This window comes from Pseudomonas sp. fls2-241-R2A-110 (genome assembly GCF_030209165.1).
Taxonomy (GTDB): Bacteria; Pseudomonadota; Gammaproteobacteria; order Pseudomonadales; family Pseudomonadaceae; genus Aquipseudomonas.
On sequence record NZ_JARVSN010000028.1, the window covers coordinates 1 to 96,559 of the forward strand.

At 59.4% G+C, this 96,559-nt stretch carries 97 protein-coding genes; 79 read left to right on the top strand and 18 right to left on the bottom strand.

Annotation, left to right across the window (positions count from 1 at the left end):
• Nucleotides 1-293: 293 nt before the first annotated feature.
• From rfbF to QRN31_RS23265, 58 genes are all read left to right on the top strand, one after another.
• Nucleotides 294-1,067: a glucose-1-phosphate cytidylyltransferase gene (gene rfbF / locus QRN31_RS22980; RefSeq protein WP_285434735.1), complete on the top strand. Its 774-nt coding sequence runs from the start codon at nucleotides 294-296 to the stop codon at nucleotides 1,065-1,067.
• The gene (gene rfbG, locus QRN31_RS22985; protein WP_285434737.1) at nucleotides 1,049-2,131 is read left to right on the top strand and encodes a CDP-glucose 4,6-dehydratase; all 1,083 of its coding nucleotides are present in this window, start codon (nucleotides 1,049-1,051) and stop codon (nucleotides 2,129-2,131) included. Before rfbF ends, rfbG begins: the two co-directional genes overlap by 19 nt.
• The gene (locus tag QRN31_RS22990; protein WP_090181495.1) at nucleotides 2,128-2,688 is read left to right on the top strand and encodes a dTDP-4-dehydrorhamnose 3,5-epimerase family protein; all 561 of its coding nucleotides are present in this window, start codon (nucleotides 2,128-2,130) and stop codon (nucleotides 2,686-2,688) included. The genes rfbG and QRN31_RS22990 overlap by 4 nt, the downstream gene beginning before the upstream one ends.
• Nucleotides 2,685-3,911: a class I SAM-dependent methyltransferase gene (locus QRN31_RS22995; protein ID WP_285434739.1), complete on the top strand. Its 1,227-nt coding sequence runs from the start codon at nucleotides 2,685-2,687 to the stop codon at nucleotides 3,909-3,911. Before QRN31_RS22990 ends, QRN31_RS22995 begins: the two co-directional genes overlap by 4 nt.
• Entirely contained in the window at nucleotides 3,908-4,765 is an 858-nt protein-coding gene (locus tag QRN31_RS23000) for an NAD-dependent epimerase/dehydratase family protein (RefSeq protein WP_285434741.1), read from the top strand. The genes QRN31_RS22995 and QRN31_RS23000 overlap by 4 nt, the downstream gene beginning before the upstream one ends.
• Nucleotides 4,755-5,825 (top strand): class I SAM-dependent methyltransferase, encoded by a 1,071-nt coding sequence (locus QRN31_RS23005; RefSeq protein WP_285434743.1) that lies wholly within the window; start codon nucleotides 4,755-4,757, stop codon nucleotides 5,823-5,825. Before QRN31_RS23000 ends, QRN31_RS23005 begins: the two co-directional genes overlap by 11 nt.
• A 17-nt stretch (nucleotides 5,826-5,842) precedes the next feature.
• Complete coding sequence (locus tag QRN31_RS23010) at nucleotides 5,843-6,580, top strand: cephalosporin hydroxylase family protein (RefSeq protein WP_090181503.1); 738 nt, start codon at nucleotides 5,843-5,845, stop codon at nucleotides 6,578-6,580.
• Nucleotides 6,581-6,635: 55 nt separating this feature from the next.
• The gene (locus QRN31_RS23015) at nucleotides 6,636-9,554 is read left to right on the top strand and encodes a TIGR00180 family glycosyltransferase (protein ID WP_285434744.1); all 2,919 of its coding nucleotides are present in this window, start codon (nucleotides 6,636-6,638) and stop codon (nucleotides 9,552-9,554) included.
• 30 nt (nucleotides 9,555-9,584) lie between these two features.
• Nucleotides 9,585-10,586 (top strand): UDP-N-acetylglucosamine 4,6-dehydratase (inverting), encoded by a 1,002-nt coding sequence (gene pseB / locus QRN31_RS23020; protein ID WP_285434745.1) that lies wholly within the window; start codon nucleotides 9,585-9,587, stop codon nucleotides 10,584-10,586.
• Nucleotides 10,583-11,740 (top strand): UDP-4-amino-4,6-dideoxy-N-acetyl-beta-L-altrosamine transaminase, encoded by a 1,158-nt coding sequence (gene pseC, locus QRN31_RS23025; protein WP_285434747.1) that lies wholly within the window; start codon nucleotides 10,583-10,585, stop codon nucleotides 11,738-11,740. Before pseB ends, pseC begins: the two co-directional genes overlap by 4 nt.
• Before the next feature lie 59 nt (nucleotides 11,741-11,799).
• On the top strand, nucleotides 11,800-12,420 hold the full coding sequence (locus tag QRN31_RS23030) for a pseudaminic acid biosynthesis-associated methylase (RefSeq protein WP_090181512.1): 621 nt from the start codon (nucleotides 11,800-11,802) through the stop codon (nucleotides 12,418-12,420).
• The gene (gene pseF / locus QRN31_RS23035) at nucleotides 12,417-13,124 is read left to right on the top strand and encodes a pseudaminic acid cytidylyltransferase (protein ID WP_285434749.1); all 708 of its coding nucleotides are present in this window, start codon (nucleotides 12,417-12,419) and stop codon (nucleotides 13,122-13,124) included. The genes QRN31_RS23030 and pseF overlap by 4 nt, the downstream gene beginning before the upstream one ends.
• Nucleotides 13,121-14,626 (top strand): UDP-2,4-diacetamido-2,4,6-trideoxy-beta-L-altropyranose hydrolase, encoded by a 1,506-nt coding sequence (gene pseG / locus QRN31_RS23040; RefSeq protein WP_285434751.1) that lies wholly within the window; start codon nucleotides 13,121-13,123, stop codon nucleotides 14,624-14,626. The genes pseF and pseG overlap by 4 nt, the downstream gene beginning before the upstream one ends.
• Nucleotides 14,619-15,671: a pseudaminic acid synthase gene (gene pseI, locus QRN31_RS23045; protein ID WP_285434753.1), complete on the top strand. Its 1,053-nt coding sequence runs from the start codon at nucleotides 14,619-14,621 to the stop codon at nucleotides 15,669-15,671. The genes pseG and pseI overlap by 8 nt, the downstream gene beginning before the upstream one ends.
• A gap of 228 nt (nucleotides 15,672-15,899) precedes the next feature.
• The gene (locus QRN31_RS23050) at nucleotides 15,900-16,826 is read left to right on the top strand and encodes a ketoacyl-ACP synthase III (protein ID WP_285434754.1); all 927 of its coding nucleotides are present in this window, start codon (nucleotides 15,900-15,902) and stop codon (nucleotides 16,824-16,826) included.
• 84 nt (nucleotides 16,827-16,910) lie between these two features.
• A complete protein-coding gene (locus tag QRN31_RS23055) occupies nucleotides 16,911-18,203 on the top strand; it encodes a motility associated factor glycosyltransferase family protein (protein WP_285434755.1) in 1,293 nt (430 codons plus the stop codon).
• Nucleotides 18,200-18,466 (top strand): hypothetical protein, encoded by a 267-nt coding sequence (locus QRN31_RS23060; protein ID WP_285434757.1) that lies wholly within the window; start codon nucleotides 18,200-18,202, stop codon nucleotides 18,464-18,466. Before QRN31_RS23055 ends, QRN31_RS23060 begins: the two co-directional genes overlap by 4 nt.
• 245 nt (nucleotides 18,467-18,711) lie before the next feature.
• A complete protein-coding gene (locus QRN31_RS23065; protein ID WP_090181524.1) occupies nucleotides 18,712-19,563 on the top strand; it encodes a flagellin domain-containing protein in 852 nt (283 codons plus the stop codon).
• A gap of 72 nt (nucleotides 19,564-19,635) precedes the next feature.
• Nucleotides 19,636-19,998 (top strand): flagellar protein FlaG, encoded by a 363-nt coding sequence (locus QRN31_RS23070; RefSeq protein WP_222585231.1) that lies wholly within the window; start codon nucleotides 19,636-19,638, stop codon nucleotides 19,996-19,998.
• A gap of 82 nt (nucleotides 19,999-20,080) precedes the next feature.
• A complete protein-coding gene (fliD, locus tag QRN31_RS23075) occupies nucleotides 20,081-21,502 on the top strand; it encodes a flagellar filament capping protein FliD (protein ID WP_285434759.1) in 1,422 nt (473 codons plus the stop codon).
• A 131-nt stretch (nucleotides 21,503-21,633) separates the two neighbouring features.
• On the top strand, nucleotides 21,634-22,029 hold the full coding sequence (gene fliS, locus QRN31_RS23080; RefSeq protein ID WP_285434761.1) for a flagellar export chaperone FliS: 396 nt from the start codon (nucleotides 21,634-21,636) through the stop codon (nucleotides 22,027-22,029).
• 10 nt (nucleotides 22,030-22,039) lie between these two features.
• Complete coding sequence (gene fliT, locus QRN31_RS23085) at nucleotides 22,040-22,336, top strand: flagellar protein FliT (RefSeq protein WP_259151135.1); 297 nt, start codon at nucleotides 22,040-22,042, stop codon at nucleotides 22,334-22,336.
• A gap of 169 nt (nucleotides 22,337-22,505) precedes the next feature.
• Nucleotides 22,506-23,981: a sigma-54 dependent transcriptional regulator gene (locus QRN31_RS23090; protein WP_090181532.1), complete on the top strand. Its 1,476-nt coding sequence runs from the start codon at nucleotides 22,506-22,508 to the stop codon at nucleotides 23,979-23,981.
• Nucleotides 23,982-24,109: 128 nt separating this feature from the next.
• Nucleotides 24,110-25,315, top strand: coding sequence for a sensor histidine kinase (locus tag QRN31_RS23095; protein WP_285434762.1), 1,206 nt, complete (start codon nucleotides 24,110-24,112; stop codon nucleotides 25,313-25,315).
• 5 nt (nucleotides 25,316-25,320) lie between these two features.
• Nucleotides 25,321-26,706, top strand: coding sequence for a sigma-54-dependent response regulator transcription factor FleR (gene fleR / locus QRN31_RS23100; protein WP_285434763.1), 1,386 nt, complete (start codon nucleotides 25,321-25,323; stop codon nucleotides 26,704-26,706).
• Nucleotides 26,707-26,851: 145 nt separating this feature from the next.
• On the top strand, nucleotides 26,852-27,181 hold the full coding sequence (gene fliE / locus QRN31_RS23105; protein ID WP_008072611.1) for a flagellar hook-basal body complex protein FliE: 330 nt from the start codon (nucleotides 26,852-26,854) through the stop codon (nucleotides 27,179-27,181).
• Between the two features lie 14 nt (nucleotides 27,182-27,195).
• A complete protein-coding gene (gene fliF, locus QRN31_RS23110; protein WP_285434765.1) occupies nucleotides 27,196-28,983 on the top strand; it encodes a flagellar basal-body MS-ring/collar protein FliF in 1,788 nt (595 codons plus the stop codon).
• The gene (fliG, locus tag QRN31_RS23115) at nucleotides 28,976-29,995 is read left to right on the top strand and encodes a flagellar motor switch protein FliG (RefSeq protein WP_007894195.1); all 1,020 of its coding nucleotides are present in this window, start codon (nucleotides 28,976-28,978) and stop codon (nucleotides 29,993-29,995) included. Before fliF ends, fliG begins: the two co-directional genes overlap by 8 nt.
• A gap of 7 nt (nucleotides 29,996-30,002) precedes the next feature.
• Nucleotides 30,003-30,812: a flagellar assembly protein FliH gene (gene fliH / locus QRN31_RS23120; RefSeq protein ID WP_285434767.1), complete on the top strand. Its 810-nt coding sequence runs from the start codon at nucleotides 30,003-30,005 to the stop codon at nucleotides 30,810-30,812.
• Entirely contained in the window at nucleotides 30,802-32,160 is a 1,359-nt protein-coding gene (gene fliI, locus QRN31_RS23125; RefSeq protein WP_285434768.1) for a flagellar protein export ATPase FliI, read from the top strand. Before fliH ends, fliI begins: the two co-directional genes overlap by 11 nt.
• 6 nt (nucleotides 32,161-32,166) lie before the next feature.
• Nucleotides 32,167-32,616 (top strand): flagellar export protein FliJ, encoded by a 450-nt coding sequence (gene fliJ, locus QRN31_RS23130; RefSeq protein ID WP_208671854.1) that lies wholly within the window; start codon nucleotides 32,167-32,169, stop codon nucleotides 32,614-32,616.
• 78 nt (nucleotides 32,617-32,694) lie between these two features.
• On the top strand, nucleotides 32,695-33,000 hold the full coding sequence (locus tag QRN31_RS23135; protein ID WP_285434770.1) for an STAS domain-containing protein: 306 nt from the start codon (nucleotides 32,695-32,697) through the stop codon (nucleotides 32,998-33,000).
• Entirely contained in the window at nucleotides 32,997-34,712 is a 1,716-nt protein-coding gene (locus QRN31_RS23140; protein WP_285434772.1) for an ATP-binding SpoIIE family protein phosphatase, read from the top strand. The genes QRN31_RS23135 and QRN31_RS23140 overlap by 4 nt, the downstream gene beginning before the upstream one ends.
• 30 nt (nucleotides 34,713-34,742) lie before the next feature.
• Complete coding sequence (locus tag QRN31_RS23145; RefSeq protein WP_285434774.1) at nucleotides 34,743-35,090, top strand: Hpt domain-containing protein; 348 nt, start codon at nucleotides 34,743-34,745, stop codon at nucleotides 35,088-35,090.
• Between the two features lie 105 nt (nucleotides 35,091-35,195).
• Entirely contained in the window at nucleotides 35,196-36,569 is a 1,374-nt protein-coding gene (locus tag QRN31_RS23150; RefSeq protein ID WP_285434775.1) for a flagellar hook-length control protein FliK, read from the top strand.
• Between the two features lie 226 nt (nucleotides 36,570-36,795).
• Nucleotides 36,796-37,293 carry a flagellar basal body-associated protein FliL gene (gene fliL, locus QRN31_RS23155; RefSeq protein WP_285434776.1) on the top strand — a complete coding sequence of 166 codons (498 nt, stop codon included), beginning with the start codon at nucleotides 36,796-36,798 and terminating at the stop codon, nucleotides 37,291-37,293.
• Between the two features lie 9 nt (nucleotides 37,294-37,302).
• Nucleotides 37,303-38,271 carry a flagellar motor switch protein FliM gene (fliM, locus tag QRN31_RS23160; protein WP_090181552.1) on the top strand — a complete coding sequence of 323 codons (969 nt, stop codon included), beginning with the start codon at nucleotides 37,303-37,305 and terminating at the stop codon, nucleotides 38,269-38,271.
• A 66-nt stretch (nucleotides 38,272-38,337) separates the two neighbouring features.
• On the top strand, nucleotides 38,338-38,796 hold the full coding sequence (fliN, locus tag QRN31_RS23165; RefSeq protein WP_285434778.1) for a flagellar motor switch protein FliN: 459 nt from the start codon (nucleotides 38,338-38,340) through the stop codon (nucleotides 38,794-38,796).
• Nucleotides 38,797-39,258: a flagellar biosynthetic protein FliO gene (fliO, locus tag QRN31_RS23170; protein WP_285434779.1), complete on the top strand. Its 462-nt coding sequence runs from the start codon at nucleotides 38,797-38,799 to the stop codon at nucleotides 39,256-39,258.
• Nucleotides 39,258-40,016: a flagellar type III secretion system pore protein FliP gene (gene fliP / locus QRN31_RS23175; protein WP_285434781.1), complete on the top strand. Its 759-nt coding sequence runs from the start codon at nucleotides 39,258-39,260 to the stop codon at nucleotides 40,014-40,016. The genes fliO and fliP overlap by 1 nt, the downstream gene beginning before the upstream one ends.
• Entirely contained in the window at nucleotides 40,013-40,282 is a 270-nt protein-coding gene (gene fliQ / locus QRN31_RS23180) for a flagellar biosynthesis protein FliQ (RefSeq protein WP_054049350.1), read from the top strand. Before fliP ends, fliQ begins: the two co-directional genes overlap by 4 nt.
• Before the next feature lie 3 nt (nucleotides 40,283-40,285).
• Nucleotides 40,286-41,071, top strand: a complete 786-nt coding sequence (fliR, locus tag QRN31_RS23185) for a flagellar biosynthetic protein FliR (RefSeq protein WP_285434782.1) — start codon at nucleotides 40,286-40,288, stop codon at nucleotides 41,069-41,071.
• Between the two features lie 3 nt (nucleotides 41,072-41,074).
• Nucleotides 41,075-42,214 carry a flagellar biosynthesis protein FlhB gene (gene flhB, locus QRN31_RS23190; RefSeq protein ID WP_285434784.1) on the top strand — a complete coding sequence of 380 codons (1,140 nt, stop codon included), beginning with the start codon at nucleotides 41,075-41,077 and terminating at the stop codon, nucleotides 42,212-42,214.
• Between the two features lie 248 nt (nucleotides 42,215-42,462).
• Nucleotides 42,463-44,592 (top strand): flagellar biosynthesis protein FlhA, encoded by a 2,130-nt coding sequence (gene flhA, locus QRN31_RS23195; RefSeq protein ID WP_285434785.1) that lies wholly within the window; start codon nucleotides 42,463-42,465, stop codon nucleotides 44,590-44,592.
• Between the two features lie 11 nt (nucleotides 44,593-44,603).
• On the top strand, nucleotides 44,604-45,938 hold the full coding sequence (gene flhF, locus QRN31_RS23200; RefSeq protein WP_090181562.1) for a flagellar biosynthesis GTPase FlhF: 1,335 nt from the start codon (nucleotides 44,604-44,606) through the stop codon (nucleotides 45,936-45,938).
• Between the two features lie 116 nt (nucleotides 45,939-46,054).
• Entirely contained in the window at nucleotides 46,055-46,885 is an 831-nt protein-coding gene (gene fleN / locus QRN31_RS23205; RefSeq protein ID WP_003222917.1) for a flagellar synthesis regulator FleN, read from the top strand.
• Entirely contained in the window at nucleotides 46,882-47,622 is a 741-nt protein-coding gene (gene fliA / locus QRN31_RS23210) for an RNA polymerase sigma factor FliA (protein WP_007894214.1), read from the top strand. Before fleN ends, fliA begins: the two co-directional genes overlap by 4 nt.
• 166 nt (nucleotides 47,623-47,788) lie before the next feature.
• On the top strand, nucleotides 47,789-48,160 hold the full coding sequence (locus tag QRN31_RS23215) for a chemotaxis response regulator CheY (protein WP_003183998.1): 372 nt from the start codon (nucleotides 47,789-47,791) through the stop codon (nucleotides 48,158-48,160).
• A 23-nt stretch (nucleotides 48,161-48,183) separates the two neighbouring features.
• The gene (locus QRN31_RS23220; protein WP_285434787.1) at nucleotides 48,184-48,972 is read left to right on the top strand and encodes a protein phosphatase CheZ; all 789 of its coding nucleotides are present in this window, start codon (nucleotides 48,184-48,186) and stop codon (nucleotides 48,970-48,972) included.
• A gap of 55 nt (nucleotides 48,973-49,027) precedes the next feature.
• Nucleotides 49,028-51,259 (top strand): chemotaxis protein CheA, encoded by a 2,232-nt coding sequence (locus QRN31_RS23225; RefSeq protein ID WP_285434789.1) that lies wholly within the window; start codon nucleotides 49,028-49,030, stop codon nucleotides 51,257-51,259.
• A 49-nt stretch (nucleotides 51,260-51,308) separates the two neighbouring features.
• On the top strand, nucleotides 51,309-52,454 hold the full coding sequence (locus QRN31_RS23230) for a protein-glutamate methylesterase/protein-glutamine glutaminase (RefSeq protein ID WP_285434790.1): 1,146 nt from the start codon (nucleotides 51,309-51,311) through the stop codon (nucleotides 52,452-52,454).
• Nucleotides 52,454-53,194: a flagellar motor protein gene (locus QRN31_RS23235; RefSeq protein ID WP_285434792.1), complete on the top strand. Its 741-nt coding sequence runs from the start codon at nucleotides 52,454-52,456 to the stop codon at nucleotides 53,192-53,194. The genes QRN31_RS23230 and QRN31_RS23235 overlap by 1 nt, the downstream gene beginning before the upstream one ends.
• Nucleotides 53,195-53,209: 15 nt before the next feature.
• Nucleotides 53,210-54,100, top strand: coding sequence for a flagellar motor protein MotD (motD, locus tag QRN31_RS23240; RefSeq protein WP_285434793.1), 891 nt, complete (start codon nucleotides 53,210-53,212; stop codon nucleotides 54,098-54,100).
• 43 nt (nucleotides 54,101-54,143) lie between these two features.
• The gene (locus QRN31_RS23245; protein ID WP_208671867.1) at nucleotides 54,144-54,932 is read left to right on the top strand and encodes a ParA family protein; all 789 of its coding nucleotides are present in this window, start codon (nucleotides 54,144-54,146) and stop codon (nucleotides 54,930-54,932) included.
• A gap of 1 nt (nucleotide 54,933) precedes the next feature.
• Nucleotides 54,934-55,830, top strand: a complete 897-nt coding sequence (locus QRN31_RS23250; RefSeq protein WP_285434794.1) for a CheW domain-containing protein — start codon at nucleotides 54,934-54,936, stop codon at nucleotides 55,828-55,830.
• A 77-nt stretch (nucleotides 55,831-55,907) separates the two neighbouring features.
• Nucleotides 55,908-56,393: a chemotaxis protein CheW gene (locus QRN31_RS23255; RefSeq protein ID WP_008155806.1), complete on the top strand. Its 486-nt coding sequence runs from the start codon at nucleotides 55,908-55,910 to the stop codon at nucleotides 56,391-56,393.
• Nucleotides 56,394-56,786, top strand: coding sequence for a DUF2802 domain-containing protein (locus QRN31_RS23260; RefSeq protein ID WP_222585257.1), 393 nt, complete (start codon nucleotides 56,394-56,396; stop codon nucleotides 56,784-56,786).
• Nucleotides 56,787-57,093: 307 nt separating this feature from the next.
• A complete protein-coding gene (locus tag QRN31_RS23265) occupies nucleotides 57,094-57,588 on the top strand; it encodes a DUF6622 family protein (RefSeq protein WP_350310392.1) in 495 nt (164 codons plus the stop codon).
• A gap of 64 nt (nucleotides 57,589-57,652) precedes the next feature.
• Here QRN31_RS23265 and QRN31_RS23270 read toward each other — a convergent pair whose 3' ends face one another.
• Together QRN31_RS23270 and fliK are read right to left on the bottom strand one after the other, a co-directional pair.
• Nucleotides 57,653-57,982, bottom strand: coding sequence for an EscU/YscU/HrcU family type III secretion system export apparatus switch protein (locus QRN31_RS23270; RefSeq protein ID WP_285434797.1), 330 nt, complete (start codon nucleotides 57,980-57,982; stop codon nucleotides 57,653-57,655).
• A complete protein-coding gene (fliK, locus tag QRN31_RS23275) occupies nucleotides 57,979-59,553 on the bottom strand; it encodes a flagellar hook-length control protein FliK (protein WP_285434798.1) in 1,575 nt (524 codons plus the stop codon). The genes QRN31_RS23270 and fliK overlap by 4 nt, the downstream gene beginning before the upstream one ends.
• A gap of 197 nt (nucleotides 59,554-59,750) precedes the next feature.
• On the opposite strand from fliK, the gene ccmA reads away from it, so the two are divergent.
• From ccmA to QRN31_RS23325, 10 genes are all read left to right on the top strand, one after another.
• On the top strand, nucleotides 59,751-60,386 hold the full coding sequence (gene ccmA / locus QRN31_RS23280; RefSeq protein ID WP_285434799.1) for a cytochrome c biogenesis heme-transporting ATPase CcmA: 636 nt from the start codon (nucleotides 59,751-59,753) through the stop codon (nucleotides 60,384-60,386).
• Nucleotides 60,383-61,051 (top strand): heme exporter protein CcmB, encoded by a 669-nt coding sequence (gene ccmB / locus QRN31_RS23285; protein ID WP_090188533.1) that lies wholly within the window; start codon nucleotides 60,383-60,385, stop codon nucleotides 61,049-61,051. The genes ccmA and ccmB overlap by 4 nt, the downstream gene beginning before the upstream one ends.
• Nucleotides 61,052-61,129: 78 nt before the next feature.
• On the top strand, nucleotides 61,130-61,885 hold the full coding sequence (locus QRN31_RS23290; RefSeq protein WP_090181584.1) for a heme ABC transporter permease: 756 nt from the start codon (nucleotides 61,130-61,132) through the stop codon (nucleotides 61,883-61,885).
• A complete protein-coding gene (gene ccmD / locus QRN31_RS23295) occupies nucleotides 61,882-62,058 on the top strand; it encodes a heme exporter protein CcmD (RefSeq protein WP_027922383.1) in 177 nt (58 codons plus the stop codon). The genes QRN31_RS23290 and ccmD overlap by 4 nt, the downstream gene beginning before the upstream one ends.
• On the top strand, nucleotides 62,055-62,510 hold the full coding sequence (gene ccmE / locus QRN31_RS23300; RefSeq protein ID WP_019692353.1) for a cytochrome c maturation protein CcmE: 456 nt from the start codon (nucleotides 62,055-62,057) through the stop codon (nucleotides 62,508-62,510). Before ccmD ends, ccmE begins: the two co-directional genes overlap by 4 nt.
• A 3-nt stretch (nucleotides 62,511-62,513) precedes the next feature.
• The gene (locus QRN31_RS23305) at nucleotides 62,514-64,502 is read left to right on the top strand and encodes a heme lyase CcmF/NrfE family subunit (protein ID WP_208671873.1); all 1,989 of its coding nucleotides are present in this window, start codon (nucleotides 62,514-62,516) and stop codon (nucleotides 64,500-64,502) included.
• Complete coding sequence (locus tag QRN31_RS23310; protein WP_090181588.1) at nucleotides 64,499-65,035, top strand: DsbE family thiol:disulfide interchange protein; 537 nt, start codon at nucleotides 64,499-64,501, stop codon at nucleotides 65,033-65,035. Before QRN31_RS23305 ends, QRN31_RS23310 begins: the two co-directional genes overlap by 4 nt.
• Nucleotides 65,032-65,502, top strand: a complete 471-nt coding sequence (locus QRN31_RS23315; protein WP_285434800.1) for a cytochrome c-type biogenesis protein — start codon at nucleotides 65,032-65,034, stop codon at nucleotides 65,500-65,502. Before QRN31_RS23310 ends, QRN31_RS23315 begins: the two co-directional genes overlap by 4 nt.
• Nucleotides 65,499-66,701 carry a c-type cytochrome biogenesis protein CcmI gene (gene ccmI, locus QRN31_RS23320; protein ID WP_285434801.1) on the top strand — a complete coding sequence of 401 codons (1,203 nt, stop codon included), beginning with the start codon at nucleotides 65,499-65,501 and terminating at the stop codon, nucleotides 66,699-66,701. The genes QRN31_RS23315 and ccmI overlap by 4 nt, the downstream gene beginning before the upstream one ends.
• Before the next feature lie 31 nt (nucleotides 66,702-66,732).
• Entirely contained in the window at nucleotides 66,733-67,137 is a 405-nt protein-coding gene (locus tag QRN31_RS23325; protein WP_285434802.1) for a hypothetical protein, read from the top strand.
• A gap of 54 nt (nucleotides 67,138-67,191) precedes the next feature.
• Here QRN31_RS23325 and QRN31_RS23330 read toward each other — a convergent pair whose 3' ends face one another.
• From QRN31_RS23330 to QRN31_RS23340, 3 genes are all read right to left on the bottom strand, one after another.
• The gene (locus QRN31_RS23330) at nucleotides 67,192-67,767 is read right to left on the bottom strand and encodes a PIN domain-containing protein (RefSeq protein WP_285434803.1); all 576 of its coding nucleotides are present in this window, start codon (nucleotides 67,765-67,767) and stop codon (nucleotides 67,192-67,194) included.
• Nucleotides 67,764-68,231, bottom strand: a complete 468-nt coding sequence (locus QRN31_RS23335) for a helix-turn-helix domain-containing protein (RefSeq protein WP_285434804.1) — start codon at nucleotides 68,229-68,231, stop codon at nucleotides 67,764-67,766. Before QRN31_RS23335 ends, QRN31_RS23330 begins: the two co-directional genes overlap by 4 nt.
• A gap of 125 nt (nucleotides 68,232-68,356) precedes the next feature.
• Nucleotides 68,357-69,076, bottom strand: a complete 720-nt coding sequence (locus QRN31_RS23340; RefSeq protein WP_090181595.1) for an SDR family oxidoreductase — start codon at nucleotides 69,074-69,076, stop codon at nucleotides 68,357-68,359.
• A gap of 278 nt (nucleotides 69,077-69,354) precedes the next feature.
• Here QRN31_RS23340 and QRN31_RS23345 point away from each other — a divergent pair, with 278 nt between their 5' ends.
• Both QRN31_RS23345 and QRN31_RS23350 read left to right on the top strand, forming a co-directional pair.
• Complete coding sequence (locus QRN31_RS23345) at nucleotides 69,355-69,567, top strand: type II toxin-antitoxin system HicA family toxin (protein ID WP_046046350.1); 213 nt, start codon at nucleotides 69,355-69,357, stop codon at nucleotides 69,565-69,567.
• A complete protein-coding gene (locus QRN31_RS23350; protein ID WP_285434805.1) occupies nucleotides 69,567-69,971 on the top strand; it encodes a type II toxin-antitoxin system HicB family antitoxin in 405 nt (134 codons plus the stop codon). Before QRN31_RS23345 ends, QRN31_RS23350 begins: the two co-directional genes overlap by 1 nt.
• A 61-nt stretch (nucleotides 69,972-70,032) precedes the next feature.
• Here QRN31_RS23350 and QRN31_RS23355 read toward each other — a convergent pair whose 3' ends face one another.
• A complete protein-coding gene (locus tag QRN31_RS23355; RefSeq protein ID WP_285434806.1) occupies nucleotides 70,033-71,238 on the bottom strand; it encodes an MFS transporter in 1,206 nt (401 codons plus the stop codon).
• Between the two features lie 234 nt (nucleotides 71,239-71,472).
• On the opposite strand from QRN31_RS23355, the gene QRN31_RS23360 reads away from it, so the two are divergent.
• Nucleotides 71,473-72,102: a DUF5666 domain-containing protein gene (locus QRN31_RS23360; protein WP_285434807.1), complete on the top strand. Its 630-nt coding sequence runs from the start codon at nucleotides 71,473-71,475 to the stop codon at nucleotides 72,100-72,102.
• Nucleotides 72,103-72,259: 157 nt separating this feature from the next.
• Here the strand turns inward: QRN31_RS23360 and QRN31_RS23365 are convergent, their stop codons facing one another.
• The 8 genes from QRN31_RS23365 to gcl form a co-directional block, all read right to left on the bottom strand.
• Nucleotides 72,260-73,258, bottom strand: coding sequence for a sulfate ABC transporter substrate-binding protein (locus QRN31_RS23365; RefSeq protein ID WP_285434809.1), 999 nt, complete (start codon nucleotides 73,256-73,258; stop codon nucleotides 72,260-72,262).
• 93 nt (nucleotides 73,259-73,351) lie between these two features.
• Entirely contained in the window at nucleotides 73,352-74,176 is an 825-nt protein-coding gene (locus QRN31_RS23370; RefSeq protein WP_285434810.1) for an ion transporter, read from the bottom strand.
• Between the two features lie 21 nt (nucleotides 74,177-74,197).
• On the bottom strand, nucleotides 74,198-75,112 hold the full coding sequence (locus tag QRN31_RS23375) for an urea transporter (RefSeq protein ID WP_285434812.1): 915 nt from the start codon (nucleotides 75,110-75,112) through the stop codon (nucleotides 74,198-74,200).
• Nucleotides 75,113-75,259: 147 nt separating this feature from the next.
• Nucleotides 75,260-76,675, bottom strand: coding sequence for a pyruvate kinase (gene pyk, locus QRN31_RS23380; RefSeq protein WP_259151065.1), 1,416 nt, complete (start codon nucleotides 76,673-76,675; stop codon nucleotides 75,260-75,262).
• A complete protein-coding gene (locus QRN31_RS23385) occupies nucleotides 76,665-77,945 on the bottom strand; it encodes a glycerate kinase type-2 family protein (RefSeq protein WP_285434814.1) in 1,281 nt (426 codons plus the stop codon). The genes pyk and QRN31_RS23385 overlap by 11 nt, the downstream gene beginning before the upstream one ends.
• 159 nt (nucleotides 77,946-78,104) lie before the next feature.
• Nucleotides 78,105-78,998, bottom strand: a complete 894-nt coding sequence (locus QRN31_RS23390) for a 2-hydroxy-3-oxopropionate reductase (RefSeq protein ID WP_259151063.1) — start codon at nucleotides 78,996-78,998, stop codon at nucleotides 78,105-78,107.
• A gap of 67 nt (nucleotides 78,999-79,065) precedes the next feature.
• Nucleotides 79,066-79,848: a hydroxypyruvate isomerase gene (gene hyi / locus QRN31_RS23395; protein ID WP_285434816.1), complete on the bottom strand. Its 783-nt coding sequence runs from the start codon at nucleotides 79,846-79,848 to the stop codon at nucleotides 79,066-79,068.
• 138 nt (nucleotides 79,849-79,986) lie between these two features.
• A complete protein-coding gene (gene gcl / locus QRN31_RS23400; RefSeq protein WP_090181614.1) occupies nucleotides 79,987-81,762 on the bottom strand; it encodes a glyoxylate carboligase in 1,776 nt (591 codons plus the stop codon).
• A gap of 267 nt (nucleotides 81,763-82,029) precedes the next feature.
• Here gcl and QRN31_RS23405 point away from each other — a divergent pair, with 267 nt between their 5' ends.
• Together QRN31_RS23405 and QRN31_RS23410 are read left to right on the top strand one after the other, a co-directional pair.
• A complete protein-coding gene (locus QRN31_RS23405; RefSeq protein ID WP_090181615.1) occupies nucleotides 82,030-82,470 on the top strand; it encodes a GlcG/HbpS family heme-binding protein in 441 nt (146 codons plus the stop codon).
• Between the two features lie 213 nt (nucleotides 82,471-82,683).
• Nucleotides 82,684-83,142: an REP-associated tyrosine transposase gene (locus QRN31_RS23410; RefSeq protein WP_285434831.1), complete on the top strand. Its 459-nt coding sequence runs from the start codon at nucleotides 82,684-82,686 to the stop codon at nucleotides 83,140-83,142.
• Between the two features lie 129 nt (nucleotides 83,143-83,271).
• Here QRN31_RS23410 and QRN31_RS23415 read toward each other — a convergent pair whose 3' ends face one another.
• A complete protein-coding gene (locus tag QRN31_RS23415) occupies nucleotides 83,272-83,877 on the bottom strand; it encodes a TetR/AcrR family transcriptional regulator (RefSeq protein ID WP_285434818.1) in 606 nt (201 codons plus the stop codon).
• Between the two features lie 134 nt (nucleotides 83,878-84,011).
• Between QRN31_RS23415 and QRN31_RS23420 the strand changes: the two genes are divergently transcribed.
• Nucleotides 84,012-84,926, top strand: a complete 915-nt coding sequence (locus QRN31_RS23420) for a DUF808 domain-containing protein (RefSeq protein WP_285434820.1) — start codon at nucleotides 84,012-84,014, stop codon at nucleotides 84,924-84,926.
• Between the two features lie 171 nt (nucleotides 84,927-85,097).
• On the opposite strand, the gene QRN31_RS23425 is transcribed toward QRN31_RS23420, so the two are convergent.
• Both QRN31_RS23425 and mlaY read right to left on the bottom strand, forming a co-directional pair.
• On the bottom strand, nucleotides 85,098-85,886 hold the full coding sequence (locus QRN31_RS23425) for an MlaA family lipoprotein (RefSeq protein WP_285434821.1): 789 nt from the start codon (nucleotides 85,884-85,886) through the stop codon (nucleotides 85,098-85,100).
• Entirely contained in the window at nucleotides 85,879-87,177 is a 1,299-nt protein-coding gene (gene mlaY / locus QRN31_RS23430; protein WP_285434823.1) for a lipid asymmetry maintenance lipase MlaY, read from the bottom strand. Before mlaY ends, QRN31_RS23425 begins: the two co-directional genes overlap by 8 nt.
• Before the next feature lie 224 nt (nucleotides 87,178-87,401).
• Between mlaY and QRN31_RS23435 the strand changes: the two genes are divergently transcribed.
• Together QRN31_RS23435 and QRN31_RS23440 are read left to right on the top strand one after the other, a co-directional pair.
• Nucleotides 87,402-87,770: a hypothetical protein gene (locus QRN31_RS23435; RefSeq protein WP_285434824.1), complete on the top strand. Its 369-nt coding sequence runs from the start codon at nucleotides 87,402-87,404 to the stop codon at nucleotides 87,768-87,770.
• A 106-nt stretch (nucleotides 87,771-87,876) separates the two neighbouring features.
• A complete protein-coding gene (locus QRN31_RS23440) occupies nucleotides 87,877-90,588 on the top strand; it encodes an RHS repeat-associated core domain-containing protein (protein WP_285434825.1) in 2,712 nt (903 codons plus the stop codon).
• A 125-nt stretch (nucleotides 90,589-90,713) separates the two neighbouring features.
• Here the strand turns inward: QRN31_RS23440 and QRN31_RS23445 are convergent, their stop codons facing one another.
• Complete coding sequence (locus QRN31_RS23445; RefSeq protein ID WP_285434826.1) at nucleotides 90,714-92,267, bottom strand: glycoside hydrolase family 17 protein; 1,554 nt, start codon at nucleotides 92,265-92,267, stop codon at nucleotides 90,714-90,716.
• 328 nt (nucleotides 92,268-92,595) lie between these two features.
• On the opposite strand from QRN31_RS23445, the gene QRN31_RS23450 reads away from it, so the two are divergent.
• From QRN31_RS23450 to QRN31_RS23460, 3 genes are all read left to right on the top strand, one after another.
• Nucleotides 92,596-93,447, top strand: a complete 852-nt coding sequence (locus QRN31_RS23450; RefSeq protein ID WP_285434828.1) for a glycine betaine ABC transporter substrate-binding protein — start codon at nucleotides 92,596-92,598, stop codon at nucleotides 93,445-93,447.
• A gap of 227 nt (nucleotides 93,448-93,674) precedes the next feature.
• The gene (locus QRN31_RS23455) at nucleotides 93,675-93,986 is read left to right on the top strand and encodes a DUF485 domain-containing protein (RefSeq protein ID WP_017337238.1); all 312 of its coding nucleotides are present in this window, start codon (nucleotides 93,675-93,677) and stop codon (nucleotides 93,984-93,986) included.
• Nucleotides 93,983-95,641, top strand: a complete 1,659-nt coding sequence (locus QRN31_RS23460) for a cation acetate symporter (protein WP_285434830.1) — start codon at nucleotides 93,983-93,985, stop codon at nucleotides 95,639-95,641. The genes QRN31_RS23455 and QRN31_RS23460 overlap by 4 nt, the downstream gene beginning before the upstream one ends.
• The last annotated feature ends 918 nt before the right edge of the window (nucleotides 95,642-96,559 follow it).

Here is a 96,559-nt window from a genome sequence, read left to right on the forward strand (position 1 = left end):
TTACTTGGCGCTTCTCCAAGTGACCCGCTGTAAAAGCGGAACCAATAGCCGCCGTTACCCCAAAAACGGATATGTATCCCTGCATCTACCCCTGCATTTGCCTAGCACCACCACCGCCCGCCGGACGCCCGGAGCTGGCGCGTTTCCTGCAAGTCCCCCTTATATCGCCATAAAACGAGCACTTGCAGCGTTGCAGGCAGTCCATACGGCGGCGTTGAGCGTTTTATCCAGAAGGCCTGCAAAAGCTTGATACAGCTTGGCTGAGCCCTGTGACGAACAAGAGAGGGTAGAGGATGAAGGCAGTTATTTTGGCGGGTGGCCTGGGCACGCGAATCAGCGAAGAGTCGCACCTCAAGCCCAAGCCGATGATCGAGATCGGCGGCAAGCCAATTCTCTGGCACATCATGAAGCAGTACTCCGCGCACGGAATCCACGATTTCGTGATCTGCCTTGGCTACAAGGGCTACGCGATCAAGGACTTCTTCGCCAACTACTTCCTGCACACCTCCGACGTCACCTTCGACATGTGCAACAACCGCATGGACGTTCACCAGAACTACAGCGAACCGTGGCGCGTCACGTTGATCGACACCGGCGAAGACACCATGACCGGTGGCCGCCTGCGTCGCGCCTCGCGTTATCTGGAGGGCGAAAAGGCCTTCTGCTTTACCTACGGAGACGGTGTCTCGGACCTCAATATCGGCGCATTGGTGGACTTCCACTTGGCCCACGGCAAACTCGCGACCGTGACCGCCGTGCAACCGCCAGGCCGCTACGGTGCCCTGGAACGCGACGGTGACAGTGTCAAAGGCTTCATCGAAAAACCACGCGGTGACGGTGGCTGGATCAATGGCGGCTTCTTCGTACTGTCGCCCAAGGTGTTGCCGTACATTGGCGACGACCAGACTTCCTGGGAAGCAGAGCCCCTGGCGGCATTGGCCAGTGAAGAACAGCTGCAGGCATTCCAGCACGACGGTTTCTGGCATCCGATGGACACCCTGCGTGACAAGAATCACCTCGAGGCTTTGTGGCAGAGCGGGGAGGCCCCATGGAAGCAATGGGACTGAGTCCGCAATTCTGGCGCGGCAAGCGGGTTCTGGTCACCGGGCACACCGGTTTCAAGGGCAGTTGGTTGACGCTGTGGCTACAAAGCCTGGGAGCCAAGGTCATCGGGTTCGCCCTTGATCCGTCCACCGAACCGAGCCTGTTCGAACTGGCACGGGTGCACGAAGGCATCAACGATCAGCGCGGCGACCTGCGTGACTTGGGTGCGCTGCTTGAAATCATTGCCGACACCGAGCCAGAGATTGTCTTGCACCTGGCGGCCCAGCCGTTGGTGCGTGAAGGTTATCGCGACCCGCTGGGCACTTATTCCAGCAACGTCATGGGCACCCTGAATCTGCTTGAAGCGATTCGTCAGGTCGGCTGCGTGCGTGCCTGCGTGCTGGTGACCACCGACAAGGTCTACGCCAATCAGGAATGGCTGTGGCCGTACCGCGAAGACGAAGCCCTCGGTGGACACGATCCTTACAGCAGCAGCAAAGCCTGCTGCGAATTGTTGGCGCAGTCTTACGCCGCCTCGTTCTTCCCGGCCGAGAAGCATGACGAGCACGGTCTGGCGCTGGCCACGGCGCGCGCCGGTAATGTGCTGGGCGGGGGAGATTTTGCACCCGAGCGGTTGATTCCCGACGTGCTCAAGGCCTGGACCGCCGACGAACCGGTGACCCTGCGTTACCCGCAAGCCGTGCGCCCGTGGCAGCACGCGCTGGAACCGCTGGCCGGTTACCTGCAACTGGCCGCCGGCCTCTATGAACAAGGTCCGGCGTTTGCTGGCGCGTGGAACTTCGGCCCGAGCGACGCGGACATGTGCAGCGTCGGCGAAGTCGTCGAATTGCTCGCCAGCCGCTGGCCGCAAGCCCGTGGTTTGCGCATCGAACCGAGTGATTTGCACGAAGCCGGCCTGCTGCGCCTGGACAGCAGCCGCGCCCGTCAACTGCTGGCGTGGCAGCCGCGCTGGTCGTTGCAGGAGTGCCTGACCCACACGCTCGACTGGCACCTGGCGTGGCAGAACGGCGACGACATGCGCGCCATGACGTTGGGCCAATTGAACCTGTACCGAGGCGCGCTGTGAGCGAGTTTCTATTGCAGCCGTTGCCCCTGGCCGGACTGTTCAGCGTTCAGCACAAACGCTTTGAAGATGAGCGCGGGCACTTCGCGCGGCTGTTCTGCGAAGGCAGCCTGAGTGCGTTCGGCGAGCCGTTTCATATCCGCCAGATCAACCACTCCTGCACCCGCGAGCGCGGCAGTGTGCGCGGTCTGCATTACCAGAATGCCAGTGCGCCGGAAGCCAAGTTGATCACCTGCCTGCGCGGTGAAGTCTGGGACGTGGCGGTGGACTTGCGGCCCGGCTCCGAGACCTTCCTGCATTGGCACGCCGAACACCTGCGCGCCGGCGACGGTCGCAGCCTGCTGATTCCAGCCGGGTTCGCCCACGGTTTCCAGACCCTGACCGACGACGCCGAATTGCTCTACCTGCACAGCGCGGACTACACGCCGGTGCACGAGGGTGGTTTGAGCGTGAACGATCCACGGCTGGCGATTGCCTGGCCGTTGCCTGTCAATAATCTGTCGGCGCGGGATTCCAGCCATCCCTTGCTCGATGACCATTTCGCTGGAGTGCGAGTATGAACTGCCGTGGTTGCGGGACTTCCCTGGCCTTGCCGCTGATTGACCTCGGCACCTCGCCGCCGTCCAACGCCTATGTGCGTGCCGATCAGCTGGAGCAAGCCGAACAATGGGTGCCGCTGAAGGTTGCGGTATGTCAGCAGTGCTGGCTGGTGCAGACCGAGGATTACACCAGCGCCGACAGCCTGTTCGATGCCGAGTATGCGTATTTCAGTTCGTTCTCCAGCACCTGGCTGGCCCACGCCGAGCGCTACGTCGCCGAGATGACCGAGCGCTTCGGCCTGACCGCCGACAGCCGTGTGGTGGAAATCGCCGCCAATGACGGTTACCTGTTGCAGTACGTCGCCGGGCGCGGCATCCCTTGCCTGGGCGTCGAGCCTACCCGCAGCACCGCGCAAGCGGCCCGGGAAAAAGGCCTGCAGATTCGTGAACTGTTCTTTGGCCGTGACAGCGCTGCGCAGTTGGTCAGCGAAGGCTGGTCGGCAGACCTGATGGCCGCCAACAACGTGTTGGCCCACGTCCCGGACATCAACGATTTCCTCGGCGGTTTTGCAACCTTGCTCAAACCGACCGGCGTGGCCACGTTCGAATTTCCGCAGCTGCTGACGCTGATGGCCGGGCAGCAATTCGACACGCTGTATCACGAGCATTATTCCTACCTGTCGCTGACCGCCGTGCAGACCTTATGCGAGCGCAATGGCCTGCAAGTGTTCGACGTCAGTCAGCTGTCGACTCACGGCGGCTCGCTGCGCGTGTTCGTCCAGCGTATCGACGGTATTCGCCGCGAGGTGCAGCCGACGGTTGCTCAACAACTGCAAGCTGAACTCGAAGCCGGCGTGAAAACCCCCGAGTATTACGCGACCCTCGCGCCAGCCGCCGAACGCATCAAGCACGAACTGCTGCGTTTCCTGTTGCAGGCCAAGGCCGACGGCAAGCGGGTGGTCGGTTACGGCGCTGCAGCCAAAGGCAACACCTTGCTCAACTACGCCGGGGTCAAGCCCGACCTGCTGGCGTGGGTGGCCGACGCCAATCCGCACAAGCAGGGCAAGTACTTGCCGGGCAGTCGCATTCCAATCGTGTCGCCGGCACAGATCGATATCGAGAAACCGGACTACGTGCTGGTCCTGCCCTGGAACTTGCTGCACGAAGTCAGTCAGCAACTGGCGCAGGTACGTCAGTGGGACGCTCGCTTCGTGATCGCCGTGCCTGAGTTGACCGTCCTGTGAAAGTGCTTGTAACCGGGGCCACCGGCTTCGTCGGCCGTCATTTGGTCGCGGCCTTGCTCGCCCGTGGCTGCGAAGTCCGGGCGGTGGCGCGCAGCGCCGAGACGGCGGCGTCGATGCCGTGGATCAACGCCGTGGAGTTCATGGCGGCGGACATTCACGCCGACGATCTGGACATCACTGCGCTAACCGCAGGCGTCGATGCCCTGGCGCATCTGGCGTGGCCGGGGTTGCCGAACTATCAGGCGCTGTTCCATTTCGAGCACAACCTGATGGCCGATTACCGGTTCATCAAGAGCGCGGTCGAGGCGGGCGTGTCGCAAGTACTGGTGACCGGAACCTGTTTCGAATACGGCATGCAAAGCGGGCCGCTCAGCGAGCAGGCCACACCGCAGCCGAGCAATCCTTATGGGTTGGCCAAAAACACCCTGCGGCTGTTTCTGGAAAATTTGCAGCGGGTCCAGCCGTTCACCCTGCAATGGGCGCGGCTGTTCTACCTGCACGGCGAGGGCCAGAACCCCAACAGTCTGCTGGCAGCACTGGACCGGGCAATCGATGCCGGCGACGACACGTTCAACATGTCGGCCGGTGAGCAGTTGCGCGATTACCTGGCCATCGACATCGCCGCCGATTACCTGGCGGCAATCCTGCAACAGCGGGAATTCAATGGGCTGATCAATTGTTCCAGCGGCCAGCCGGTGTCTGTGCGGGCGCTGGTCGAGCAGCGATTGCGCGCACGTGGCGCATCGATCCGTTTGAACCTCGGTCATTACCCTTACCCGACCCACGAACCGATGGCGTTCTGGGGCGTGGCGGACCGTTTGCAACAGCTGCTGGGAGGCAATCATGAAGCATGAGTTGTATCGGGTCGCTGACCTGCCGGTGCTGCAAAACCGCACCTTCGTCGACGCGGATTCGGCCCGGGCCTCTGCCAGCGCCGACATGGTCCTGGTGCAGGATGAACTGAGCGGGTTGATCTTCAACCAGGCCTTCGATGCCGACAAGCTCAGCTACGACGCCGACTACCAGAATGAGCAAGCGCATTCGGGGCAGTTCCAGAAGCACTTGAGCGATGTGGAAGGGATCATTGCCCGCCATTTCAAGGGCCAGGAACTGATCGAGGTCGGCTGCGGCAAAGGCTACTTTCTCGAACTGTTGAAGGGCCTGGGCTACGCCATCACCGGCATCGACCCGGCTTACGAAGGCAGCAACGCCGACGTGATCAAGGCGCCGTTCACCCGTGGCCTCGGTCTGGCGGCGGACGCCATCGTGCTGCGTCATGTGCTGGAACATATCCAGGACCCAGTGAGTTTTCTCGCCGAGATGGCCGAGGCCAATCAGGGCGGGCAGATCTACATCGAAGTGCCATGCTTCGACTGGATCCTGGAGCATCGCGCCTGGTTCGACCTGTTCTATGAGCACGTCAATTATTTCCGTCTCGATGACCTGCGCCGGATGTTCGGCACGGTGCACGAGGCCGGTCACCTGTTCGGTGGCCAATACCTGTACATCGTGGCAGACCTGTCGACCTTGCGCCTGACCCCGGAGCAACCGGTACCGCGCCTTGAATTGCCACAGGGTTTCACCAGCAGCCTTGAGCGCGCGGTGCAGATTATCCAGGACGCCCCCGAGCAAGGTTCGGCGATCTGGGGTGCCTCGTCCAAAGGCGTGATCTATTCGCTGTTCCTGCAACGGGCCGGTGTGGCGGTGGATCGCGTGGTGGACATCAACCCGGCCAAACAGGGGCGGTATCTGCCCTTGAGCGGCGTGCGGGTATCCTCGCCGCAAGAGGCCATGGATGCGTTGCCCGAAGGCGCCAACCTGTTTGTGATGAACTCCAACTACCTCGAAGAAATCAAGCGGATGACCGGTGGACGTTATGTCTATCACGCCGTCGACAGCGCTTCGTTCCAGTGACTATTGAGATTAGAAAAATGACCGACAACACCATCAATAAAGCCTTCGAAGCCGAGTGCCAGGCAGAAATCGCGCGTCAGGGCGACGACCAGAAACTGACCGGTCTGGCCCGGGATTTCTTCAACGAATCGGCCAAACACAAGTACAGCTACCACTTCTCGTGGATGGGCCGTCCGATCATCCAGCTGCCGCAAGACATGATGGCGATGCAAGAGATCATCTGGCAGGTCAAGCCAGACCTGGTGATCGAATGCGGCATCGCCCACGGCGGTTCGATCATCTACTACGCGTCCTTGCTGGAGCTGCAAGGCCACGGTGAAGTGCTGGGCATCGACCTCGATATTCGCCCGCACAATCGCGAAGCCATCGAAAGCCACCCGATGAGCAAGCGCATCAAAATGATCGAAGGTTCGAGCATCGACCCGGCGATCGCTGCCCAGGTTCGTGCTGCGGCCGAAGGCAAGAAAGTCATTCTGGTGCTCGACTCCAACCACACCCACGACCACGTGCTGGAAGAGCTGCGCCTGTACGCGCCACTGGTGTCGGTGGACAGCTACTGCGTGGTGATGGACACCGTGGTCGAAGACATGCCGGCCGATTTCTTCCCGGACCGTCCATGGGGCCCGGGCGACAACCCGAAAACCGCGGTGTGGAAATACCTTGAAGAGAACAAGGATTTCGAGATTGACCAGCAGATGCAAAACAAGCTGCTGCTCACCGTTGCACCGGACGGCTACCTGCGTCGCGTTCGTTAATTTCGGCACATCATTAAAGTGTTAGTCAGGCGTTTCGCCGGCAGTGGGAGAAGTTATGCAAGGCAAGTCCGTTTCTGAGCACATGTTGCCGTTGAATGAGTTGCTGACGGTGGTGTTGATTTCCCACAACCGTCCGGCTTTTTTGCGCCGGGCAATGAAGTATTACGGTGACTTGCCTTGCAAAGTACTGGTGCTCGACTCCGCCACTGAACCTTTCAAGGGCGAACTGCCTGACGTCGAATACCGGCATGTGCCGCAATACGCCTACAGTGGCTTCCAGGCCAAAATCGCCTATGGCGTGGAGCAAGTGACCACCCCGTACATGGTGTTGGCGGCCGACGATGACTTCATCGTGCACGATGCGCTGGCCGAGTCGGTGGACTTCCTGCAAGCGAACCGCGACTACGGCATGTGCCACGGCTATTGCCTGATGTACCTGACCTTCGCCAATAGCGTGAGCTACTACCGGCGCGACAAGAAGGTGTGCGAGGACTATTCCTCCGAGCGACCTCAGGATCGGGTCGTCGAGTACATGCACCAATACCTGCCGCCGTTTTACGCGGTAACCCGTACTTCGCTGATGAAATCCTGGTATTCGCTGTTGCCGCCGGGCACCAGTTTCCAATGGCAGGAGATCGGTCACGTCTACTACATGCTGGCGTGCGCCAAGGCGCGGATCCTGCCCACCCCTTATGTGGTGCGTGAGATCAACTACGGCAACTCCGAGCACAACACCGAGGTGTATCACTCGCTGACGTATACCGACGCCAAATCGGTGGCCGAGCGTGACGCCTTTGCTGAATTCCTGGCCTCGTTGCCCACCGGGATCAAGGGGCTCGATCCGGTACAGGCCAAAGCCTTCGTCATGGAAAGTTTCGACGCCATGATCGACAGCCTGCAAACCGGACGTGCCCTGACCGCGGAGTTGGTTTTCCAGTCCATCTGGAACAACACCCTCAAGGCTCCCGATCGTCTTTTCGGGCCAAAACAGTACGTCGAAATGCCGTTCTACAATCAGGCGTTCTTCGACAAGTTGACCCAGTTCGAATTCATGCTTCATGCGATGCCGGCCGGTCGCCTTCAGCTCGAACAGCTTGAGGGCGTGTGGACTCGCCAGGAACACTTGCTGAGCCCGCGTAACAACGATACGTCGGAAAGCGTGGTCGACCGTTTGTGGCAGGCCTACGACGCCAATGCGTTCAACCGTACGGTGGTCAAGCGCCTGGTGGCGCAACTGGAGCTGCTGGGCGAGGACGAAGAAGCTGAATCGATGCGCGACTGGGTCGCACGCCTTGATGCGTTGTCGGTTGTGGATCATCACTCGACGTTTGAAAACATGCGTTCGGGTCGCCTGCTCAAGTGGCTGGAGGCCCGGTCGCCCGATGCCGAACAGGCTGAGGCAATTGCCCGACACTTGGCAGAGAATGGTGGGGGGCCACACTTCGGCATCCTTTTGCTGGACCTGGATAACGATGTCGAGAAATTGCAGGTCACCCTCGACAGCTTGCTTGAAGGCCACTGCAAGGCCTTCAAAGTTGTGGTCTTCACCACCGGCGAAGCGCTCGCCGCAACCACGGCACAGAACACCCTGCACTTTGTCCGTGTGACGCCAGGCAACGTTGTCGAAAAGCTGAATCAGAGCGCCCGTCAGTCGCCATGTGACTGGCTGCTGCTGGCCGAGGCCGGCGATGAGTTCACCCCGGGTGGTCTGTTGCGTGCCAGCCTGGAGCTGTTGTCCGCCAGTGACATCCGCGCGGTAGCGACCGATGAAATCCAGCGTACCGACAACGGCGCACTGGTGGATGTGTTCCGCCCGGGCTTCAACCTGGACCTGCTGCAAAGCCTGCCCGCCTTGATGGCGCGGCATTGGCTGATCCGCCGCGATGTGTTGATCGAGGCGGGTGGTTACCAGCCCGATTTCAGAAAGGCCCTGGAATTCGATTTGCTGCTGCGCATCATCGAGGCGGGCGGCCTGAGCGGTCTGGCGCACCTCGACGAGCCATTGCTGATCGCGCAGGCGCCGGTACTGGAAGAGAACGCCGACGAACGCCTCGCGCTGCTGCGTCATCTGGGCAACCGTGGCTACAAGGCCAAGATCACCTCGGCGACCCCCGGCACTTATCAGGTCGACTACCGTCACACCGAGCGTCCACTGGTCTCGATCATCGTTCCTGCAGGGGATGACCTGGCCCTGCTGCAACAGTGCGTGCAAGGCGTGTTGCTGCGTACCCGCTACACGCGCTACGAAGTGCTGATTGCGGCGAATCCGACCCAGTCGGCCGAGGTCAACGATTGGCTGGGCACGCTACAGAACGCCAAGGTGCGCGTCCTGTATGCAGACCAGACGCTGAGCAACGTGGCGTTGTACAACGCCGCGAGTCAGCAAGCGCAGGGTGAATACCTGGTGCTGCTGGATGCAGACGGTGAAGTGGTCAATCCGAACTGGATCGAGTCGCTGCTCAACCATGCCCAGCGTCCGGAAGTGGGGATTGTCGGTGCCACGCTTGTCGATCGTGAAGGCAAGGTCACGCAAGCCGGTCTGATTCTGGGGATGCGTGACGGAGTCGGTTCAGCGTTTATCGGCGACCGTTATGACGCCAGCAACAGCTACCTGCAGCGCTTGGCACTGGATCAGAACTATTCGGCGGTGTCGCAGGCTTGCCTGATGGTGCGCAAAGAATTGTTCGAGGCCTTGGGTGGCCTGGATGACCAGACATTCGCCGAAGGGTTGAGCGACGTCGATCTGTGCCTCAAGGCCGGGCAGGCGGGTTATCTCACCGTGTGGACGCCGCGGGTTCAGGTGATTCATCCGGGCGTGGTGTCGCAGGCTCCCGAGGTGCTCGACGCCCTGCGGGAAAAATGGGCCTCGGCCTTTGCACAGGACCAGGCCTACAACGCCAATCTGGCGTTGACCGGCAAGGGTTTTGCCCTGGGTGAAAGCGCTCCGATCAACTGGGCACAGTTGCTCGCATAAACCTGGCTGACAGGCACAAGGACTCAAGGCATGTTCAACGGCAAATCGATTTTCATCTCCGGCGGCACCGGCTCGTTCGGGCGCAATTTCATCCGTCGCTTGCTGGAGCAATACCAGCCCAAGCGCGTGGTGGTGTTTTCTCGTGATGAGCTCAAGCAGTACGAGATGCAGCAGACGTTCAACGCCCCGTGCATGCGCTATTTCCTGGGCGATGTGCGCGATGCCGAGCGTTTGCGCCAGGCCATGCGTGGCATCGATTACGTGGTGCATGCGGCGGCCTTGAAGCAAGTGCCGGCCGCCGAGTACAACCCGACCGAATGCATTCGGACCAACGTCAACGGCGCGGAAAACATCATCGCCGCCGCCATCGACAATGGCGTCAAACTTGTCGTCGCGCTGTCCACCGACAAGGCGGCCAGCCCGATCAACCTGTATGGCGCGACCAAGCTGCTGTCGGACAAACTGTTCGTGGCCGCCAACAACATTGCCGGCGAGCAGCAAACCCGTTTTGCCGTGGTGCGCTACGGCAACGTCGCCGGTTCGCGGGGCTCGGTGGTGCCGTTTTTCAGCAAGCTGATCAACGAAGGCGCCACCGAACTGCCGATCACGGACGAGCGCATGACGCGCTTCTGGATCACCCTCGATCACGGCGTGCAATTTGTGCTCGACAGCTTTGCGCGGATGCACGGTGGTGAAGTGTTCGTGCCGAAGATCCCGTCGATCCGCATTGTTGATCTGGCGCTGGGCATGGCCGAGCACTTGCCGCACAAGCATGTCGGGATTCGTCCGGGGGAGAAGCTCCATGAGTTGATGGTGCCGCTGGACGATGCACGGATGACCCTGGAATTCGCCGATCACTACACGATTCAGCCGTCGATCCGCTTCACCAGCGTTGACGTGGATTTTGCCGTGGACAAGCTGGGCGAGCAGGGCAAGCCAGTGAGTGAAGACTTCGAGTACCGCTCCGACACCAACCCGCGGTTCCTGTCGGTCGGGCAGATCGCCGATCTGCACGCGGACTTGTCGGCATGATTCCCTACGGTCGGCAGAGTCTCGATCAGGCCGATGTCGACGCGGTCGTCGCCGTCTTGCAGTCCGACTGGCTGACCCAGGGACCGACGATCGAGCGCTTCGAACAGGCCTTGGCTGAACGTTGCCAAGCCGATTTCGCCGTGGCGGTGTGTAACGCAACGGCGGCATTGCACATTGCTTGCCTGGCGGCCGGGCTCGGGCCGGGTGATCGTTTATGGACAACGCCCAATACCTTTCTGGCCTCGGCCAATTGCGGTCGTTACTGCGGCGCCGAGGTCGACTTCGTCGACATCGATCCGCTGACCTGGAACCTTGACGCCTACGCCCTCAAAGCCAAGCTGGAAGCGGCGGAGGACGCTGGCACGCTGCCTAAAGTGCTGGTGGCGGTGGCGTTCTCCGGGCAGAGCTGCGACATGCGGATGATCGCCGGACTGGCCGAGCGTTATGGTTTTACGGTGATTGAGGATGCCTCCCACGCGGTCGGCGCCTCCTATGCCGGGCGCCCGGTGGGCTGTGGCGATTTTGCGGCGATGACAGTGTTCAGCTTTCATCCGGTGAAAATCATCACCAGCGGCGAAGGTGGCATGGTTCTGACCAATCGTCGGGACTTGGCCGAGCGCCTGCAACGCTTGCGCAGCCACGGCATGACCCGCGATCCGGCGCAAATGACCGAGTCCAGCCATGGTCCCTGGTATTACCAGCAGATTGAGCTGGGCTTCAATTATCGGATCACCGACCTGCAGGCTGCCCTCGGGTTGTCTCAGTTGAACAAACTGGATGACTTCATCGAACGCCGCCGTGAGCTGGCGGCACGGTATGACCGTTTGCTTACGTACTTGCCGCTGACCTTGCCCAGTCCTCAGCCTGAAGCCGAGTCGGCGTGGCATCTGTATGTGGTGCGCTTGCAGCTTGATCGCATCAGCCTTGGTCATCGACAGGTGTTCGAAGGGTTGCGGGCTGCCGGGGTCGGTGTGAATCTGCATTACATTCCGGTGCATTTGCAGCCTTACTACCGTGACCTGGGGTTTGCTGAAGGTGATTTTCCGCAAGCTGAGCGTTACTACCAAGAAGCCATCAGCCTGCCGCTGTTTCCGTTGCTCAGCGACGAGCAGCAGGACTACGTGGTCGAACAACTGCGGCGGCTGACTGAATAATTACGGCCAGTAGGTCAGGCGCGGTCCCCCAGGCGCTGTGCTTCAAATGAGAGAAAACGATGCGTGAACTGAGCGAGCAGGAAAAATTCTGGCAGGGCGACTTCGGTAACCAATACGTTGATCGCAACGTCGGGCAGCCATTGGTGGCGGCGAACCTGGCACTGTTTGCCAAGGCGCTGACCCGCGCCGGGCGAATTGAAAGCCTGGTGGAACTGGGCACCAACGCCGGCAACAATTTGCAGGCGCTGCATCACCTGTTGCCCCGGTGCGAACTGTTCGGTGTGGAGATCAATGCCAGCGCCTGTGCCCAGGCCCAGGCGCTGGACATCGCGCAGATCTGGCACGGTTCGCTGTTTGATTTCCCCCGCGAGCGCAGCTTTGACCTGACCCTGAGCAAAGGCGTGCTGATCCATCTGGCGCCGGAGTTGCTGCCGGCGGCCTATGCGCAGTTGTATGAACTGAGCCAGCGTTACATCCTGATCGCCGAGTACTACAACCCGGCACCGGTCGAAGTGTCCTATCGCGGTAACAGCGGCAAGTTGTTCAAACGTGATTTTGCCGGTGAAATGCTTGATCGTTACGATGATCTGCAACTGCTGGACTACGGTTTCGGTTACCACCGCGACCCGCAATTCCCGGTGGACGACATCACTTGGTTCCTGTTGGAAAAACGCCCTTGAACAACGTTGCAATCATCCCGGCTCGCGGTGGCAGCAAACGCATACCGCGCAAGAACCTCAAGCCGTTCGACGGCGTGCCGATGATTGCCCGTTCGATTCAAACTGCCCTTGATTGCGGGTTGTTCGCCCAGGTGGTGGTCAGTACCGACGATGAAGAAATCGCCGAGCTGGCTCGAGCCCGTGGTGCGAAAGTGCCGTTTATGCGGCCAGCGGCATTGGCGGATGATTTCACCGGTACGGCGGCAGTGATTGCACATGCGCTGGAGGAACTGCATCGGCAGGGGCAGGATTTTGATTTCGCCTGTTGTATCTATGCCACGGCGCCGCTGCTGCAAACCCGATTTTTACAGCAGGGCTTAAACCTGCTGGAGCAGCATCCGGATAAATCCTTCGCCTTTTCGGTCTGCGATTTCGGCTTTCCGGTGCAGCGCGCCCTGACCGTTGACAGTCAGGGCGCGTTGACCGCGTTGTACCCGCAATTCAGTCAAACCCGCTCTCAGGACCTGCCGCCGGCCTATCAGGACGCCGGGCAGTTTTACTGGGGCCGCAGCAGTGCCTGGCGCCAGGGCGAGGTGTTGTATTCACCGCAAAGTCTGCCGGTGATCCTGCCGCGTTACCTGGTGCAGGACATCGATACCCTCGAAGACTGGAAGCGCGCCGAATACCTTTACGCGGCGCTGAAGGCAGGAGGGGAGTTGCAATGAGAGTTCTGATCCGAGCCGACGCCTCGCCGACCATCGGCAGCGGTCACATTGCCCGCTGCCTGACGCTGGCCAGGGTGCTGCGCCGACAGGGCGCATACGTCGCGTTTGCCAGCCGCCAGTTGCCGGGTCATCGGCTCACCAGCCTCGCCGCCGAGGGTTTCGAAACCTTCGCGTTGCCGGATCGCTATCCCGACGAAGACCCGCAACAGCCAATCGAGGCCATGTTGCCGTGGCAGGCGGACATCGCTGCACTCGCGCAAGCGCTGGAACACGCTGCGGGCTTCGACTGGATCATCGTCGACCACTACGGTCTCGACCATCTCTGGCAGACCGCTGCCCGGCGCTGGGCGCCACGGATCGCGGCGGTGGATGATCTGGCGACGCGCACCTATAGCATCGATTTGCTGCTGAACCAGAATCTGTCGGGTACGCCTGAGGCTTATGCCGGACTGCTTGCCGCCGATTGCCGGACCTTGCTCGGTCCACGCTTCGCGATGCTGCGTGATGAGTTCTGCTGCCCGGCGATCGCCATCAAACCCCGGGCCAAGCGTGTGCTGGTTAATTTCGGCGGCTTTGATGCGGCGCGACAAACCCATCACGCGATGCTGGCGCTGGCGGATTTCAATGATTTGGACGTCGACTTCGTCGCTGGTGCCGACAACCCGGCCTGGGACGAAATGCAGGCACTGGCGGCGGATCGTCCCAACTGGCGCTTGCACAGTTTTGTCAGCGACTTCTATCGGCTGATGACAGAGGCCGACCTGTTTGTCGGCGCCGGTGGCGGCACCAGTTGGGAGCGGGCGGCCTTGGGGTTGCCGACGATTTGTATTGCGGTGTCGAATAATCAGCAGGCCAACGGCGAGGTCATGGCGAGTTCTGGCGCTCATGTGTTTCTTGGGGCGCGTGAGCAGGTCAGTGTCGAACAACTGCGCCAGGCCGTCGGTTTTGTCGTGGGCAATCGGGGTTTGCGTCAGAGCATGGCTGAACGTTCCCGGCAGTTGGTCGATGGCCGTGGCGCGCAGCGCGTAGCGGCAGCGTTGGCTGGCGCGGTGTTGCAGGTCCGCCGTGCGACCGCCCACGATGCGCAGTTGTTGTTTGAAGGGCGCAATGCCGAGGCGGTACGCCGCTGGTCGCTGGAGACGGGCGTGATTGAATGGTCGGCGCATCAGAATTGGCTGACCGCCAGTTTGAGCAATCCGCAGCGCTTGCTGTTGATCGCCGAGGCCGACGACGGACCGGTGGGTGTGTTGCGTTATGACCTGCGCGGGTTTGAAGCCGAAGTCTCGATTTACCTGTTCGAAGATCGCATCGGCCTGGGGTGGGGCAGGGCGCTGCTGGCCCGGGGCGAGGCGTTCGTGACCGCTCATTGGCCCCAACTGACCGCCATCACTGCGCATGTGTTGCCGGCCAACCAGCCGTCGTTGCAGGTATTTCGCGACGCCGGTTTCTCTCAGCAAGCTTGCGCGTTCACCCGCGTTTTAAAGGATCAAGGCAATGACTAGCTTCAAGATTGGCGAGCGCGTGATCGGTGCCGATGCGCCGCCGTTCATCATTGCCGAGATGAGTGGCAACCATAACCAGTCGCTGGACGTGGCGCTGCAAATCGTCGAAGCCGCCGCCAAGGCCGGTGCCCACGCCTTGAAGCTGCAAACCTACACCGCCGAGACCATGACCCTGGACTTGTCCGAGGGCGAGTTCTTCATCAAGGACCCCAACAGCCTCTGGGCCGGTTCTTCGTTGTATGCCCTTTACGAGAAGGCCCACACGCCGTGGGAGTGGCACGCACCGATTTTCGCCCGCGCCAGGGAACTGGGCATGCTGGCGTTCTCCACGCCGTTCGATGACAGCGCAGTGGACTTCCTCGAAAGCCTCGACGTGCCGGCCTACAAGATCGCCAGTTTCGAAAATACCGACTTGCCATTGATTCGACGGGTCGCCGCCACCGGCAAACCGTTGATCATCTCCACCGGCATGGCCAGCATCGCCGAGCTGGATGAAACCGTGCGCGCCGCCCGTGAGGCCGGGTGCAAGGACCTGGTGCTGCTCAAGTGCACCAGCACGTACCCGGCGACGCCCGCCAACAGCAATGTGCGCACGATTCCACACCTGCGCGAATTGTTTGGCTGCGAGGTTGGGCTGTCCGATCACTCCATGGGGGTGGGCGTGTCCGTGGCGGCGGTGGCGCTGGGCGCAACGGTGGTAGAGAAGCATTTCACCCTGGATCGCGCCGCCGGTGGCGTGGACGCCAGTTTCTCGCTGGAGCCGGCTGAACTCGAAAGCCTGGTGATCGAGACCGAGCGGGCCTGGCAGGCCATGGGCCAGGTGCATTACGGCGTGACCGACGCGGAGCGCAAGTCCCTGGTGTACCGGCGCTCGCTGTATGTCACCCAGGACATGGCTGCCGGAGAGCCCTTCACGACCGCGAACCTGCGTGCCATCCGCCCGGGGCTGGGCTTGCCTCCCAAACACGCTGAAACCCTTCTGGGTCGCCGTGCCCGCCATGCCATCAAGCGCGGAACGCCGCTGGACTGGTCGTTGGTCGAATAACGTCTTATCGGCCTGATTCGGCAAAATAGAGTGACCTGCGAGTCATAACGCGCATCTTCACTGTATTGTATAAATCGGGAAGGTGGCGCCCGGCCTGTTTTCAGCCCGGTGATAGCCTTTTATTCTTCCCGCTGTCGCCTCTGCAGGGCGACGTTTTTCTCTGTTTGTCGGCGCCCCTCGAATCATTACGAGCGGTGGTATTGGGCTGTTTATTATTGGGAAGCCGTAATGATTGGCATAAAAAGCATTGCGAGCTACGTTCCTGTAGCCGGCGTGGACAATTACGCACAAGGTGCAAAATTCGAAAAGGATGAAGAATTCATCCTGGGCAAAATCGGTTCGGCTTTCCTGCCGCGCAAAGACGCCGGGCAGGAAACCTCCGACCTGTGTGTCGAAGCAGCCAATGCGCTGTTTGCCAACAATCCTGATCTGAAACGCGACGCCATCGACGTGCTGATCGTCGTCACCCAGAACGGCGACGAAGAAGGCCTGCCGCACACCGCTGCCATCGTTCAGGACAAGCTCGGTCTGCCGACCACTGTTGCCGCGTTCGATATTTCCCTGGGTTGTTCCGGCTACGTCTATGGCATCTACGCGATCAAGGGCTTCATGGAAGCCGCCGGCTTGAAAAATGGCCTGCTGATCACTGCCGATCCGTACTCCAAGATCGTCGATCCGGAAGACCGCAATACCACCATGCTCTTTGGCGACGCTGCCACCGCGACCTGGATGGGTGAAAACGCTCCATGGCAGTTGGGCAAAGCCAAGTTCGGCACCGACGGTTCCGGCGCGCCGCACCTGAAGGTGACCGATGGCGTGTTTTTCATGAACGGTCGCCAGGTGTTCAACTTTGCGTTGCTCAAAGTCCCGGCGCACTTGCACGAGTTGCTGGCCGACTCGCAACTGACGGCTGCCGATATCGATGCTTTCTGCATCCATCAAGGCAGTGCGGCGATTGTCGATGCGGTGGCGCGACGCTTTGAAGGCGATCCTGAGAAATTCATCAAGGACATGGTCGAGACTGGCAACACGGTGTCGTCGAGCATTCCTTTGCTACTTGAGAAGCACGTCCTGGATTCCGACTGGAAGCGGGTTGCACTGAGTGGTTTTGGTGTAGGGCTGTCGTGGGGCTCGGCGATTATCTATCGTCCTTGATCCACCACCCACCAATACAAAAAATAGCGTTCAAGGTGTACATTTTGAACGCTATTTTTTTGCCTGCGAAAACAGTGAGGCAGCATGAGCGAAAGCTTTGACGACAATGCTCGGGTGATAGAACGGCGCTGGCCGATGCTTTACGCCAGGCTGATGCTGGAAGACAGTACGGCGATCCAGGCTGAATTGTCCGAAGGGTTGGGGTCGACGCTGAGCATCGATGGCATTCAACTCACCAGTCGTCATGATCGCGTCCACGAAGCCCGGGTGCAGGCGGCCAGCCTGCCGACCGGCAAGCCACAGTTGCATGTCTACGGCACGGGGCTGGGCGATTTGCCGACGGTCCTGCTGGAGCGCAACGAGCTTGAGCGGCTGTACGTGCATATCCTCAACGGTGCCCTGTTTGCCTTGGTGCTGCAGTTGCTTGATCAGCGCCAATGGCTCGACGATCCTCGGATAGAGCTGCTGTATGCCGGTGATCAAGCGGATATCTACACGCCATTTTTTGCACTGCCTTCGGAGATGGTGCTGGCGGATGACTTCAATGCAAAGATTCGCGATCGCCTGGTCAGCGAAGTCCACCTGAGTTTCAATAATCGCGAATTCGATCCGCAATCCCCGATTATTCTCCAGCGCTTGCAGGACAGTCTCGACGTGCTACTCGCCGACGACGACGTTGCTCAGTTGTTCAATACGTGCGCCGGCCAGGAAGTCTATGTGATCGCCACCGGGCCAAGCCTTGAAAGCCATTTCGAGCAACTGGCGGCGATACGTGAGCAGGCGCAACGGCCTTTTTTCATTTGCGTCGATACCGCCTACCGACCGTTGCGAGAGCACGGGATCAAGCCTGATCTGGTCGTGAGCATTGACCAGCGCATCAGCTTTCGGCACTTGCCCTTCGAGGACTCCGACGGCATTCCGCTGGTGTACCTGCCGATGAGCGATCCTGAAGTGTTGAAAGCGTGGAAGGGCAAGCGCTATGGCGGTTACTCTGCCAGTCCGATCTACGCCACCTTGCGTCGCCAGCACGCCAGGGCGGAACTGTATGTAGGCGGCAGCGTGATTCATCCGGCCGTGGACCTGGCCGTCAAAATGGGCGCCGGGTGTATTACGTTGTTTGGTGCCGACTTTGCCTTTCCGATGAACAAGACGCATGCCGGCTGGCGCGACGGGGATTTGGGGCCCGGGGTGAATCTGGCCCGGCACTGGGTGCGCGACGGGTATGGCGAAAGGGTCCGCACGCAGCTGAATTTCCGCAGCTACCTGTGCGAGCTGGAGCGATACATCGCCGGGCACCCCAAGGTACGTTTCCTTAACAGCAGTCGGGCGGGCGCGATGATTGCCGGCACACAGTTCAATCCGGAGTTCGTGCAGTGAGCGCGCTTTCGCAATGCATCAACGAATGCCGTCAATGTGCAGGGTTATTTCGCCTGGGCCGGGATGTCGAAGCGGCGTTGACCATGGTTGATCTGTTCGACGAGGCTCAGCGGCTTTTGCTTGCGGCGCCCCAGGATGTGCAACTGAAGTGGACGCAGGTGCTCACGCAAATGCTGGCCTGTCAGGAGCGTCAGGATTGGCTCGGGCTTGCTGATTTCATGGAGTACGAATTGGTGGATTTGCTGGACAGCGTTCAGGTTTAAAAACGGGGCGGACAGCTCTGGTTGGGATGTTTGGGTGTCGGACAGTTTTATGGCGTCATTTTTCGGTTGGTTAGGGGCGGCTAAGCCCTTGTTTTTTAGGCGATGGCAGTGTGATGGCAATTTTTTTTTAAAAAGCCCTCAAGCAACCTGCAATCCCGACGATAACTATTACGAAGGTTCTCTAGGCCATACCCGGCGGTTGCCAGGGCCGGAAGCCGCAGTACCCAACCAACGAGGAATTCGTCATGGCTTTAACAGTAAACACCAACACCACGTCGTTGAACGTTCAGAAAAACCTGAACCGTGCCGCCGACGCTCTGTCGACTTCGATGTCTCGTCTTTCTTCCGGCCTGAAAATCAACAGCGCTAAAGACGATGCTGCTGGCCTGCAGATCTCCAACCGTATGTCCAGCCAGATTCGCGGCCAGAACGTTGCGGTAAAAAACGCCAACGACGGTATCTCGATGGCTCAGACCGCTGAAGGCGCTCTGCAAGAATCGACCAACATTCTGCAACGTATGCGTGAACTGGCTGTACAAGCACGTAACGGCACCAACGGTACTGCTGACCAGACCGCAACCAACGCTGAATTCGGTCAGATGTCTGACGAATTGACTCGTATCGCGGCTTCGACCAACCTGAACGGCAAGCAACTGCTGGACGGTTCGGCTGGCACCATGACCCTGCAAGTGGGTTCCAACACCGGTTCTGCAAACCACATCGACCTGGTTCTGAGCTCCAAGTTCGACGCCGTCAGCCTGTCCGTAGGTAGCGGTACTGTTGTTCTGACCGGTGCTACCAGCGCTGCTGCCGCTTCGAACATCGACAACGCGATCACCGCGATCGACGCTGCAATCGCTGCCATCGGTGCAACCCGTGCAAACCTGGGTGCTTCGCAAAACCGTCTGACCAGCACCATCTCCAACCTGCAAAACATCACTGAAAACGTTACTGCTGCACAAGGTCGCGTACAAGATACCGACTTCGCCGCAGAAACCGCTAACCTGACCAAACAGCAAACTCTGCAACAAGCTTCCACCGCTGTTCTGGCCCAGGCTAACCAGCTGCCATCCGCTGTACTGAAACTGCTTCAGTAATATCGGATTGAGTTTTAGCGGGGGGGTGCGCTTGCGTGCTCTCTCGCTTTTTCCGTTTAAGAGGTGATGGTCATGGACATGAGCGTTAAGCTGAACTTGTCTTACCCAGCCGTGAAGTCGGCGGTCAGCACTACTGATAAGCCGGCCGAAAAGCCTAGCGCTGAAAGCACCCAGCCTGTTGCTGCAACGGGTAAAAGCTCAGATTCGGACAACTCGGATAAGTTGAAAATGGCCGTTCAGGAGATCGAAAAGTTCGTTCAGTCGGTCAAGCGTAACCTGGAGTTTTCCATCGATGAGTCGACGGGCAAGGTCATCGTGAAGGTGATTGCCAGCGAATCCGGTGAAGTCATCCGACAGATTCCATCCGCCGAAGCCATGAAACTGGCTGAAAGCCTGCACAACGCCAGAAACGTATTGTTCGATGCCAAAGCCTGACACTGGCATGAAACGTGTTTGTACGATCATTGACCGCGGCTAGTGGTCAATAGACCGGCAGCACATAGACAAGGAGATGCACATGGCAAGTCCAATTCTACCGGGTTCGGGCCTAGGCTCCGGTCTCGACATCGGTGCGATCGTGACCGCGCTGGTCAACTCCGACAAATCGGCCAAGCAGACGCTGATCACCAAACAGACGTCCATCAACACGGCCAAGATTTCTGCTACCGGCTCGTTGAAATCGGCTCTCGCAGCGTTCCAGACGGCCATGACCAACCTCGGTAAGAAAGACGCGCCTGCGTTTTCCGGTTTTACCGCGACGTCGGGTACGCCGACCACGTTGACCGTCACGTCTGATAACACCGCGGTAAATGGTAGCTATAGCGTTGTAGTGAACAACCTGGCGACCGGCTCCAAAGTGGCAAGCGCGGCGTTTGCCGGCGGTGCCAGCAGTGCCATTCCGACTGGTACGTTGAAAATCAGTCAAAATGGTATTGATTACCCGGTGACCATCGCGAGCGGCGCGACGTTGCAGTCGACCCGTGACGCGATCAACACCACGCTTCAAGGCAAAGGCATCAGCGCCAACATCGTGACCGACGGCAATGGTTCGCGATTGGTCATTGGTTCGACGGTGACAGGCGCGGGCTCCGATCTTACGGTCAGCGGTATTGCCGGGCTGGAAATCGACGGAACCAATAGCCTGGGGACCACTCCTGCTGCAGGCGCTTCTGGCAACATTGGTGGCTTGGCTTCGGATGCGTCGGTCACAATCGATGGCCTTACCGTCACCAGTAAAAGCAACACGATCAGCCAGGCGGTGGGTGGCATCAACATGACCTTGCTGGCGAAAAGTGCCACGCCGGTTACGGTCACCGTCGGCACTAACACCGATGGCCTGAAGACCTCGCTGCAGTCGTTCGTCGATGCCTATAACAACGTCATCAACACCCTGACCGCTCTGACCAAGCCAAGTCTGGACGACTCAGGCAAGCCGACCATCGGCGCGGCAATGACCGGTGACTCGTTGCCGCGGAACTTGATCACTGCTGTGCGCAATGAGCTGGTAGCGCCTGGAGCGGGCGGTCAGTTGTCGGTACTGTCGCAGTTGGGTATTCAGACCGATCAGAAGACCGGTACGCTGACCATCGACCCAACCAAGTACGCCAAGGCTATGGCAACCCCCGGGATGAGCAGTTCGGTACAGAACCTGTTCACGGGTACTGACACAAAAAATGGCCTGTTGACGCGTATGTCGGCAGCGATCACGCCTTACTCCCAGACTGGCGGGATTCTGGATCAGCGAAGCAGCAACCTGGGCAAGGTCCAGAAGGATCTGAGCAGCCAGCAGACGGCGCTGGATATACGCGTGACCAACCTCACCGCATCCCTGACGGCCAAGTACAACGCGATGGATCTGTTGGTCGGCCAGATGAAGGCCACTGCCAGCAACATCACCGGCTTCTTCCAGACGTTGAACGCTCAGCAGTCCAGCAGGTAGATATGGGCTGACGACAAAAACCCGGCTACGCTTTTCGGCGTGTGCCGGGTTTTTGTCTTCTGGTCTAAAGTTTTCAGTCTCGAAGACGATACACTGATCATACGAGTCATTGAGTGGCAGTGAGGTAGAACATGAATCCGAGGTTAGCCCTTCGGCAATATCAGAAGGTCGGGGCTCAGGCCCAGACGTCAGAAGCCAGTCCGCATCGCTTGGTGCAAATGCTGATGGAGGGTGGTCTGGATCGCATCGCTCAGGCCAAAGGCGCGATGGAGCGCAATGACATTCCCGGCAAGGGTGTGTCTATCAGCAAGGCCATCGGGATCATTGGTGGCTTGCGTGAAGGCCTGGATCTTGAAAAGGCTGCGGAAACTGTCGGCGAGCTCGACCGCCTCTACGCTTACATGATGAAGCGCCTCGCCGAGGCGAACATCAAGAGCGACCCGCTTATTCTCGACGAAGTCGCAGGTTTGCTGCGCACGGTCAAAGAAGGCTGGGACGCCATCGCCGCGCCAGGTCCGCAGTTTTAAGGAGATCATCATGAGTCTTGTATTGCAGCGAATCGAACACACCCGTGAAGCGTTGGTCGGAGCATTGGCCGAGCGCAACTGGGAAGCTATCGGTCAATTGGACCTTGATTGCCGTTCCTGCATGGAAGACGTCTTGAATGAAGACTCGCTGGACGAGGTGGCGTTGCGTGCCAACCTGGAGGAGTTGCTGGGGGTCTACAAGGAACTTCTCGAGGTGGCGATGGGGGAGAGGCAGGCGATTGTCGACGAGATGTCCCAGATCCACCAAGCACAGAACGCAGCAAAGGTTTACCATCTGTTTGGTTAATCCGCAGTTAATCCAAACATAGTGCGCCATAAATTTGACTGTGCACGGTTTTTTGACTTAACTAGTGGCTGGTTCCAGATTTCAGGCGTCTACAGGCATAACGTGTCTGCAAGCGTCTAGCTTGCCCCCTCATTTCGGGCATTGAGTTGACTAGGGAAGTTGCTATTGCATGTGGCGTGAAACCAAAATTCTGCTGATTGATGACGATAGCGTCCGTCGCCGCGACCTGGCGGTGATTTTAAATTTTCTCGGTGAAGAAAATTTACCCTGCGGGAGCCATGACTGGCAGCAGGCGGTCGGCTCTTTGTCATCAAGTCGTGAAGTGATCTGTGTCCTTATCGGGACGGTCAATGCTCCTGGCGCACTTCCGGGCCTGTTAAAGACACTCGCAACCTGGGATGAGTTCCTTCCGGTTTTGCTGATGGGCGATAATTCTTCCGTTGAATTGCCGGAAGACCAGCGTCGCCGAGTGCTTTCGACCCTCGAAATGCCACCCAGCTACAGCAAATTGCTCGACTCACTGCACCGTGCCCAGGTCTATCGCGAGATGTATGACCAGGCCCGCGAGCGCGGTCGTCATCGCGAACCCAATCTTTTCCGTAGCCTTGTCGGCACCAGTCGGGCGATTCAACACGTCCGTCAGATGATGCAGCAAGTGGCCGATACCGACGCCAGCGTGCTGATCCTTGGCGAGTCCGGGACCGGCAAGGAAGTGGTTGCGCGTAACCTGCACTATCACTCCAAGCGTCGCGATGCGCCGTTCGTGCCGGTCAACTGCGGGGCGATTCCGGCCGAGTTGCTGGAAAGCGAACTGTTCGGTCACGAGAAGGGTGCCTTCACCGGCGCAATCACCAGCCGCGCCGGGCGTTTCGAACTGGCCAATGGTGGCACCCTGTTCCTCGACGAAATCGGCGACATGCCGCTGCCGATGCAGGTCAAGTTGCTGCGCGTGTTGCAGGAGCGCACCTTCGAACGCGTGGGCAGTAACAAGACTCAGAGCGTCGACGTGCGCATCATCGCGGCGACCCACAAGAATCTCGAAAGCATGATCGAGATCGGCACCTTCCGCGAAGACTTGTACTATCGCCTGAACGTGTTCCCGATCGAGATGGCGCCCCTGCGCGAACGTGTCGAAGACATACCGCTGCTGATGAACGAATTGATCTCGCGCATGGAGCACGAGAAGCGCGGTTCCATCCGTTTCAACTCGGCGGCGATCATGTCGCTGTGTCGCCACGGCTGGCCGGGCAACGTTCGCGAACTGGCCAACCTGGTGGAACGCATGGCGATCATGCATCCGTACGGGGTGATCGGCGTGGTCGAGTTGCCGAAGAAATTCCGTTACGTCGATGACGAAGACGAACAGATGGTCGACAGCCTGCGCAGCGATCTTGAAGAGCGGGTGGCCATCAATGGTCACACCCCGGACTTCACCGCTAACGCCATGCTGCCACCTGAAGGCCTGGACCTGAAAGACTACCTCGGTGGTCTGGAGCAGGGTCTGATTCAGCAGGCGCTGGATGATGCCAACGGTATCGTCGCCCGTGCCGCTGAACGCCTGCGCATTCGCCGCACCACGCTGGTGGAGAAGATGCGCAAGTACGGCATGAGCCGTCGCGATGGAGATGAACAGGCGGATGATTGACGCCTGTTTTTCAAGTCGTTCATTTATGGGCGGTTTTTTTTAGGCACGGGTATTGCTACATCCCTCGCAACGTTCCGTTTAACTGACGGTCAGCCAAGCGAGAGAGCACGATGCCCCAAGCCGCCCAGATGTCTCCTGTCCCTGACACTTCGGGGCAACCGTCGTCCGTAGAGCAGGCAAGCCGGCTTGGCCTTGAGCAGGCGTTTGCGCTGTTCAGCCAGATGTCGAGCCAGTTGACCGATTCCTACAGCATGCTTGAAGCCCGGGTCACCGAGCTCAAGGGTGAGCTGGCGGTGGTCAGTGCCCAGCGCATGCAGGAGCTGGCGGAAAAAGAACGCCTGGCCAATCGCCTGCAAAACCTCCTCGATCTGTTGCCCGGCGGCGTTATCGTCATCGACGCCCAAGGCATCGTGCGCGAAGCCAACCCGGCGGCATGCGAACTGCTCGGTCTGCCCCTCGAAGGCGAACTCTGGCGCCATGTCATTGCCCGCTGCTTTGCACCTCGCGAAGACGACGGTCACGAAATCTCTCTCAAGGACGGTCGGCGTCTGTCGATTGCCACCCGCTCGCTGGATGCCGAGCCGGGTCAGTTGGTGTTGCTCAACGACCTGACTGAAACCCGTCAACTGCAAGGCCAGCTGGCTCGCCATGAGCGCCTGTCGTCTCTCGGCCGGATGGTCGCTTCCTTGGCTCATCAGATTCGTACGCCGTTGTCGGCCGCTTTGCTCTATGCCAGTCACTTGACCGAGCAGGAACTGCCGGTGGCCACGCAGCAGCGATTTGCCGGACGCTTGAAAGAGCGTTTGCATGAGCTCGAACATCAGGTGCGCGACATGCTGGTGTTCGCTCGCGGCGAGTTGCCGCTGACAGATCGCGTCACGCCCAAGGTGTTGATGCAGTCGCTGCAATCGGCGGCGCTGACCCATGTTCAGGAGTTACCGATCCGTTGGCAGTGCGACAGTCATGCCGGCGAATTGCTATGCAATCGCGACACCCTGATCGGGGCGATCCTCAACCTGATCGAGAACGCGATTCAGGCCAGTGCCGGCAATGTGCGTCTGAAGGTTCATCTCTATACGCGTGAAAACACCCTGCGCGTATGCGTCAGTGACAGCGGCAGTGGTATCGAGGCAAGTGTCCTGGCGCGTCTGGGCGAGCCGTTTTTTACCACCAAGACCACCGGCACAGGCCTGGGGTTGACCGTGGTCAAAGCGGTGGCCCGCGCTCATCAAGGAGAATTGCAATTGCGTTCGCGGCCAGGTCGCGGCACGTGTGCGCAGGTCATCCTGCCGCTTTTTTCGGGTGAACAAACCAGCGTTCAGGGAGCCGAGTGAAGGACATGGCAATCAAGGTTTTACTGGTCGAGGACGACCGCGCGCTACGCGAAGCGCTGGCCGATACGCTGCTGCTCGCGGGGCACGATTACACGGCGGTCGGTTCGGCCGAAGAGGCGCTGGCGACGGTGGCTGTCGAGGCGTTCAACCTGGTCATCAGCGACGTCAATATGCCGGGCATGGACGGGCATCAATTGCTCGGCTTGCTGCGAGCGCGACAGCCACAGTTGCCGGTGTTGCTGATGACCGCTCACGGCGCTGTCGAGCGTGCGGTCGATGCGATGCGTCAAGGTGCGGCGGATTATCTGGTCAAGCCGTTCGAGCCCAAGGCCTTGCTCGATCTGGTGGCGCGACACGCGCTGGGTAATCTCGGTGCGGGCGAAAGCGAAGGGCCGATTGCGTTCGAGCCTGCCAGTGCGCAACTGCTGGAATTGGCGGCGCGGGTCGCGCGCAGTGACTCTACCGTGTTGATCTCTGGCGAGTCCGGTACCGGCAAAGAGGTGCTGGCGCGCTATATCCACCAGCATTCCCATCGCGCCACTCAGCCATTCATTGCGATCAATTGCGCCGCGATCCCGGACAACATGCTCGAAGCCACGTTGTTCGGTCATGAAAAAGGTTCGTTCACCGGCGCCATAGCGGCGCAGGCTGGCAAATTCGAACAGGCCGATGGCGGCACCATCCTGCTCGACGAAATTTCTGAGATGCCCCTCGGCCTGCAGGCCAAGTTGCTGCGCGTCTTGCAAGAGCGCGAAGTCGAGCGTGTCGGCGCGCGCAAACCGATCACCCTGGATATTCGGGTCGTGGCCACCACCAACCGCGACCTGGCCGGTGAAGTGGCGGCGGGACGGTTTCGTGAAGACCTTTATTATCGGCTGTCGGTGTTCCCGCTGGCCTGGCGTCCGTTGCGCGAGCGTACCGCCGACATCCTGCCGTTGGCCGAGCGCCTGCTGGCCAAACACGTCAATAAAATGAAGCATGCGGCGGCAACACTCTCGCCCGAAGCGCGAGCGTGCCTGATTGCTTATCGGTGGCCGGGCAATGTGCGTGAGCTGGATAACGCTATCCAGCGCGCGCTGATTCTGCAGCAGGGCGGTTTGATCCAGCCGCAGGATTTTTGCCTGTCCGGGCCGGTGGCCTGCGCGCCGTTGCCGGTGTTGGCGGCGGTACCCGTGCGCGCAGTCGAGGTTGAAGCCGAGTCGGGCGGAGCGCTGGGCGATGACCTGCGACGTCGTGAATTTCAGATGATCATCGACACCTTGCGTGCTGAGCGTGGTCGTCGCAAGGAAGCGGCCGAGCGGCTGGGCATCAGCCCGCGCACCTTGCGCTACAAGTTGGCGCAGATGCGCGACGCCGGAATGGACGTCGAAGCCTACTTGTTCGCCACCTGATTCGTCAGGGACAACGCTCGGGAAGGGCTTTTGTTCAGAACGGCCACGGAGCTGGCACCCTTGTTGCTAACACCTCACTACCCGCCGAGTGAGTGTCAAAAAATTGCGGGTCGCCAACGACGTAAGCTCGTCAAAGAGAGAAGCCATGAGCCAAGGTATTGAATTCAATCGGTTGATGCTGGACATGCGTTCCATGCAAATGGATGCCATGTCTGCGCCGAAATCGACTGCCGCCGTTCCAGAACTGGGTGGCAGCAGCTTTTCCGACATGCTCGGTCAGGCTGTCAATAAAGTGAATGACACGCAGCAAGCATCCAATCAGTTGGCCAGCGCCTTCGAGATTGGCAAGAGCGGCGTCGACCTGACGGACGTGATGATTTCCTCGCAGAAGGCGAGCGTGTCTTTCCAGGCGTTGACCCAAGTGCGCAACAAGTTGGTTCAGGCCTATCAAGACATCATGCAGATGCCGGTTTAAGGACGTATTGAGTCATGGCAGAAGCAATCGCCGATAACGTTCCGGCCAAGGCCACTCCGGTAGACGGCAAACCGCCGCTGTTCGGATTGTCCTTCCTGGAAAACCTCTCCGAGATGACCATGTTGCGTCAGGTGGGCCTGTTGGTCGGCCTGGCTGCGAGCGTGGCGATTGGCTTTGCCGTGGTGTTGTGGTCCCAGCAGCCGGATTACCGGCCTCTGTACGGCAGTCTTGCCGGCATGGATGCCAAACAGGTCATGGAAACCCTGGCCGCTGCCGACATTCCCTACACCGTTGAACCCAACTCCGGTGCCTTGCTGGTCAAGGCCGATGACGTGTCCCGTGCGCGGCTCAAGCTCGCGGCTGCTGGTGTCACTCCCAGCGACGGTAACATCGGCTTTGAAATCCTCGACAAGGACCAGGGCCTGGGGACCAGCCAGTTCATGGAAGCGACCCGTTATCGTCGTGGCCTGGAAGGCGAACTGGCGCGCACCATTTCCAGCCTGAACAACGTCAAGGGTGCCCGCGTGCACCTGGCGATTCCGAAAAGCTCGGTGTTCGTGCGTGACGAGCGCAAGCCAAGCGCGTCGATCCTGGTTGAACTGTATTCCGGCCGCTCGCTGGAGCCGGGCCAGGTACTGGCGATCATCAACCTGGTGGCAACCAGTGTTCCCGAGCTGAGCAAATCGCAGATCACCGTGGTCGACCAGAAGGGCAACCTGCTGTCCGATCAGGCGGAAAATTCTGAACTGACCATGGCCGGCAAGCAATTCGATTACAGCCGTCGCATGGAAAGCATGCTGACCCAGCGCGTGCACAACATCCTGCAACCGGTGCTGGGTAATGATCGCTATAAAGCCGAAGTCTCGGCCGACGTGGACTTCAGCGCCATCGAGTCGACGTCCGAGCAATTCAACCCGGATCAACCGGCGTTGCGCAGCGAGCAGTCGGTCAACGAACAACGCACCGCCAGCAATGGCCCGCAAGGTGTGCCGGGTGCCTTGAGCAACCAGCCGCCGTCGCCGGCCTCTGCGCCGCAAACCACCGGTGGCAGCACCGCAGCGGCCGGCATGGTTCAGCCAGGCCAGCCATTGATCGATGCCAACGGCCAGCAAATCATGGACCCGGCTACCGGTCAGCCGATGCTGGCACCGTACCCGGCGGACAAGCGTCAACAGTCCACCAAGAACTTCGAGCTTGATCGTTCCATCAGCCACACCAAGCAGCAGCAGGGGCGTTTGAATCGCTTGTCGGTGTCGGTGGTGGTGGACGATCAGGTCAAGGTCAACGCATCCAACGGCGAAACCACCCGTGCACCGTGGAGCGCCGACGAATTGGCGCGCTTCACTCGCCTGGTCCAGGACGCCGTCGGTTTCGACGCCAGTCGTGGTGACAGCGTCAGCGTGATCAATATGCCGTTCTCCGCCGAGCGCGGTGAAGTGATTGCCGATATTCCGTTCTACTCCCAGCCGTGGTTCTGGGACATCGTCAAGCAAGTGCTGGGTGTCTTGTTCATCCTGGTGCTGGTGTTCGGCGTGCTGCGCCCGGTGCTCAACAACATCACCGGTGGCGGCAAAGGCAAGCAACTTGCAGGTCTGGGCAGCGACGTGGAACTCGGTGGCATGGGCGGCCTGGACGGCGAACTGTCCAACGACCGCGTCAGCCTCGGTGGCCCGACCAGCATCCTGCTGCCGAGCCCGAGCGAAGGCTATGACGCGCAGTTGAACGCAATCAAGAGTTTGGTGGCAGAAGATCCGGGCCGTGTGGCCCAGGTCGTGAAAGAGTGGATTAACGCAGATGAGTGATAACCGAGCCGTTGCCGCCAAACTGACCAAGGTCGACAAAGCCGCGATTCTGCTGCTGTCCCTCGGTTCCACCGATGCTGCGCAAGTGCTGCGCCACATGGGGCCCAAGGAGGTCCAGCGTGTGGGCGTGGCGATGGCCCAGATGGGCAACGTGCACCGCGAACAGGTCGAGCAGGTCATGAGCGAGTTCGTCGACATCGTCGGCGACCAGACCAGCCTGGGCGTCGGTTCCGATGACTACGTGCGCAAAATGCTCACCCAGGCACTGGGCGAAGATAAGGCCAACGGCCTGATCGATCGCATCCTGCTGGGCGGCAACACCAGTGGCCTAGACAGCCTGAAGTGGATGGAACCGCGCGCCGTCGCCGACGTGATCCGTTACGAGCACCCACAGATCCAGGCGATCGTCGTGGCGTACCTCGACCCGGACCAGGCCGGTGAAGTGCTGGGCAACTTCGACCACAAGGTGCGCCTGGACATCATTCTGCGAGTGTCCTCGTTGAACACGGTGCAGCCAGCCGCGCTGAAAGAACTCAACCAGATTCTCGAGAAGCAGTTCTCCGGCAACTCGAATGCCTCGCGCACCACCCTGGGTGGCATCAAGCGCGCGGCCGATATCATGAACTTCCTCGACAGCTCGATCGAAGGCCAGTTGATGGACTCGATTCGCGAAGTCGACGAAGACCTGTCCGGTCAGATCGAAGACCTCATGTTCGTGTTCAACAACCTGTCCGATGTCGACGACCGCGGGATCCAGGCATTGCTGCGCGAAGTGTCTTCCGACGTGCTGGTGCTGGCCCTCAAGGGTTCGGACGAAGGCGTCAAGGAGAAGATCTTCAAGAACATGTCCAAGCGTGCGGCCGAACTGTTGCGCGACGACCTCGAGGCCAAGGGCCCGGTGCGCGTCAGCGACGTGGAAACCGCACAGAAAGAAATCCTCACCATTGCCCGCCGTATGGCCGAAGCCGGAGAAATCGTTCTCGGCGGGAAGGGCGGCGAAGAGATGATCTAAGGTCACTATGTCGTCCAAACATGATGAGTCCCAGACCGACCTGATCCGTGGCAAGGCCGTCGCCGGTTTTGACGTCTGGGCGTTGCCCAGTTTCGACCCTTTTGTGCCAGAGCCCGAGCCGGAACCCGAACCCGAGCCGCCGGAAATGGAAGAGGTGCCGCTGGACGAAGTCCAGCCACTGACCCTGGAAGAGCTCGAAAGCATTCGCCAGGAGGCCTACAACGAAGGCTTCGCGGTGGGCGAGAGAGAAGGTTTTCACAGCGCCACGCTCAAGGTTCGTCAGGAAGCGGAAGCGATCCTGGCGCCCAAAGTCGCAGGCCTGGAGCAGATGATGGTCAACCTGTTCGAGCCCATCGCCGAGCAGGACACCCAGATCGAAAAGTCGCTGATCGACCTCGTGCAGCACATCACCAAGCAGGTGATTCAGCGCGAACTGGCCATCGACTCGACGCAGATCGAACACGTCATGCGCGAGGCACTCAAGCTTTTGCCGTTGGGCGCGACCAATGTGCGCTTGTACATCAACCCGCAAGATTTCGAACAGGTCAAAGCCCTGCGCGAGCGCCATGAAGAAACCTGGCGCATCGTCGAGGACGTGTCCCTGTTGCCCGGCGGTTGCCGGGTCGAAACTGAACACAGTCGCATCGACGCCACCGTCGAAACCCGTGTGGCGCAAGTCATGGTCAAACTGTTCGATCAGTTGCATGACCAGGCCTTGCACCCGGCGGAGCCGGATCTGAGCCTGGAATTGCCCATCGACGACAAACCGGCAGTGGCGCCGGTAGAAGGGCACGCGGACGATCCCGATGCGCCTTGATCGCACCAGCTTCGCCAAGCGCCTGGGCAGCTACGCCGAGGTTACCGAGCTCGCCGGGACGCCGATCCTTGAAGGTCGCTTGCTGCGCATGGTCGGCCTGACCCTCGAAGCCGAGGGCTTGCGCGCCGCCATGGGCAGTCGCTGCATGGTCATCAACGACGACAGTTATCAGCCGGTGCAGGTCGAAGCTGAAGTCATGGGCTTTTCCGGCAGCAAGGTTTTCCTGATGCCGGTCGGCAGCGTCGCCGGCATTGCGCCGGGTGCCCGAGTAGTGCCGTTGGCCGATACCGGTCGCTTGCCGATGGGCATGAGCATGCTCGGGCGGGTGCTCGACGGTGCCGGTCGTGCGCTGGACGGCAAGGGTGGCATGAAAGCCGAAGACTGGGTGCCGATGGATGGCCCGACCATCAACCCGCTCAAGCGTGAACCGATCAGCGAGCCGCTGGACGTGGGTATTCGCACCATCAACGGATTGTTGACGGTCGGTCGTGGTCAGCGTCTCGGCCTGTTCGCTGGTACCGGTGTCGGTAAATCCGTGCTGCTGGGCATGATGACGCGCTTCACCGAGGCCGACATTATTGTCGTCGGGCTGATCGGTGAGCGGGGTCGTGAAGTTAAAGAGTTCATCGAGCACATCCTCGGTGAAGAAGGGCTCAAGCGTTCGGTGGTCGTCGCGTCGCCGGCGGACGATGCACCATTGATGCGTCTGCGCGCCGCAATGTACTGCACGCGCATCGCCGAGTATTTTCGCGACAAGGGCAAAAATGTCCTGTTGCTCATGGATTCCCTGACCCGTTTCGCCCAGGCCCAGCGCGAAATCGCCCTGGCCATCGGCGAGCCTCCGGCTACCAAAGGCTATCCGCCGTCGGTATTCGCCAAGTTGCCGAAACTGGTGGAGCGGGCCGGTAATGCCGAGAAGGGCGGTGGTTCGATCACCGCGTTTTACACCGTATTGTCCGAAGGCGATGACCAGCAGGACCCGATTGCCGACTCGGCGCGAGGCGTGCTCGACGGGCACATCGTGCTGTCCCGGCGTCTGGCTGAAGAAGGTCACTACCCGGCCATCGATATCGAAGCGTCCATCAGCCGGGTTATGCCGTCAGTGGTCAGTCCCGAGCACATGACGCGCGCGCAGATGTTCAAGCAGTACTGGTCGCGCTATCAGCAAAGTCGCGACCTGATCAGCGTCGGTGCCTACGTGCCGGGCGGTGATCGAGAAACCGACATCGCGATTTCGCTGCAACCGGCCATGACCACGTATCTGCGTCAGGGCTTGAACGACAACATCGGCATGGCGGCCAGCGAAAACCATCTCGCTACCATCTTCGCCCCGGCAGCGGGCGGCTAACCGGCCATGGCCCAGAGCCGTGCGGCACGCCTGGCACCCGTGGTGGAAATGGCTGAAAAGGCCGAAAAAACCGCGGTCATGCGCCTTGGGCACTTTCAGGGCCAGGTGCGTCTGGCGGAGAGCAAACTCGCCGACCTCGAAAGCTTTCGCCTCGATTATCAGGAGCAATGGATCGTACGCGGCAGCAGTGGCGTTTCCGGCCAATGGTTGCTCGGCTATCAAGGCTTTCTTGCACAATTGGGCACTGCCATCGATCAACAGCGCCAGAGCTTGAACTGGCACCAGAACAACCTCAACAAGGCGCGCGAGTCCTGGCAGCAGGCGTTTGCACGGGTTGAAGGGTTGCGAAAACTTGTACAACGTTACATGGCCGAAGCGCGCAAGCTCGAAGACAAGCGCGAACAGAAGCTGCTGGATGAATTGTCCCAGCGGTTGCCGCGGCATGATCCTTATTGAATTGTTGTTCTTGCCCCCATTCGAACCAAGTGCTAAACCTTGTACACGTACGCTCACCCATGACAAGGAAGCCGTTAGATGTCAGTTACTACAGAAACCTCCAAGGATGGGACCAAGCTGACGATTTCGATCAAGGGGCGCTTCGATTTCGCCAGGCATTCGGAATTTCGTGAGTCCTACGAAAACCTTGAGCCAAAACCGGAATCCTTCGAAGTGAATTTGAAGGACGCCACGTATCTCGACAGTTCGGCGCTCGGAATGCTCTTGCTGTTGCGTGATCACGCCGGTGGTGAGAATGCCGAAATCAAGTTGACCAATGCCAACGCCGATGTGCGCAAGATTCTCGCGATCTCCAACTTCGAACAAATTTTCGACGTTGCATGACTGCCCCACAGCCGTCACTCGAGCCGCTGACAATTCTCATCGCTGAAGACAGCGCGGCCGATCGCATGCTGCTGTCGAGCATTGTCCGACGCCAGGGGCATCAAGTCCTGACCGCCGCCAACGGTGCCGAGGCCGTCGAGGTTTTTCGCCTGCAACGGCCGCACCTGGTGCTGATGGACGCCATGATGCCGGTCATGGATGGATTCGAAGCGGCGCGGCAGATCAAGGATCTGGCCGGGGAAACCCTGGTGCCAATCATCTTCCTGACCTCGCTGACTGAAAGCGAAGCCTTGGCCCGTTGTCTGGAGGCCGGCGGCGACGATTTTCTGGCAAAACCCTATAACCAGGTGATCCTCGCCGCCAAAATCAAGGCAATGGACCGCTTGCGACGGTTGCAGGCCACGGTGCTGCAGCAGCGCGACCTGATCTCCAAGCACAACGACTACTTGCTCAATGAGCAGCGGGTAGCCAAAGCCGTGTTCGACAAGGTGGCGCATTCGGGCTGTCTGAACGCACCGAACATCCGCTACCTGCAATCGCCTTATGCGCTGTTCAACGGCGATCTGCTGCTCGCGGCTTTCACCCCGGCCGGCGACATGCACGTGCTGCTGGGCGATTTCACCGGTCATGGTCTGCCCGCCGCTGTTGGCGCCATGCCTCTGGCTGAAGTCTTCTACGGCATGACAGCCAAGGGCTACGGCCTGGCAGAAACCCTGCGCGAGATGAACGCCAAGCTCAAACGCATCCTGCCGGTGGATATGTTCTGTTGCGCGACGCTGCTGTGCCTGAGCTTTCAGCGACGTTCGGTGGAGGTCTGGAACGGCGGGATGCCGGACGGTTATCTGCACCGCATCGCCAGTGGTGAGCGCACGCCGCTGCTGGCGCGACATTTACCGCTGGGGGTGCTTAGCCCGCAAACCTTCAATGACAGCACCGAAGTGTTTCCGATGGCCGTTGGCGATCGTGTATTCCTGTTGTCCGACGGGGTCATCGACACCTGCGATGCCAACGAACAGTTGTTTGGCGTGGAACGCTTGCAGCGGGTGTTTGCGGCCAATCGAGAGCCTGATGCGCTGTTCGAGGAGATCGAGCAGGCGTTGCGGGATTTCCGTGGCGAAGCGCGCGATGACGTGAGCATGGTGGAGATCAGTCTGCTGGAAGCGGCGCAACTGAGCCCGCCAGCGTTGGTGTACTCCGACAGTGGTCAGTCATGCCCGCTGGACTGGTCGGTGAGTTTCGAGTTTCGTGCCGATACCCTCAAACGGTACAACCCGTTGCCTTACCTGTTGCAATTACTGCTTGAGGTGCATGGCCTGCGGGCTCAGAGTGGTGCGCTCTATAGTGTACTGGCAGAGCTTTATTCCAATGCTCTGGAGCATGGCGTGCTCGGCCTGGATTCCAGCCTCAAACGCGATGCGGCGGGTTTCGCCCGCTATTATCAGCAACGCAATGAGCGGCTGGATGAGCTGCGAGACGGTTGCGTGCGGGTGCATCTGCAGGTCGCGCCACACGGCGAAGGCGGTCATCTGATTATCCGGGTAGAAGACAGCGGCGCGGGTTTTGACGTGGCCCGGGTGATGGAGCGTCCCGTCGATGGTGGTCGTCTGTCGGGGCGCGGCGTCAGTCTGATCCGTCAGTTGAGCCACAACGCAAGTTGGACCGACAATGGTCGTAGTGCACGCGTGGAGTTTTTCTGGGAGGCTCTGGCATAATTTACCCATTCTTGATCAAGGAGTGAGCAAGTGGCTGACACACACCTGAACCGCGAGGCGCTGAGCTCGTTGCGGGAAATTATGGAAGATGAGTATCCGATGTTGTTGGATACCTTCATCGCCGATTCCGAAGAACGTTTGCGCGTGTTGCGAAAGGCTAAAGATACCGCCCAGATAAAGGAGACCGCCCATAGTTTCAAGGGCAGTAGCAGCAACATGGGCGCTACACGCCTCGCTGAGCTGTGCAATGAACTTGAGCAGCGCGCCGAGCAAAAAAAACTCGCTGGCATTGAAAAACTGGTCGGGGAAATCGACGACGAGTTCGCCTTTATCCGACCGCTGTACGAGGCGGAGCGCCAGCGCTCTCCCGCTGGCTAAGGCGACCATTCGGCACTTTTGACATCGGTCGGTCAGACCTGGCTCGACCTTTGCAATCAACTCTCTCAACTGTACCTACGATCTCAGTGCAGCGGAGACTGTTTAATGCCCGTTACCCCACATTCGCTTCTTCAGGCTGTTGCCACGGCCAAGACTCAAGCCGCCAACGCCAATACCCCGGCACCGGCCTCTGAGCCAGCGGGAAAGGCGTCCAGCTTCGCTGATGTTTACGCTCACCAAGCCCAGAACAAGCCTTCTGTGGTAGCGGATAAACCTGCCAAACCTGTTACTGACAGCGGCCCAAAGGGGTCGGGCAAAAAGGATGTCAGCAACGATAAGCCTGCCGCCCCGGAGCCGGCGGTTGCCGATAGCGGCAATTCCTTGCCTGCCGATAAACCGGCGCAGGCTAACGGCACGACCACCAGCGATGACAAGACTGACGTCACTGCAACACCCGTGGCCGATACGACGCCGGTGGACCCTGCCTTGATGCCGGGGGTGCTGCCGCTGGTAACCGTTCCGGTCGCGCCATCGGCCCCGCCGGTTGCCCAGAGTGCTCAGCCGCAGGTTGAAGCGTCAGTGGCCTCTGTCATTGCCGCACCTACGCCAGCACCGGCGGCCGCCGCCGCTACCGCTGCCGATAGCGATTTCGATCCTGCAGCTGACCCGCTCGATGCGCTGCCAGCCGTACGCATGGCCATGGAGCAGAGTGGTCACGTCTCAGCCAGCAGCCAGGCTCAGCCTAAAGCGACGCCCGCACAGACTCAGGCCGACGGCGAACTGACCTCGGCGCAGAGTTTTACCGCTGGCATGGCCAACATGCTCAATGTGCAAGCCGACAAGGACAGCACCAGCCAGGGTGGCGAGAAAGCCTTCAGCGGTCTGATCGATGACGGTCTCAAGGACCTGAAGAGCGCCACCAGCGACACCCGTGTCGATGACTTTGCCAACCGTCTGGCGGCATTGACCCAGGCGGCCACCCCCAAAACCGCCAATGCCTTGCCGGTGAACCAGCCAATCGCCATGCACCAGAGCGGCTGGACCGAAGAGGTGGTCAACCGGGTCATGTACCTCTCCAGCGCCAACCTGAAGGCAGCGGACATTCAGTTGCAACCCGCTGAACTGGGGCGTCTAGACATTCGGGTGAACATGATTCCCGATCAGCAGACCCAGATCACCTTCATGAGCGCCCATCCAAGCGTGCGCGAGGCGCTGGACGGGCAAATGCATCGCCTGCGCGACATGTTCGCGCAACAGGGCATGGGTCAGGTTGACGTCAACGTGTCCGACCAATCGCGTGGCTGGCAAGGTCAGGGGCAGGGCCAGGAACAGGCGCAGCAAGGGCAGGGTGGCCGTACCAATGCCAGTGGTGGTCGTCTCGACGCAATGGATGACGAGATCACTCCGAGCGTCGCCGAAGTGGCCGCCGCCACGGCCACCAGTGTCATCGGCTCCAGCGCCGTCGACTACTACGCCTGATCAAACGCAATACCCGCTCTTGTGGGAGCGAGCTTGCTCGCGATAGCGGTGTAGCAGTCAACGAGCATGTTGAATGTCACACCGCTATCGCGAGCAGGCTTGCTCCCACATTTGTTTTATGGTGTCCATCAATCCCCGCCCAGCCCTCGTCAGACACTTCTGGCATAACACTTGCTCTTGCCTTGCCGTGCGACTGTGAAAACCCGAATAGTGACGGATTATTGGCATGGCGAAGAGCGACGCAGCAGTAAAAGACCCCGCAACCAAAGGCAAGATCAAGCTGATCATTTTGATCGTGGTGGCTCTGCTGCTGGCGATTGGCGTGTCTGTGGGGGCGACCTGGTTTTTCATGCACAGCGCCCAGAGCAAACCTGCTGAGGCGCAACCGGCCGTGGTCGGCAAGCAGCCAGCGATCTTCGAACCGATGGCCCCGGCCTTCGTGGCCAACTACAACGTGAACGGTCGCCAGCGCTACATGCAGGTGAGCATCACCCTGCAAGGTCGCAATCAGGCCGACCTCGAAGCGCTCAAAGTGCACATGCCGGTGATCCGCAACAACCTGGTGATGCTGTTCTCCGGCCAGGATTTCGCCACGCTGGCGACGCCGGTCGGCCAGGAGATGTTGCGTCAGAAGGCCACGGCCAGCGTCCAGGAAGTGGCGCAGAAAGAACTCGGCAAAGTGGTGATCGAACAGCTGCTTTTCACTAATTTCGTACTGCAGTAGGAACACGACATGGCCGTGCAAGACCTGCTGTCCCAGGATGAGATCGATGCGCTGTTGCATGGTGTCGACGATGGTCTGGTACAGACCGATAACGTTGCTGAACCCGGCAGCGTCAAAAGCTACGACTTGACGAGCCAGGATCGTATCGTCCGCGGACGCATGCCGACCCTGGAAATGATCAACGAGCGTTTCGCCCGCTACACCCGCATCAGCATGTTCAACATGCTGCGCCGCTCGGCAGACGTTGCCGTCGGTGGTGTGCAGGTGATGAAGTTTGGCGAATACGTGCACTCGCTGTACGTCCCGACCAGCCTCAACCTCGTCAAGATCAAGCCGTTGCGCGGCACCGCTCTGTTCATCCTCGACGCCAAGCTGGTGTTCAAGCTGGTGGACAACTTTTTTGGTGGCGACGGTCGTCACGCCAAGATCGAAGGACGTGAATTCACCCCCACCGAACTGCGCGTGGTGCGCATGGTGCTGGAGCAGGCCTTCGTCGATTTGAAGGAAGCCTGGCAGGCGATCATGGAAGTGAACTTCGAGTACATCAACTCCGAAGTGAACCCGGCCATGGCCAACATCGTCGGCCCGAGCGAGGCCGTCGTCGTGTCGACGTTCCACATCGAGCTCGATGGCGGTGGCGGCGACCTGCACGTAACCATGCCGTACTCGATGATCGAGCCGGTGCGCGAGATGCTCGATGCCGGCTTCCAGTCGGACCTGGACGACCAGGACGAGCGCTGGATCAACGCCTTGCGCCAGGACGTGCTGGATGTCGACGTGCCGATCGGTGCCACGGTTGCCCGTCGCCAGTTGCGTTTGCGCGACATTCTGCACATGCAGCCGGGGGACGTGATCCCGGTCGACATGCCGGAAGAAATGATCATGCGCGCCAACGGCGTGCCGGCCTTCAAGGTCAAGATGGGCTCGCACAAAGGCAACCTCGCGTTGCAGGTGATCGAGCCGATCGAGCGCCGCTGACAGGCGCTCCAATCCCCCCTTTAATTCGCTGCTCTTGACTGAGCAGTTGCTCGCCGAGGACACATGATGAACGACGATATGAACGCCCAGGACGACCAGGCACTGGCTGATGAATGGGCCGCGGCCCTGGAAGAAACCGGAGACGCCGGGCAGGCCGATATCGATGCGCTGCTGGCGGCCGATAGCGGTTCGTCGGGCTCCAACCGTCTGCAGATGGAAGAGTTCGGCAGCGTGCCGAAGAATCACGAGCCGGTCACCCTGGACGGTCCGAACCTGGACGTGATCCTCGACATCCCGGTGTCGATTTCCATGGAAGTGGGCAGCACCGACATCAACATCCGTAACCTGCTGCAACTCAACCAGGGCTCGGTGATCGAGCTGGATCGCCTGGCCGGTGAGCCGCTGGACGTACTGGTCAACGGCACCCTTATCGCTCACGGCGAAGTGGTTGTGGTCAACGAGAAGTTCGGCATTCGCCTGACGGACGTGATCAGCCCAAGCGAACGCATCAAGAAGCTGCGCTAAGTGAAAAAGGTTCTGGGTGCTTTGCCGGGATTGCTGCTGGCGTTGCCGTTCAGTGTTCTGGCTGCCGAGCCGGTGGCGAGCGCTGCGACGGTCGCTGCTGCGCCGGTGGTCAACAGTGGTGTGGCCGGGCAATTGACGCAGCTGGTGTTCGGTTTGCTGCTGGTGCTGGGGTTGATTTTCTTCCTCGCCTGGCTGTTGCGCCGGGTCCAGCAGGCCGGGCCGGCGGGCAAAGGGCAGGTGATCGAGCTGATCGGCTCGCGCGCGCTGGGCCCGCGTGACCGTTTGATGCTGGTGCAGGTCGGCAACGAGCAGATCCTGCTTGGCTTGAGCCCTGGCACCATCACCGCGCTGCACGTGCTCAAGGAGCCGGTGCAAGTGCCTGGCGGTACCGAGAAAGCGACTCCGGAGTTTGCCCAGCATCTGTTAAGGATGCTCGGCAAGGATCAGAAGGATAAGAAGTAATGGGTGCGTTACGCATCGTCTTGACGCTGGCCCTGGTGCTGGCCGCGCCGTTGGCGTTCGCCGCCGATCCGTTGTCGATCCCGGCGATCACCTTGGGCACCAATGCCAACGGCGCCCAGGAATACTCGGTCAGTCTGCAAATCCTGCTGATCATGACCGCGCTGAGTTTTATCCCGGCGTTCGTCATGCTGATGACCAGTTTCACCCGGATCATCATCGTCTTCTCGATCCTGCGTCAGGCCCTGGGCTTGCAGCAGACGCCGTCGAACCAGATCCTCACCGGCATGGCGCTGTTCCTGACGCTGTTCATCATGGCGCCGGTATTCGACCGGGTGAATCAGGACGCCTTGCAGCCGTACCTGGCGGAAAAACTCACCGCCCAGGATGCCGTGGCCAAGGCCCAGGTGCCGATCAAGGACTTCATGCTGGCCCAGACGCGCAGCAGCGATCTCGAGCTGTTCATGCGCCTGTCCAAGCGCACCGACATCGCTTCGCCGGATCAGGCGCCGCTGACCATTCTGGTCCCGGCGTTCGTCACGTCAGAGCTTAAAACCGCGTTCCAGATTGGCTTCATGATCTTCATTCCGTTCCTGATCATCGACCTGGTCGTGGCCAGTGTGCTGATGGCGATGGGCATGATGATGCTTTCGCCGCTGATCATTTCCCTGCCATTCAAGATCATGCTGTTTGTGCTGGTGGATGGCTGGGCGTTGATAATCGGTACGTTGGCCAGCAGTTTCGGAGGTGTTTCGCCATGACGCCAGAAGTCGCCGTAGACATCTTTCGCGACGCCCTGTGGCTGACCACCATGATGGTCGCGGTGCTGGTGATTCCGAGTCTGCTGGTCGGCCTGTTGGTGGCGATGTTCCAGGCGGCGACCCAGATCAACGAACAGACCCTGAGCTTCTTGCCGCGTCTGCTGGTGATGCTGGTGACGCTGATCGTCGCCGGCCCTTGGCTAGTGCAGACCTTCATGGAATACATCCAGCGCTTGTACGGCAGTATTCCCATGGTCATCGGCTAATTCATGTCGTCGCTGCTGCAACTGACCGATACCCAGATCAGCACCTGGGTGGCGACGTTCATGTTGCCGCTGTTTCGCGTCGGCACGATGCTGATGGTCATGCCGATTTTTGGCACAACCCTGGTCCCCCGGCGGGTGCGGGCCTATCTGGCCCTGGCGATTACGGTCGTGATCACCCCGGCACTACCGCCGATGCCGCCGGTCAATCCGCTGGACCTCAGCGGCCTGCTGCTGATTGGCGAACAGATCCTTATCGGTGCAGTGCTGGGTTTCTCCCTTCAGTTGTTCTTCCAGGCCTTTGTGGTGGCCGGGCAGATTGTCGCGATTCAGATGGGCATGGGCTTCGCGTCCATGGTCGACCCTACCAACGGTGTGTCGGTGGCGGTGATCGGGCAGTTCTTCACCATGCTGGTGACGCTGATGTTCCTGGGGATGAATGGTCACCTGGTGGTCTTCGAAGTGCTCACCGAAAGCTTTACCACGCTGCCGGTCGGCAGTGGGTTCATGGTCAATCATTACTGGGAAATGGCCGGTAAGCTCGGTTGGGTGCTGGGTGCCGCGTTAGTGCTGGTGCTGCCGGCAATCACCGCGTTGCTGGTGGTCAATATCGCGTTTGGCGTGATGACCCGGGCGGCGCCGCAGCTGAACATTTTCTCCATCGGTTTTCCGCTGACCCTGGTACTCGGGATGTTCATTCTCTGGGTCAGCCTGGGTGACATCCTCAATCAGTACCAACCCATGGCCATCGAGGCCTTGCAGTTGTTGCGCGAACTGGCACAGGCGCGCTGAGTCATGGCTGAGAGCGAAAGCGGTCAAGACAAAACAGAAGACCCCACGGACAAGCGCAAGAAAGACTCCCGCGACAAAGGCGAGGTGGCGCGATCCAAGGAACTCAACACCCTGGCGATCATGCTTGTTGGCGCCAGTGCGCTGCTGATTTTCGGCGGTGCCCTGGCACAAGACATGATGGAGCTGATGCGCATCAACTTCTCGCTGCCTCGGGAAGTGATCATGGACCAGAAATCCATGGCCAATTACTTGCTGCGCTCGGGGCAAATCGGCTTGTGGGCGATTCAGCCCATCATGATCTCGTTGGTGCTGGCGGCGATCATCGGCCCGATTTCCTTGGGCGGCTGGCTGTTTGCGTTCAGCTCCATGGCGCCGAAGTTCAGCCGGATGAACCCGCTCAGTGGCCTCAAGCGGATGTTTTCCACCAAGGCGCTGGTGGAGCTGATCAAGGCGTTTGCCAAATTCATCATCGTCCTGTTCGTGGCGCTCGCAGTGTTGTCGTCGGACATCGCTGACTTGCAGCGCATCGCCCATGAGCCGTTGGAAATGGCGATCATTCACAGCCTGCAAGTGGTGGGCTGGAGTACGTTGTGGATGGCCTGCGGGCTGATCATCATCGCTGCCGTCGATGTGCCGGTGCAGCTGTGGGAAAGCCACAAGAAACTGCTGATGACCAAGCAGGAAGTGCGCGACGAGCATAAGGATCAGGAAGGGCGACCGGAGGTCAAGCAGCGGATTCGTCAACTGCAGCGCGAAATGTCCCAGCGCCGGATGATGGCGGCGATCCCGGAGGCCGACGTGGTCATCACCAACCCGACCCACTACGCCGTCGCCCTCAAATACGATCCGGAGAAGGGTGGCGCGCCGATGTTACTGGCCAAGGGCAGCGACTTCCTGGCGTTGAAGATTCGTGAAATCGCCGTGGCCAACAATGTGCTTCTGCTCGAATCGCCGGCCCTGGCGCGCTCGATCTATTACTCCACCGAGCTGGAGCAGGAAATTCCCGGTGGGCTGTACTTGGCGGTTGCCCAGGTACTGGCCTACGTCTACCAGATTCGCCAGCACCGCGCGGGCAAGGGCAAGCGCCCGGACCCGCTCAAGGACGACTTGCCGATTCCACCGGATCTGCGTCGCGATTCCTGAAAAACTCACTGGCAGTGCCGGCCCCATCGCGGGCAAGCCCGCTCCCGCATTTGTTCGCATTTCCTCAGGAAGAACTCGGTTGCCTGTGGGAGCGGGCTTGCCCGCGATGAGGTCAGTCCAGGCAGCACAATGTCCCCAGGTAAACCCTCTATTTCAAACGTCTGCAAAAGTTGGAAGGCTTCTTGCAATAGCCGCCCTGCGCCTGCTCTGGGCGTCAAAAGTTTGCTTTAAAGAAACGGGGAAAACCGGTGGATCGCTCTCAGTTACTCAACACTGCCCGCACAAACGTTGCCGAGTTAAGTCGGGGCAATCTGGGTGTGCCGTTGTTGCTGCTGGTCATGCTGGCGATGATGATGTTGCCGGTGCCGCCGTTTCTGCTGGACGTGTTCTTCACGTTCAACATTGCGCTGTCGATCGTCGTACTGCTGGTTTGCGTGTACGCCTTGCGGCCGCTGGATTTCGCCGTCTTCCCGACCATCCTGCTCGTGGCGACGTTGATGCGCCTGGCGCTGAACGTGGCCTCCACGCGGGTGGTAATGCTCCATGGTCAGGAAGGGCATGCCGCCGCAGGTAAGGTGATCCAGGCCTTCGGTGAGGTGGTGATCGGCGGTAACTACGTGGTCGGTATCGTGGTCTTCGCGATCTTGATGATCATCAACTTCGTCGTGGTGACCAAGGGTGCCGGGCGGATTTCCGAGGTGAGCGCGCGCTTCACCCTCGATGCGATGCCCGGCAAACAGATGGCCATCGACGCCGACCTCAACGCCGGCCTGATCGATCAGAACCAGGCCAAGCTGCGCCGCATGGAAGTCGCCCAGGAAGCCGAGTTCTACGGTTCCATGGACGGTGCCAGCAAATTTGTGCGCGGTGACGCCATCGCCGGTCTGCTGATTCTGTTCATCAACCTGATTGGCGGCATGGCGGTCGGGATCTTCCAGCACGGCATGAGCTTCGGCGACGCCGGCAAGGTTTACGCGCTGTTGACCATTGGTGACGGTTTGGTGGCGCAATTGCCATCACTGCTGTTGTCCACAGCGGCCGCGATCATGGTGACCCGTGCTTCCGGTTCGGAAGACATGGGCAAGCAGATCGGTCGCCAGATGTTCGCCTCGCCGAAAGCGTTGGCCGTCGCCGCAGGTTTGATGGCGGTGATGGGGCTGGTGCCCGGCATGCCGCACTTCTCCTTTCTCAGCATGGCAGCCCTGGCGGCCGGCGGTGCGTACCTGTTCTGGAAAAAACAGAACGTGGTCAAGGTTCAGGCCTTGCAAGAGGTCAAGCGCCAGCAGGAGCTGCTGCCATCGCCGGCCCGCGCCATGGAAACCAAGGAGCTTGGCTGGGACGACGTGACGCCGATCGACATGATCGGGCTGGAAGTCGGCTATCGCCTGATCCCGCTGGTTGATCGCAATCAGGGTGGTCAGTTGCTGGCGCGGATCAAGGGCGTGCGCAAGAAGCTCTCCCAGGACCTGGGCTTCCTGATGCCGACTGTGCACATCCGTGACAACCTCGACCTCGCGCCGAGTGCCTATCGCCTTACGTTGATGGGGGTGATCCTGGCGGAAGCGGAGATTTACCCGGATCGCGAACTGGCGATCAACCCGGGGCAGGTCTACGGCACGCTCAATGGCATAACCGCCAAAGATCCGGCTTTTGGTCTGGAGGCGGTCTGGATCGAAATCAGTCAGCGCGCCCAGGCTCAATCGCTGGGTTACACCGTGGTCGATGCCAGCACGGTCGTGGCGACCCACTTGAACCAGATTCTTTACAAGCACTCGAGCGAACTGATCGGTCACGAAGAAGTCCAGCAACTCATGCAATTGCTGGCCAAAAGCTCACCCAAGCTGGCTGAAGAGCTGGTGCCGGGTGTGGTGTCGCTGTCGCAACTGCTCAAGGTGTTGCAGGCGTTGTTGGCTGAACAGGTGCCGGTGCGCGACATTCGCAGCATCGCCGAGGCCATCGCCAACAATGCCGCCAAGAGTCAAGATACCGCCGCGCTGGTCGCTGCGGTGCGCGTCGGCGTATCCCGTGCAATCGTCCAAAGCATTGTGGGGACTGACTCCGAGCTGCCAGTTATCACTCTGGAGCCAAGGTTGGAACAGATATTGCTCAATAGTCTTCAGAAGGCAGGACAAGGCTCGGAAGAGGGCGTTCTGTTGGAGCCAAGCATGGCTGAGAAGCTGCAACGCTCGTTGATCGAAGCGGCGCAGCGTCAGGAGATGCAAGGTCAGCCGGTGATTCTGCTGGTGGCCGGTCCGGTTCGCGCAATGTTGTCGCGATTCGGCCGACTGGCAGTCCCGGGTTTGCATGTGTTGGCTTACCAGGAAATTCCTGACAACAAGCAAGTGACCATCGTTGCGACAGTAGGGCCCAACGGCTGAGGTAGTGGTTTATGCAAGTTAAGCGTTTTTTCGCCGCCGATATGCGTCAGGCCATGAAACTGGTTCGTGATGAGCTGGGCGCTGATGCCGCCATTATCGGCAATCGCCGGATCGCCGGCGGTGTCGAACTGACGGCTGCCCTCGATTACAAATTGTCGGCGCTGGCCCCTCGTGTTCCGAACATGGAACTCGAGGATGAGCTGCGCAAGACCCAGTCGCGGATCGTCACCGCCCAGGCCGAATTGAGCCTGCGTGGCGAAGGCGAGACCGACGGCGACAAAACCACCAATCGGCAGTTGTTCGCCGGTCTGCCGTTGACCGCCGCCGAACCGCTGATCGAGCCAACTTACACCCAACCCCGTCGTGCAGCGCCGGCCCCTGCGCCAGCGGCAGGCGGCGTCGATCCTCGGGCGTTCGACTCGATGCGTTTCGAGCTCAACAGCCTGCGCGAACTGATGGAAGTACAACTCGGCTCCCTGGCCTGGAATCAGCTGCAAGGCAGCCGCCCGGCCCAGGCCAACCTCTGGCGTCGACTGCAACGCATCGGCTTGTCCGGTCCGTTGTCGCGCGATCTGCTGGCAATGATTACCGATATTGAAGAACCTCGTCAGGCCTGGCGCATGCTGCTGGCGCACCTGGCGCGGATGATCGCCACACCGGAAGTCGAGCCACTGGAAGAGGGCGGCGTGATTGCCATGGTCGGCCCCGCCGGCATGGGCAAGACCACCACCCTGGCCAAGCTCGCGGCGCGTTATGTGCTCAAGTACGGCGCGCAAAACATCGCGCTGGTGAGCATGGACAGCTACCGTATCGGTGCTCAGGAACAACTCAAGACGCTGGGCCGGATCCTCAATGTGTCGGTGACCCACGTTGATCCGGGCCAGTCGCTGGTCCAGGCACTGGAACCCTTGCTGCGCAAACGCGTGGTGCTGATCGATACCGCTGGCCTGCAGGCCAGCGATCCGGCACTGCGCATGCAGCTCGAAAGCCTGGCCGGACGAGGCATCAAATCAAAAAATTACCTGGTGTTGGCAACCACCAGCCAAAAACAGGTTCTAACCGCCGCTTATCACAGTTACAAACGCTGCGGGCTCGCTGGCTGCATCCTGACTAAACTGGATGAAACGGCAAGTCTGGGAGAGGTGTTAAGCCTGGCAATCAGTCATGAATTGCCGGTGGCCTACCTGACGGATGGCCCGCGGATTCCGGATGATTTGCATCTGCCGCGTCGTCATCAGTTGGTCAGTCGCGCCGTTAGCGTGCAAATGCAGGAAGAACCCAGCGAAGAAGCCATGGCTGACATGTTCGCTGATATTTACCACAGTCCGACCAAGCAGGTTGGCTGAGGTAGTAATGAACAGTTTTCATACCTACATCGATGGTCTGCCATGCATTGTTCCGTTTGAGAACGCGCAGCCAGTAATGTGGCCTCCGTCTATGCAAGACAAGGTAAAGAAATAACATGGGCAGCATGCATCCCGTACAGGTGATCGCGGTGACCGGCGGCAAGGGTGGCGTCGGCAAGACTAACGTGTCAGTGAATTTGTCACTGGCCCTGGCTGAGCTCGGCCGTCGCGTCATGCTGTTGGACGCCGACCTGGGGTTGGCGAACGTTGACGTCCTGCTGGGACTGACACCCAAACGTACCCTGGCCGACGTGATCGAAGGCCGCTGTGAGCTGCGCGACGTTCTGTTGCAGGGCCCCGGCGGCATCCGCATCGTCCCGGCCGCGTCCGGCACCCAAAGCATGGTTCATCTGAGCCCGGCTCAACACGCCGGCCTGATCCAGGCCTTCAGCGACATCGGCGACAACCTCGATGTCCTGGTGATCGATACAGCTGCAGGTATTGGTGACTCGGTAGTCAGTTTTGTTCGCGCCGCGCAAGAAGTCTTGCTGGTGGTGTGCGACGAGCCGACCTCGATCACGGACGCCTACGCACTGATCAAGTTGCTGAACCGCGATTACGGCATGAACCGCTTCCGCGTGCTGGCCAACATGGCGCAGAGCCCGCAGGAAGGTCGCAACCTGTTCGCCAAGTTGACCAAGGTCACGGATCGCTTCCTTGACGTCGCCCTACAATACGTCGGCGCCGTGCCTTACGACGAAAGCGTACGCAAGGCCGTGCAGAAGCAGCGCGCCGTCTATGAAGCCTTCCCGCGCTCCAAATGCGCCCTGGCGTTCAAGGCGATTGCGCAGAAGGTCGATACCTGGCCGTTGCCTGCCAACCCGCGTGGGCACCTGGAGTTTTTCGTTGAGCGTCTCGTGCAACAGACCGCAGGACCCGTCCTATGACAGCCAGTGGCTACAACCTCTACAAGAAGTCGGCACGTGACGCGCAGTACGAGCTGATCGAGCGTTACGCGCCACTGGTCAAACGCATTGCTTACCACCTGCTGGCACGTCTGCCAGCCAGTGTTCAGGTTGAAGATCTGATCCAGGCCGGAATGATCGGCCTGCTTGAAGTGTCGACCAAATATGACGCCAGCAAGGGCGCGAGTTTCGAGACATACGCGGGCATTCGAATCCGCGGCGCGATGCTCGATGAAGTTCGCAAGGGGGACTGGGCGCCACGTTCGGTCCACCGCAATACCCGCATGGTCAGCGACGCAATTCGCTCTATTGAAGCTAAAACCGGTCGTGACGCTAAAGATCACGAAGTTGCGGCCGAACTCCAATTGAGTCTCGACGATTATTACGGGATTTTGAACGACACCCTGGGCAGCCGGTTATTCAGTTTCGACGATCTGTTGCAGGACGGCGAACACGAAGGGCTGCACGAGGATGGCGCGAGTGCACATCTGGAACCGTCACGCGATCTGGAAGATGAACGCTTCCAGGCGGCGCTGGCGGACGCGATTGCCAATTTGCCGGAGCGTGAGCGACTGGTGTTGGCGCTGTACTACGACGAAGAGCTGAACCTCAAGGAAATCGGTGAGGTCCTTGGGGTCAGCGAATCCCGGGTCAGCCAGTTACACAGCCAGTGCGCGGCCCGCTTGCGGGGGCGTTTGGGGGAGTGGCGAGCGCGCTGAAGGCAGTGTGGGGACACTGCGAGCGGGACCGGTGCGGGATTAGCTGCACCGGTCGCGATCTGTTGTGCTCCAGACAGTCATCGAGTGCATTGCCGGATTGATTGAAATGGCGTGTCCAGGTGCTGGGCGCGTTTAAGACTGCTTGGAGGTCGAATTGGACAAGAACATGAAAATCCTCATCGTTGATGACTTCTCAACGATGCGGCGGATCATAAAAAACCTGTTGCGTGACCTTGGGTTCACCAACACGGTCGAGGCTGACGATGGCACTACCGCCATTCCGGTTCTCAACAGCGGCAGCATCGACTTTCTGGTAACGGACTGGAACATGCCTGGCATGACCGGCATCGATCTGCTGCGCCACGTGCGCGCCGATGAAAAGCTCAAGCACCTGCCAGTGCTGATGGTCACCGCTGAAGCCAAGCGCGAGCAGATCATCGAAGCGGCCCAGGCCGGTGTTAACGGCTATGTGGTCAAACCCTTCACGGCCCAGGCGTTGAAAGAAAAAATCGAAAAGATTTTCGAACGCATCGGTTGAGACACTGCGTCACCGGGGGAGCTATGGACAATAACGAATCTTCACAGGGCGATTTTGAATCGACCCTGAAAAAACACGCGGTCGAATTGGTCAACAGCCTTGAAAAGGGCAAGTTCGGCGACGCAGTGCAACTGATCCATGAGCTCAATCAGACCCGTGACCGCGGCCTGTATCAGGAGGTGGGCAAGCTCACTCGCGAGCTGCATAGCGCGATCGTCAATTTCCAGATTGACCCGAACATGCCGCAAGCCGAGGAAGTGTCCCAGATCACCGATGCCGCCGAGCGTCTGGGGTACGTGGTCAAGCTGACCGAGGCCGCCGCCAACCGCACCATGGATCTGGTGGAGAACGCCACACCGCTGGTCAACGGCCTGAGCCAGGAAGCCCAGGCGTTGAGCGCGGATTGGGGGCGGTTCATGCGCCGTGAAGTCGGGGCTGAAGAGTTCCGCGAACTGGCTCGTCGGGTCGACGGTTTCCTGACACGCAGCAGCGAAGACAATCGCACGGTGTCGAGCAACCTCAACGACATCCTGCTGGCTCAGGATTACCAGGACCTCACCGGTCAGGTGATCAAGCGTGTGACCCAATTGGTCACCGAAGTTGAAAGCAATCTGCTCAAGCTCGTGCTCATGGCCAGCCAGGTAGACCGCTTTGCGGGCATCGAGCATGACCGTGAAGCGATGCTGGCTGAAAAAGATCCACAAAAACATCTCTCTCAGGGTGAAGGTCCGCAGATTCATGCCGATAAAAGAGAAGACGTTGTGTCCGGTCAGGACGATGTGGACGATTTGTTATCCAGCCTAGGATTTTAGAGTTTCAGCATTCTAGGTTTTTTAGGTTTTTAGACCTTTAGGAGCACCCCCCTTAATGAGCTTCGGCGCCGATGAAGAGATCCTTCAGGATTTCCTGGTTGAGGCCGGCGAGATTCTAGAGCAACTGTCCGAACAGCTGGTCGAGCTTGAAAGTCGACCTGATGATGCGGACCTGCTCAATGCAATTTTTCGCGGTTTTCACACTGTAAAAGGGGGCGCCGGCTTCCTCCAGCTCAACGAGCTGGTGGAGTGCTGTCACATCGCCGAGAACGTGTTCGACATCCTGCGCAAGGGTGAGCGGCGCGTCGACTCGGAACTGATGGACGTTGTTCTCGAAGCGCTGGATGCGGTGAACAGCATGTTCACCGAAGTCCGCGAACGCAGCCCGATTACGGCTGCGACGCCAGAATTGCTTGCGGCACTGGCCCGTCTGGCCGAGCCGCAGATGGCCGACGAAGCTGCACCGGTGGCCGAAGTGGTCCAGGCTCCGGTTGTTGAAGAGTCGGGCGACATCACCGATAACGAATTCGAACAACTGCTGGACTCGCTGAACGCCGTCAAGGCTCAGGCTGAAGCGCCGTCGGCGGCACCCGTGCAGTCGGCACAAGCGGCGGCCAGTGATGAAATCACCGATGCCGAGTTCGAGTCGTTACTCGATCAACTGCACGGCAAAGGCCAGTTTGCTGTCGATGCGGTGGCAGCGCCTGCTCCTGCGGCACCGGCTGCCCCGAAGGCGGCAGGCGACAGCTCCGACATCACCGACGACGAATTCGAGGCATTGCTCGACCAGTTGCACGGCAAGGGCAACTTTGCCGTTGATGCGCTGGAGTCGGCCATTGCCTCGGTTCCAGCCCCGGCTGCGCCGACCGCTAAAGCGGCTGGCGGTGATCTGATCTCCGATCACGAATTCGAATCACTGCTCGACGAATTGCATGGCAAAGGCAAGTTCACCGAAGTGGGCACCGGCACCGTGGTGACCGCTCCTGCCGCCAAGGCGCCTGCTGCCGCAGCGAAACCAGAACCTAAAGTTGAAGCGCCGAAACCGGCTGCCGCTGCTGCACCGGCACCGGCTCGCGCCGCGCCGTCCGCGCCGCCACCGGAAAAACCGGCGAGTGAAGCCGAGACCACCGTGCGGGTCGATACCGCGCGTCTCGACGAAATCATGAACATGGTGGGCGAACTGGTATTGGTGCGTAACCGCTTGGTCCGTCTGGGCCTCAACAGCGGCGACGAAGCCATGTCCAAGGCCGTGTCGAACCTCGACGTGGTCACGGCCGACCTGCAGACCGCGGTGATGAAGACCCGGATGCAACCGATCAAGAAGGTCTTCGGGCGCTTCCCGCGTCTGGTTCGCGACCTGGCTCGCCAGCTCAAAAAAGAGATCATCCTGGAGCTGGTCGGCGAAGAGACCGACCTCGACAAGAACCTCGTCGAGGCCCTGGCCGACCCGCTGGTCCACTTGGTGCGCAACGCGGTCGACCACGGCATCGAGTCGCCGGAAGAGCGCGAAGCCTCGGGCAAGTCCCGCGGCGGCAAAGTGATCCTCGCGGCCGAACAGGAAGGCGACCACATCCTGCTGTCGATCTCCGATGACGGCAAAGGCATGGACCCCAACGTCCTGCGTTCCATCGCGGTAAAACGCGGTGTGATGGACAAGGACGCGGCCGATCGCCTGAGCGATACCGAGTGCTACAACCTGATTTTTGCACCCGGGTTCTCGACCAAGACCGAGATCTCCGACGTGTCGGGCCGTGGCGTGGGCATGGACGTGGTGAAAACCAAGATTTCCCAGCTCAACGGTTCGATCAACATCTACTCGACCAAGGGCCAGGGCTCGAAGATCGTCATCAAGGTCCCGTTGACCCTGGCGATCATGCCGACGCTGATGGTCATGCTCGGCAACCAGGCGTTTGCGTTCCCGCTGGTGAACGTCAACGAGATCTTCCACCTCGACCTCTCGACCACCAACGTGGTGGACGGCCAGGAAGTGGTGATCGTGCGGGACAAGGCGCTGCCGTTGTTCTACCTCAAGCGCTGGCTGGTCAGCTCCGCCGCTCACGAAGAGCAGCGCGAAGGCCATGTGGTGATCCTTTCGGTGGGCACTCAGCGGATCGGCTTCGTCGTCGATCAATTGGTGGGCCAGGAAGAAGTGGTCATCAAGCCATTGGGCAAAATGCTCCAGGGAACCCCGGGCATGTCGGGCGCCACCATTACCGGTGACGGTCGCATCGCGCTGATTCTCGATGTTCCGAGCATGCTCAAGCGTTACGCCACGCGGCGTATTTGATTCTGGTGGAGCGGGGCGACCAAGCCTCGCTCCGTCTAACGGAGTGTTTATGGCAGTCAAAGTCCTGGTGGTGGACGATTCGGGGTTTTTCCGCCGCCGCGTCTCGGAAATTCTTTCAGCGGATCCGAATATCCAGGTCGTCGGTACGGCGACCAACGGAAAAGAGGCGATCGATCAAGCGCTGGCCCTCAAGCCAGACGTGATCACCATGGACTACGAGATGCCGATGATGGATGGCATCACAGCGGTGCGGCACATCATGCAGCGCTGCCCGACCCCGGTGTTGATGTTCTCCTCGCTGACCCACGAAGGCGCTCGCGTTACCCTCGATGCGCTGGACGCCGGTGCAGTGGATTTCCTGCCGAAGAATTTCGAAGACATCTCCCGTAACCCGGAGAAGGTCAAGCAACTGCTGTGCGAGAAGATTCTCAGCATCTCGCGCAGTAATCGTCGTGCCAACACCTACAGCGCGCCGGCCCCGGTCGCCGCGCCAGCCCCTGCGCCTTCGAGCGTCAGTAGCTACGGCAGCAGCGTGCCTGCGCGTCCGGCAGCGGCACCGGTTCCGGCGCGTAGCTATGCCCCGACATCGGCCCCGACATCGACGGGCCCGTCCTCGCCAGCGCCGAAACGCAAAGCCTACAAACTGGTGGCCATCGGCACGTCCACGGGCGGTCCGGTTGCCTTGCAACGGGTGTTGACCCAGCTGCCGGCCAATTTCCCGGCTCCGATCGTGCTGATCCAGCACATGCCGGCCGCCTTCACCAAGGCGTTCGCCGAGCGTCTGGACAAGCTGTGCCGCATCAGCGTCAAGGAAGCCGAGGATGGCGACATCCTGCGTCCGGGCCTGGCGCTGCTGGCGCCGGGTGGCAAACAAATGATGATCGACGGCCGTGGCGCGGTGAAAATCCTGCCGGGCGACGAGCGTCTCAATTACAAACCGTGCGTGGACATCACCTTCGGTTCGGCAGCCAAATCCTACGGCGACAAAGTTCTGGCGGTCGTACTGACCGGCATGGGCGCCGACGGTCGTGAAGGGGCGCGTCTGCTCAAACAGGGTGGCAGTGCAATCTGGGCCCAGGATGAAGCGAGCTGCGTGATCTACGGCATGCCGATGGCCATCGTCAAAGCTGACCTCGCTGACGCGATCTACAGCCTGGACGACATTGGCAGGCACCTGGCCGAGGCGTGCATCTGATGGATGTTTTAAGCCTTATCGGGATCATCATGGCGTTCGTCGCCATCGTTGGTGGCAACTACCTGGAAGGTGGTCACCTTGGGGCGCTGGCCAACGGCCCGGCCGCGCTGATCGTCATCGGCGGGACCATTGGCGCAGCCTTGTTGCAATCGCCGATGAGCGCCTTCAAGCGCGCCTTGCAAATCCTTGGCTGGATTCTGTTTCCCCCCCGCGTCGATCTGGCCGGTGGCGTTGATCGCGTAGTGAACTGGAGCCTGACGGCTCGCAAGGAAGGTTTGCTCGGTCTGGAAGGTGTGGCCGATGCCGAACCCGACAGCTACTCGCGCAAAGGCCTGCAACTGCTGGTGGATGGCGCCGAGCCTGAAGCGATTCGCAGCATTCTGGAAGTGGATTTCTACACCCAGGAAAGCCGCGACATCGAGGCCGCCAAAGTCTTTGAAAGCATGGGCGGCTACGCGCCGACCATCGGCATCATCGGTGCGGTGATGGGCCTGATTCATGTCATGGGCAACTTGGGCGATCCTTCGCAACTGGGCAGCGGCATTGCCGTGGCCTTCGTTGCGACCATCTACGGCGTGGCCAGTGCCAACCTGGTGTTGCTGCCGATTGCCGCCAAGCTCAAGTCTGTCGCGTTGCGCCAGTCGCGTTATCGCGAAATGTTGCTGGAAGGGATCCTGTCGATCGCCGAAGGTGAAAACCCTCGCTCTATTGAGTTGAAGCTTCAGGGCTTCATGGATTGATGGGGGATATGGATCATGGCTCGTCGTCGCCAACCTGAAGAGCATGTAAACCACGAGCGCTGGTTGGTTTCGTACGCCGACTTCATCACGTTGCTGTTCGCGTTCTTCGTGGTGATGTACTCGATTTCGTCGATCAACGAAGGCAAGTACAAGGTCATTTCCGAGGCGCTGATCGGAGTCTTTACCGACAGCGATCACGCCCTCAAGCCGATTCCGATCGGTGAAGAGCGACCGCTGACGGTGACCCCGGCCAAACCGCTGGTCAAAGACGCCGAGCAGGTTGACGCAGGTATTGCCGGAGCCAGCGATCCGCTGAAAAGCATCGCCGATGACATCAGCGCGGCGTTCGGCGACTTGATCAAGTCCAACCAGATGACCGTGCGCGGCAACGAGTTGTGGGTCGAGATCGAACTCAACTCCAGCCTGTTGTTCGGCAGCGGCGACGCCATGCCCAGCGACATGGCGTTCAACATCATCGACAAGGTTGCGCATATTCTGAAACCGTTCGACAACCCGATTCACGTCGAAGGCTTTACCGACGATCAGCCGATTCGTACCGCGCAATACCCGACCAACTGGGAGCTGTCCTCGGCTCGTTCGGCGAGCATCGTGCGCATGCTGGCGATGCAGGGCGTCAACCCGGGTCGCCTGGCGTCGGTGGGCTACGGCGAGTTCCAGCCAGTGGCCAATAACGCCACCGCCGAGGGCCGGGCACGCAACCGTCGCGTTGTGCTGGTCGTGTCGCGAAATCTCGATGTACGCCGCAGCCTCACGGGCACCGGAACCGCTAATGCAAAACCGGACGCCGCGTTGAAGCGTGCTGGCACACAAACTGCACCGACCCCGGTCAAGTCGCCGGGACGAGAGAGCGCCGTCAATTCTCCGTCACCTGTATTAACACGTTGAGCTATTTCTCGATCGACCTTGTCGATCGGGAGGAACAATCCGAATGAGAGTCTGGGCCGTTGCCAATCAAAAGGGTGGTGTTGGTAAAACCACTTCCTCTATCGCTTTAGCCGGTTTACTGGCGGAGGCGGGCAAGCGCGTGGTCGTGGTCGATCTCGATCCGCACGGCTCCATGACCAGCTACTTCGGCTACGACCCCGATAGCCTCGAACACAGCAGCTACGACCTGTTCCTGCACAAGGGCAGCGTGCCCCAAGGCTTGCCCGGTCAATTGCTGCTGCCGACCAGTCATGAACATATTTCGCTGTTGCCATCGAGCACTGCGCTGGCCACGCTTGAACGCCAGTCGCCGGGCCAGAGCGGTTTGGGCCTGGTGATCGCCAAGAGCCTTGCGCAGTTGTGGCAGGACTTCGATTACGCCGTCATCGACAGCCCACCGTTGCTCGGCGTGCTGATGGTCAATGCCTTGGCGGCGAGCCAGCAATTGGTGATCCCGGTGCAGACCGAGCACCTGGCCGTCAAAGGCCTGGAACGCATGGTCAACACCCTGGCGATGATCAACCGCTCACGTAAAGTGGCGTTGCCGTTCACCATCATTCCGACCCTGTTCGACCGCCGCACCCAGGCTTCCCTCGGGACGCTTCGGGTGCTGCGCGACAAATACCCGGAAGAAATCTGGCAGGGCTACATCCCGGTCGATACCCGTCTGCGTGATGCCAGCCGGGCGGGGCTGACGCCTTCGCAATTTGATGGCAAGAGCCGTGGCGTTCTCGCGTACCGCGCATTGCTCAAGCATTTGCTGGCCGCACAACTTGTCCCGCAGGTGGCGTGAGATGAATCGGCCGGTGAAAATCACGTCGCGCCCGCAACTTGCGCTCCAGTCTTACCTGGACAGCTTGCTGATGGAGGCGACCGAAGAATTGCCGCTGGAAGTCGAGGCGGTTGCTCAAGTCATCGAGGTCGTTGAAACGGTCGAGGTTGAAGCGGCGCTGGATGAATTCCAGGCGGCGGTGCTCGAGGAGCAGGCCCGCGATGCGCACCAACCGGCTGTCGTCGCGGCCCCGGTTACCCCCGTCGTTGAGCCAGCGCCGGTCGCGGTGATCGAAGCGCCGGCACCGATTCTGGCACCGGTCTCCACGCTCGCGCCGCTGCTGCAAACCCTGGTGCCGCCGGTCGTCGAAGTCCACCTGCCGCCGAGCAACACGCCGCCACCGGTGGAAACCGACGGTCGTCCGTCATGGGCCGCCGAACCGTTCGAATGCCTGCTGTTCGATGTCGCCGGATTGACCCTGGCGGTGCCGCTGGTGTGCCTGGGGTCCATTTATTCCCTGGCAGGCCACGAGCTGACGCCGCTGTTCGGCCAACCGGAATGGTTTCTCGGAATCCTGCCGAGCCAGGCCGGCAACCTGAAAGTCCTGGACACCGCGCGCTGGGTCATGCCCGACCGCTACCGCGACGATTTCCGCCAGGGCCTGCAATACGTCATTTCGGTTCAGGGTTACGAATGGGGGCTGGCGGTGCACCAGGTCAGCCGTTCGTTGCGCCTGGACCCGAACGAAATCAAATGGAGAAGTCATCGAGGTCAGCGGCCGTGGCTCGCCGGCACGGTGATTGAGCACATGTGTGCGCTGCTGGACGTTTCCGAGCTGGCCGAGTTGATCGCCAGTGGCGGGGCAAAGCACATGAGCGGCAGCAAGCCGCTACATAAACCGACAAAACAGCCGACATAACAAGTATGCGACGGCATTGTTGAATGCCGCCACACAGAACACACGCCGCCAGAAGCGGTTTTTCGAGGGGTCAGGGTATGAGTAATCAAGCGACGAATGCAAAAGGTTCTGAAGATCCGATCCTGCAATGGGTAACCTTCAAACTGGACAACGAAACCTACGGCATCAACGTGATGCGCGTTCAGGAAGTCCTGCGTTACACCGAAATCGCCCCGGTCCCGGGTGCTCCGAGCTACGTGCTGGGCATCATCAACCTGCGCGGTAACGTGGTCACCGTGATCGACACCCGTCAGCGCTTCGGCCTGATGAATGCCGAAATCAGCGACAACACCCGTATCGTCATCATCGAAGCCGACAAGCAAGTGGTCGGGATCATGGTCGACAGCGTGGCCGAAGTGGTCTACCTGCGTCAGTCGGAAATCGAAACCGCGCCAAACGTCGGTAACGAAGAATCCGCCAAGTTCATTCAAGGCGTGTGCAACAAGAACAACGAACTGCTGATCCTGGTCGAGCTGGACAAGATGATGAGCGAAGAAGAATGGTCGGATCTGGAGAACATCTGATTGATTCTTGAGGTAGCGGTCATTGTCCTGTTCCTATTCTGGGCAGGCACGCTGGCAATGTTTCTGGCGTACATTCGCGCTCAACGGCTGCTAGCCGCGCAACAGGCCCAGGGTGACGCACTGCGCGATCAGCGCATCAAGGACCTGGGCAAGCGCGTCGACGACTATCAAAGTGGCAGCGTGCGCATGGGTGAAGCCCTGCACGAACTGCGCGCCGTGGTCAGCCCTCTGCCGGACAAACTGGCCCAGCTGGAGCAGCGTGACCCCTCGAGCCTGTCGTTTGCCCAAGCGGCGCGGCTGGTGGGGATGGGCGCTACCGTTGACGAACTGACTCAGTCTTGCGGCTTGACCCAGGCTGAGGCGGAGTTGATGCGTAAGCTACATAAAAACTGACAAAACTGATCGCGAGAAGGCTCGCTCTCACAGGTGATGGGGTAAAACGCAAATTGCGTGAACGCCGCCAACCCCTGTAGGAGCGGGCTTGCCCGCGATGGCGTCCTCAAATCCTGCGCAATCATCACTGCGCTGCGCCACACCCTCTGTTTCTTCAATCCTGCGCTAATCCCTTGCCTACAACCTTTCCGGACTTCGCCGATTTGTGAAAGTGGTCTATCGTCGGTAATCGCTTTCGGTCGCTGCAGGTCATCCGTTGGTTCTATTCGCCTGCAGTCACAATAAAGCTCTAACTCCAAGGCTTTCCATGCTCGATATCCTGCAAAACACACCGCTTTGGGTTTATGCGGTTTTTTTGATAATCAGCTATTTCGGCGTCATGGCTTGCTTCAGGAATCATGAGTCGAAAAGGTCATTGCAGATAACACCGATGATCTTTGTCACGATCTCCCTGGCGTCCCTGGAGTTCTCGCAGGGTATCGCAGTGCCGTTGTCGATTTACTCGTTGGGCTTGTTGGCAGGAGGGATTACAGGGCTGCGCTTCTATTCGTACAACGACGTTGAGCGCGAGGGTGATCGGTTGGTGCTGGGTGGCACGATCAAAGTGCTGCTGGTGTACTGGGGCTTCTTTGCCTGGCGTTATTACAACGGATATCAGGCGGCGGTGCATCCCGAGCTGGCCAACGAAGTGTCGGTGATTGCAGGTGCAGCGCTGGGGGCTGGCCTGATCAATGGTTTGATCATCGGCCGCAGTTTAAGGCTATTGCGTTTTTTCAAGACCGATAGCGTTACAGCGGCATAGTAGATCGGGAGGTTGCACGAGCGTTGATATTGGCGGAGCGGCCCGGATCCCTGTTCTCGACGTCTCAGTAATCATCCCCGCGCTCGGTAACGTCTTTCTCCACCCTCGGCGCATTCGGATCATGCCCCGCCGGAAACTTGCCCTTAAGATTCCAAGCAAACGCAATAATCTCGGCAATCGTGCGATACAACTCCTCCGGAATACTCTCCCCCAATTCCATCCGCGCCAGCAGCTTCACCAGCTCGGCGTTTTCATAGATTGGCACTTCGTAATCGCGGGCAATCTGCAGAATGGCTTCGGCCAGTTCTTCATCGCCTTTGGCCGTGAGGGTCGGGGCGTGGGTGCCGTCGTATTTGAGGGCGATGGCCTGGCGTGGGGTGTCATTATTTCTCATGCGGTTTCGTCGACCCAGCGTTGTTCGAGGCGGGTTTGGGTGCCTTGTGGCGGTGCGCCGAGGTGGCAGTCGAGATCGCCAACGTTCAGTCCGCAATCCAGCAGGCGCTGGCGCAGCGCGGCCAGATTGCTTTCGATCAGGCTCGCGGTGTACGGCCGTTCAGCCCAGAGCTGGCTGGACAGGCTGCCCTTGATTAACTGCGCCTGAATCTGCAATGGGCCCAGGGGCTCCATGTCAAACGCCAGGTCTACGCGCCACAGTTGCTGTTTCGGCTCGCGTTCGTCGCGGCGTTCGTGCGGTGGTTCTTTTTCGGGCGCTTCTTCGCGCTGGAACTTGACCTGCAACGGCACGATGTCCTGCAGGTTGCGCATCGGGATTTCCAGTTGCCAGGTGCTGAGCAATCGACCATCGTCCGTCACGCCAGTCTGTTCCAGGCTCGACAGTTGATGGCTTTGCAGGCGTGAAACCGCCGCCGCAGCCAGGCGCAACAAATGCTCCAGATCGTTTTCACCGTCCTGGCTCTGCAGCAGGCGTTCGGGGAGCGGGAAACTGGTCGGTTGCGGTTTGGCGCTGACCTGGCCGAGCATGCCGAGGGCGCTGCGCACGAAGCTTGGCATGCTCTGGACCAACGTATTGGCGGCGATGATCGCGTTGAGAGTGGTATTGGCCGGCAGCCCTGGCGTCAGTTGCGCGATCAGCTTGAGCAGATTGCCTTTCATGTCCGGCGCCAGCGTCGGGTTCTGGCCGGTGAGCAATTTCGCTTCAAGGAACAGGCCGCTATTGGCCAGCGCTTGAGCGAGGCCTTTGGGCGTACTGAGTTGTTGAACGTCCGGCAAACCGGCCAGCAGTTTTTCCACGGCACTGCGCAGGTCGCTGGACGTCTGGTCCGACGGCGACAGGTTTTGCAGCGCGTTGATCAATCCATCCAATGACCCTTGGCGGCTCTGCTGGCTGACCAGTTGCTGGGTGATCGCCAGTTGCTCTTGACGGTTACTCAACGGCACGAATTTCAATGTTTGCGTGTCCTGCACCAAGGCGCTCAACAGGGTGCCGATGCGCAAGGGCGTCGGGCTGTCGATGCTCAGCGTGCTGCCACTCAACGCGGTGTTGAGCAAGCTCACCATCGAGCGAAACACCGTGGGCTGGCCCGGCACCTGCGGCAGCACTTGCGAGGTCAGCACTTTGCCTTGCAGCAAGGTGCCGACCGGGAGTTGCGCCGTATCGATGCGGGTGAGGGTGGCCACGCTGGACGCGATGGCCTGTTGTACGGTGATCGCCAGGTTGCTCGCCGACGGTTGGGTAATTGCCAGGCTGGTGCCTTGGGGCAGCGGTTGGGTGCTGGTGGCCTGAACCGTGGTCTGACGGCCGCTATCCAGGGTGACTTTGAGCAACAGTTGAAAGCTCTGATCCGCCTGCTTGAGCGACAGCACTTCGGCCTGGGCCGTTTGGCCGGCGCTGATCAGGCCCTCCATCGGCGTCATCAGCTTGAGCAGGTCGCCACTCGTCACCAAGGGCCGCGATGTCGCGGGCGTGGTCTGCGGTAGCGGGAGGATGTTCATTTCGCCTGTCATACGCGGTCACAACCTGAGGAAAATGCACTCTTTAGAGTAGGGCATGGCATGTATAATGCCGCCCGTCTTTCGGGGAGTGGCGAAAACATTGCAATTGTTTGACACAGCTCTCTAGAACAGGCCGCCAATGCATCTATGCTGCATCTCTTTAGCGGCCGCTGTGCCGCCGACTTGAACCGCAAAAGGCCCGTGATCTCTTGACCAGTCCAGTCCTGCAAACCGTTGCCCTCGCTTGTGAGCGAGACCTTCGGCTGCTCTTCGAAAATCTCGATTTGAGACTGGCCAGTGGCGAAATGGTACAAATCAGCGGTCCCAACGGCAGTGGCAAAACCAGCCTCCTGCGCTTGCTGTCCGGCTTGATGCAGCCGACCGCCGGTCAAGTGCTGCTCAATGGCCAGCCGCTGAACGATCAGCGGCTCGAGCTGGCGCGCAACCTGCTGTGGATCGGCCATGCCGCCGGGATCAAGGATTTGCTGACGCCGGAAGAGAACCTGAGCTGGCTCTGCGCCTTGCATCAACCCGCGACTCACGACGCGATCTGGCAGGCGCTGGGTGCTGTCGGCCTGCGCGGCTTCGAGGATGTGCCCTGTCACACGCTGTCCGCCGGGCAGCAACGCCGTGTGGCGCTGGCGCGTCTGTACCTGGACAGCCCGCCGCTGTGGATCCTCGATGAACCGTTTACCGCGCTCGACAAACAAGGCGTGGCGCAACTCGAAGAACACCTGGCCGGCCACTGTGAGCGCGGCGGCATGGTGGTGCTGACCACTCACCATACGTTGAGCCGGATGCCGGCCACCTATCGCGACATTGATTTGGGGAAATGGGCCGTATGAGTGTTTTCGGCCTGTTGGTCGCCCGTGAGGCCCGTCTGCTGTTCCGCCGTCCGGCGGAGCTGGCCAATCCGCTGGTATTCTTTGCGATCGTGGTGTCGCTGTTCCCGCTGGCTGTCGGACCTGAGTCTCAATTGTTGCAAACCTTGTCTCCAGGGCTGGTCTGGGTGGCGGCCCTTTTATCGGTCTTGCTCTCGCTGGACGGGCTTTTCCGCAGTGATTTCGAGGACGGTTCCCTGGAACAGTGGGTCCTTTCGTCGCACCCCTTGCCTCTTCTGGTTTTGGCCAAGGTACTGGCACACTGGGCCTTCTCTGGCCTGGCACTGGTTTTGCTCGCTCCACTGCTGGCGTTGATGCTCGGTTTGCCAACCGCTTGTCTGCCGGTGTTGCTGCTTTCCTTATTGCTCGGTACACCGGTGCTGAGCCTGCTCGGTGCGGTGGGCGCAGCCCTGACGGTAGGATTGAAGCGCGGCGGTCTATTGCTGGCCCTGCTGATTCTGCCGTTGTACATCCCGGTATTGATTCTCGGCAGTGGCGCCTTGCAGGCAGCCTTGCAGGGCATGCCGGCGACCGGTTATCTCTTGTGGCTTGGTAGCCTGACCGCCCTGGCGATAACCCTGACACCTTTTGCAATAGCTGCTGGCCTGAAGATCAGCGTCGGCGAATAATGAGGTCTGGTCAAGATTTGATCAGTAAAGACCCTGGGCTGCTTGTAATAACGAGCAGCCACCGTGATGGAAACAGTAATGAACTGGACCTGGTTTCATAAGCTCGGCTCGCCCAAATGGTTTTACGGCATCAGTGGCAAACTGCTGCCGTGGCTGAGCATCGCCGCGTTGCTGCTGATTGGCGTCGGCGTCGTCTGGGGCCTGGCCTTCGCGCCGCCGGATTACCAGCAAGGCAACAGCTTCCGCATCATCTATATCCATGTTCCGGCTGCCATGCTGGCTCAGTCCTGCTATGTCATGCTGGCCGTGTGCGGCGTGGTCGGGCTGGTGTGGAAGATGAAACTGGCCGACGTCGCCCTGCAATGCGCGGCACCCATCGGTGCCTGGATGACCGCCGTGGCGCTGGTCACTGGCGCGATCTGGGGCAAACCGACCTGGGGCTCGTGGTGGGTCTGGGATGCGCGACTAACGTCCATGCTTATTCTGCTGTTTCTGTACTTCGGTCTCATTGCGCTGGGCAACGCCATCAGCAATCGTGACAGCGCCGCCAAGGCGTGCGCGGTATTGGCGATTGTCGGCGTGATCAACATCCCGATCATCAAGTACTCGGTGGAGTGGTGGAACACCCTGCACCAGGGCGCGACCTTCACCCTCACCGAAAAACCGGCCATGCCCGCCGAGATGTGGCTGCCATTGCTGCTGACGGTGCTGGGTTTCTACTGTTTCTTCGGCGCGGTATTGCTGCTGCGCATGCGCCTTGAAGTGCTCAAGCGCGAAGCCCGGGCGAGCTGGGTAAAAGCTGAAGTGCAGAACAGTCTGGAGGCCGTTCGATGAGTTTTGCTTCATTCGGCGACTTCCTCGCCATGGGCCATCATGCCCTGTATGTCTGGTCAGCCTACGGCATCTGCCTGGCGGTGCTGGTCCTCAACGTGGCGGCGCCGATCCTGGCCCGCAAGCGGTATCTGCAACAAGAGGCGCGTCGTCTGCGCCGGGAGAACGGCAAGTGAATCCGCTGCGCAAAAAGCGTCTTATCATCATTTTCGCGATCCTGGTCGGTGTCGGTGCGGCCGTTGGCCTGGCCCTGAGCGCGCTGCAACAGAACATCAATCTGTTTTACACCCCGACCCAGATCGCCAACGGCGAAGCCCCGCAAGATACGCGCATCCGCGCTGGCGGCATGGTCGAGAAGGGCTCGCTGCAACGTTCCGGCGACTCGCTGGACGTCAAATTCATCGTCACTGACTTCAACAAATCCGTGACCATCACCTATCGCGGCATCCTGCCGGACCTGTTCCGCGAAGGGCAGGGCATCGTTGCCCTCGGCAAGCTCAACGCTGACGGCGTGGTGGTCGCTGATGAGGTGCTGGCCAAGCACGACGAGAAGTACATGCCGCCCGAAGTGACCAAAGCGTTGAAAGACAGCGGTCAGTCGGCGCCGACACCTGCGAAAGAGGGTTAATTGATGACTTCCGCGATCTTTATCCCTGAACTGGGCCAGTTGGCCATGATCCTGGCGCTGTGTTTCGCGCTGGTTCAAGCCGTCGTGCCGTTGCTCGGCGCCTGGCGCGGTGACCGTTTGTGGATGAGCCTGGCGCAGCCTGCTGCCTGGGGGCAATTCACCTTTCTGGTCTTCGCCTTCGGTTGCCTGACCTACGCCTTCATGACCGACGATTTCTCCGTCGCCTATGTCGCCAGCAACTCCAACAGCGCCTTGCCTTGGTATTACAAGTTCAGCGCCGTTTGGGGCGCTCACGAAGGTTCGTTGCTGCTCTGGGCCTTGATTCTCGGCGGCTGGACCTTCGCGGTGTCGGTGTTCTCCCGGCAGTTGCCGCAAGTGATGCTGGCCCGGGTGCTGGCGGTGATGGGCATGATCAGCACCGGTTTCCTGCTGTTCCTGATCCTCACTTCCAACCCGTTCGCACGGATCCTGCCGCAGATTCCGGCGGACGGTCGCGACCTCAACCCCTTGCTGCAAGACATCGGCCTGATCGTTCACCCGCCAATGCTCTACATGGGCTACGTCGGTTTTTCCGTAGCGTTCGCATTTGCCATCGCCGCGTTGCTCGGCGGTCGTCTGGATGCGGCGTGGGCACGCTGGTCCCGTCCGTGGACCATCGTCGCCTGGGCGTTCCTCGGCATCGGCATCACCCTCGGTTCATGGTGGGCCTACTACGAACTCGGCTGGGGCGGCTGGTGGTTCTGGGACCCGGTGGAAAACGCTTCCTTCATGCCTTGGCTGGTGGGCACCGCGCTGATTCACTCCCTGGCGGTCACGGAAAAGCGTGGCGTGTTCAAGAGCTGGACGGTGTTGCTGGCCATTGCCGCTTTTTCGCTGAGCTTGCTCGGTACGTTCCTGGTGCGTTCGGGCGTGCTGACCTCGGTTCACGCGTTTGCCTCCGATCCTGAGCGCGGCGTGTTCATCCTGATCTTCCTGCTGTTTGTGGTCGGTGGTTCTTTGACATTGTTCGCCCTGCGCGCTCCAGTGGTGAAGAGCCATGTGGGCTTCAATCTCTGGTCCCGGGAAACCCTGCTGCTGGGCAACAACCTGGTGTTGGTGGTGGCGGCGTCGATGATCCTGCTCGGCACCTTGTACCCGCTGATTCTCGATGCAATGACCGGCGCCAAGCTGTCGGTCGGTCCGCCGTACTTCAACGCGCTGTTCGTGCCGTTGATGGCGTTGCTGATGGTGGTGATGGCGGTCGGTATGCTGGTGCGCTGGAAAGACACCCCGGTCAAATGGCTGATGAGCATGCTGACCCCGGTGTTGCTCGGCAGCGCCGCGTTGGCGGTGGTGGCCGGTGTCGCGTATGGCGATTTCAACTGGGCGGTGATTGCGACGTTCATGCTCGCGGCCTGGGTATTGCTGGCCGGTGTGCGCGACATCCTCGACAAGACGCGCCACAAAGGCCTGATCAAAGGCCTGCCGACCCTGACCCGCAGTTATTGGGGCATGCAAATCGCGCACTTGGGCATCGCCGTCTGCGCCCTCGGTGTCGTGCTCTCGAGCCAGAATAGTGCCGAGCGCGACTTGCGTCTGGCGCCGGGCGAGTCCATGGACCTGGCCGGTTATCACTTCGTGTTCGAAGGCGCCAAGCACTTCGAAGGCCCCAACTTTACCTCCGACAAAGGCACCATCCGGGTAATCAAGGGCGGCAAGGAAGTCAGCGTGCTGCACCCGGAAAAACGCCTCTACACCGTGCAGAACTCGATGATGACCGAAGCCGGGATCGACGCCGGTTTCACCCGTGACCTCTACGTTGCACTGGGCGAACCGCTAGGCGATGGCGCCTGGGCGGTGCGCGTTCACGTTAAACCGTTCGTGCGCTGGATCTGGTTCGGCGGCCTGCTCACAGGCTTCGGCGGGTTGCTGGCGGCGCTGGATCGGCGTTATCGGGTCAAGGTGAAAAGCCGCGTGCGTGAAGCACTCGGCATGACGGGAGCCACTGCATGAGACGTTGGTTGATGCTGTTGCCACTGGCGATTTTTCTGGTGGTGGCTGTTTTCCTTTATCGCGGGCTCTATCTGGACCCGGCCGAGTTACCCTCGGCAATGATTGGCAAGCCGTTCCCGGAGTTCTCCCTGCCAGCGGTGCAGGGCGAGAAGACCCTGACCAAGGCCGATATTCTGGGCAAACCGGCATTGGTCAACGTCTGGGGCACTTGGTGCATTTCCTGCCGGGTCGAGCACCCGGTGCTGAACAAACTGGCCGAGAAGGGCGTGGTGATTTATGGGATCAACTACAAGGACGTCAACGCCGATGCCTTGAAGTGGCTGACCGAATTCCACAACCCGTATCAGCTGGACATTCGTGATGACGCCGGCTCGCTCGGCCTGAACCTCGGCGTGTATGGCGCTCCGGAAACCTTCTTCATCGACGCCAAAGGCATCATCCGCGACAAGTTTGTCGGGGTGATCGACGAGCAGGTCTGGCGCGAAAAACTGGCGGCCAAGTATCAGGCACTGGTCGACGAGGCCAAGCCATGAAGCGCTGGATCGCCGCGGCCGTATTGGGCTTGAGCATGGCTGGCGTTGCCCACGCGGCCATCGACACCTACGAGTTCGCCAAAGAAGCGGATCGCGAGCGTTTTCGCGAACTGACCAAAGAACTGCGTTGCCCCAAGTGCCAGAATCAGGACATCGCCGATTCCAACGCACCGATTGCCGCCGACCTGCGTAAAGAGATTTTTCGCATGTTGGGCGAGGGCAAGGACAATCAGCAGATCATCGACTTCATGGTCGATCGCTACGGTGATTTCGTCCGCTACAAACCCGCTCTCAACGCCAAGACAGCCTTGCTCTGGTTCGGCCCGGCCGGCCTGCTGCTGGGCGGTTTCGTGATCATCGCCGTGATTGTCCGCCGTCGTCGCGCGCAACGCGCTGACACCAAGGATGAGCTCTCTGCCGAGGAGCGTGAGCGCCTCGACCACCTGTTGGATAAAAACCAAGAATGATTGATTTCTGGCTCGCTGCAGGTCTGCTACTTCTGGTTGCCCTGAGTTTTCTGTTGATCCCCGTTCTGCGTGGCCGCCGCGCCCAGCTTGAAGAGGATCGTACTGCCCTGAACGTTGCGCTGTATCAAGAGCGCGTGGCTGAGTTACAGACTCAGCAGGAAGAGGGCGTTCTGGACGCTGCGCAGATGGACACCGGGCGCGCTGAAGCCGCCCGTGAGTTACTCGCTGACACAGAAGGCGTCGAGGCACCACGGGTGTCGCGTCTGGGCAAGCCATTGCCTTTGCTGGCGGCGATTCTGGTGCCGGTCCTGGGCCTTGGCCTGTACCTGCATTTCGGTGCCAGCGACAAAGTCGAACTGACCCGCGAATTCTCCCAGGCGCCGCAGTCGATGGAAGAGATGACGCGGCGTCTGGAACGCGCGGTCGCGGCTCAACCGGAGTCGGCCGAAGGCCTGTACTTCCTCGGCCGTACCTACATGGCTCAGGACCGTCCGGGCGATGCCGCCAAGATCTTCGAGCGCACGGTGAACCTGGCCGGTCGCCAGCCGGAACTGCTCGGCCAATGGGCGCAAGCCCAGTACTTCGCCGATGGCAAAAAATGGTCGGACAAGATTCAGGCATTGACCGACGAAGCGCTCAAAGCCGATCCGAAAGAAGTCACCAGCCTTGGCCTGCTCGGCATTGCGGCGTTTGAAGGCCAGCGTTATCAGGACGCCATCGACTACTGGAATCGTCTGTTGGCGCAACTGCCGCCGGAGGACAATTCCCGCGCCGCGCTGCAAGGCGGCATCGCCCGGGCCACCGAGAAGCTCGAAGCTGGCGGCGGCAAAGTCGCCCAGGCGCCAGCGGCCAAGGCGGCTGCACTGCTGAAAGTCACCGTCGATCTGGCGCCAGAGCTGAAGGCCAAGGTCCAGCCCGGCGACAGCGTGTTCATTTTCGCCCGTGCCACTTCAGGGCCACCGGCGCCACTGGCCGCCAAACGCCTGACCGTGGCCGACTTGCCGGCAACCGTCGAACTGGGCGATGCCGACGCAATGATGCCGCAGTTGAAACTGTCGAACTTCCCTGAAGTCCAACTGGTTGCGCGCATTTCCCGCGCCGGCCAACCGACTGCCGGCGAATGGATCGGTCGTAGCCAGCCCCTGGCCAGCAGCACCACTGCGTCGCAAAAACTGACCATCGACAGCCCGGATAAATAGCAGTCCGGGACAATTAACAGGAAGCACCGCCATGACCGCCATCGCTCGTATCACTCTGCTCAGTCTGGTCCTGGGGCTGAGCGCCTGTGCGGTCCAACGGCCCGAGCCGACGCGGCTGCCGCCGATCCCGCCCTCGCAGCCCGGCACGAAACCGGCGCCATCAACGGTGCCAGGCAAATCGACTACTCCGAGCAAATCGGCCAAACCGCTGCCACGCACCTCCGCCAGCTTCGCGCCGCCGCCGGGTGGCAACAGCCACTGGGATCCCAAGATGGGTGTGTACGTGCTGGACGATCAACCCAACACCTTCTACCGCCAGCGTACCTACTACCGCTGGAACAACGGCTGGAGCCGCTCGGTCAGCCCGGACGGGCCATGGGAAGAAACAGACATCCATGGCGTACCGGGTGGATTGGGCAGGCAATTCGGGCAATAAATGAAAACGGCGATCTCAGGATCGCCGTTTTGTTGTTTGGGGGCCGAGAAAGATTCAGAGCATGGACTGATAAGGAATCAACGCGTTGACCGACTTGATCAGGCCCTGGCGTAGCAGAAGATCAAGATAGGTTTGGACATCCATCGGCGGCATCTTCAGCTGCTGTCGTTGGCGCTGCGCAGCCGCGACCACTGCTGCCGGATCCAGGCTAAACAGGTTGCCGACGAACTCGTCAGGATGCTGAGCTTCGATATCGAAAGAGCCCAGCACAGCACAAGGAAAGTCTTTCTGATTGAACGTAACGATGACGCTGGCGTGACAACGAATGGCAGCCGCCAGCACATGTCGATCATCGATATCGGGCAGCGATAATCCTTCGATCAGGTTTTCGTAACCGGTTACACAAGCATCGGGTAAAGCCTGATCCATCAGTTCGGATGTGCGATCAAGTTGTTTTGCCGTCAGGTCCGGACGGTTCTTGAGCAGATTACGTTTCCACTCATTGTGTATCTCCAAAGACCATTTCGCTCTGAAACGACCGGAGAGGGCTAGCCACATCAGAAAATCTCTCAACGGCGCTGGGTACAGCACACAGGCGTCATATACAGCGGTAAAAGAAGATTGCCTCACTCGTATCCTGTCCTTAACGCTTGTGCCTGCTCGGCAAGAAGCATCATTGCTTGCTCGCTGGCAGTGTCGCGCCGGTTTTTATAGTCCATCAAATCGGCAAAGCGCACACGTCGGTGCTTGCCGGTTTTGTGGTAGGACAAGTCGCCGGATTCGAGCAGTTTGATCAGGTGTGGGCGTGAGACGTTGAGCAAGTCAGCCGCTTCCTGGGTGGTCAGTTCAGCGTGAATCGGGACCACTTTGACCGCGTTGCCCGCAGCGAGCTCAGCCAAAATGTCGACAAGCAGCCGCAGTGCCGAGGTCGGGAGTTCTACATTGTGGGCTTCGTTCTGCTCGTCGAAAATCTGGATGCGTTGGGTGTCGAATTGAGTGGCGAGATAGGCGGCCAAGGCACGCTGCCCCTCGACGGCTGCCTGGACTTCGCGCTCCACAGGCAAGGTGATCGGCGGGTGAATGACAGGTGACATGGCGTTTTCCAATATTCTGAATAATCGAAGCACGCAGGCTATTCGAATTAATCGAAAATCGCAATAAACGAAATAATCGAAACGCCAGGTCGTTTTTAACAACGCCCCCTGACAGGAGCAGTCAGTCAGAACGCCGCTTTGCCTATCGAAGATCCGCCGTCGACAAACAACGTTTGTCCGGTGATAAACCCGCTCTGCTCCGACAACAAGAACGCAATCGCTGCGGCGATCTCCTGCGGCTGCCCCAAACGCCCCATCGGCACACCCGCCAGATACCGCGCTTCACCTTCGCTGCCCGGTGGGTTGTTCGCCCGAAACAGTTCTGTTTCTGTTGGCCCCGGCGCCACCGCGTTCACCGTCACACCGGTTTGTGCCAGTTCCAGCGCCCAGGACCGGGTGAAGCTGATCAACGCTGCTTTCGCCGCCGCATACGCAGTACGCTGGGTGATGCCAAGCACCGTCAAACTGGAGATGTTCACCACCCGACCCCAACCCTTTGCGCGCATGTTCGGCAGCAGTGCCTGAGTGGCCTGCAGCGCCGAATGCAGGTTGACCCGCATCACGTCATCGAAGGTGTCGAGGTCGATTTCACCCAGCACTTGCGGGCGCACCAGCCCGACGTTGTTCACCAGTCCGTCGAACTCGTAAGTCCTGGCCAAATCCGCCAATACTTCCTGGGTCAGCGTTCTGTCGCCCAGGTCCAGAGGAAACAAAATGCCGGGAAAGCTCAGGTCAGGCGTTCGGGCAATGCCAACCACCCGATGCCCGGCTCGGTCCAGATGCTCAGCCACTGCCCGACCAATGCCTTTGCTGGCGCCAGTAATGAGGAAGGTACGTCGAGTCATTTCACGCTCCTTGAAAGATCATGCCGCCGGGTCGGGCCGCGTTTGATGGGTCAGCCCCGAGTCGCATCCAGCATCGCCTCAGGCTTTGGGCGTTGAGTGTAATCCGGGTTGACCTCGGCGTAATGAATCACACCGCGCAAAAGGATTCATTTCGGGGGGATGCCGGGTCCCGCAAAAACACGCTGTAAAACAACCGCGCGTCCCAAGCCGGGTTTTTATGCTTGAGTAAAGATAACTCTAGGGTTACTTTTGGTTGAGCCTGAGCAAGGTGGCTAGTGGTGCAGAGCAGGCTATTGATAAAGGAGTTGGAGGAAGCCGGTTGGATACTGGATCGGATTACCGGCAGCCATCACATCTTCAAACACCGATACAACCCGTACACGATACCCGTCCCTCATCCGAAAAAGGATTTGCCGATCGGGACGGTCAAAAGCATCAGGAGGCGAGCCGGGCTGTACTGCCCGGGAGCCAGTTATGCAGGAGATCCATAATGCAATATCCAATCTGTATCGAGTGGGGCGACGAGAACACCGCCATCGGTATTCAGATCCCCGATATTCCAGGCGCCGTAACGGCCGGGGATTCGTTTGAAGACGCCTATAACGCGGCAATCGAAATTGCTCACATCATGCTTCAGGAGATTGCGGCGGACGGAGAGTCGATACCTATGCCCACGTCTGCGGCTGTTCACCGTGGGAATCCTGATTTTGCCAACATGGGCTGGGGCATGCTGGAACTGGACATCGCGCCGTACATGGGCAAAACCGAGAAGGTAAACGTCACGCTTCCCGGTTATGTGATCCAGCGCATTGACCGGTATGTACGTGAGCACAATGTCAAAAGCCGCTCCTCCTTTCTGGCAGATGCGGCGATGGAGAAATTGGTTCGGCACTGAGTGTCTGTCGGATGCATTGCAATCGCGGGCAAGTCGGATCGCCCGCGAAGCTTTTGTCGCTTTAAGCCGTCACCAACGATGCTTTCTGCGAAACACTCAAGAACCGCAACAACGCCAACAACGGAAACGCGCTGCCCACGATCACGATCCATAACCAGCCGCCATGCTCATACACCGCGCTGGCTACCGAGGAGCCAAACGCGCCGCCGATGAAGATGCTGGTCATGTACAGCGCATTCAAGCGGCTGCGGCTTTTGGCGTCGAGGGCGTAGACCGCGCGTTGGCCGAGGACCATGTTCATTTGCACGCAGAAGTCGAGCACCACACCGGTGACCGCGAGGCCGATGACGCTGTAGACCGGATGGATGAAGGCCGGCAGAAAACTCAGGCTGGCGAACAGCAGGGCCAGCAATGATGCGATGCGCGTGTGGCCAGCGTCGGCCAGTCGACCGGCGATGGGCGCGGCGATGGCGCCTATGGCACCGACCAGGGCGAAGATCGCGATCTGGGTTTGCGACAGTCCATGGTTGCGCGCCAGCTCCAGCGGCACAGCGGTCCAGAACAGGCTGAACGTGGCGAACATGCAGCCCTGGTAGAACGCGCGTTGACGCAACACCGGTTGTTGGCGCAACAACGTCCACAAAGAGCCGAGCAACTGACCATAGGACGCACTGTGATCAGGCTGGCGCTTGGGAATGGTCAGCGCCAGCACGACGCTGATCGCGGCCATCAACACCGCCGCAATCACGAACATCGCACGCCAGCCGAAGTGGTCAGCCACGACGCTGGACACCGGCCGCGCCAACAAAATGCCCAGCAGCAAACCGCCCATGATCCCGCCGACCACACGGCCGCGCGACTCTTCGGGCGCCAGGTGCGCAGCCAACGGAATCAGGATCTGCACCGACACCGAACTGAAACCCACCAACAGCGAGATCAGCAAAAACACGTTCGGCTGATCGGTAAACGCAGCGCCCAACAGACTGGCAATCGCCACCACGGTAGTGATGATCATCAGGCGGCGGTTTTCCAGCAGATCGCCCAGCGGCACGAGGAAGAACAAGCCCAGCGCGTAACCGATCTGGGTCAACGAAACAATCAGGCTGGCCATCGTGCTGGTCAGGCCGATGTCCGGCGCGATCAGGCCGATGATCGGCTGCGCGTAGTAGATGTTGGCGACAATGGCGCCGCAGCAGAAGGCGAACAACATCACCATGCCTTTGGTCATTGTCGCGGTGCCGTGGGGCATCTGGGTTGCTGGGTTCATAACGGGTCTCGCTGAACAGAATGGGATGCGCGCAGGCTAAAGAGGTATCGAATTGGGCAGAAGAGGGTTTGGAGTGATAGCAATCATTCCTTTGCGGAATGAGTGACGGACGCGTGTGATGTCCATCGATGAGCCTTGCGTCAAAACATTGAGGTCCGATGATACATTCACTTACATCCTGTTCGATAGCGTGCTTATGTTCTCTCTCACGTTTCATAACCGGAAGGCACTTCCATGAATGCGATGTTTCGTCACCTTGTTCGCGGCGTTTCAGCTCTTACCTTGATCGGCTTGTTCACGGCGGGCGTGGCCCAGGCTGCCGACGCACCGGGCATGCGCATCGGCGTGCGGGGCGAGATCACCGGGGTGAGCCCGGATGTCTTGAAAGTCCACGTCAACAGTGGTGAAAACGTGGTCATCAACCTGACTTCGGACACCAAGGTCCGCGCCGTCACCCTGGCCAATATCGAAGACATCAAGCCCGGCAGCTACATTGGTACGGCGGCGATACCCCAGGAGGACGGCACGCTCAAGGCGCTGGAAGTCCACGTCTTCCCACCGGAGCTGGCCGGCAGTGGCGATGGTCATCGGCCGTTTGATCTGGTCAAGGGCAGCAGCATGACCAATGGCAGCGTGGGGGATCTGGTGGTCAGCAATGGTCGGATCCTGACCGTCAACTATAAGGGCGGGCAGCAGAAGATTCTGGTGCCGGAGGATGTGCCGATCGTGAACCTGGTGCCAGGCGATCGCAGCTTGTTGAAGGTTGGGGTGAAGATCGTCACGTTCGTTATCCAAAGTGCGGACGGGACGCTGACCGCGCAATCGATCTCGGCGGGCAAGGATGGTGTTACGCCGCCGATGTAACGGTGCACCGGGGGAATGAACTCACCGCTGATCGTTCCCATGCTCTGCGTGGGAATGCCTCATTGGACGCTCTGCGTTCGCTGTTGGGACGCGGAGCGTCCCGGGCTGCATTCCCACGCAGAGCGTGGGAACGATCAGTCAGCGGCGGGCTCAGGCATTACTGGCCGCTGTAGATCTGATCAAAGATCCCGCCATCATTGAAGTGGGTCTTCTGCACGGTGCGCCAGTCGCCGAAGGTCTTCTCAACCGAGAGGAAATCCACTTTCGGGAAGCGGTCGGTGTACTTGGCCAGCACGGCCGGATCACGCGGACGCAGGTAGTTTGCCGCTGCAATCTCCTGGCCTTCCGGCGACCACAGGTACTTCAGGTATTCCTCGGCAGCCGCGCGGGTGCCTTTTTTGTCGACGGTTTTGTCGACCACGGACACCGGCGGCTCAGCTTCGGCGGAAACGCTTGGGTAGATCACTTCAAACTGGTCACGGCCAAACTCACGGGCAATCATTTCCGCTTCGTTTTCGAAGGTCACCAGCACGTCGCCGATCTGGTTGGTCATGAAGGTTGTGGTCGCTGCGCGGCCGCCGGTATCCAGCACCGGTGCTTGCTTGAACAGCTTGCCGACGAAGTCTTTGGCCTTGTTTTCATCGCCGCCATTCTTCAGCACGTAACCCCAGGCCGAGAGATAGGTGTAGCGGCCGTTACCCGAAGTCTTCGGGTTCGGCACGATCACTTGCACACCGTCCTTGAGCAGGTCGGGCCAGTCTTTGAGGGCTTTCGGGTTGCCTTTGCGGACGATAAACACGGTGGCCGAAGTAAACGGTGCGCTGTTGTTCGGCAGGCGGGTGACCCAGTTGTCCGGGACCAGTTTGCCGTTGTCCGCCAAAGCATTGATGTCAGTGGCCATGTTCATGGTGATGACGTCAGCCGGCAGGCCGTCGATCACCGAACGCGCCTGTTTGCTGGAACCGCCGAAGGACATTTGCAGGGTGATGTTTTCGTTATGCTCGGCTTGCCAGTGTTTCTGGAACGCAGTGTTGTAGTCCTTGTAGAAATCGCGCATCACGTCGTAGGAAACGTTGAGCAGGGTCGGTGCGGCCTGAGCCACGCTGGTCAGTGCCAGGCCAGCGGCCAGAAGTGAGGCGCCAAAGAGTTTTTTCACTGCGCATTCCTTGTTCTAATTTAAATTTGAGGCAATTTGCCAGCGACTATAACTGGGCTCGCATAGTCCTTTAAAGATTAAAAAGCACTTTGCTTATTCCAGTTTTTTGAACAGCGCATTGCCACAGCGCGAGCAGAATGCGGCGCCATGTTCATGGCTGTTTTTCTTGCACACCGGGCAGTCATGTTGCAGCTGTTCGCCGCGCATGGCGTTGGCCAGTTCGGCAGTGAAAATCCCGGTCGGCACCGCGATGATCGAGTAACCCGTGATCATCACCAGCGATGAAATCACCTGGCCCAACGGCGTCTTGGGCACGATGTCGCCAAAGCCCACGGTGGTCAGCGTGACGATTGCCCAATAGATGCCTTTGGGAATGCTGGTGAAGCCGTGTTCCGGGCCTTCGATCACGTACATCAATGTGCCGAACACCGTTACGAGGGTGCAGACGCTGACGAGGAACACCACGATCTTCTGCTTGCTGCCGCGCAGCGCCGACATCAAATAGTTGGCTTGCTTGAGGTACGGGCTGAGCTTGAGCACGCGGAAAATCCGCAGCATCCGGATGATCCGGATAATCAGCAGGTACTGCGCATCGGCGTAATACAGCGCGAGGATGCCGGGCACGATCGCCAGCAAATCCACCAGCCCGTAAAAGCTGAACGCATAGCGCAACGGTTTGGGTGAGCAATAAAGCCGCAGACCGTATTCGATGGCGAAGATGATCGTGAAGCCCCACTCGATGTACGCCAGCACATCGGCGTAGTTCTGGTGGATCGCATCGATGCTGTCGAGCATCACGATGATGATGCTGGCGAGGATGATCAACAGCAGGATGCCGTCGAAGCGCCGTCCTGCCGTGGTGTCGCTTTGGAAAACCATGACGTAAAGGTCTTTACGCCAGTCTTTGCTGCTGTCCATGGATACCGCCTGAACCAATGATCAGCGAAGCCTAGGTTGATTCTCCCCGCTAGCGCAAGGCTCACGGGCGACCGGGGCTTTGTCGAGCTTTTGAGTGGCGGTACGCAACAACCAGCTGGCGAGGATGAAGGGCGCGGTCAGCGTGGGCATACCGACAGCGGCAAACATCGGCGTCAGCAGCAGCGCCAAGGCAATGCCGACCACCGGCAGCCACGACGGCTGGCGCTGCGAGTTGAAGGCCAGGGCGGCGAGAACGGCGTTATAGCTGCCGAGGCCCAGTAATGCGCTGTAGAAGTCGTGGTTCAGCAGACTCCAGCCCATGCCCGCGACAGATGCCAACAACGCCCAGCAGAATGCGCGGCGATCAGCGATCAGCAAGCCGGCGGCAATCAACGCGCCGGCCAGTGGATGACCCAGGAACATCACCTGGCCCAGGCCTTTGAATGGGGCGGCGAGCATGTTTAGCGTGTTGATTTCGATCAAATGCGCCGTTGTCGAGGGGGTGGCGAAACACAGCAGCAACCAACTGATCCCCACGAAAGGTGCGGTGTAGGCAGGCAGGTATTGGCTGAGCCGCGCGCGTTTGAGCCACTGTTGAGTAATCATCGCGCTCAGACCGCCGCAGGCAATGATCACCAGCGGCAACATCGCGGACCAGGGGAAATACAGGCTCAGCAGCAGGCCCAGCAAAACGCCGTTGTAGCTGAAGAGTCCGGCTTGGCGGTCGGCCTTGGCATAGCCTCGACGCTGGGCGGTGAGCAGCCCGGCGACGCCACCGAGCAGCGCACCACCGAGCAAGGCCGGCGCGGTAAAAAGAATCGCCAACAGGCACAGCAGACCGCACAGCGGATGGCGCTGGAGGAAGATCTGGCTGAAGCCGTTGAGCAGGGCAGTCGCCCAATCGGGGCAGTGGGTGTTGAAGTGGTTGGCAGGCATGGCAGTTCTGAAAGTCAGTGAAACCGAGACGGCTGCATCGCCAGCAGGCTGGCTCCCACAGTGAATCTCCGTTCAGTCTTGATTCCGTGATCGACACAAAACCAATGTGGGAGCCAGCCTGCTGGCGATGAGGCCGGTATAGGCGCTCTAGATCAATGTCTCGATACGCAAAGAGTTAGTCGACCCCGGCTGCCCAAACGGCACACCCGCCGTGATCAATAAAGTATCCCCGCGCTGCGCCATGCCCTGTGCCTGGGCAATCTCCAGCGCTGTCGAGCACACTTCGTCCACCTGCCGCAGCCGATCATTGACCACCGAGTGCACGCCCCACGCCACCGTCAAACGGCGCGCCGTCTGCAGGTTCGGTGTCAGGTTGAGGATCGGCACCGTCGGCCGCTCCCGCGCCGCGCGCAGACTCGAGGTGCCCGACTCGCTGTAATTGACCAGCACCGCCACCGGCAGCACGTTGCTGATACGCCGAATCGCGCAGCTGATCGCATCGGAAACGGTCGCTTCAGCCTTAGGCCGGCTGACATCCAGTTGCGCCTGGTAATCCGGACCGTTTTCCACCTGACGGATGATCTTGCTCATCATCTGCACGGCTTCCAACGGGTATTCGCCGGACGCGGTTTCCGCCGACAGCATCACCGCGTCGGCACCTTCGGCCACGGCGTTGGCCACGTCTGTGACCTCGGCGCGGGTCGGGGCAGGGGAGAAGCGCATCGACTCCAGCATTTGCGTCGCCACCACCACCGGTTTACCGAGCTGACGGCACAGGGCGATGATGTTTTTCTGAATTTGCGGCACGCTTTCGGCTGGCACTTCCACGCCCAGGTCACCGCGAGCGACCATGATCGCGTCGCTCAATTCGGCGATCTCGCGCAACTGTGTCACGGCCGATGGCTTCTCGATCTTGGCCATCAAGAACGCCTTGTCGCCGATCAGTTCGCGGGCTTCGCGGATGTCTTCCGGGCGTTGCACAAACGACAGCGCGACCCAGTCCACGCCCAGCTCCAGGCCGAAGCTCAAGTCGCGACGGTCCTTGGCGGTCAGCGGGCTCAGGTCCAGCACTGCTTGCGGCACGTTCACCCCTTTGCGGTCGGACAATTCGCCGCCATTGAGCACGGTGGTGTCGATGGCGTCGGCGTACTTGGTGACGACGCGAAGGCGCAATTTGCCGTCGTCGAGCAGCAGGTCCATGCCCGGTTCCAGCGCGGCGATGATTTCCGGGTGAGGCAAGTTAACGCGGCGCTGATCGCCCGGCGTCGGGTCGAGGTCCAGGCGCAGTGCCTGGCCGCGATGCAACTGCACCTTGCCTTCTGCGAACTTGCCGACCCGCAGTTTCGGGCCTTGCAGGTCCATCAGAATGCCCAGTGGGTAATTCAACTGGCGCTCGACTTCACGAATCCATTGATAGCGCTGGGCGTGGTCGGCGTGATCGCCGTGGCTGAAGTTCAGGCGAAAAATGTTGACCCCGGCCTGCACCAATTCGCGGATGTCGTCGATCCCGTCGGTGGCCGGGCCGAGGGTGGCGAGGATTTTGACCTTTTTATCAGGCGTCATGTTTAGGGCTCTCGAGGATCAGTATGGCGCGGAAGTCATTGACGTTGGTGCGGGTCGGCTCGGTGACGATCAGTGCGTCCAACGCCTCGAAATAGCCGTAGCCATTGTTGTTGTCCAACTCGTCGCTGGCGCTCAAACCGAGCGCGGCGGCGCGGGCGTAGCTGTCCGGGGTCATGATTGCGCCGGCGTTGTCTTCGGAGCCGTCGATGCCATCGGTGTCGCCGGCCAATGCGTAGACGCTGGGCAGGCCTTTGAGGCTATCGGTCAGGCTCAGGAGAAATTCGGCGTTGCGTCCGCCACGGCCATTGCCGCGCACGGTGACGGTGGTTTCGCCACCGGACAGAATCACGCACGGCGCCGCCAGGGGCTGGCCATGCAGGACGATTTGCCGGGCGATGCCGGCGTGAACCTTCGCCACTTCCCGGGATTCACCTTCCAGATCCCCGAGGATCAACGGGCTGAAACCGGCCTGACGGCATTTCACCGCTGCCGCTTCCAGGGATTGCTGCGGACGGGCGATCAATTGGAAATGACTGCGCGCCAGGCTCGGATCGCCAGGTTTGACGGTTTCCGATTCCGGGCTTTGCAACCAGGTGCGCACAGAGGTCGGGACCTCGATGCCGTAGCGTTTGAGGATCGCCAGGGCTTCGGCCGACGTGCTGGGGTCGGCCACGGTGGGGCCGGAGGCGATGACGGTAGCGAGGTCGCCCGGTACATCGGAAATCGCGTAGGTATAAACAGTGGCCGGCCAGCAGGCTTTGCCGAGACGGCCGCCCTTGATCGCCGAGAGGTGCTTGCGCACGCAATTCATCTCGCCGATGGTGGCGCCGGATTTGAGCAGGGCTTTGTTGATCGATTGCTTGTCGGCCAGGGTGATGCCTTTGGCCGGAAGGGCGAGCAACGCCGATCCGCCGCCCGAGAGCAGGAAGATCACGCGGTCTTCTTCGGTCAGGTTGCTGACCAGTTCCAACACACGCTTGGCGACGGCTTGGCCGGCAGCGTCCGGCACCGGGTGAGCGGCTTCGACGACTTCGATTTTTTCGCACGGGGCGCCGTGACCGTAACGCGTCACCACCAGACCTGAGACTTCACCCTGCCAGCAGCGCTCGACCACCTGGGCCATCGCGGCGGCGGCTTTGCCGGCACCGATGACGATCACCCGACCGCTGCGATCCTTGGGTAAATGGGCTTCGAGGACGTGTTGCGGATGGGCCGCGTCGATGGCTGTGGCAAACAGCTCGCGCAGCAGTTGTTGCGGATCGACCGACATGGCGGGCTCCCGGAATTCTTGTTATTGGAGAACGACTCGAACCCTGTGGGAGCGAGCTTGCTCGCGATAGCGGTGGATCAGTCAACATTGATGTTGAATGTCAGGCCCTCATCGCGAGCAAGCTCGCTCCCACAGGTTTGATGCGGTTTTGTGCAGGGCTTACTTCTTATCGCGAATCGAGAAATTCGCCATGTGTTCCAGGCCCTTGATCAGTGCCGAGTGGTCCCAGTTGCTGCCACCGATGGCCGCGCAGGTGCTGAACACTTGCTGGGTGTTGGCGGTGTTCGGCAGGTTGATGTTCAGCTCCTTGGCGCCTTGCAGGGCCAGGTTCAGGTCCTTCTGGTGCAGGCTGATACGGAAACCCGGGTCGAAGGTGCCTTTGATCATGCGCTCACCGTGCACTTCGAGGATCTTCGACGATGCGAAACCGCCCATCAGCGCTTCACGCACCTTGGCTGGATCAGCACCGTTTTTCGAGGCGAACAGCAGCGCTTCGGCCACGGCCTGGATGTTCAGCGCGACGATGATCTGGTTCGCCACTTTCGCGGTTTGACCGTCACCGTTGCCGCCGACCAGGGTGATGTTCTTGCCCATCGCCTGGAACAGCGGCAGCGCGCGTTCGAAGGCATCGGCATCGCCGCCGACCATGATGCTCAAGGTCGCCGCCTTGGCGCCGACTTCACCGCCAGACACTGGCGCATCGAGGTATTGCGCGCCTTTTTCGTTGATCTTTGCCGCGAATGCCTTGGTGGCGGTCGGCGAGATCGAGCTCATGTCGATGACGATTTTGCCTTTGCCGACACCGGCGGCAACGCCATCTTCACGGAACAGCACGTCGTCTACCTGTGGGGTGTCCGGCACCATGATGATGATGATTTCAGCTTCCTGGGCCACTTCTTTCGGGTTCGCCAGGGCGACGGCGCCAGCGGCCACCAGGTCGGCAGGCGCGGCGTCGTGGTGCGCCGACAGGAACAGGCTGTGACCGGCTTTCTGCAGGTTCAACGCCATTGGGTGGCCCATGATGCCGGTGCCGATAAATCCGATTTTAGCCATGAAAAATTCCTCTTGTTTTTATTGCTGCTTCAAGCAAATAGGGACGCGCATCGATGTGGGAGCTGTGTCAGATCGCGTTATGGGTTTTCAGCCAGCCCAGGCCCGCTTCAGTGGTGGTCAGTGGCTTGTATTCACAGCCGATCCACCCCTGATAACCGATGCGGTCCAAGTGTTCGAACAGGAAGCGGTAGTTGATTTCACCGGTGCCCGGTTCGTTACGTCCTGGGTTGTCGGCCAACTGGATGTGGTTGATCTCGCCCAGATGCGCGGCCATGGTGCGAGCCAGGTCGCCCTCCATGATTTGCATGTGATAGATGTCGTATTGCAGGAACAGATTGGCGCTGCCGACCTGTTCGCGAATCGACAGGGCTTGCGCCGTGTTGTTCAGGTAGAAACCCGGGATGTCGCGGGTGTTGATCGCTTCCATCACCAGTTTGATGCCGGCCGCTTGCAGCTTGTCGGCGGCGTACTTGAGGTTGGCGACGAAGGTTTTCTCCACGGTGGCATCGTCGACGCCTTGTGGACGAATACCGGCCAGGCAGTTGACCTGAGTGTTGCCCAGCACTTGTGCATAGGCGATGGCCAGGTCGACACCGGCGCGGAACTCTTCAACACGGTCCGGCAGGCACGCGATACCGCGCTCACCCTTGGCCCAGTCACCCGCCGGCAGGTTGAAGAGCACCTGGGTCAGACCGTTGGCATCGAGCTTGGCCTTGATCTCGGCGGAGCTGAAGTCGTAAGGGAACAGGTACTCGACACCACTGAAGCCGGCCTTGGCGGCCGCTTCGAAACGGGCGAGGAAGTCCTGTTCGGTGAAGAGCATGGACAGGTTGGCTGCGAAACGCGGCATGGTGGTCTCCCGTTTTAAGTTCTCGTTCCCACGCTCTGCGTGGGAATGCCTCTTCGGACGCTCTGCGTCCGCTCTTGGGACGCGGAGCGTCCCGGGCTGCATTCCCACGCAGAGCGTGGGAACGATCATCATCAGCAGTTAATCAAGCAACGAAATCGCGGTTGGCGCATCGTTGCCGACCAGCGCCAGGTCTTCAAATTCGTTGACGGCGTTGATCTCGGTGCCCATCGAAATGTTGGTCACACGCTCCAGAATAATCTCGACGATCACCGGCACCTTGAACTCTTCGATCAGTTCCTGAGCCTTGCGCAGGGCTGGCTGGATCTGACCCGGTTCGAACACGCGCAGTGCCTTGCAACCGAGGCCTTCGGCGACCGCAACGTGGTCGACACCGTAACCATTGAGTTCCGGAGCGTTCAGGTTATCGAAGGACAGCTGTACGCAATAGTCCATGTCGAAACCGCGCTGGGCCTGACGAATCAGCCCCAGGTACGAGTTGTTTACCACAACGTGGATGTACGGCAGCTTGAACTGCGCGCCCACCGCCAACTCTTCGATCATGAACTGGAAATCATAGTCGCCGGACAGTGCCACGACCTTGCGGCTCGGATCAGCCTTGACCACGCCCAATGCGGCCGGAATGGTCCAGCCCAATGGACCGGCCTGGCCGCAGTTGATCCAGTGACGCGGCTTGTAGACGTGCAGGAACTGCGCGCCGGCAATCTGCGACAGACCGATGGTGCTGACGTAGCACGTGTCTTTGCCGAACACCTGGTTCATCTCTTCGTACACCCGTTGCGGCTTGACCGGCACGTTGTCGAAGTGAGTCTTGCGTTGCAGGCTGGCTTTGCGCTGTTGGCAATCTTGCAGCCAGGCGCTGCGGTTTTTCAGCTTGCCTGCTGCTTGCCACTCGCGAGCGACTTCGATGAACACGGTCAGCGCAGCAGCAGCGTCGGAGACGATGCCCAGGTCCGGGTTGAACACGCGGCCGATTTGCGTCGGTTCGATGTCAACGTGGATGAACTTGCGGCCTTCGGTGTACACGTCGATCGAGCCGGTATGACGGTTGGCCCAACGGTTACCGACGCCCAACACCACGTCGGACTTGAGCAGGGTGGCGTTGCCGTAGCGATGCGACGTCTGCAGACCGACCATGCCGACCATCAACGGGTGATCGTCCGGGATCGTGCCCCAGCCCATCAGGGTCGGGATCACCGGGATGCCGGTCAGCTCGGCGAACTCCACCAGCAATTCGCTGGCGTCGGCATTGATGATGCCGCCACCGGCGACCAGCAATGGGCGCTCGGCCTGATCGAGCATGGCCAGGGCCTTCTCGATTTGCACGCGGTTGGCGGTTGGCTTGGCCAGCGGCAGTGGTTCGTAGGCGTCGATGTCGAATTCGATTTCAGCCATCTGCACGTCGAACGGCAGGTCGATCAGCACCGGGCCTGGACGGCCGGAGCGCATTTCGTAGAAGGCTTTCTGGAATGCGTAGGGCACCTGGCCCGGCTCCATGACAGTGGTCGCCCACTTGGTCACTGGCTTGACGATGGTGGTGATATCGACGGCCTGGAAGTCTTCCTTATGCATGCGCGCTCGCGGTGCCTGACCGGTGATGCACAAGATCGGGATCGAGTCGGCCGAGGCGCTGTAGAGCCCGGTGACCATGTCGGTACCGGCAGGTCCCGAAGTCCCGATGCACACGCCGATGTTGCCGGCCTTGGTGCGGGTGTAGCCCTCGGCCATGTGCGAGGCGCCTTCAACGTGGCGAGCGAGGACGTGATCGATGCCACCGACCTTCTGCAAGGCGGAGTACAGCGGGTTGATTGCGGCGCCCGGGATGCCAAAAGCGGTATCAACCCCTTCGCGGCGCATCACCAGAACGGCGGCTTCGATTGCTCTCATTTTGCTCATGGTTTTGTGCCTCTTACGTTTTGTAATTGTATACAAGTGGCTTTGCGCAGAGTGTATTCACGGCGGACGGCGCAGGTCAATCCATTTTCTCAAGCGACTGTTTCATTCGTCGGAAGGCCGTTCTACTGTGGCTTTTCGTCGCATGTGGCGCTTTTCGATAATTATTGTATACAAAAAAATAATTCATTGTGTTCTATTTGTTGCATCGGACTGCGGCACAACGGCGCAGCCCAACGGCTTTCCGAAAAACAAAATGAGGACGGCACCATGAGCGCTTTAACCTTGAAAGTCGCAGTCAACCTGACCACTCAGGCCATCTCCGCTGCGCGTGCAATCTCCGCAGCCCCGTTAACCATCGCGGTGCTGGACGCCGGCGGGCACCTGATCACCCTGCAACGTGAAGACGGCGCCAGCCTGCTACGCCCGCAGGTCGCCATCGGCAAAGCCTGGGGCGCCATTGCCCTGGGCAAAGGCTCCCGCCTGCTGGCACTGGACGCCCAGCAACGCCCGGCCTTCTTCGCCGCGTTGAATAGCCTGGGGCAAGGCAGCGTCGTGCCGGCACCGGGTGGCGTGTTGATTCGGGATCAGGACGGCAATGTGCTGGGAGCGGTGGGGATCAGCGGGGATCTGTCGGATGTTGATGAGCAGTGTGCGATCAGTGCGATCGAGGCGGTGGGGTTGAGGGCGGATGCGGGGGTTACTGCCTAGTATTTTTGTCGATTGATCTATCGCGATCGCGAGCAAGCTCGCTCACACATTGGATTTTCGGTGAACACAAATGTTGTGAGCACCCCTAACCCCTGTGGGAGCGAGCTTGCTCGCGATAGCTATCTTCTGGACACATCCAGCTAAAAATCTGCCCCACCCTCAAGCATCCATAGGTCTAGCCTTCACATGACTTGAATCATGAGAGGCAAAGGAATGCCAGATTTTCCTGCTTCACATCGCCTGCGCCTTGGTCGTTATGCCGAAGCAAATCGCATTTATCTGCTGACCACTAATACATTGGACCGAGTGCCTGTCTTCAAGGATTTCTTTTTGGGACGATTGGTCGTGGACCAATTTCGTCATGCTCAAACTCAGGGTTGGGCAAATTCATTGGCTTGGGTCGTGATGCCCGACCACTTTCACTGGTTGATCGAATTGCAGCAGGGATCTTTGAGTGAGCTGATGCAAAAGACCAAGTCACTGAGTACGCGGGCAGTCAACATGTCCACCGGTCGCAGGGGCAGTCTTTGGCAGCAGGGCTATCACGATCGAGCATTGAGGAGAGAGGCGGATTTGGTTCAGCTTGGGCGATATGTTGTGACCAACCCATTGCGGGCTGGCTTAGTTGCACGGTACGGCGATTATCCGCTGTGGGATGCTATCTGGGTTTGATCGGATACCGTATTGCCGCCATCGCGAGCAAGCTCGCTCCCACAGTGGATTTGGGTTTAACCCCAACTTCGTGAGCACCTGCAATTTCTGTGGGAGCGCGCTTGCCCGCGATGGGGTCAATGGGGTCTTTCAGTCCAGCTCACACCCCTTCAACACCAATCGAATAATCGTCTGCGCCGCCGCTTCATAATCGGCCTCATCCAGTTTGTCCTTGCCGGTCACCGCAGAAATCTGCCAGTCGAAGTCGGCATAAGTCTGGGTGGCTGCCCAGATGCTGAACATCAGGTGGTTGGGGTCGATGGGGGCGATTTGGCCGCGGTCGATCCAGGTCTGGATGCAGGCGATATTGTGCTTGGCCTGGCCGTTGAGTTGCTCGACCAGGTCGGCACTCAGGTGCGGGGCGCCGTGCATGATTTCACTGGCGAACACCTTCGAGGCGAAGGGCAGGTCGCGGGAGATGCGGATCTTCGAGCGGATGTAGCCGCTCAGCACCTCACTCGGCACCCCATCGGCGTTGAACGGCGTTGAGGCCTGCAGAATCGGCTCGATGATGCTTTCCAGGACCTCGCGGTAGAGGTTTTCCTTGGATTTGAAGTAGTAATAGACGTTGGGCTTGGGCAATCCGGCCTTGGCTGCGATGTCACTGGTTTTGGTCGCAGCAAAGCCCTTGTCGGCAAATTCTTCACTGGCGGCACGCAGGATCAGTTCTTTGTTGCGCTCGCGGATAGTGCTCATAAACCAGGGGGTTCCTTGCCTGTTCTGGCGGTTGCGCATGGTAGCACCGGCCTCGCGCGGCGCTCAAGAATGCCCCGTGTGGCGCTTGGCCGCGTTATGCTGCGCGGCATTCATTCAAGAAGGAAGCCTGATTCATGGCAGGAAGCAGTTTGCTGGTGCTGATCGACGACATTGCCGCGGTTCTAGACGATGTGGCGTTGATGACCAAAATGGCCGCCAAGAAAACCGCTGGTGTACTCGGCGATGATCTGGCGCTCAATGCCCAGCAGGTCAGCGGCGTACGCGCCGAACGGGAAATCCCGGTGGTTTGGGCGGTCGCCAAAGGCTCATTTCGCAATAAATTGATCCTTGTACCGTCGGCGTTGGCCATCAGCGCCTTCATTCCCTGGCTGGTCACACCGCTGTTGATGGTCGGTGGCGCGTACCTTTGTTTTGAAGGCTTCGAGAAACTCGCCCACAAGTTTCTGCACAGCAAAGACGAAGACCAGGCTGAACATGCCGAGCTGGTTGAGGCGGTGGCCGATCCAGCGGTCGATCTGGTGGCGTTCGAGCAGGACAAGATCAAAGGCGCTGTCCGCACGGATTTCATTCTCTCGGCGGAAATCATTGCGATCACCCTGGGCACTGTGGCGGATGCGTCGTTGACCCAGCAGGTCATTGTCCTGTCGGGCATCGCCATCGTCATGACCGTCGGCGTTTACGGGCTAGTGGCGGGCATCGTCAAGCTCGACGACCTGGGTCTGTGGCTGACCCAGAAACCCGCACAGATGGCCAAAAGCATCGGCGGCGCGATTCTGCGTGCAGCGCCGTACATGATGAAAAGCCTGTCGGTGATCGGCACGGCGGCGATGTTCCTGGTCGGCGGCGGGATTCTGACCCATGGCGTGCCGGTGGTTCATCACTGGATTGAGAGCGTGAGCGCCGGGGCGGGCGGTGCCGGGTTTATCGTGCCGACGTTGCTGAATGCGGTGGCGGGGATTGTGGCCGGTGCGGTGGTGTTAGCGGGGGTGATGGGGGTCAGCAAGATCTGGCGCTCAGTCAAAGGCTGAGATCCAGCGGCCTGATCGTTCCCACGCTCTGCGTGGGAATGCCTCAATTGGACGCTCTGCGTCCGCTTATGGATGTGACGCAGAGCGTCACGGGCTGCATTCCCACGCAGAGCGTGGGAACGATCAGGCCATTCGATCTGCATCGAATGGCCTTTTTTGTTGCCGATGGATTTACTCGGCGATCTGCAACTTGCGCGACTCGGTGTAGACGTAACGCACTTTCTCGTACTCGAACGGTGAGTTCAGTTGGCCATAACGGAAGCCGGTCTGATAGCGCTTGTCGATACTGCGCAGGACCCAGATTTCCGGATGGTTTTCGCTGACTTGCGCGACGTTCAGGAAGTTGATCGCCGACTCCGCAGTGAAGTCCACAGCCAGGCCACCCGTGTCGCGGATGTTGGAAGGCCCAAGGATCGGCAACACGAAGTACGCGCCACCCGGTACACCGTAGAAGCCCAGGGTCTGGCCGAAGTCTTCGCTCTGGCGTGGCAGGCCCATGGCGGTGGCCGGGTCCCAGAGGCCGGCGATGCCAACGGTGGTGTTGAGCAGCAGGCGCGCGGTGGTATCCAGCGAACGCTTGCCTTTGAACTGCAGCAAGCTGTTCACCAGGTTCGGCACGTCGCCCAGGTTATTGAAGAAGTTGCTGACGCCGGTGCGCAGGAAACTCGGTGTGATGTAGCGATAACCGTCGACCACCGGCAGGAACACCCATTGGTCGAAACGGTAGTTGAAGTGATAAACCCGACGGTTCCACTCTTCCAGCGGGTCATAGACGGCCAGCGCGTTGAGTGTCGAGCGTTCGAACTCGCGCTGATCCAGCCCCGGGTTGAATTTGAGTTTGCTCAACGGCTCTTTGAAACCGTCAGAGCCGACCACGACAGGAGCGTTGGCTTTGCTGTTGTCGGCATTGGCGACGCCTGCACAGAGTAACGCTGCGATAAGCAGGAGATATTTAGCCACGGAAAAACTCCAGCATGGCGTCGCTGTTGACGCGGTAGTTAAGGTTGCCGCAATGGCCGCCCAATGGATAAAGGGTCAGGCGATCACCGAAGGTCTTGCGCAGGAAGCCAAGATCGCCAGGGCCGAGAATCACATCGTCAGCGTTGTGCATGACGGCGATTTTCGGGCTGTCGTGCAGGTAATCCTTGAGGGCGTACAGGCTGACCTGGTCGATCAGTTGCAGCAGGCTGCCGCCGTCTGTGCGAGCGCGCCACATCGGGATGACTTGCTCGGTGATGTAGCAATCGAAGTCGCATTGCAGCGCACGCTTGAGGAACGGCGTGAGGCTGGTGCCTTCGGTGATCGGGTATTTAGGCGGGGTGATCAGGCCGCGACGGTTGATCAGGTCCGAGGTGAAGGCAATGTCGGCCGCCGAGAAGCGGAACGAGGTGCCGATCAGCATGGCCATCTGTTCGTTGGTCAGGTGCTGCTTGGACTGTTGGAAGTCGTAGAGCAAGGCATCGTTGAGGTCGATATAGCCCTTCTGCTGGAAGTAGCGGGTCAATTTGTTCAGCACCAGTTCATAGAAGGTGGTGCTGTTGTTGATGCCCTTGACCTCGGTCTGGACCAGCTTGTCCAGGTTGGTGATCGAGGTGTAGAGGTTGACCGGCGGGTTGAGCAGCAAGACTTTTTTGAAGTTGAAGCTGCGGCGGGTTTCGTCCAGGTGCGCGACGAATGCCGCATCCAGTGCGCCCAGGCTGTAGCCGCTCAGGTAGTAGTCGGTGACGGGAACGTTCGGGTTTTGTGCCCGCACGGCCTGCATCACCCGGTACATGTCTTCGGCGTCTTCCTTGGTGATACCGGGTGTGGCAAAGCGTGAGGCGGCGCTCATGAAGTCGAAGCTGGTGGGCGACGACAGTTGCACCACGTGATAGCCGGCCTTGTAGTAGAGCTTTTTCAGGTATTCGTTAATGCTGCTGTCATAGCGCGCACCCGTACCGGCGATCAGGAAGATCAGCGGTGCGGCTTTTTCCTGGGTGGCGATGCGATAGGTCAGTTTTTTGACCGGCCAGAAGTTGTCTGGCAGTTGAAATTCCCGCTCCGGGCGCAATGTCACGCTGCGTGTCTTCTGATCGATGTCGTCGTCCAGCGGTAACTCCGGACGCAGGTCCGGTGGCGTCGTGGCGATAGTCGCCTCGAACGGGTTGGTCAGGGGATAGCCATAACTGGCAGCGTCGATGTCGACCGCCAATGCGGACGCACTTAATATCAGGCCGCCAAAAAGGGCGGCGAAGCGCAAGGAACGGAGCATGACTAGATCCCTTAGGGAAAGGTGCCGAATGAAGTTCGCAGGCTATGACCACCGCGATTGCGCCAAAGTGCCATGCCTCGGCACCAATCAGGCCTAATTTGGGGGTAATAGTAGCTAGACGATACACTTTGCAGAGATTGCGTGACCAATTATCTGCTCTGCGCGGTTGCTTACCGCTGTGGGGGGATTAAGCTGGCTGCCGTTTTCGTTTATTGGAGTGCTTCATGTCCCGCCGTCTGCCTGTGATTCTGCTGCTCGTTTTACTGCCTTTATGGCTGGCCGCCAGCTATGGCGCGCGATATGGCTTCATGGAGGATGCGCAGTGGGTCGGCTTGTGTGTGGACGAGGCTAGCCGCTGGGAATGCCAGGTTCGTTCGAGCTTGGGGCTGATGATTCATTTCAAGGCGTTGGGCTTTGCCGCATTGGGCGCAGCGATCATCGGTTTTGTAGTACCGGGCCGGGCAGGGTGGTGGTTGGCGGTATTGGCGCTGGTGTTAGGGTTTCCGGCATTGGCGCTATACAACACGACGTTGGCGGTGTTTGCGGTGGTGATTGCTGCACTGCGGTTGGTGAGAAAAACTACCGTTCGTTAGGTTTCTTGCATTACCTGTTATTTCTGACAGTTGACGTTCTCCAGAGCTCGGATCTAAATGGCCGGGCCGCTGTTGTATAGCGTTGATCCTGTCAGGAGAAACTAACATGCACACCCGCACTCCCAGATTGTCGGTGATTGACCCGCGGGAGCTCACGGTACGCACCGTGGACTATCACCGAGAGACTGCACTGGCTCCACTTGATAAGCGTGTCACTTATCAAGTGTATGACAGTTCTGGGCGCAAAACAGACCTGTTTGATCCTCGTCTGTTTAAACTTCTCGAAACAGAACCCACTATTTCGGCAAACATCAAAACAGTATTCAGTCTCTCAGGTAAGGAGTTGCTCACCGCTAGTGTTGACGCCGGTGATCGCTTGCATTTGCCAGGTCCTGCCGGCCAGAACTGCGATAGTTGGGACAGTAAGTTCACGCACACTCATGTTGAATACGATGACCTCATTCGTCCAGTCAAGGAGTCAGTGCGAGTCTTCGGCGAGAGCGAAAGGGTCAATGCGTATTTTTCCTATGCGGGGAATGACTCTGCGTTTGTCGAGCGAAATCAGTGCGGGCAATTAATTCGTCACGATGACAGCGCTGGGACCATTATGTTTAGGGCGTTCTCCCTGAAGGGGGAACTGCTTGAATGTACCCGGAAGTTTCTTGATAAAATGGGAGCTCCGGATTGGCCTCATAGAGAGGCTGATCGTGATCTTCTACATGAAAAGGGCGATGGTGCCACTACTTGTTATCGTCATAATGCAGTATCTCAATTGCTCTGCCAAACCGACGCTGAACATAATACTCAAACATTTGAATATACGGTTGACGCACAGGTTGCCGGGATAAAAGTACAAATAGGCGTAGATGGGCAAGAAAAAGATCTGTTGGTTGACATTCGTTACAATGCTTTCAATAAAGTTGAGCGGCAAACATTCGCTAATGGGCTTGTCTGTTCTGCTATGCACTCTTCTGTCGATGGAAGACTGGAGGAGTTAAAGGCGCAGTTCCCTGGAAAACCACTTTTGCAGCATTTGATTTACTGCTATGACCCTGTTGGCAATATTTTGTCAATTGAGGATAAGGCTTTGCCTGTTCGTTATTTTCGCAACCAGAGGATAGAGCCGGTAAGGACTTTTCATTACGACACTCTTTATCAGTTGATTTATGCCACTGGCTGGCAAGTAGTCGGTGGAAGAGTAGGGCCGTATTTGCCAGAGTTTCAATCACCGGCGGACCCAGGTCAGCTGGAAAATTATACTGAGACCTTTGGCTACGATTGTAGTGGAAATCTCATTACGCAGATTCATTGCGCCGCGCTTGGTAGCCGTACCCAGCGCATGAAAGTGTCGAAATACAGTAATCGTGCCCTCGTGCAAAAGAGCAACGGTGAATTGCCTACGGAAGCTGAAATTGCTGCGGGGTATGACCCGAACGGTAATAAGCGGTTGCTGTTGCCCGGGCAGGACTTGTTTTGGGATGAGCGAAATCTTCTGCAGCGAGTCGAGCAAGTAGTACGCCCAGGCATGCGGAACGATGCCGAGAACTATGTTTATGACTATGTCGGACAAAGGCAACGAAAAATTCGCACAAATTTGGTCGGTCGTTTGGTCCGTAGCCATGAGGTCCGCTATTTGCGAGGGCTGGAAATCCGCACCGATAATGAAGAAGAACTGCATGTTATCAATGTGCATTCAGAGTTATGCAATGTTCGTGTGCAGCACCGGATGGACCGGCGGCAAAAAGTAAATACGATCAGTTACCGCTATACGTTGACCGATCAAATCGGTTCATGCTGCTTGGAAATAGATGATGGTGGGGAGGTTATAAGTGAAGAGGTCTTTTATTCTTACGGCTGCACGGCGTGGTGGGCAGGAAGCGATATAGTTAAGGCGAATGATAAGACGAGCCGCTATTCAGGTAAGGAATTAGATGCGACCGGATTGTGTTATTACGGTTTTAGGTATTATGTGCCTTGGTGGAATCGATGGCTGAGTCCAGACCCTGCGGGTGTAGTAGATGGCTTGAATTTATATTGTATGGCGGGTAATAGTCCTGTCACCTTCTTTGATAAGGCCGGGCTTAATAATACGAATGTTAATGCTGGAGGCAAGGATGATTACGGCACGTTGGTTTCTGCCTTTGAAGAGGGGGACATTTTGTTTGGATTACGTGAACCTCGGGATCTTGCGCTGAAAGCGTTGGAAAAAGCAGGGGTCAAAGAATTTTCTAGGTTGCCACTTTGGAAGGAAGGTATCCCCAGGTTGTTATGGGAAAAAAAACGGAATGTATTGAAGCAAAATGATTTGACCGATGCGGCGTTTGGTCCGACTGTAACGGCAGGTGTGTACAATTCTGATGAGCAAATAAAGGCGGAGCTAGTGGACGCTGAACGTGGCGTTGCTTACAAGGAGTTCGCCATGACTAACAGGTATTTTCAAAAGGATGAGAAAGGGGTAGGTAACTTTTTCGAGGTAAACGTTCCGATGTGGCGCCGTTCGAGTAAGGCGGGATTGGAGTTTCAAATTTTTGAACGCGACAAGAAGGTCCTGTTCGCTATTGATAACTTGATTGAGACTCTGGACGACATTGTCTCGAAAAAGCCGGGTGCTGGTACCAGTGTTACTGCTTCAGAAATCAGGTATGTGTACAGGCGCAAAGATACGCCTGAAGTTAAAAATAATGTGAAGTTTTTTGTGGCGGGTCGAGAACTGTCACAAGCTGAGTTTTTCAACCACCCAGCTTGGAAGAATTACCATCCCCGCAAAACGTACAGCAAGGTAGTTGTTCCGCGACGTTCACAAGCGAGCAGGCATTAAGGGTGGTCATCCGCTTTCGGGGTGGTCTCGAATCCTTGTAGCAATCTATCGCTAGGTTCCTGCTCTCCGTCCAATAATGAGCGGAGAGCAGGTTTGTACTAAGGCGTTTGTCGGTTCACTGCAGATCAGCCTTTGCGAACCCGCAAGCAGCGCCACAACGCCGCCACCATCAACACACTCACCAGCGCCCAACCCCAGGCCTGCTGGTTCTGCAAGCCTTCACGAAACAGCTGCGGCGCGATGCCGGCACCGACAATGAAGGTCAGCAGCGCGATTTCACGACGCGGCACGCTCACCGGTCGGCACAGGTAAACCAGTGCCGGAAGGATGAAGGCGACACTGGGGAAGCTGCGATAACGCGGATCGAACACCAACTCCAACATCATCACCGCCGCCGCAAACCCTGCAGCAGCGACCAGCCATCCAGCGCGACGCTCCAGCGCATTGAACGCCCGTTCACGCCACCCGGTGCGGGCACTCAGGGTCAGCGCGGCATGGGCCAGCACCAGCAGGTTCAAACCGGTCAGCAACGCCACCCATAGCCATTCACTGGCAAAGCGCGTGGTGACACGGGCCAGATCACCCCAGGCGCCAATCGAACAGGCAGCCAGTGCACCGAACAGCGGCAAAACCAGCGCGGCGCGAGTGCTGCGTACGCGCCCGCCCAGCATCAGTGTGGCGAGAAAGATCAAGCCGCCGACTGCCAGCCACTGCGACCAGTACGGCACGTTCGACACCGGACCGGCCAGCACGCCCTTGTCCTGGCGATCGGCATCGAACAGACCCCAATAGCCGCCGACCGCGCCTTCGCTTGCGCGTTTCCATGGCTGGTCAAAGGCTTCGATGAGGTTGTAATGCCAGCCTTGTTGCTCGGCCATGATCACGAAGTTGCGAATGAACTTGGCTTCATTGACCCGGCTCGGCAGGGCGGTCTCGCGCTGGCGGCCTTCGCTCGGCCAGCCGGTTTCGCCAATCATCACGTCCTTGGGCGCGAATTTGTTACCAAACACCTGGCGCACTTCGGCCACATGCTGCAGGGCGGCGTCGATGTTCGAAGGATCATCTTCCCAGTAAGGCAGCAAATGGATGGTCAGGAAATCCACTGCCGGCGCGACTTCCGGGTGCTTGAGCCAGAATTCCCAGACGTCGGCATAAGTGACCGGCTGCTTGACCTGGCTTTTGACCTTGGTGATCAGCTTGGCCAGTTGCGCCCCGGTGACTTCTTTGCGCAGCAAGGTTTCGTTGCCGACGATGACCGCGGTCACCACGTCTGCGTTGGCATTGGCCGAGGCGATCAGCAGGTCGACTTCTTTTTCGGTATCCACCGGGTTGCTGTTGACCCAGGCACCGATCATCAACTTCAGTCCATGCTTGCGCGCCAGGGCGGGCAGGGCTTCAAGGCCGGTCATGGAATAGGTGCGGATGCATTCGAAGCTTTTGGCCAGCAGCGCGAGGTCGGCATCCATGCGCTCGGGGCGCAATTTGAACGGCTGATCGAAGGGCGACTGGTCCTTGTCGAACGGGGTGTAGGAGGCGCATTGCAGCTTGTGCGTCGCGCTGGCCACGTCCGGCAAAATGACCGGTTTGCCGAGGCCGTACCAGAAGCCGCCGAGAGCAAACAGCCCCAGCAGACACGCAAATAGGTAGGCAATAAAAGGAAAGCGGGATGTCGCGGGCATGGTCAGGCCGTCTGGGAACAAAGCCGCGCATGTTACCTGTATTTGCCCTGCGCTTGGTGGCCTGCATGATTTTGACATGCAAAGTTCGGGCGGATTGGCTGGAACGCTTTCTGTGCTCTAAATTAATGGCGATCTGATGTCGTTTCTCGATGGCTTGAGGTCGCTGACAGAGCAGGTCGTCGTTGTCGTCAGGTTGATTATCGAGGCGTCAGTACTCCACTGATGTTCGGACGAGTTTGCGGTGGGCGTGATGGGGGCGCTGTGCACCATAACAATACGTTGACGCGACTCGGCATCCGTCGAGCGCAGCACTTTCGGGGAAGTAACGATGAAGATGCGACGACTCTTGGGCGCAGGCGCCGCTTTGGTCCTGGCGATCAGTTCTACTATAGCCAGCGCCGAAGCCAAAGAAGTGACTATCGGTTATGTCGACGGCTGGTCGGACAGTGTTGCCACGACCAACGTGGCCGCTGAAGTGATCAGGCAGAAACTCGGTTATGACGTGAAATTGCAAGCAGTTGCCACCGGGATCATGTGGCAGGGCGTGGCCACTGGCAAACTCGATGCCATGATGTCTGCGTGGCTGCCTGTGACCCATGGTGAGTACTGGACCAAGAACAAGGACCAGGTTGTCGATTACGGCCCGAACTTCAAAGACGCGAGAATCGGCCTGATCGTGCCGGAGTACGTCAAAGCCAAAACTATTGAAGACCTTAAAACCGACGACAGCTTCAAAAAACGCATCGTCGGCATCGACGCCGGTTCGGGCGTGATGATCAAGACCGAGCAGGCAATCAAGGATTACGATCTGACCGGGTATCAACTCAAGGCCAGTTCCGGTGCCGGCATGATTGCCGAGCTGACCCGTGCAGAGAAGAAAAACGAATCCATTGCTGTGACCGGTTGGGTGCCGCACTGGATGTTCGCCAAGTGGAAACTGCGCTTCCTGGAGGACACGAAAGGCGTTTACGGCGCGGCTGAAACCGTGAACAACATCGGCAGCAAAGAACTGGCAACCAAGGCACCGGAAGTAGCCAAGTTCATGAAGAACTTCCAGTGGGCGTCGAAAGACGAAATCGGCGAAGTCATGCTGGCGATTCAAGATGGTGCCAAGCCTGAAGCCGCGGCAAAGGATTGGGTGGCCAAACACCCTGAGCGCGTTGCAGACTGGACCAAATGATTTGAGCTGACGCTTCTGGTCAGCAGCTACGAGGGCCCCTCGGCGGTAACGCCAAGGGGCCTTTTTCATTTTTTCGCAGCAGGGGTGCAAAGCAGGCTAATTAATATTTGCTGGAAAATGGCCAGACCGTCATGTCGTTCTAATACTAAGGTCGTCTGGAACCTCTTCCGCAGCCGCATAGAGTGGATAACGTTCCAACTTTAATCTGTGCTGCGAGGATAAAAACAATGAACGACAGCATTTACCTCTCGATTCAAAATAGCCCGCGCTTCAAGGAGCTGGTTAGCAAACGAGAAAGGTTCGCCTGGATACTTTCAGCGATCATGCTTGGGCTTTACTCCGGATTCATTCTTCTGATTGCTTACGGGCCGCATATCCTGGGCGCGAAGATCAGCCCTGAATCTTCGATTACCTGGGGGATACCGATTGGTGTCGGGCTGATTCTCTCGGCCTTTATCCTGACTGCAATTTACGTACGACGCGCCAATGGCGAATTCGACGACCTGAACAATGCGATTCTCAAGGAGGCTCAGCAATGATCCGGCGTTTAATGGCTCTATTGAGCATCGCAGCCTTTGCACCTGGGGCCTGGGCGTCTGAAGCCCTGACTGGCGAAGTGCATAAACAACCGCTCAACGTTTCCGCGATTCTGATGTTCGTGGCGTTTGTCGGCTTGACTCTGTGCATTACCTACTGGGCTTCCAAGCGTAACAACTCGGCGGCCGACTACTATGCGGCAGGCGGCAAGATCACCGGCTTGCAGAACGGTCTGGCGATTGCCGGCGACTACATGTCGGCGGCGTCCTTCCTGGGTATTTCCGCCCTGGTGTTCACCTCTGGCTACGACGGCCTGATCTACTCGATCGGGTTCCTGGTGGGCTGGCCGATCATTCTGTTCCTGATCGCCGAGCGCCTGCGTAACCTGGGTAAATACACCTTTGCCGACGTGGCGTCCTATCGCCTGGGGCAAACCCAGATCCGCACGCTGTCTGCTTGCGGTTCGCTGGTGGTGGTGGCGTTCTACCTGATCGCGCAAATGGTCGGTGCCGGCAAGCTGATCCAGCTGCTGTTCGGTCTGGACTACTACGTTGCCGTGATCCTGGTCGGTATTCTGATGTGCATGTACGTGTTGTTCGGCGGCATGCTGGCGACCACTTGGGTGCAGATCATCAAGGCGGTGTTGCTGCTGTCCGGTGCTTCGTTTATGGCGCTGATGGTCATGAAGCATGTCAACTTCGACTTCAGCATGCTGTTTTCCGAGGCGATCAAGGTTCACCCTAAAGGTGAGGCGATCATGAGCCCGGGCGGTCTGGTGAAAGATCCGGTCTCGGCGTTCTCCCTTGGCCTGGCCCTGATGTTCGGTACCGCGGGCCTGCCGCACATCCTGATGCGCTTCTTCACCGTGAGTGACGCGAAGGAAGCTCGCAAGAGCGTGCTGTATGCCACTGGCTTCATCGGCTACTTCTACATCCTGACGTTCATCATCGGCTTCGGCGCGATCTTGCTGGTCAGCACTAACCCTGCCTTTAAAGATGCGGCCGGCGCGCTGTTGGGCGGCAACAACATGGCGGCGGTGCACTTGGCCAACGCGGTGGGTGGCAGTATTTTCCTGGGCTTCATCTCGGCGGTGGCGTTCGCGACCATCCTGGCTGTTGTGGCCGGTTTGACCCTGGCCGGTGCTACGGCGGTGTCTCACGACCTTTATGCCAGCGTGATCAAGAAGGGCAAGGCTAACGACAAGGATGAGATTCGCGTTTCGAAAATCACCACCATTTGTCTGGGCGTGTTGGCGATTGGCCTGGGCATTCTGTTCGAAAGTCAGAACATTGCGTTCATGGTGGGCCTGGCGTTCTCCATCGCGGCGAGCTGTAACTTCCCGGTGTTGTTGCTTTCCATGTACTGGAAGAAGCTGACGACTCGCGGTGCGATGATCGGTGGCTGGTTGGGTCTGGTGAGTGCTGTTGGTTTGATGGTGCTTGGGCCAACCATTTGGGTGCAGATTCTGCATCACGAGAAGGCTATCTTCCCGTATGAGTACCCGGCGCTGTTCTCGATGGCTATTGCGTTTGTGGGGATCTGGTTCTTCTCGATTACTGATAAGTCTACGGCGGGTGTTAATGAACGCGCGCTGTTCTTCCCGCAGTTTGTTCGTTCGCAGACTGGGTTGGGGGCGAGTGGGGCGGTTTCGCACTAAGGCTTCGGGTTTATCTGTGTCATTGCGTTAAATGAAAATGCCCTGGTCGAGAGATCGGGGCATTTTTTTTTGTGGGCGGTTATCGGATTGAGCGGGCTTGGTTGTTGTGGCGGCCTTTGGGCCGACCATGTTTTGGGTTGATTGGGTGTATATCCGTTGCTGCGGTAACGGCGGCTTAGGGTTTCGCCCTGACGGCGACTCACTTTTTTGACAAACGCCTCAAAAAAGTAAGCAAAAAAAGGCTCGCCCCGGCGTCCGGCCCCTCGCTAGGGCTCGGCGTTCCTTCGCTCCGGCATTCATCTGGGGGCATCGCCTCCGGTCGGCTTCGCTTCGACCTCCTCTCGATGTGTGCGGCTGCGCCGCACGGCGCTATGCGCCTGCCCCCCAGATGAACGCCTCCACTCAGCCTCCCGAAGGGGCGGGTAGATCAAAATCAAAAGCAGGCGAGCTACCGCTCGGCCTATTGAGTGGTGAGGAGCGGGTGGTACACCATGATTTATTGTGGGAGCTGGCCTGCCGGCGATGGCGGCCGGCCAGCCGACCAATCTCTTGCAGATGTACACCAAACCCTGTGGGAGCTGGCCTGCTGGCGATGGCGGCCGGCCAGCCGACCAATCTCTTGCAGATGTACACCAAACCCTGTGGGAGCTGGCCTGCTAGCGATGACGGCCCGACAGCCGACCAGTCTCTTGCAGATGTACACCAAACCCTGTGGGAGCTGGCCTGCCAGCGATGGCGGCCTGACAGCCGACCAGTCTCCAGATGTACACCGACCCTGTGGGAGCTGGCTTGCCTGCGAAGGAGACTTTGTAGTCGACGTGTTCTTTTCGGATGTACGCAAGCTTCTCGACGACTGCGATCCTTTTGGCTTTGGCTTTGGCTTTGGCTTTGGCTTTGGCTTTGGCTTTGGCTTTGGCT

Bases quoted from the DNA above. Each gene is read 5' to 3' on its own strand.
- QRN31_RS23220 (WP_285434787.1), top strand. From the start codon at position 48,184: ATGGACAATAACGAATCTTCACAGGGCGATTTTGAATCGACCCTGAAA.
- fliL (WP_285434776.1), top strand. From the start codon at position 36,796: ATGGCGAAGAGCGACGCAGCAGTAAAAGACCCCGCAACCAAAGGCAAG.
- fliS (WP_285434761.1), top strand. From the start codon at position 21,634: ATGAATCCGAGGTTAGCCCTTCGGCAATATCAGAAGGTCGGGGCTCAG.
- QRN31_RS23350 (WP_285434805.1), top strand. From the start codon at position 69,567: ATGCAATATCCAATCTGTATCGAGTGGGGCGACGAGAACACCGCCATC.
- QRN31_RS23135 (WP_285434770.1), top strand. From the start codon at position 32,695: ATGTCAGTTACTACAGAAACCTCCAAGGATGGGACCAAGCTGACGATT.
- ccmD (WP_027922383.1), top strand. From the start codon at position 61,882: ATGAGTTTTGCTTCATTCGGCGACTTCCTCGCCATGGGCCATCATGCC.
- rfbF (WP_285434735.1), top strand. From the start codon at position 294: ATGAAGGCAGTTATTTTGGCGGGTGGCCTGGGCACGCGAATCAGCGAA.
- QRN31_RS23230 (WP_285434790.1), top strand. From the start codon at position 51,309: ATGGCAGTCAAAGTCCTGGTGGTGGACGATTCGGGGTTTTTCCGCCGC.
- fliE (WP_008072611.1), top strand. From the start codon at position 26,852: ATGAGCCAAGGTATTGAATTCAATCGGTTGATGCTGGACATGCGTTCC.
- QRN31_RS23255 (WP_008155806.1), top strand. From the start codon at position 55,908: ATGAGTAATCAAGCGACGAATGCAAAAGGTTCTGAAGATCCGATCCTG.
- QRN31_RS23215 (WP_003183998.1), top strand. From the start codon at position 47,789: ATGAAAATCCTCATCGTTGATGACTTCTCAACGATGCGGCGGATCATA.
- fliQ (WP_054049350.1), top strand. From the start codon at position 40,013: ATGACGCCAGAAGTCGCCGTAGACATCTTTCGCGACGCCCTGTGGCTG.
- QRN31_RS23225 (WP_285434789.1), top strand. From the start codon at position 49,028: ATGAGCTTCGGCGCCGATGAAGAGATCCTTCAGGATTTCCTGGTTGAG.
- QRN31_RS23305 (WP_208671873.1), top strand. From the start codon at position 62,514: ATGACTTCCGCGATCTTTATCCCTGAACTGGGCCAGTTGGCCATGATC.
- QRN31_RS23270 (WP_285434797.1), bottom strand. From the start codon at position 57,982: ATGAGAAATAATGACACCCCACGCCAGGCCATCGCCCTCAAATACGAC.
- QRN31_RS23335 (WP_285434804.1), bottom strand. From the start codon at position 68,231: ATGTCACCTGTCATTCACCCGCCGATCACCTTGCCTGTGGAGCGCGAA.
- fliJ (WP_208671854.1), top strand. From the start codon at position 32,167: ATGGCCCAGAGCCGTGCGGCACGCCTGGCACCCGTGGTGGAAATGGCT.
- fliI (WP_285434768.1), top strand. From the start codon at position 30,802: ATGCGCCTTGATCGCACCAGCTTCGCCAAGCGCCTGGGCAGCTACGCC.
- QRN31_RS23360 (WP_285434807.1), top strand. From the start codon at position 71,473: ATGAATGCGATGTTTCGTCACCTTGTTCGCGGCGTTTCAGCTCTTACC.
- fliP (WP_285434781.1), top strand. From the start codon at position 39,258: ATGGGTGCGTTACGCATCGTCTTGACGCTGGCCCTGGTGCTGGCCGCG.
- QRN31_RS23370 (WP_285434810.1), bottom strand. From the start codon at position 74,176: ATGGACAGCAGCAAAGACTGGCGTAAAGACCTTTACGTCATGGTTTTC.
- QRN31_RS23015 (WP_285434744.1), top strand. From the start codon at position 6,636: ATGCAAGGCAAGTCCGTTTCTGAGCACATGTTGCCGTTGAATGAGTTG.
- QRN31_RS23070 (WP_222585231.1), top strand. From the start codon at position 19,636: ATGGACATGAGCGTTAAGCTGAACTTGTCTTACCCAGCCGTGAAGTCG.
- fliD (WP_285434759.1), top strand. From the start codon at position 20,081: ATGGCAAGTCCAATTCTACCGGGTTCGGGCCTAGGCTCCGGTCTCGAC.
- QRN31_RS23265 (WP_350310392.1), top strand. From the start codon at position 57,094: ATGCTCGATATCCTGCAAAACACACCGCTTTGGGTTTATGCGGTTTTT.
- ccmI (WP_285434801.1), top strand. From the start codon at position 65,499: ATGATTGATTTCTGGCTCGCTGCAGGTCTGCTACTTCTGGTTGCCCTG.
- QRN31_RS23390 (WP_259151063.1), bottom strand. From the start codon at position 78,998: ATGGCTAAAATCGGATTTATCGGCACCGGCATCATGGGCCACCCAATG.
- QRN31_RS23050 (WP_285434754.1), top strand. From the start codon at position 15,900: ATGATTGGCATAAAAAGCATTGCGAGCTACGTTCCTGTAGCCGGCGTG.
- QRN31_RS23310 (WP_090181588.1), top strand. From the start codon at position 64,499: ATGAGACGTTGGTTGATGCTGTTGCCACTGGCGATTTTTCTGGTGGTG.
- QRN31_RS23455 (WP_017337238.1), top strand. From the start codon at position 93,675: ATGAACGACAGCATTTACCTCTCGATTCAAAATAGCCCGCGCTTCAAG.
- QRN31_RS23030 (WP_090181512.1), top strand. From the start codon at position 11,800: ATGCGTGAACTGAGCGAGCAGGAAAAATTCTGGCAGGGCGACTTCGGT.
- QRN31_RS23250 (WP_285434794.1), top strand. From the start codon at position 54,934: ATGAATCGGCCGGTGAAAATCACGTCGCGCCCGCAACTTGCGCTCCAG.
- QRN31_RS23055 (WP_285434755.1), top strand. From the start codon at position 16,911: ATGAGCGAAAGCTTTGACGACAATGCTCGGGTGATAGAACGGCGCTGG.
- fliA (WP_007894214.1), top strand. From the start codon at position 46,882: ATGACAGCCAGTGGCTACAACCTCTACAAGAAGTCGGCACGTGACGCG.
- fliR (WP_285434782.1), top strand. From the start codon at position 40,286: ATGTCGTCGCTGCTGCAACTGACCGATACCCAGATCAGCACCTGGGTG.
- gcl (WP_090181614.1), bottom strand. From the start codon at position 81,762: ATGAGCAAAATGAGAGCAATCGAAGCCGCCGTTCTGGTGATGCGCCGC.
- flhF (WP_090181562.1), top strand. From the start codon at position 44,604: ATGCAAGTTAAGCGTTTTTTCGCCGCCGATATGCGTCAGGCCATGAAA.
- QRN31_RS23450 (WP_285434828.1), top strand. From the start codon at position 92,596: ATGAAGATGCGACGACTCTTGGGCGCAGGCGCCGCTTTGGTCCTGGCG.
- QRN31_RS23410 (WP_285434831.1), top strand. From the start codon at position 82,684: ATGCCAGATTTTCCTGCTTCACATCGCCTGCGCCTTGGTCGTTATGCC.
- pyk (WP_259151065.1), bottom strand. From the start codon at position 76,675: ATGACGCCTGATAAAAAGGTCAAAATCCTCGCCACCCTCGGCCCGGCC.
- QRN31_RS23235 (WP_285434792.1), top strand. From the start codon at position 52,454: ATGGATGTTTTAAGCCTTATCGGGATCATCATGGCGTTCGTCGCCATC.
- pseC (WP_285434747.1), top strand. From the start codon at position 10,583: ATGATTCCCTACGGTCGGCAGAGTCTCGATCAGGCCGATGTCGACGCG.
- fliK (WP_285434798.1), bottom strand. From the start codon at position 59,553: ATGACAGGCGAAATGAACATCCTCCCGCTACCGCAGACCACGCCCGCG.
- fleR (WP_285434763.1), top strand. From the start codon at position 25,321: ATGGCAATCAAGGTTTTACTGGTCGAGGACGACCGCGCGCTACGCGAA.
- QRN31_RS23245 (WP_208671867.1), top strand. From the start codon at position 54,144: ATGAGAGTCTGGGCCGTTGCCAATCAAAAGGGTGGTGTTGGTAAAACC.
- QRN31_RS23065 (WP_090181524.1), top strand. From the start codon at position 18,712: ATGGCTTTAACAGTAAACACCAACACCACGTCGTTGAACGTTCAGAAA.
- QRN31_RS23405 (WP_090181615.1), top strand. From the start codon at position 82,030: ATGAGCGCTTTAACCTTGAAAGTCGCAGTCAACCTGACCACTCAGGCC.
- QRN31_RS23325 (WP_285434802.1), top strand. From the start codon at position 66,733: ATGACCGCCATCGCTCGTATCACTCTGCTCAGTCTGGTCCTGGGGCTG.
- QRN31_RS23385 (WP_285434814.1), bottom strand. From the start codon at position 77,945: ATGTCGGTCGATCCGCAACAACTGCTGCGCGAGCTGTTTGCCACAGCC.
- fleN (WP_003222917.1), top strand. From the start codon at position 46,055: ATGGGCAGCATGCATCCCGTACAGGTGATCGCGGTGACCGGCGGCAAG.
- fliG (WP_007894195.1), top strand. From the start codon at position 28,976: ATGAGTGATAACCGAGCCGTTGCCGCCAAACTGACCAAGGTCGACAAA.
- QRN31_RS23150 (WP_285434775.1), top strand. From the start codon at position 35,196: ATGCCCGTTACCCCACATTCGCTTCTTCAGGCTGTTGCCACGGCCAAG.
- fliM (WP_090181552.1), top strand. From the start codon at position 37,303: ATGGCCGTGCAAGACCTGCTGTCCCAGGATGAGATCGATGCGCTGTTG.
- rfbG (WP_285434737.1), top strand. From the start codon at position 1,049: ATGGAAGCAATGGGACTGAGTCCGCAATTCTGGCGCGGCAAGCGGGTT.
- QRN31_RS23435 (WP_285434824.1), top strand. From the start codon at position 87,402: ATGTCCCGCCGTCTGCCTGTGATTCTGCTGCTCGTTTTACTGCCTTTA.
- flhB (WP_285434784.1), top strand. From the start codon at position 41,075: ATGGCTGAGAGCGAAAGCGGTCAAGACAAAACAGAAGACCCCACGGAC.
- pseG (WP_285434751.1), top strand. From the start codon at position 13,121: ATGAGAGTTCTGATCCGAGCCGACGCCTCGCCGACCATCGGCAGCGGT.
- QRN31_RS23005 (WP_285434743.1), top strand. From the start codon at position 4,755: ATGAAGCATGAGTTGTATCGGGTCGCTGACCTGCCGGTGCTGCAAAAC.
- QRN31_RS23010 (WP_090181503.1), top strand. From the start codon at position 5,843: ATGACCGACAACACCATCAATAAAGCCTTCGAAGCCGAGTGCCAGGCA.
- hyi (WP_285434816.1), bottom strand. From the start codon at position 79,848: ATGCCGCGTTTCGCAGCCAACCTGTCCATGCTCTTCACCGAACAGGAC.
- fliN (WP_285434778.1), top strand. From the start codon at position 38,338: ATGAACGACGATATGAACGCCCAGGACGACCAGGCACTGGCTGATGAA.
- fliF (WP_285434765.1), top strand. From the start codon at position 27,196: ATGGCAGAAGCAATCGCCGATAACGTTCCGGCCAAGGCCACTCCGGTA.
- ccmB (WP_090188533.1), top strand. From the start codon at position 60,383: ATGAGTGTTTTCGGCCTGTTGGTCGCCCGTGAGGCCCGTCTGCTGTTC.
- QRN31_RS23290 (WP_090181584.1), top strand. From the start codon at position 61,130: ATGAACTGGACCTGGTTTCATAAGCTCGGCTCGCCCAAATGGTTTTAC.
- QRN31_RS23140 (WP_285434772.1), top strand. From the start codon at position 32,997: ATGACTGCCCCACAGCCGTCACTCGAGCCGCTGACAATTCTCATCGCT.
- QRN31_RS22995 (WP_285434739.1), top strand. From the start codon at position 2,685: ATGAACTGCCGTGGTTGCGGGACTTCCCTGGCCTTGCCGCTGATTGAC.
- fliT (WP_259151135.1), top strand. From the start codon at position 22,040: ATGAGTCTTGTATTGCAGCGAATCGAACACACCCGTGAAGCGTTGGTC.
- QRN31_RS23090 (WP_090181532.1), top strand. From the start codon at position 22,506: ATGTGGCGTGAAACCAAAATTCTGCTGATTGATGACGATAGCGTCCGT.
- QRN31_RS23340 (WP_090181595.1), bottom strand. From the start codon at position 69,076: ATGACTCGACGTACCTTCCTCATTACTGGCGCCAGCAAAGGCATTGGT.
- mlaY (WP_285434823.1), bottom strand. From the start codon at position 87,177: ATGCTCCGTTCCTTGCGCTTCGCCGCCCTTTTTGGCGGCCTGATATTA.
- QRN31_RS23440 (WP_285434825.1), top strand. From the start codon at position 87,877: ATGCACACCCGCACTCCCAGATTGTCGGTGATTGACCCGCGGGAGCTC.
- QRN31_RS23460 (WP_285434830.1), top strand. From the start codon at position 93,983: ATGATCCGGCGTTTAATGGCTCTATTGAGCATCGCAGCCTTTGCACCT.
- pseI (WP_285434753.1), top strand. From the start codon at position 14,619: ATGACTAGCTTCAAGATTGGCGAGCGCGTGATCGGTGCCGATGCGCCG.
- QRN31_RS23315 (WP_285434800.1), top strand. From the start codon at position 65,032: ATGAAGCGCTGGATCGCCGCGGCCGTATTGGGCTTGAGCATGGCTGGC.
- QRN31_RS23375 (WP_285434812.1), bottom strand. From the start codon at position 75,112: ATGCCTGCCAACCACTTCAACACCCACTGCCCCGATTGGGCGACTGCC.
- QRN31_RS23445 (WP_285434826.1), bottom strand. From the start codon at position 92,267: ATGCCCGCGACATCCCGCTTTCCTTTTATTGCCTACCTATTTGCGTGT.
- QRN31_RS23420 (WP_285434820.1), top strand. From the start codon at position 84,012: ATGGCAGGAAGCAGTTTGCTGGTGCTGATCGACGACATTGCCGCGGTT.
- QRN31_RS23415 (WP_285434818.1), bottom strand. From the start codon at position 83,877: ATGAGCACTATCCGCGAGCGCAACAAAGAACTGATCCTGCGTGCCGCC.
- QRN31_RS23095 (WP_285434762.1), top strand. From the start codon at position 24,110: ATGTCTCCTGTCCCTGACACTTCGGGGCAACCGTCGTCCGTAGAGCAG.
- pseB (WP_285434745.1), top strand. From the start codon at position 9,585: ATGTTCAACGGCAAATCGATTTTCATCTCCGGCGGCACCGGCTCGTTC.
- motD (WP_285434793.1), top strand. From the start codon at position 53,210: ATGGCTCGTCGTCGCCAACCTGAAGAGCATGTAAACCACGAGCGCTGG.
- QRN31_RS23355 (WP_285434806.1), bottom strand. From the start codon at position 71,238: ATGAACCCAGCAACCCAGATGCCCCACGGCACCGCGACAATGACCAAA.
- fliH (WP_285434767.1), top strand. From the start codon at position 30,003: ATGTCGTCCAAACATGATGAGTCCCAGACCGACCTGATCCGTGGCAAG.